The organism is Haemophilus paraphrohaemolyticus (assembly GCF_002015045.1).
GTDB classification, from domain to species: domain Bacteria; phylum Pseudomonadota; class Gammaproteobacteria; order Enterobacterales; family Pasteurellaceae; genus Haemophilus_A; species Haemophilus_A paraphrohaemolyticus.
Genome location: NZ_MUXX01000012.1, coordinates 346,029 through 461,371 on the forward strand (window position 1 = coordinate 346,029; position 115,343 = coordinate 461,371).

The 115,343-nt window shown below is 40.4% G+C and carries 97 protein-coding genes, 1 tRNA gene, 4 pseudogenes and 1 riboswitch (2 of these 103 cut by a window edge); of the genes and pseudogenes, 34 read left to right on the plus strand and 68 right to left on the minus strand.

From position 1 onward, the window contains the following. On the plus strand, positions 1-188 hold the end of the coding sequence (locus tag B0184_RS07215) for an amino acid aminotransferase (RefSeq protein WP_039851654.1). 1,009 nt of this gene lie to the left of the window's left edge; only the last 188 of its 1,197 coding nucleotides appear in the window; its start codon lies off the left edge, out of view; its stop codon occupies positions 186-188. 50 nt (positions 189-238) lie between these two features. On the opposite strand, the gene B0184_RS07220 is transcribed toward B0184_RS07215, so the two are convergent. The 15 genes from B0184_RS07220 to B0184_RS07290 form a co-directional block, all read right to left on the minus strand. Then, positions 239-2,416 carry a transglycosylase SLT domain-containing protein gene (locus B0184_RS07220; protein ID WP_005709870.1) on the minus strand — a complete coding sequence of 726 codons (2,178 nt, stop codon included), beginning with the start codon at positions 2,414-2,416 and terminating at the stop codon, positions 239-241. Between the two features lie 91 nt (positions 2,417-2,507). Further along, positions 2,508-3,050 carry a hypoxanthine phosphoribosyltransferase gene (hpt, locus tag B0184_RS07225; RefSeq protein ID WP_005709864.1) on the minus strand — a complete coding sequence of 181 codons (543 nt, stop codon included), beginning with the start codon at positions 3,048-3,050 and terminating at the stop codon, positions 2,508-2,510. Between the two features lie 83 nt (positions 3,051-3,133). Then, a complete protein-coding gene (gene pepP / locus B0184_RS07230) occupies positions 3,134-4,420 on the minus strand; it encodes a Xaa-Pro aminopeptidase (RefSeq protein ID WP_005709880.1) in 1,287 nt (428 codons plus the stop codon). A 19-nt stretch (positions 4,421-4,439) separates the two neighbouring features. Beyond that, positions 4,440-4,889 carry a transcriptional regulator NrdR gene (nrdR, locus tag B0184_RS07235; protein WP_005709859.1) on the minus strand — a complete coding sequence of 150 codons (450 nt, stop codon included), beginning with the start codon at positions 4,887-4,889 and terminating at the stop codon, positions 4,440-4,442. A gap of 268 nt (positions 4,890-5,157) precedes the next feature. Continuing rightward, on the minus strand, positions 5,158-5,673 hold the full coding sequence (locus B0184_RS07240; protein ID WP_039851652.1) for an NlpC/P60 family protein: 516 nt from the start codon (positions 5,671-5,673) through the stop codon (positions 5,158-5,160). A 55-nt stretch (positions 5,674-5,728) separates the two neighbouring features. Continuing rightward, positions 5,729-6,022 carry an integration host factor subunit alpha gene (locus B0184_RS07245; RefSeq protein WP_005709852.1) on the minus strand — a complete coding sequence of 98 codons (294 nt, stop codon included), beginning with the start codon at positions 6,020-6,022 and terminating at the stop codon, positions 5,729-5,731. Positions 6,023-6,040: 18 nt separating this feature from the next. Continuing rightward, complete coding sequence (gene pheT / locus B0184_RS07250) at positions 6,041-8,428, minus strand: phenylalanine--tRNA ligase subunit beta (protein WP_005709973.1); 2,388 nt, start codon at positions 8,426-8,428, stop codon at positions 6,041-6,043. Positions 8,429-8,555: 127 nt separating this feature from the next. Then, the gene (gene pheS / locus B0184_RS07255; protein WP_005709924.1) at positions 8,556-9,539 is read right to left on the minus strand and encodes a phenylalanine--tRNA ligase subunit alpha; all 984 of its coding nucleotides are present in this window, start codon (positions 9,537-9,539) and stop codon (positions 8,556-8,558) included. A 207-nt stretch (positions 9,540-9,746) separates the two neighbouring features. After that, the gene (locus B0184_RS07260) at positions 9,747-10,406 is read right to left on the minus strand and encodes a HEPN domain-containing protein (RefSeq protein WP_005709846.1); all 660 of its coding nucleotides are present in this window, start codon (positions 10,404-10,406) and stop codon (positions 9,747-9,749) included. Between the two features lie 105 nt (positions 10,407-10,511). Further along, on the minus strand, positions 10,512-10,793 hold the full coding sequence (locus tag B0184_RS07265) for a YkgJ family cysteine cluster protein (protein WP_005709928.1): 282 nt from the start codon (positions 10,791-10,793) through the stop codon (positions 10,512-10,514). Next, the gene (locus B0184_RS07270) at positions 10,787-12,310 is read right to left on the minus strand and encodes a GTPase (protein ID WP_005710034.1); all 1,524 of its coding nucleotides are present in this window, start codon (positions 12,308-12,310) and stop codon (positions 10,787-10,789) included. The genes B0184_RS07265 and B0184_RS07270 overlap by 7 nt, the downstream gene beginning before the upstream one ends. A 9-nt stretch (positions 12,311-12,319) precedes the next feature. Beyond that, complete coding sequence (locus tag B0184_RS07275; protein ID WP_005709891.1) at positions 12,320-14,035, minus strand: dynamin family protein; 1,716 nt, start codon at positions 14,033-14,035, stop codon at positions 12,320-12,322. Between the two features lie 8 nt (positions 14,036-14,043). After that, entirely contained in the window at positions 14,044-14,469 is a 426-nt protein-coding gene (locus tag B0184_RS07280; RefSeq protein WP_005709969.1) for a hypothetical protein, read from the minus strand. A gap of 17 nt (positions 14,470-14,486) precedes the next feature. After that, positions 14,487-15,296, minus strand: a complete 810-nt coding sequence (locus B0184_RS07285) for a GTPase (RefSeq protein WP_005710044.1) — start codon at positions 15,294-15,296, stop codon at positions 14,487-14,489. Between the two features lie 32 nt (positions 15,297-15,328). Then, positions 15,329-16,219, minus strand: coding sequence for a WYL domain-containing protein (locus tag B0184_RS07290; protein ID WP_005709915.1), 891 nt, complete (start codon positions 16,217-16,219; stop codon positions 15,329-15,331). Between the two features lie 346 nt (positions 16,220-16,565). On the opposite strand from B0184_RS07290, the gene B0184_RS07295 reads away from it, so the two are divergent. Next, complete coding sequence (locus tag B0184_RS07295) at positions 16,566-17,219, plus strand: NAD(P)H-dependent oxidoreductase (RefSeq protein WP_005709987.1); 654 nt, start codon at positions 16,566-16,568, stop codon at positions 17,217-17,219. A gap of 43 nt (positions 17,220-17,262) precedes the next feature. On the opposite strand, the gene rlmM is transcribed toward B0184_RS07295, so the two are convergent. Both rlmM and B0184_RS07305 read right to left on the minus strand, forming a co-directional pair. Beyond that, complete coding sequence (gene rlmM / locus B0184_RS07300; RefSeq protein ID WP_005709872.1) at positions 17,263-18,351, minus strand: 23S rRNA (cytidine(2498)-2'-O)-methyltransferase RlmM; 1,089 nt, start codon at positions 18,349-18,351, stop codon at positions 17,263-17,265. Then, positions 18,351-18,749, minus strand: coding sequence for a DUF423 domain-containing protein (locus tag B0184_RS07305; RefSeq protein WP_005710064.1), 399 nt, complete (start codon positions 18,747-18,749; stop codon positions 18,351-18,353). Before B0184_RS07305 ends, rlmM begins: the two co-directional genes overlap by 1 nt. Before the next feature lie 153 nt (positions 18,750-18,902). Next, a riboswitch (molybdenum cofactor riboswitch) is annotated at positions 18,903-19,049 on the plus strand. Between B0184_RS07305 and moaA the strand changes: the two genes are divergently transcribed. The 4 genes from moaA to moaE all read left to right on the plus strand — a co-directional run bounded on the left by moaA (position 19,042) and on the right by moaE (position 21,335). Beyond that, positions 19,042-20,079, plus strand: coding sequence for a GTP 3',8-cyclase MoaA (gene moaA, locus B0184_RS07310; protein ID WP_005709861.1), 1,038 nt, complete (start codon positions 19,042-19,044; stop codon positions 20,077-20,079). Its footprint overlaps the riboswitch before it by 8 nt. A 67-nt stretch (positions 20,080-20,146) precedes the next feature. After that, positions 20,147-20,623 (plus strand): cyclic pyranopterin monophosphate synthase MoaC, encoded by a 477-nt coding sequence (moaC, locus tag B0184_RS07315; RefSeq protein WP_005710040.1) that lies wholly within the window; start codon positions 20,147-20,149, stop codon positions 20,621-20,623. Between the two features lie 9 nt (positions 20,624-20,632). Continuing rightward, positions 20,633-20,878 carry a molybdopterin synthase sulfur carrier subunit gene (moaD, locus tag B0184_RS07320; protein WP_005709901.1) on the plus strand — a complete coding sequence of 82 codons (246 nt, stop codon included), beginning with the start codon at positions 20,633-20,635 and terminating at the stop codon, positions 20,876-20,878. Position 20,879: 1 nt separating this feature from the next. Next, entirely contained in the window at positions 20,880-21,335 is a 456-nt protein-coding gene (gene moaE, locus B0184_RS07325) for a molybdopterin synthase catalytic subunit MoaE (protein ID WP_005709952.1), read from the plus strand. Positions 21,336-21,505: 170 nt separating this feature from the next. Here the strand turns inward: moaE and B0184_RS07330 are convergent, their stop codons facing one another. Further along, a complete protein-coding gene (locus B0184_RS07330; protein ID WP_005709886.1) occupies positions 21,506-22,327 on the minus strand; it encodes a PHP domain-containing protein in 822 nt (273 codons plus the stop codon). Next, entirely contained in the window at positions 22,327-22,917 is a 591-nt protein-coding gene (locus tag B0184_RS07335; RefSeq protein WP_186334913.1) for a DNA glycosylase, read from the minus strand. Before B0184_RS07335 ends, B0184_RS07330 begins: the two co-directional genes overlap by 1 nt. Before the next feature lie 117 nt (positions 22,918-23,034). Between B0184_RS07335 and B0184_RS10445 the strand changes: the two genes are divergently transcribed. After that, the gene (locus tag B0184_RS10445) at positions 23,035-23,361 is read left to right on the plus strand and encodes a hypothetical protein (protein WP_143413728.1); all 327 of its coding nucleotides are present in this window, start codon (positions 23,035-23,037) and stop codon (positions 23,359-23,361) included. On the opposite strand, the gene pmbA is transcribed toward B0184_RS10445, so the two are convergent. Further along, positions 23,268-24,617, minus strand: coding sequence for a metalloprotease PmbA (pmbA, locus tag B0184_RS07340; protein WP_005710060.1), 1,350 nt, complete (start codon positions 24,615-24,617; stop codon positions 23,268-23,270). The genes B0184_RS10445 and pmbA overlap by 94 nt on opposite strands. 99 nt (positions 24,618-24,716) lie before the next feature. On the opposite strand from pmbA, the gene yjgA reads away from it, so the two are divergent. Continuing rightward, entirely contained in the window at positions 24,717-25,247 is a 531-nt protein-coding gene (yjgA, locus tag B0184_RS07345; protein WP_005709848.1) for a ribosome biogenesis factor YjgA, read from the plus strand. Next, on the plus strand, positions 25,247-25,621 hold the full coding sequence (locus tag B0184_RS07350) for a SirB2 family protein (RefSeq protein WP_005709956.1): 375 nt from the start codon (positions 25,247-25,249) through the stop codon (positions 25,619-25,621). Before yjgA ends, B0184_RS07350 begins: the two co-directional genes overlap by 1 nt. Before the next feature lie 41 nt (positions 25,622-25,662). Here the strand turns inward: B0184_RS07350 and sbcB are convergent, their stop codons facing one another. Further along, complete coding sequence (gene sbcB, locus B0184_RS07355) at positions 25,663-27,207, minus strand: exodeoxyribonuclease I (protein ID WP_005710062.1); 1,545 nt, start codon at positions 27,205-27,207, stop codon at positions 25,663-25,665. A 243-nt stretch (positions 27,208-27,450) separates the two neighbouring features. Continuing rightward, entirely contained in the window at positions 27,451-28,833 is a 1,383-nt protein-coding gene (locus B0184_RS07360) for a chloride channel protein (protein WP_005709899.1), read from the minus strand. A gap of 193 nt (positions 28,834-29,026) precedes the next feature. Here B0184_RS07360 and asnS point away from each other — a divergent pair, with 193 nt between their 5' ends. Then, the gene (gene asnS / locus B0184_RS07365; protein WP_005709892.1) at positions 29,027-30,430 is read left to right on the plus strand and encodes an asparagine--tRNA ligase; all 1,404 of its coding nucleotides are present in this window, start codon (positions 29,027-29,029) and stop codon (positions 30,428-30,430) included. A 150-nt stretch (positions 30,431-30,580) separates the two neighbouring features. On the opposite strand, the gene tsf is transcribed toward asnS, so the two are convergent. The 5 genes from tsf to rlmE all read right to left on the minus strand — a co-directional run bounded on the left by tsf (position 30,581) and on the right by rlmE (position 37,047). After that, complete coding sequence (gene tsf, locus B0184_RS07370; RefSeq protein WP_005710032.1) at positions 30,581-31,432, minus strand: translation elongation factor Ts; 852 nt, start codon at positions 31,430-31,432, stop codon at positions 30,581-30,583. A gap of 105 nt (positions 31,433-31,537) precedes the next feature. After that, on the minus strand, positions 31,538-32,254 hold the full coding sequence (gene rpsB, locus B0184_RS07375; protein WP_005706354.1) for a 30S ribosomal protein S2: 717 nt from the start codon (positions 32,252-32,254) through the stop codon (positions 31,538-31,540). A gap of 260 nt (positions 32,255-32,514) precedes the next feature. Further along, positions 32,515-34,293 (minus strand): ABC transporter ATP-binding protein/permease, encoded by a 1,779-nt coding sequence (locus B0184_RS07380; protein WP_005709954.1) that lies wholly within the window; start codon positions 34,291-34,293, stop codon positions 32,515-32,517. A 145-nt stretch (positions 34,294-34,438) separates the two neighbouring features. Beyond that, positions 34,439-36,370, minus strand: a complete 1,932-nt coding sequence (ftsH, locus tag B0184_RS07385; RefSeq protein WP_005709854.1) for an ATP-dependent zinc metalloprotease FtsH — start codon at positions 36,368-36,370, stop codon at positions 34,439-34,441. A gap of 50 nt (positions 36,371-36,420) precedes the next feature. Then, positions 36,421-37,047 carry a 23S rRNA (uridine(2552)-2'-O)-methyltransferase RlmE gene (gene rlmE, locus B0184_RS07390; protein ID WP_005709996.1) on the minus strand — a complete coding sequence of 209 codons (627 nt, stop codon included), beginning with the start codon at positions 37,045-37,047 and terminating at the stop codon, positions 36,421-36,423. A 271-nt stretch (positions 37,048-37,318) separates the two neighbouring features. On the opposite strand from rlmE, the gene guaB reads away from it, so the two are divergent. The 4 genes and pseudogenes from guaB (at position 37,319) to guaA (ending at position 42,184) form a co-directional block, all read left to right on the plus strand. Further along, positions 37,319-38,785, plus strand: a complete 1,467-nt coding sequence (guaB, locus tag B0184_RS07395) for an IMP dehydrogenase (protein ID WP_005709890.1) — start codon at positions 37,319-37,321, stop codon at positions 38,783-38,785. 116 nt (positions 38,786-38,901) lie between these two features. Then, positions 38,902-39,819 carry a tetratricopeptide repeat protein gene (locus B0184_RS07400; protein ID WP_005710013.1) on the plus strand — a complete coding sequence of 306 codons (918 nt, stop codon included), beginning with the start codon at positions 38,902-38,904 and terminating at the stop codon, positions 39,817-39,819. 34 nt (positions 39,820-39,853) lie between these two features. Continuing rightward, positions 39,854-40,522: pseudogene (locus B0184_RS07405) on the plus strand (HAD family hydrolase). Positions 40,523-40,612: 90 nt separating this feature from the next. Then, positions 40,613-42,184, plus strand: coding sequence for a glutamine-hydrolyzing GMP synthase (guaA, locus tag B0184_RS07410; RefSeq protein ID WP_005709963.1), 1,572 nt, complete (start codon positions 40,613-40,615; stop codon positions 42,182-42,184). Positions 42,185-42,767: 583 nt separating this feature from the next. Here guaA and B0184_RS07415 read toward each other — a convergent pair. Both B0184_RS07415 and pepN read right to left on the minus strand, forming a co-directional pair. After that, on the minus strand, positions 42,768-47,285 hold the full coding sequence (locus B0184_RS07415) for a S6 family peptidase (protein WP_005710000.1): 4,518 nt from the start codon (positions 47,283-47,285) through the stop codon (positions 42,768-42,770). 44 nt (positions 47,286-47,329) lie between these two features. Then, the gene (pepN, locus tag B0184_RS07420; protein WP_005709912.1) at positions 47,330-49,936 is read right to left on the minus strand and encodes an aminopeptidase N; all 2,607 of its coding nucleotides are present in this window, start codon (positions 49,934-49,936) and stop codon (positions 47,330-47,332) included. A gap of 309 nt (positions 49,937-50,245) precedes the next feature. On the opposite strand from pepN, the gene B0184_RS07425 reads away from it, so the two are divergent. Both B0184_RS07425 and B0184_RS07430 read left to right on the plus strand, forming a co-directional pair. Beyond that, positions 50,246-50,557: a CidA/LrgA family protein gene (locus B0184_RS07425; protein ID WP_371510835.1), complete on the plus strand. Its 312-nt coding sequence runs from the start codon at positions 50,246-50,248 to the stop codon at positions 50,555-50,557. Between the two features lie 8 nt (positions 50,558-50,565). After that, a complete protein-coding gene (locus B0184_RS07430; protein WP_005709893.1) occupies positions 50,566-51,252 on the plus strand; it encodes an LrgB family protein in 687 nt (228 codons plus the stop codon). A 73-nt stretch (positions 51,253-51,325) separates the two neighbouring features. Here the strand turns inward: B0184_RS07430 and tsaB are convergent, their stop codons facing one another. The 5 genes from tsaB to rnd form a co-directional block, all read right to left on the minus strand. Continuing rightward, a complete protein-coding gene (tsaB, locus tag B0184_RS07435; RefSeq protein WP_005709856.1) occupies positions 51,326-52,021 on the minus strand; it encodes a tRNA (adenosine(37)-N6)-threonylcarbamoyltransferase complex dimerization subunit type 1 TsaB in 696 nt (231 codons plus the stop codon). Between the two features lie 105 nt (positions 52,022-52,126). Next, on the minus strand, positions 52,127-53,209 hold the full coding sequence (aroG, locus tag B0184_RS07440; RefSeq protein WP_005709971.1) for a 3-deoxy-7-phosphoheptulonate synthase AroG: 1,083 nt from the start codon (positions 53,207-53,209) through the stop codon (positions 52,127-52,129). Positions 53,210-53,403: 194 nt separating this feature from the next. Next, positions 53,404-56,406, minus strand: coding sequence for a DNA translocase FtsK (locus tag B0184_RS07445; protein ID WP_005709878.1), 3,003 nt, complete (start codon positions 56,404-56,406; stop codon positions 53,404-53,406). 11 nt (positions 56,407-56,417) lie between these two features. Then, a complete protein-coding gene (gene lrp, locus B0184_RS07450; RefSeq protein ID WP_005705549.1) occupies positions 56,418-56,900 on the minus strand; it encodes a leucine-responsive transcriptional regulator Lrp in 483 nt (160 codons plus the stop codon). A gap of 15 nt (positions 56,901-56,915) precedes the next feature. Then, positions 56,916-58,034, minus strand: a complete 1,119-nt coding sequence (gene rnd / locus B0184_RS07455) for a ribonuclease D (RefSeq protein WP_005709884.1) — start codon at positions 58,032-58,034, stop codon at positions 56,916-56,918. Positions 58,035-58,187: 153 nt separating this feature from the next. Here rnd and B0184_RS07460 point away from each other — a divergent pair, with 153 nt between their 5' ends. Both B0184_RS07460 and bioD read left to right on the plus strand, forming a co-directional pair. Next, on the plus strand, positions 58,188-59,390 hold the full coding sequence (locus B0184_RS07460) for an ROK family protein (RefSeq protein ID WP_005710051.1): 1,203 nt from the start codon (positions 58,188-58,190) through the stop codon (positions 59,388-59,390). 103 nt (positions 59,391-59,493) lie between these two features. After that, positions 59,494-60,213, plus strand: coding sequence for a dethiobiotin synthase (bioD, locus tag B0184_RS07465; protein ID WP_005709941.1), 720 nt, complete (start codon positions 59,494-59,496; stop codon positions 60,211-60,213). Between the two features lie 68 nt (positions 60,214-60,281). On the opposite strand, the gene nanQ is transcribed toward bioD, so the two are convergent. The 9 genes from nanQ to zipA form a co-directional block, all read right to left on the minus strand. Next, positions 60,282-60,755, minus strand: coding sequence for an N-acetylneuraminate anomerase (nanQ, locus tag B0184_RS07470; protein WP_005709985.1), 474 nt, complete (start codon positions 60,753-60,755; stop codon positions 60,282-60,284). 59 nt (positions 60,756-60,814) lie between these two features. Next, entirely contained in the window at positions 60,815-61,960 is a 1,146-nt protein-coding gene (nagA, locus tag B0184_RS07475) for an N-acetylglucosamine-6-phosphate deacetylase (RefSeq protein WP_005709918.1), read from the minus strand. A 136-nt stretch (positions 61,961-62,096) separates the two neighbouring features. Further along, positions 62,097-62,909: a glucosamine-6-phosphate deaminase gene (nagB, locus tag B0184_RS07480; protein ID WP_005709888.1), complete on the minus strand. Its 813-nt coding sequence runs from the start codon at positions 62,907-62,909 to the stop codon at positions 62,097-62,099. 127 nt (positions 62,910-63,036) lie between these two features. Beyond that, entirely contained in the window at positions 63,037-63,915 is an 879-nt protein-coding gene (gene nanA / locus B0184_RS07485; protein WP_005709907.1) for an N-acetylneuraminate lyase, read from the minus strand. An 18-nt stretch (positions 63,916-63,933) separates the two neighbouring features. After that, positions 63,934-64,800, minus strand: coding sequence for a MurR/RpiR family transcriptional regulator (locus B0184_RS07490; RefSeq protein WP_005709981.1), 867 nt, complete (start codon positions 64,798-64,800; stop codon positions 63,934-63,936). Between the two features lie 16 nt (positions 64,801-64,816). Further along, positions 64,817-65,716: an N-acetylmannosamine kinase gene (locus B0184_RS07495; protein WP_005709887.1), complete on the minus strand. Its 900-nt coding sequence runs from the start codon at positions 65,714-65,716 to the stop codon at positions 64,817-64,819. An 11-nt stretch (positions 65,717-65,727) separates the two neighbouring features. After that, positions 65,728-66,417, minus strand: coding sequence for a putative N-acetylmannosamine-6-phosphate 2-epimerase (locus tag B0184_RS07500; protein WP_005709906.1), 690 nt, complete (start codon positions 66,415-66,417; stop codon positions 65,728-65,730). A 214-nt stretch (positions 66,418-66,631) separates the two neighbouring features. Then, positions 66,632-68,674, minus strand: a complete 2,043-nt coding sequence (gene ligA / locus B0184_RS07505) for an NAD-dependent DNA ligase LigA (protein ID WP_039851662.1) — start codon at positions 68,672-68,674, stop codon at positions 66,632-66,634. Between the two features lie 79 nt (positions 68,675-68,753). Continuing rightward, entirely contained in the window at positions 68,754-69,692 is a 939-nt protein-coding gene (gene zipA, locus B0184_RS07510; protein WP_005710027.1) for a cell division protein ZipA, read from the minus strand. 105 nt (positions 69,693-69,797) lie between these two features. On the opposite strand from zipA, the gene cysZ reads away from it, so the two are divergent. Next, complete coding sequence (gene cysZ, locus B0184_RS07515) at positions 69,798-70,646, plus strand: sulfate transporter CysZ (RefSeq protein ID WP_005709898.1); 849 nt, start codon at positions 69,798-69,800, stop codon at positions 70,644-70,646. A gap of 21 nt (positions 70,647-70,667) precedes the next feature. Here cysZ and B0184_RS07520 read toward each other — a convergent pair whose 3' ends face one another. Further along, a complete protein-coding gene (locus B0184_RS07520) occupies positions 70,668-70,859 on the minus strand; it encodes an alternative ribosome-rescue factor A (protein WP_005706305.1) in 192 nt (63 codons plus the stop codon). Positions 70,860-70,976: 117 nt separating this feature from the next. Further along, positions 70,977-73,577: a type I DNA topoisomerase gene (gene topA / locus B0184_RS07525; protein WP_005709862.1), complete on the minus strand. Its 2,601-nt coding sequence runs from the start codon at positions 73,575-73,577 to the stop codon at positions 70,977-70,979. Between the two features lie 250 nt (positions 73,578-73,827). Between topA and B0184_RS07530 the strand changes: the two genes are divergently transcribed. Then, positions 73,828-74,421: a GDSL-type esterase/lipase family protein gene (locus B0184_RS07530; protein ID WP_005709876.1), complete on the plus strand. Its 594-nt coding sequence runs from the start codon at positions 73,828-73,830 to the stop codon at positions 74,419-74,421. A 67-nt stretch (positions 74,422-74,488) separates the two neighbouring features. On the opposite strand, the gene B0184_RS07535 is transcribed toward B0184_RS07530, so the two are convergent. Together B0184_RS07535 and rpsO are read right to left on the minus strand one after the other, a co-directional pair. Beyond that, positions 74,489-75,346, minus strand: a complete 858-nt coding sequence (locus B0184_RS07535) for a DUF808 domain-containing protein (RefSeq protein ID WP_005709896.1) — start codon at positions 75,344-75,346, stop codon at positions 74,489-74,491. A gap of 73 nt (positions 75,347-75,419) precedes the next feature. Then, positions 75,420-75,689 carry a 30S ribosomal protein S15 gene (gene rpsO, locus B0184_RS07540; protein ID WP_039851642.1) on the minus strand — a complete coding sequence of 90 codons (270 nt, stop codon included), beginning with the start codon at positions 75,687-75,689 and terminating at the stop codon, positions 75,420-75,422. Positions 75,690-75,889: 200 nt separating this feature from the next. On the opposite strand from rpsO, the gene glnE reads away from it, so the two are divergent. Next, positions 75,890-78,751: a bifunctional [glutamate--ammonia ligase]-adenylyl-L-tyrosine phosphorylase/[glutamate--ammonia-ligase] adenylyltransferase gene (glnE, locus tag B0184_RS07545; protein WP_005709882.1), complete on the plus strand. Its 2,862-nt coding sequence runs from the start codon at positions 75,890-75,892 to the stop codon at positions 78,749-78,751. Positions 78,752-78,810: 59 nt separating this feature from the next. After that, positions 78,811-79,188, plus strand: a complete 378-nt coding sequence (locus tag B0184_RS07550; protein ID WP_005709990.1) for a YacL family protein — start codon at positions 78,811-78,813, stop codon at positions 79,186-79,188. Positions 79,189-79,265: 77 nt separating this feature from the next. Here B0184_RS07550 and B0184_RS07555 read toward each other — a convergent pair whose 3' ends face one another. Further along, on the minus strand, positions 79,266-80,048 hold the full coding sequence (locus B0184_RS07555; RefSeq protein ID WP_005710011.1) for an FNR family transcription factor: 783 nt from the start codon (positions 80,046-80,048) through the stop codon (positions 79,266-79,268). Between the two features lie 220 nt (positions 80,049-80,268). On the opposite strand from B0184_RS07555, the gene B0184_RS07560 reads away from it, so the two are divergent. From B0184_RS07560 to B0184_RS07575, 4 genes are all read left to right on the plus strand, one after another. Continuing rightward, positions 80,269-80,694 carry a universal stress protein gene (locus B0184_RS07560; protein WP_005709938.1) on the plus strand — a complete coding sequence of 142 codons (426 nt, stop codon included), beginning with the start codon at positions 80,269-80,271 and terminating at the stop codon, positions 80,692-80,694. A gap of 221 nt (positions 80,695-80,915) precedes the next feature. Next, a complete protein-coding gene (alaS, locus tag B0184_RS07565) occupies positions 80,916-83,540 on the plus strand; it encodes an alanine--tRNA ligase (protein ID WP_039851640.1) in 2,625 nt (874 codons plus the stop codon). Positions 83,541-83,622: 82 nt separating this feature from the next. Then, entirely contained in the window at positions 83,623-83,805 is a 183-nt protein-coding gene (gene csrA / locus B0184_RS07570; RefSeq protein ID WP_039851661.1) for a carbon storage regulator CsrA, read from the plus strand. Between the two features lie 313 nt (positions 83,806-84,118). Beyond that, positions 84,119-85,564, plus strand: a complete 1,446-nt coding sequence (locus B0184_RS07575) for an alanine/glycine:cation symporter family protein (RefSeq protein WP_005710038.1) — start codon at positions 84,119-84,121, stop codon at positions 85,562-85,564. A 70-nt stretch (positions 85,565-85,634) separates the two neighbouring features. Here B0184_RS07575 and apaH read toward each other — a convergent pair whose 3' ends face one another. From apaH to pnp, 5 genes are all read right to left on the minus strand, one after another. After that, positions 85,635-86,447, minus strand: coding sequence for a bis(5'-nucleosyl)-tetraphosphatase (symmetrical) ApaH (gene apaH / locus B0184_RS07580; RefSeq protein ID WP_005709947.1), 813 nt, complete (start codon positions 86,445-86,447; stop codon positions 85,635-85,637). Position 86,448: 1 nt separating this feature from the next. Further along, positions 86,449-86,982: a tRNA adenosine(34) deaminase TadA gene (gene tadA, locus B0184_RS07585; protein ID WP_005709843.1), complete on the minus strand. Its 534-nt coding sequence runs from the start codon at positions 86,980-86,982 to the stop codon at positions 86,449-86,451. Positions 86,983-87,165: 183 nt separating this feature from the next. Further along, positions 87,166-89,010 (minus strand): DEAD/DEAH box helicase, encoded by a 1,845-nt coding sequence (locus tag B0184_RS07590; RefSeq protein WP_039851492.1) that lies wholly within the window; start codon positions 89,008-89,010, stop codon positions 87,166-87,168. 178 nt (positions 89,011-89,188) lie between these two features. Further along, on the minus strand, positions 89,189-90,121 hold the full coding sequence (nlpI, locus tag B0184_RS07595; RefSeq protein WP_005709165.1) for a lipoprotein NlpI: 933 nt from the start codon (positions 90,119-90,121) through the stop codon (positions 89,189-89,191). A gap of 101 nt (positions 90,122-90,222) precedes the next feature. Next, positions 90,223-92,346 carry a polyribonucleotide nucleotidyltransferase gene (pnp, locus tag B0184_RS07600; RefSeq protein ID WP_005709169.1) on the minus strand — a complete coding sequence of 708 codons (2,124 nt, stop codon included), beginning with the start codon at positions 92,344-92,346 and terminating at the stop codon, positions 90,223-90,225. Positions 92,347-92,665: 319 nt separating this feature from the next. Between pnp and parC the strand changes: the two genes are divergently transcribed. Further along, on the plus strand, positions 92,666-94,909 hold the full coding sequence (gene parC / locus B0184_RS07605) for a DNA topoisomerase IV subunit A (protein WP_005709174.1): 2,244 nt from the start codon (positions 92,666-92,668) through the stop codon (positions 94,907-94,909). Positions 94,910-94,952: 43 nt separating this feature from the next. Here parC and galU read toward each other — a convergent pair whose 3' ends face one another. Then, on the minus strand, positions 94,953-95,840 hold the full coding sequence (gene galU, locus B0184_RS07610; RefSeq protein ID WP_005709183.1) for a UTP--glucose-1-phosphate uridylyltransferase GalU: 888 nt from the start codon (positions 95,838-95,840) through the stop codon (positions 94,953-94,955). Positions 95,841-96,070: 230 nt separating this feature from the next. Here galU and gyrB point away from each other — a divergent pair, with 230 nt between their 5' ends. After that, positions 96,071-98,500: a DNA topoisomerase (ATP-hydrolyzing) subunit B gene (gene gyrB / locus B0184_RS07615; protein WP_005709177.1), complete on the plus strand. Its 2,430-nt coding sequence runs from the start codon at positions 96,071-96,073 to the stop codon at positions 98,498-98,500. Positions 98,501-98,957: 457 nt separating this feature from the next. On the opposite strand, the gene B0184_RS07620 is transcribed toward gyrB, so the two are convergent. From B0184_RS07620 to B0184_RS07665, 11 genes are all read right to left on the minus strand, one after another. Beyond that, positions 98,958-99,263 (minus strand): hypothetical protein, encoded by a 306-nt coding sequence (locus B0184_RS07620; protein WP_005709178.1) that lies wholly within the window; start codon positions 99,261-99,263, stop codon positions 98,958-98,960. Positions 99,264-99,438: 175 nt separating this feature from the next. Then, positions 99,439-99,789, minus strand: coding sequence for a hypothetical protein (locus B0184_RS07625; RefSeq protein ID WP_005709171.1), 351 nt, complete (start codon positions 99,787-99,789; stop codon positions 99,439-99,441). Between the two features lie 82 nt (positions 99,790-99,871). After that, positions 99,872-100,057, minus strand: coding sequence for a phage tail assembly protein T (locus B0184_RS07630; RefSeq protein ID WP_005709184.1), 186 nt, complete (start codon positions 100,055-100,057; stop codon positions 99,872-99,874). Between the two features lie 43 nt (positions 100,058-100,100). After that, positions 100,101-100,268 (minus strand): hypothetical protein, encoded by a 168-nt coding sequence (locus tag B0184_RS10560; RefSeq protein ID WP_005709179.1) that lies wholly within the window; start codon positions 100,266-100,268, stop codon positions 100,101-100,103. Positions 100,269-100,366: 98 nt separating this feature from the next. Then, positions 100,367-100,452, minus strand: a tRNA-Leu gene (locus B0184_RS07635). A 12-nt stretch (positions 100,453-100,464) separates the two neighbouring features. Beyond that, a complete protein-coding gene (gene secG / locus B0184_RS07640; protein WP_005709172.1) occupies positions 100,465-100,794 on the minus strand; it encodes a preprotein translocase subunit SecG in 330 nt (109 codons plus the stop codon). 105 nt (positions 100,795-100,899) lie between these two features. Further along, complete coding sequence (locus tag B0184_RS07645; RefSeq protein WP_005709182.1) at positions 100,900-102,837, minus strand: DNA topoisomerase III; 1,938 nt, start codon at positions 102,835-102,837, stop codon at positions 100,900-100,902. A gap of 13 nt (positions 102,838-102,850) precedes the next feature. Continuing rightward, positions 102,851-103,147: a YcgL domain-containing protein gene (locus B0184_RS07650; RefSeq protein ID WP_039851496.1), complete on the minus strand. Its 297-nt coding sequence runs from the start codon at positions 103,145-103,147 to the stop codon at positions 102,851-102,853. Between the two features lie 16 nt (positions 103,148-103,163). Further along, entirely contained in the window at positions 103,164-104,627 is a 1,464-nt protein-coding gene (locus B0184_RS07655) for a replicative DNA helicase (protein WP_005709167.1), read from the minus strand. Positions 104,628-104,645: 18 nt separating this feature from the next. Beyond that, positions 104,646-105,653 (minus strand): EF-P beta-lysylation protein EpmB, encoded by a 1,008-nt coding sequence (gene epmB / locus B0184_RS07660; RefSeq protein ID WP_005709185.1) that lies wholly within the window; start codon positions 105,651-105,653, stop codon positions 104,646-104,648. A 59-nt stretch (positions 105,654-105,712) separates the two neighbouring features. After that, complete coding sequence (locus B0184_RS07665) at positions 105,713-106,303, minus strand: hypothetical protein (RefSeq protein WP_005709181.1); 591 nt, start codon at positions 106,301-106,303, stop codon at positions 105,713-105,715. A 147-nt stretch (positions 106,304-106,450) separates the two neighbouring features. On the opposite strand from B0184_RS07665, the gene efp reads away from it, so the two are divergent. The 5 genes from efp to B0184_RS07690 all read left to right on the plus strand — a co-directional run bounded on the left by efp (position 106,451) and on the right by B0184_RS07690 (position 110,756). Then, positions 106,451-107,017, plus strand: a complete 567-nt coding sequence (efp, locus tag B0184_RS07670) for an elongation factor P (RefSeq protein ID WP_005705817.1) — start codon at positions 106,451-106,453, stop codon at positions 107,015-107,017. A 187-nt stretch (positions 107,018-107,204) separates the two neighbouring features. After that, positions 107,205-108,113, plus strand: a complete 909-nt coding sequence (locus B0184_RS07675) for a siderophore ABC transporter substrate-binding protein (protein ID WP_005709170.1) — start codon at positions 107,205-107,207, stop codon at positions 108,111-108,113. Next, positions 108,113-109,060 carry an ABC transporter permease gene (locus B0184_RS07680; RefSeq protein ID WP_005709180.1) on the plus strand — a complete coding sequence of 316 codons (948 nt, stop codon included), beginning with the start codon at positions 108,113-108,115 and terminating at the stop codon, positions 109,058-109,060. The genes B0184_RS07675 and B0184_RS07680 overlap by 1 nt, the downstream gene beginning before the upstream one ends. Continuing rightward, positions 109,060-110,001, plus strand: a complete 942-nt coding sequence (locus B0184_RS07685) for an iron chelate uptake ABC transporter family permease subunit (protein ID WP_039851498.1) — start codon at positions 109,060-109,062, stop codon at positions 109,999-110,001. The genes B0184_RS07680 and B0184_RS07685 overlap by 1 nt, the downstream gene beginning before the upstream one ends. Further along, entirely contained in the window at positions 109,998-110,756 is a 759-nt protein-coding gene (locus tag B0184_RS07690) for an iron ABC transporter ATP-binding protein (protein ID WP_005709188.1), read from the plus strand. Before B0184_RS07685 ends, B0184_RS07690 begins: the two co-directional genes overlap by 4 nt. A 57-nt stretch (positions 110,757-110,813) precedes the next feature. Here the strand turns inward: B0184_RS07690 and B0184_RS07695 are convergent. Then, positions 110,814-110,894, minus strand: a pseudogene (locus tag B0184_RS07695) (IS3 family transposase); the annotation flags it as partial. After that, a pseudogene (locus B0184_RS07700) lies at positions 110,879-111,001 on the minus strand (transposase); the annotation flags it as partial. The pseudogenes B0184_RS07695 and B0184_RS07700, both read right to left, overlap by 16 nt. A 183-nt stretch (positions 111,002-111,184) precedes the next feature. Here B0184_RS07700 and B0184_RS10755 point away from each other — a divergent pair. Next, a pseudogene (locus tag B0184_RS10755) lies at positions 111,185-111,286 on the plus strand (IS1595 family transposase); the annotation flags it as partial. A 79-nt stretch (positions 111,287-111,365) separates the two neighbouring features. On the opposite strand, the gene B0184_RS07705 reads toward B0184_RS10755, so the two are convergent. Further along, positions 111,366-115,343 carry the 3' portion of a YadA-like family protein gene (locus B0184_RS07705; protein ID WP_078177656.1) on the minus strand. It continues 1,455 nt past the right edge of the window, so only the last 3,978 of its 5,433 coding nucleotides appear in the window; the start codon falls outside the window, past its right edge; the stop codon is at positions 111,366-111,368.

Consider the following 115,343-nt stretch of genomic DNA (forward strand, 5'->3'; position numbering starts at 1 on the left):
CACAAGATTTCTCATTTATTAACGAGCAAAACGGGATGTTTTCTTTCAGCGGTTTAACCCCAGAACAAGTTGATAAGCTCCGCGAAGATTTCGCCATTTACGCCGTTCGTTCAGGACGTATTAACGTGGCAGGTATTGTTGATAGCAACATTGACAAATTAGCAGAAGCGATTGTGAAGGTGTTGTAAGCTAAGTTTTAAAGGAATATAGAAAGAAGCCAGCAACCGCTGGCTTCTTTCTAGTATCTCCGTTTAACCTCTTCAACATTAAACATCTTCGGTTTATCTACTCCTTGCAATAACTGGTAGTAGTAATCATAAGTTAATACATTTTGCACATAGCCTCGAGTTTCCAAAAATGGAATAGATGCGATAAACTCATCCATTGCCAATCGTCCGCTTGCACGCTCTAACCAACGAGTAACACGGCTTGTACCCGCGTTATAGGCGGAAGCAATCAGAATACGGTTTTGTGGATATTTCTCATTTAATTCTGCCAAATGTGCAGTGCCGAGCATAATATTACGGAAAGGCTCGATTAAATCACCTTCTCCAGTGTAAACTAGCTCTCTTGCTTTTGCTGTGTTACTTGCTGTGCTTGGTAACATCTGCATTAAACCGATCGCATTGGCGTGTGAGCGTGCTTGCGGATTCCAAGCACTCTCTTGACGTGCAATTGCCATTGCAAACGTTTGAGTAATTGGTTTACCTTGTAAATTCATTGCAAACCAATCAGAGTAAGCATTTGGCAAGCGAAGCGAAATGTAATCCCATGCTTTGGCTTGAATGGTGCCTTCCACCGCTAAATCATACCAATTTTGTTCTAAAGCAAATTGGCTCAATGCTAATTTTTCCTCAAAATTGACCGCTTGTAATAGCTCAATCCAAGCCATTTTAGCTTGTGCTATACGGTTCAATTCGCGCAGTTCGGCAATGCGATCAAGCGGTTGTTTCCATTGTGATTTTTGCAAATCTGTCAGTGGGGCAACCGTTGGCATTTCAACTTGGTAAGCTTGTCCCAGTTGCTCGGCGGCTAACATCGGATAGAAGCCTCGCTCTTTAGCTAATGCAGCCAACCCCTTTTGTTGTTCTTCTTTTGGTAAGGTCTTTGCCTGCCAATAACGCCATTCCGCCTTATTTTTCCCTTCATCGCTAAGTAATGCCAGCCAAGGTTTGAGATCGCTTTGTTGCCAAATTGCCATTCGTAAACGACGCTCAGTGAGATTATCCGCCTTAAGTTCCTTTAATTGTGTATCTCGCCACAGTTGGAAACTCGGATCTGAATGGTCAAACAGACGGCTAATAAAACCGATTTTCCAATCCCGAATTTCATCTGCTGACAGTTGCCATTTATCCGCCCATTGCTGATAAAGTGTAAAACTTGGATTTTGCATTTGCTCACTTAAAGTATTTACCCATTTGGGGAAAGCGGCTAGCACAATGCGTTTGTTTTCAGGGGTAAGCGGTTGATTTTCGATAAAATTCTGCAAGCTGTTTGGATTGTTCTGTAATGTTTGAACCGCGGTTAACCAAGTTTGCAATTCAGGATCTTGAGTTTGAGTGAGTAAATTGGCTAAACCTTGTTTTGCTTCTAAATGGAAAAAATTGACCGCTTTCTGTCTGATTTTCTCAGGCGTTCGCAAGCCTTGATCTCGCCAATAAGCCTCAATCCCCGCACATTCTGACGGCAATTGTCCATTGGTTTTCCAGTAATTCGGTTCTACATTGCCTGGCATCAGCCAAAAATCGTTATTTTCAGGGTTATTGCCTTGCCAAAATTGATCAAATTTCGTCAGTAATTTACCCATCTCCTCTGAATTTGGCTCTGCGGTTTGGTTGGCTTGAGCCGCTTCAGGATTGATCTGTAACTGCTCGGCTAACAATTGAAATTGAGCAGAAAATAGGCGACATTGATTAAGTACGCTTGTTGCACTTACCGTTCGTCCATAAGCCAACAATTCTGCCCATTTTTGTTGTTGATAAAGCGTTTCAAACGGGCGTTGTGCAAGCTGATTACGTTTCGCCATGTTCGGATATTGTGCAATAAACTGCTGCAATTCCTCATCAGTCAGTATATTTGCCTTCATTTTGGCTCTTACCAATGCCCATTGAGCATCTTCATATAATGGATATCCAACCAAAGTCATCTGAAGTTGCTGAACCAATGCCAAAATATTTGGCGATAAATACTTTTGTTGTTCACTGGCTTTAAGTAATCCTTCAAGTTGTAGAAAATTATTACGTTGCATCAGTCGTGTTTGTTGCTCGGATTGTTGAGCCTGCTTCCAGCCTTTTTCCCAATCCGCAATATTGATGGTCGCGATATTTTGTGTTTCAGTTGAAGAGTGAGGTTTGGGATTATTTGCCCAAACCAAGGGGGTTGCCAAGCAAAGGGCAAGATAGCTTTTTTTCCACATTTTATCTCTTTCCTTAAAAATAATTCCTTTTCTTTGAATACAAAAAACGCTTGAAGTTGCAAGCTCCAAGCGTTTTCTTTGGTAGAATAGATTAATCTTCAATAACCACTTTACCAATATAATCTAAATTGCGGTAATGCTGTGCGTAATCGATGCCAAAGCCAACCACAAATTCATCAGGAATAGCGAATCCAACCCATTCCACAGGCACTTCTACTTCTCGGCGAGATGGTTTGTCTAAAAGAGTACAAATAGCAATTGAACGTGGCTCACGAAGTTTTAAGATTTCACGAACTTTATTAAGCGTAAAGCCTGTATCAATAATATCTTCCACGATTAATACATCTTTACCTTGAATTTCGCTGTCTAAATCTTTTAAGATTTTGACATCACGACTTGATTCTGTGCTTAATCCATAGCTAGAAGCGGTTAAAAAATCAACCTCAACAGGCAAGTCGAGATAACGAACTAAATCTGCCATAAACATAAAAGAACCGCGCAATAAACCGACAACCACCAAGTTTTGGCAATGTTCAAATTGTTGATAATGACGGTTAATTTCTTGTGCCAACTCTTTTATGCGAGATTGAATATCTTCACGAGAAATTAGCGTTTCAATGTGATGTTTTTTCATAAAATGCTCTCTTTAAAAATTTTTGCTACTCTAGCAAAATTCAATTCATTTTACTAGCTGTTTGCAAACGTTTGCAATTTTATTTAGGCTACAGCCATTATCTCTTCAATATCCTCAATCTCTTTCGGGCAACCGCTGGTCAGGTTTTTATTTCCGTACTCGGTCATCAATAAATTATCTTCAATGCGAATGCCAATGCCTTTATATTGCTCTGGCACATCTGCATCACTGGCGATATATAAACCAGGTTCGACGGTAATTACCATACCGATTTCTAATGGGCGACTGCGTTCGTTGCTGTAATCGCCGACATCGTGTACATCCAAACCAAGCCAATGACCTAAACCGTGCATATAAAATTGGCGATACGCTTTTTGTTCAATCAAGGTGTGTACATCGCCTTTTAAAATACCGAGTGCGACCAAGCCTTCAGTAAAAATCTCAATTACTCGATCATTTGCCATTTTGATAGAATTACTCGGCACTAATAGTTTAATTGCCTCTTTTTGGGCTTTTAAAACCAATTCATAAATCGCTTTTTGTGGCTCGCTAAATTTCCCATTTACAGGGAAAGTGCGGGTAATATCACCTGCATAATAAGCAAACTCTGCCCCTGCATCAATCAACAACAAATCCCCGTCTTTCATTACCGCACTATTCTCATCATAGTGAAGCACGCACGCATTTTCACCGCTTGCTACAATTGAATTATAAGAAGGAAAACGTGCTCCAAAGCGGTTAAATTCGTGCTGAATTTCGCCTTCAATTTCCATCTCGTAACGATTTGGACGCGTTTGTTTCATTGCACGAATATGAGCTAATCCTGAAATATGGCAAGCCTGTTGAATAAGTGCAATTTCCGCGGTAGATTTAATTAAACGCATCTCTGAAAGCATTGGTCGCCAGTCAATAACTTCTTTAAACTGAGCAGAAACAACCTTATCGCCCCACACTTGATACCCTTGGGCATAGTAGCAAGCGGTCAAATTTTGTGTTTTTTCTGCAAAAGTTTTGTCAAGATGTTCAATTTCAAATGCGGCATCAACTTTTAAGATTTCTGGTGCAGCTTCCACACCTAAGCGACGACCTGTCCAAATTTCTTTTTCACGATCTTTTTTGCGTAAGAAAATAGTACTTTCATATTCTCCATTTCGCTTAATTAACAACAACGCTGACTCTGGCTCGGCAAAACCTGTGAGATACCAGAAATAGCTATCTGGACGGAAGTGGTAATTGCAGTCATTATTACGGCGTTTTTCGGTTTCTGTAAAAATAATAAAGGCGGAATTGTCTTGCATTTGAGCAAAAACTTTTTTGCGGCGGGTAATGAATTCTTCTCGTGGAAGTTCAGCAAGATAGGCGAGATCCATAGTTCCTCTCTTAGCCCTATTAGGCTTTTAACTGTTCAATTTCTTTAATAAATTCGTCAATATCTTCAAAACTGAGATAGACAGAAGCAAAGCGGATATAAGCTACTTTATCCAACTCTTTTAATACATTCATCGCTAACGTGCCCACCAATTTACTTGGCACTTCACGTTCGCCAGTAGCTCGCAGTTGCACAATAATCTGGTTAATCGCACGCTCTTGGTCATCCGCACTTACTGGGCGTTTTTCCAATGCTTTTATTAAACTGATGCGTAATTTATTGGCATCAAAAGGTTCGCGATTCCCATTATTTTTCACAATATAGGGAATAAAAAGCTCTGCCGACTCAAAGGTGGTAAAACGCTCTTTACAACTTGTGCATTCACGACGGCGGCGGATTTGATAACCATCTGCCGCCAAGCGTGAATCAATCACTTTAGTTTCTTCTTTACTACAAAATGGACAACGCATAATACTCTCTCGTGTTCTAAGATGTGATTTTATTTCGTGTAAAAAACGATCAAAAAAATAAAAAAAGCCCCTTGCAAAGGGGCTACTCGGAAAGCAAATTTATGAAATCGGTTGTTGAACACAACTCTAGTTTTTGTTACTCGCAAAGATACTCGAAAATTTTTACTTTTTCAAACGCATTTTACAAAAACAGAAAACCAATGTTTAAATTTGTGATCGAGTTCAAATTTCCACTATGAGTGCGATCATTTTTTAATCAAATTAAACACTATAAACGGCGTGCTTGCCAATAGGCTTTTGTCCAAAATGGCGTATTCATACTGGAATAAATAACCCCACCTTTGGTTGAAGCGTGCAAGAATTGCCCATTTTTCACATAAACTCCAACGTGCTTACCATTTGGTCCTCGCCCCGTATTGAAGAAAACCAAATCGCCCGTTCTGATTTCGTGCTTCTCGATTTTTCTGCCCACCTTAGCTTGATCAACCGTCATTCTTGGTAAATCAATACCAAACAAGTCTCTAAACGTGATTTGCATAAACCCAGAGCAATCAACCCCACTACGAGAATTTCCGCCAAGCTTATAACGTGTGCCTTTCCATTCTTGCTGATGCTCGCTTAAATTCGCAATCACCGAAATGGGATCGCCTAAACTGGTTTTGTTTGTGCGATAAATTTTGCTTGCTTGCGATTGAGATGATGGACCTGAAGAACAAGCGGTCAAAATGGCAGCTAAACTTACCATCATCACTTTCGATAAATGTTTTCTTAAAAATGCTTTCATAGCTCCACCCAATGAAATGCCCAAAAACGTTTGAGCACCTTTTAGTTTTGGCTCTCTACTTACTCTTTTTTGCTGAACTAACACGATCACGCATTTTTTGCCCTGCTTTAAAAACCACCACGCGACGAGCAGAAATTGTGACACTTTCACCCGTTTTAGGGTTGCGTCCTGGGCGTGCTTTTTTCTCACGCAAGGTAAAATTACCAAAACCAGATAATTTTACTTCTTCACCTGAAGCCAATGTTTTTCTGATTTCGTCAAAAAATTGATCAATAAACAATTTTGCGGCTTGCTTTTCAAATCCTTTTGCAATCAATTCGTTCGCAAGTTCAATTTTAGTGAGAGCCATAGAATATCCTTTTACGAATTAGTCACGAAGTACTGCATTAAAACGTTCTGCAAGCGCTACTAAAACTGCTTGCATTACCGCAGTAATTTCGTCTTCTTCTAAAGTTTTTTCGGTATCTTGAATTGTTAAGCTAATCGCTAAACTTTTCTTGCCTTCTGAAAGATTTGTACCTTGGTAAACGTCGAATAAATTTACGCCAACCAATTTTGCACCACCCGCTTTACGGCAAGTTTCAAGCACTTCACCCGCTGCAACAGTTTCATCAACTACTACCGCAATGTCTCGATTATTCGCAGGGAATTTAGAAATCTCTTTCGCTGCTGGCACAGGGCGCTCTGAAATCGCTGAAGCTAATAATTCAAACACCACTGGCTTGCCTTTAATACCGAGTTTTTGCACGATTGAAGGGTGAACCGTACCGATAAAACCAATTTCTTTACCGTCAAGCATAATTGCCGCAGATTGTCCTGGGTGTAAGGCTGGGAATGGTTTTGCTACAAATTGCAGATCTTGACGTACTGCTGTTAAAGAAAGTACGCGTTCTAAATCGCCTTTTAAGTCGAAGAAATCTACCGCTTCAGTTTTATTTTCCCAATGGATTGCACGTTTATCACCTACGATTACTGCTGCAAATACAGGTTCTTGACGCACGCCTAATTCTGCATTTGCATCAGGAATAAAACGTAATCCTGCTTCAAAAATACGCACGCGGTTTTGTTGGCGGTTTTGGTTGTAAACGATCGTTTCAAGCAGGCCTGTTAAAAGTGACACACGCATTGCTGACATTTCGCTTGAAATTGGATTCGGCAGAATTAATGCTTCTTGGTCTGGGTGCAATAATTGTTGTACTTTCGGATCAACGAAGCTATAAGTAATTACCTCTTGATAATCGCTATCCACTAACGCCGTACGCACACGAATAGCCTCCAATAATTTCTCTGGCGTGCCTTTCATTTTAAGATGAGCTAATGGCGAATTATTTGGGATGTTGTTGTAGCCATAAATACGTGCCACTTCTTCGATCAAATCTTCTTCAATTTCAATATCAAAACGCCAGCTTGGTGCAACTGCTGTCCAAGTGTCATTTTCAAAGGTAACATTTAAGCCTAAACGAGTGAGAATATCAGTCACGATTTCATCTTCGATATGGTATCCGATCACCGCATCTAATTTGCTACGGCGTAAGCTCACAGTCTGGCGAGTTGGTAAATGTTCTTTTGCAACTGCCTCCACAATTTCGCCCGCTTCACCGCCACAAATTTCTAATAATAATGCGGTAGCACGTTCCATTGCTTGACGAGTTAATTCAGGATCAACTCCACGCTCAAAACGGTGTGAAGCATCGGTGTGTAAGCCGTATTGACGTGCACGCCCAGTGATTGCAAGTGGTGCAAAAAATGCCGCTTCTAATACCACATCTTTAGTTTCTTCATTCACGCCACTGGCTTTACCACCAAAAATCCCTGCCATTGCTAATGCACCTTTGCTATCCGCAATTACCAGCGTATTCGGCTGTAATTTTGCCGTTGTGCCGTCTAATAACACAAGTTCTTCATCAGCTTTTGCCATACGTACTTGAATTGCACCATTAATTTTTGCTGCATCAAATGCGTGCATTGGCTGACCTAACTCAAGCAAGCTCAGGTTAGTAATATCCACGATAGGATCGATAGAACGAATACCACAACGGCGCAATTTTTCCTGTAACCATAATGGCGATGCTGCTTTCACGTTCACATTTTTTACCACACGAGCTAAATAACGTGGGCAAGCCTCTGGTGCTTGTAATTCAACGGCCACTTTATCAGCAATGCTTGCAGGCACTGCTTCAATTGCTGGTGCTTTTACTGCTGCACGGTTAATCACGCCTACTTCACGTGCAATACCTGCAATGCTTAAGCAGTCTGCACGGTTTGGGGTTAAGCTAATTTCGATTGCCACATCGTTTAAGTTTAAGTATTCACGGAAATCTGTGCCGATTGGTGCATCTGCTGGTAACTCAATAATACCACTATGATCTTCTTTAATACCTAATTCAGAGAATGAGCAAAGCATTCCTTCCGATGGCTGACCGCGTAATTTGGTTTTTTTAATTTTGAAATCACCAGGTAACACCGCACCCTCTGTCGCACACGCCACTTTTAAGCCTAAACGGCAATTTGGTGCACCACACACGATATCTAATAAACGATCACCGCCCACGTTCACTTTTGTTACGCGTAATTTATCTGCATCAGGGTGTTGTGCACATTCCACTACTTCGCCAATCACCACACCTGTGAACTCACCTGCTACAGGCTCGACGCCATCTACTTCTAAACCTAACATCGTAATTTGGTCGCACAGCTGTTCCGTTGAAATTGCAGGGTCCACCCACTCACGCAACCAAGATTCATTGAATTTCATTTTATATCCTTTCCAATTTTGTAAAATCTTTGCGGAATTTTACCGCTTGTATATGATAAACATCGTTATCAAATCTCCACTACCCCCTCTTTGAAAAAGAGGGATTGGGGGAAATTTTAGTGAAGCGTTATTTAAACTGTTTCAAGAAACGCAGCTCGTTCTCAAAGAATGAGCGTAAATCAGTCACGTTATAACGTAACATAGTTAAACGCTCAACGCCCATACCGACGGCGAAACCGCTGTATTCTTCAGGGTCGATACCCACGTTGCGTAACACGCTTGGATGAACCATACCGCAACCTAACACCTCTAACCATTTACCATTTTGACGCATTACATCAACTTCGGCTGAAGGCTCTGTGAATGGGAAGAATGAGGGACGGAAACGCACTTGTAAATCTTCTTCAAAAAACGCTTTTAAGAAATCGTGGATTAAACCTTTTAACTCAGTAAAGTTCGCTTTTTTATCTACATAAAGCAATTCGATTTGGTGGAACATTGGCGTATGAGTTTGGTCGTAGTCGTTACGATACACACGACCTGGAGCAACAATGCGCAAAGGCGGTTGCACTTTTTCCATCGTACGAATTTGCACGCCCGATGTTTGAGTGCGTAATAGACGGTTTGCATCAAACCAGAAAGTATCGTGATCAGCACGTGCTGGGTGGTGTGCAGGAATATTTAACGCATCAAAGTTATAGTAATCGCTTTCTACTTCGGGACCGTTCGCCACGGTAAAACCTAATTCAGAGAAGAATTTCACTACACGCTCAATCGTAATGGAAACTGGGTGTAAACCGCCCAATTCAGTTTTACGACCAGGCAATGAAACATCAATGCTTTCGTTCGCTAATTTTGCGTTTAATTCTGCTGTTTCTAACGCTTCTTTTTTCGCATTTAACGCATTTTGCGCAATTTGTTTCGCATCATTGATTTTTTGCCCTACCGCAGGACGCTCTTCTGCTGGCACATCACGCAAGCCTTGCATTAACGCCGTGAAATGACCTTTTTTGCCAAAATATTCTACTTTTAATGCTTCAAGTGCAGCCACATCAGAAGCAGCATTTACCGCTTCAACCGCCTGTGCTACCAAACTTTCTAAGTTTTGCATTCTATCCTCTAAAATTACTGATGAAAAATTGTAGAGATAATAATACTTTGCAGGCGGAATGTAAACGTGAAGATAAGTTCAAGAAAAAAATTTTCCTTTTAAATCAAGGGGTCTTTGCTTTTAAGCGAACCTTCAAGCGGCCAACTTTTTAACAAAATTTGTAAATGCTAAAAGTCGATAGAGTTAAATACTCTACCGACTTTATTGTTATTGTTGAACATAAGGATAATACGGCTTACCCCAAGTAGGCTCATCATCATTACGCAGCATAATTTTCACCATTGCAGGCACAAATAAGGAAAGCAATGCACAGGCATCTTCCAATTGCTTGCGGTTCGCACTGCTATCATAAGTTGAACCTCCATGGATAAGCTGATTTCTGAGCGTATATAAATGCCCAAAGACAACTTCTAACACCTCTGCTGTTTCTTGCTCTTCAAATGCAAAATTCGCTTTTTTCTTTGCAGCTGCAAACATTGTTTTCCACTCTTTGCCTGCTAGCAAGCTATTATGTGCATCCCAAAATGGCTGGAATGTGTAAGGCGTATCCAACAATGTTCTCACTGCACCGGGGAATTCATCCCAAATAATCCCATAAAGCAAACGTTCGGTATCCAATTCGCAAAGGCGTGTAATAAACTGATGGAACACTTTACGCTCAACCTCTTCTTTGTTTAACTCATCAGCATACGCTGCATTAAAGGCAATCCAAAGTGCGATAAATTTGAAATCCAAATTCTCTTCTTCACTGGCTTTCTTCAACCAGCTCAACGTGCGGTGCATTTTTAAGCGAAAGTTATCATTAAAATCAGCACGATTTTCTTTATAATAAGCGGTCAGATTTTCAAGTTGTTCTGCAAGTAACATAATAGGCTCCGATCTAGTCAAAATTGGGCTATTATGGTATAGATTGGCAAGTTTGTAAATTTTAAAAGAAAACCGACCGCTTGGGTCGGTTTTGGGGGCATGATTTTATAGCTTTTGGCAGATTTCTAAATTAAGTTTAACAAATTCTTCCCATTCATAGATTTCTTTTAAATAGGTTTGATAATACTGCTCTACTCGACAAACAAGCGGTCGATTTTCGTAGATTAAACATAATTTAGTGTTCTCATCAAAATGGTAACAAGTGCCATCTCCGCGATCTAAAAATTTTGTTTGCTCACTTTTATCTACGTTTTGACAGCATTTGCCGCAGGCTGTGCAGGGGAAAGGCGAAAGTATTTTCTCACATTTTGAGATTTCTGCTACCATTGAATTGCCAACATTGCTGTTTGACTTTGTGTAACAGTTTTAAATGCTTCATCTAAAGCATTATTTTCTGATTTCAACGCATTTAACTGATGTTGTACTTTGGCAATTTGCTGATCAAAGAATGGATTAATTGCCTCTCCTACTGATTGATAAGCGTCATTAATAAAATCAGTAGTAATATTTTCAACAGACTGATTTAATTCAAGTATTGCTCTGCGTTGTTGAGCATTTCTTTCTTCCTCTTCTTTTTGTGATGAGTAAATGTCCCAAATAGCAGAAGCAACTTGCAATACTACAGCCGCCTTTCCAGCCCAATTACCTAAAGTTTTTTCCCAGCGTCCTTTCAATGGTGGAATTTTTAACTTACGACCGATGAGCAATCCTTCTTTAAGCATATTTTTATCGGTCAATAAATTTTTTCCCATATCTTTCATTTTATCTGCAAGTGCATGGCTAGGTACTAAATCACTAGTAGGTACAGAATAATTAGCGTTAAAGTTAAAATTAAAATCTGGTAATTCCTTTTGCATTGCTTGCTCAATTGCTGAGCTCATTCGTTGGAAAATATGGCTCATTTCAGATCGTACCTGAGATTCACTACTACAACTTTGCAATATCCCAGATATTGTTTCTCTATTTGATGTAGCTTGTACACGAATAGCATCTGAAACACGATTAAAAATGATATTTTTACGTTCGTTTAATTCGTTTTTTCGCTCGATTAACTCTCTAGATTTTTCCTGATCTTGAGCTGATTTCAAGTTAGTGAGCTTTTCAATAAGAGGAGAATACCAACGCTCATTAACAAAATTCTTAAATCCATTAAAACGTTGACGTTCACTATTTTGTTGTACTGTCCAAGCATTAAAACGCTCAATAAATTCGATATAACCTGAATGTGCTAATAACGGCTCCTTATTAAGCTCTCTTCCTTTTAAGGCGGTTCGCAAATTCATTGGTAAAATTTCAACTTCACCTAATTTATCTAGATTAATTTGATGATTTGGAGCAAATTTTGCTAAAAGATCACGAATATGCTGAGTGGCTTGATATTTATCTTCTGCATTACTTAACTGATTATTTAATACAATAAAGATTTTTTTATCTTTACGTAATAAATCAAATAAACGCTCGTAAACATCTTTTGAATCCATATCACCATCGCGAATAACAAAAAGAATAACGGAACAACGAGTAAGTTGCTTAAGGGTAACATCTTCGTGTTGAATTGGAGCATTTACGCCTGGAGTGTCTAGTAGTACATAATCACCCCACGGATAACGATCCACTTTATCGGTTTTAGGAATATCTGCAACAGGGGCAACTTCTTTACCAGAAAGCACATTAACTAATGTACTTTTACCGGCATTATATGCCCCATAAAGCATAATATTTAACACGCTGTTATCCATTTCTTTCTGAATTTCGCTTAACGAGGCTGAGGAAAATTGATATGAATTTGCTATTTGTTTAGTTTGCGTTACCAACTCAAATACTTGTGAATATTGATTCGACATATAAATTCCTTATCTTTGAAATTCTTTAATAAGTTTATTTACTTCGCTTTCTAAGCCGTTACAGGTTTCTTGAAGCGGTCGAATTTGAGCGATGATATGATCAAGTTGACGATCAACTGTTTGCTTGATGCTACTTGAAATCTGTGCTTTTAGGCTCTTCTCCATTTGCTCGGTATCAACTCCCACAACCTCTGTAACGGTTTCTATATCGAGCATTGCGGAACCAGCAGCACCACCAAGTAGACCACCAATCAATCCTCCGGCAAGACCACCAATCGCTGTTCCAACACCTGGTAAAATCGCCGTTCCAAGAGCCGCACCAGCTGCCCCGCCAGCTACTCCGCCAGCTTGAGCAAGTGATTTTTTACCAGCACCACGTTCTTGCTGATAGGAGATCTTACGATCTTCAAAATCTTTAATGTTAGAACTATCAAGCTGTACAGAAAATTGACTTAATGAAGAAACAAAACCGTCTAAACACTTAGCAATTTCTTGACCAAGTGCCTGTGAAATAAGGCTATTTATATCTTGTACAATCGCATTCTTATTCCGTGATTTTCTGTGTTTATTCACAATTTCATAAGTATGTTTATGTGCATTACTTTCTACAAGATCGGTAATCCTTTTTCGATCTTTTTCTAACTTGCTAAGTACGTTAGCTGTCTGAGTAGAAATTGATGAGATCTGTGTTTTAATTTCACCATGTAAAAATGAAAGTACGTTCTCATTGATAAAGTTTTTGATTTGTTTATCAGCTTTTCTACCTTTATAGCCCGTAGCTTTTGTTACCAATTTTGCCATTTCGTTAAATAAACGAGCTAAACCTGCTTTATTTAAATCTTGGTGTGATTTAAAAGTATAAACTGAAATAGAAATAGGCTTTCTCGTCTCTTTTATCGCACCTTCACTTTTCTGCTTTTGTTCAAGACGTCCATACACATCCTCTTCTTGTAACTTGCGATTATCAGGTGTTTTATCTTTAACAACAGCAATAATATCCTGAGCAACTTCATCCCAATCTTCCTCTGTTTCATCAGATCGAGTAATTATAGGTAATAATGGCTTACCTTTTTCAAGTTCATACTTAAGCTCATCTAACTCTTGAACTTGCCCTGGAGAGCTTGAAGGTGTAAGCCATAACACAGCATCGGCACTATCCACAAATTGCTTAGTTAAATTTCCGTTTTTTTCCTCGGTGGAATGTAATCCTGGAGAATCTAACAATACAAAGTATTTGCCCAATTCTACACCTTGAATTTGAGCTGTAGTTTCAGTAAAGCCTTCAACAAAATCGCCCTCAATAGTTACTATCTTATTATCTTTTAATGCAAAGCGGCGAATATCATCATTAGGGAAAAGAGAGCGATATAAGTCTACGACTTGATTACTAAAAGAACTTTTTCCTGCATTGACTTTACCAAATACTAAGAAAATAATCTTATCTTCAAAGGTTTTAGATAAATTTTGCATTGGTGAAGCCGCTACAATTTTTTTATCCCATTCGGTAAATTTAACTTTTAAACTATTTGTCAATTCGGCAATTAATGCTGTTAACTGATGTTCATTTGTTAATGCTTTATTATCGAAATGACTTGAATTGCTTAATAAATTTTTGATGTACTCAACCTTTTGCTTCAATTCACCTTCTTTTTGGTGATTTTTATCCATTGTATTTGCAAAGAGGTTAAGCTCATCAAAAAATTGTTTTAATGAGCTTTGTTGCATACAGCCCCCTATAATTCTGATTGAAGTTGACGTAATCTATAAACATTCTTGGTAAGATTTTCTATTTTTTGATGATCTTGCTTTTTATCCCAAATCTCTAAAATTTGTCTTTTAGCATCATCTACACCAATGTTCTTGATTATAGAAATAATTCTAGAGTCCAAATCATTAACCCCATATTCATTACATAAACTATTCAAACGATTAAGAATATCCTCTTCTTTTGCTTTTTGAGCGGCTTCTTGACGTTGTCTTTCTATTTCTCTAGCACGTCTAGCTTCTGTCTCGCGTTTTTCAGCTTGTTCTTTTTCTAATCGAGCTCTCTCTTTCTCTCTGCGTCGACGCTCCTCTTCTTCACTATCATCACTAATTGATGTTGCGATAGCTGTTACAGCTGCTACAACTCCAATACCAATAATCCAAGGTAATGCCATAATTTAATTCCTCTCTGTTAGATTGATTTTAAAATTTGATCAAGTTGATGTGAAAATGCTTGGCGTTTTGCTTTTCTCTCATTTTTTATTGATGAGATCTCGCTATTTATTTCTGAAATACGATTATTTAATAAAACATCTAATTCAGTTTTAAGTTTATTTATTTCGGTTTCTCGTTGTTTCTGTACCGTTTTTTTTAAACCCAAAATCTTTTGATTTAATTCAGGTATTCCACTTCGCTCCATTAATTGGGGCTGTTTTTTCTCTATGCCTGTCAGATAACGTTTCGCAGATACCAAAATTGGTTCAAATAGAGGTAATTGCTCTCTAATACGCTTAACAGCCTGCTCTTGCTGTTCTGTATTTGTTTCATCGATTTGGGTAAGTACCAATAATTTATTATCATTTTTAGAAGTATTTAATAGACGTTTAATGTGTGCAACTTCATCCTTATCTAACTCACCTGCTTTCAATGTATGAATAATTAACACAATATCCGCAGAAACAAAGGCCCCTTTATTTGCTTCGAAATCATCTTTTCCGTGAACATCAGCATCTAAACCTGGTGTATCAAGCCACGCTAAATTATTCTTTTGATCTAAGAATACTTTATTAACTTGTGTTTCTCGTTTATCAGATACTTTAAAATAATTATTTTGATTGATTAAAGCATTGAGCAATGTGCTCTTGCCGTGGTTATATTTACCAAAGACCGCAACACAAGGTTTATCACTTGTCGATATCAAGTGAATATACCGCTCAATTTTTTCCCGATAATTTGGGAATTGATTAATGAATACTTGAGTTTCTTTCTTGCTAAAAGCCATTTTTATTTTCCTTATTAAAGAGTAGATAAAATTTATTTAAATTTAGTTATATATTGCTGCAAACTAACAATTATCTTTTCTTGTAACTCTGCAGGACTCACAATCGTCAAATGGGGTATCCAATACTGAACCACTGGCACAATATCCAGCTCGTTTACGTTCTTGCAAGAAAGTAATAATTCACCGTTTTCGAGTTTTCGAACCAGATCTTGATTTGGCAATAGATTTCGACGTGTAAAATACAGTGCCGCAAAACTTGATACTTTAATCACAACTTCGCTAAGCTGATTGCCGTGCGAAATGCTATCATTAGTTTTAATCTCTTCGATAAATTGTTGGTTTGGTTCGAAAGTTTCATTTAACGTTTTGAGCATTCGCATTTGTGTGAAACAGAAGGTCTTTTTCTTGCCTTCATCTGTACCGATGAGATACCACACGCCGTTTTTATTAATCAGGCTGTAAGGTGCAATTTTGTAAAACTTTCCTTCTTTTTGACCGCTTTTAGTGTAGTTAAAATCGATCATTTTATGGTCGTCAATCGCTTTTTTCAGCAAGTCGAACTCTTTTTTAAGTTGGCTAATATCTTCATATTGCACACCTTTCACTTGCACGCTTTCAGTAAGCTTTTCTTGGTAAAACTCGCGGTCAATTTTGGGGAAAAGGTCAGAAATGCTAGCGAAAAGGGCAAAACGTTCAATGTCTTGCTGATTTAATAAACCTGACTTCGTGCGGTTAATTTTGTAATACCGCGGCCCTTTTTCTTCCCAATCGAGGAAATCAAGGCGTTCATTAAAATCGCGTTGTAATGTGCGTAGCGACATTCCGAATTTTTCTGCCATTTTTTGTAAATCGACCCGTTCGCCTTCATTCAAAATAAATAGAATTTCGACAAACCGTTGCTTTGAGCTTATACTGTTTTTCATTAGATTCTCCTATTTGATGAGGCGAATTATAAGAGTGCAGAACGACAAAGTTTGTCGTGTTGGAATTTATTTGAAAACTTTGGCAAGAAAAAAGTCATAAAATTGATATATTGGCAATACGTCAATTTTATGGTTTTTATTTGGAAAGCAAAAAATAAAGGACTACAATATTGATTGGTTGATTGAGTAGCATTATATCTTCCGAGGTTTAGATGCAACTGAATAAAGTCTATCGAATTTATGATACAACCTCAATAGACAAGCGGTTAAAATTCGGAAATTTTTTGCAAATCAACAATATGCGTGTATGATACGCCTACGCTTTGATAATAAAGGAATTGATACGATGAACAAACAACAAGTTTTAGATGCTTTTCATTTTCGTGCAGCGTGCCGTGCTTACGATCCTACACGCAAAATTAGCCGTGAAGACATGGATTATATTTTAGAGCTTGGGCGCCTTTCGCCAAGTTCGGTAGGTTCTGAACCATGGAAATTTTTGGTACTACAAAATGAGACAATTCGAGAGAAAATCGCACCTGTTTCATGGGGCATTAAGCATACAATGAATGAAATGAGCCATTTAGTCGTGATTTTGGCGAAGAAAAAAGCCCGTTTTGATAGCGAGTTTTTCCGCGCTTCACTTGAAAAACGAGGCTTAACGCCTGAGCAGATGAATGCGACCATTGCTCGTTATAAAACGTTTCAAACTGATGATATTCAAGTGTTAGAAAGCGAACGTACTTTGTTTGATTGGTGTAGCAAACAGACCTATATTGCGTTGGGCAATATGATGACAGGAGCCGCGCTGATTGGTATCGATTCCTGCCCAATTGAAGGATTTAGTTACCCTGACGTGAATCGTATTCTAGCTGAAGAAGGCTTGTTCGATCCGAATGAATGGGGCGTTTCTTGTATGGTTACTTTTGGTTATCGCGCCAAAGAGATTAAGAAGAAATATCGCAAGCCTACTGAAGAAGTGATTGAATGGGTTGAGTAAAACAAAGGTGGGATCTCCCACCTTATTTTTTACATATAGACAACTAATTCTTGTTTCCTAAAATTGTTACGTGCACCGTAATCTCCTCACGGTCGTGATAAAGATGCTTCGCCTGAATCTTAAACCAGAACCCTTGTTTAGTGAGCTCTTCTTCCAAGTAATTCAAGCAAAGTTGTACTTCTTGATAACGTTTTTTCATCGGCAATTTGAGGTTAAAAATCGTCTCACGACACCAACCACTAATAAGCCATTTCGCCATCAACTTGCTAATACGAATCGGCTGCTCCACCATATCGCACACCAGCCAATCGATTTGCTTGCGTTTTGGTGGTTGGAACTTAAAGCCATCTTCCGCACAATGCTCAATCCGCCCTGTATCGTGCAGGCTTGCCGCCATTTTACCGTGATCGACTGCATAAACAAACAAGCCTCGCTTGACAAGCTGATACGTCCAACCACCTGGGCAAGCACCTAAATCGACACCCGTCATCTCTTCAGTAAAACGCTTTTTCTCTTCTGCTTGTGGCACAAAAGTTAAAATCGCCTCTTCTAATTTCAACGTGGAACGGCTTGGTGCATCAGCTGGGAATTTCAAACGCGGAATACCCATGAAAAACGGTGAACGGTTATTATTATAGGCATAGCCCACATAACAACAACCCGAACGCACAAACAGGATATGCAAGCTCATGCTACCCTTTGCCTGTTCCGATTTTCCTAACCAGCCTTGTTTTTTGAGCTGATTACGCAGCGGCACAGTAAATTTTCGGCAGAAGGTGAGAAGCTCTTTCGCTTCGTTTGTGTCTGGCGTTTCCACGAAAATATCGCTACTGTTGCGAGGGTTTAACGCCTGATATTGCTCAAGAATGGGGGAAATGCGGTCATTCTCGGGTAAGTTTTGCAACAAATTACCCACGACAATCATTTGGCGAGCGAAAATGAGTTGATTGAATTTTAGTTCACGTGCTAACCTATCAGCATCGCCTGCTTGATAGCATTCGAAGATCACATAACCACTATTCTCTTTCAAATTGGCGAAACCAAACACGCCTAATTCCGCCGCTTTTTCGGTAATTTCGCCCGCCACCTCTTTTTCAAAGCCAGCACGGCAATATAACGCAAGCTTGTTCATTATTTTCGAGTTCTCACGCTAATGTAAAAAAGAGCCGCCCAACCGATCATAAAGAAAATACCACCAATTGGGGTTGACCACGCAAAAACTTTTACGCCAGTAAATGCAAGGCTGTAAAGGCTACCACTGAAAAGCAAAATGCCTAAAATCCAACTTCCGCCAATGATATTAAAGGCTTTCGCTCGACAAGCGGGTGGATTTTGCACGTGATTTGCAATTTGGAATAAGCCTAATGCTAACAAAGCAAGAGTGTGGAAAATTTGATATTGGATGCCTGTTTGAATCCAAGCGAGTGCTTGGGGTTCAAGCACATTTTGTAAGCCGTGGGCAGCAAATGCACCCAGTGCGATACAGAAAAAGCCACTAAAGGCACTAAAAGCTAAGAATTTGTTTTTCATAAAGTTCTCGTTAAGTTTTGTTAAGCAAACAGACGCCCGTATTATAAAACGCTTTTTCTTTACGAATCTACCTTTTGCAGAAAACTTTTCCAAATCTACCGCTTGCTGGCTATTGCGTTATTTCTCAACTCCATTACAATATGGGCAATTTTTATTTTTTATTGACTCCGAGCTTGCTTGCCTAAGTTCTATACCTAATATTGGATATGGCAAACTCGCCAGTAGCAAGAAATTGCTCAATGGTTCGCGAAGAAATGAACGAGCCACTCGTGTTTAGAAAGGTGTCTTTTTTATGCAAAGTCCGATTATTCCTATTAAAAATGTAGGTAATGACGGCGAAAATGTGATTTCTGGCTTAGTTGATCGCTTCCAGCGTCAATATACCTATCTGCGACTTTCGATTACGGATGTTTGCAATTTTCGTTGTACCTACTGCTTGCCTGATGGCTATCAGCCCCCTGCTCATAAGCAAACGTTTTTAACGCTACCCGAAATTCAGCGGATTGCGAATGCTTTTGCTTCACTTGGCGCAGAGAAAATCCGCATTACAGGCGGCGAACCAACCTTACGCAAAGATTTCCTCGAAATTGCCCATACTATCGCCCAAACACAAGGCATCCGTAAAGTAGCACTAACCACTAACGGCTACCGTATGGAAAAGGATGTTTCCTTTTGGCGAGAAGCGGGCATAACCGACATTAATGTGAGCGTAGATAGCCTCGATCCGCGTCAATTCCAACTGATTACCGGCGAAAAAAAGTTGCAATCAATCTTAACAGGGATCAATAAAGCCTTTGCCGTAGGCTACAAAAAAGTCAAAGTGAACGCGGTGCTGATGAAGCAATATACCTTGCCTGAGTTGGACAAATTCCTTGCTTGGATCAAATATCAACCTATTCAAATGCGATTTATCGAGTTGATGGAAACGGGCGAAATGGATGATTTCTTCAAAACACAACATCTTTCGGGGCAATCTATTCTGCAACGTCTGTTGCAAGAAGGCTGGACATTACAACCGAAATCACTTTCTGATGGGCCTGCGAAAGTTTTATCGCATCCAGATTATTTAGGCGAAATCGGCTTGATTATGCCTTATGAAAAATCGTTTTGTGCCAGCTGTAACCGCCTACGCATCTCTGCGACAGGAAAATTGCATCTCTGTCTATTTGGTGAAGAGGGCGTAGATATTCGCGATTTATTGCAATCTGATGAGCAACAATTGCAGCTTGAAATGCGTTTAAAATCTGCCTTGCAAGGTAAGCGAGAACATCACTACTTGCACATTGGCGATAGTGGTATTCGCAATAATTTAGCCTCGATTGGCGGTTGATTCCCTTGTAGGGACGTATTACTACGCCCTTACGACAGCTATATTATTTTTAAATAAAATTCTTACTATGACACAATTTACTCATATCAATCAAAACGGCGAAGCCAATATGGTTGATGTTTCAATGAAACAAGAAACCGTACGCGAAGCCCGTGCCGAAGCGTTCATTCGAATGAACCCTGAAACATTACAGATGATTATCTCTGGCAACCACCATAAAGGCGATGTTTTTGCCACGGCTCGTATTGCAGGCATTCAAGCAGCAAAACGCACTTGGGATTTAATTCCGCTCTGCCATCCATTGATGCTTTCAAAGGTAGAAATTCAGCTTGAAGCGTTGCCAGAAACCAACCAAGTTCGCATTGAATCGCTCTGCAAACTCACAGGCAAAACAGGCGTAGAAATGGAAGCCTTAACTGCAGCAAGCGTGGCGGCGCTGACTATTTACGATATGTGTAAAGCGGTGCAAAAAGATATGGTGATTGAGCAAGTTCGCCTGCTCAGTAAAAGCGGTGGCAAATCAGGCGATTTTGTCGCGAAATAGGAGAAACAGATGATTACCGTACTTTTTTTCGCCCAAACTCGTGAACTGGTAGGCGTAGATAAATTAGAAGTAGACGCACAATTTGAGACCGCAGAAGCGTTACGACATCACTTAGCCGAACAAGGCGGCAAATGGGCGTTAGCCTTAAAAGCAGGCAAATTATTGGTTGCAATCAACCAAAGCATTGCCCCACTTTCTGCAAGTATTAAAGATGGCGATGAAGTGGCATTCTTCCCACCTGTGACTGGAGGCTAAAATGAACAGTACACTCGTAAAAGTACAAACTGAACCTTTCGATCAGAACGAAGTTTACCATTGGCTAAGCGAACATCATTCAGTGGGAGCAACTACCATTTTTGTCGGAAAAGTGCGAGAAATGAATTTAGGCGATGATGTGTCAGGCTTATATCTGGAACACTACCCTGCAATGACCGAAAAATCCTTGCACGAAATTGTCGAAGAAGCGCGTAGCCGTTGGGAATTACAACGAATTGCAGTAATTCATCGTATCGGACAACTTTATACAGGCGATGAAATTGTGCTTGTGGGTGTGAGTTCCGCCCATCGTGGCAATGCTTACGCGGCCAACGAATTTATTATGGACTACCTCAAAACCAAAGCCCCATTCTGGAAGCGTGAAACTACCAATCACGGCGAACGCTGGATTGAAGGGCGTGATAGCGACCAACAAGCGGCTGTAAAGTGGCTGTAATTTGCAAATAATGTATATGGTAAGAAACATATCTTAAGAAAAGATACACCTCATTATCGTTTAATTGGCTTCCCCTTCTATACCAAAGATCGATCTGATTTTGCTCATCATTTTCAAAATGTGATGAGCTAACGCATAAAGATAAAGGCAGATTATGATGATCTGCCTTTTTATCTAAAACACCCCCAAATCGGCTTGCATTCTTGCGGGAGTGTTAATCCTCTTCCTAACTCAATCCAACCTGTTGGATAATGAAAGTCTGAGCCACCAGAGGCATACAAATCAAACTCTTTCGCCCAGCGGGTAATCAATTGGCGTTGGTCTGGTGTTTGTCCACAGCCTGCGACCTCAATACCATCGCCGCCTGCTTGTTTGAAATCTTCAATCAAACGACGCACCCAACGCCCCGTCATTTTATAGCGAAGTGGGTGCGCAATCGAAATCACACCGCCTGCTTGGTGTACGACATCAATTGCCTCTTGCATCTCGCACCACATCGGCTTTACATAAGCGGGTTTGCCTTGCCCCAAATATTTTTTGAAGGCGTGTTCGATATTGCGCACATATTCTTGCTCAAGCAAAAAACGCCCATAATGTGCACGCGTCACTTCACCGCTGGCTAATTTTTTAGCCCCTTCATAGGCATCTGGAATGCCCGCCTTTGCAAGTTTTTCGCCAATTTCGACCGCTCGTTGCTCGCGCAATACCGCCTGATTATCCAATAACGCTACTAATGCAGAATGTGTTTCATCCACATTCAGTGCGGCAAGATGAATGCTCTTCTCTTGCCAAACAATCGAAACTTCCACACCGCTGATAAAACGAATCGGCTGATTTTGAGCTGCAAGCTTAGCTTCAGCAATACCTGCTACGGTATCGTGGTCGGTTAAAGCCAGCATTTCTACACCTTGCTCAACGGCTCGATTGACCAATTCGGTGGGCGTTAATAAGCCATCTGAAGCGGTGCTGTGTGAGTGTAAATCGTATTTCATTAAATCAGTCCCACCATTTTGAAAAAGGTTTGATAAGCCTCCACTTTTTTCTCAAATTTGAGCGGATAAGCCCGAGAAGTGGACGGCAAGCGGTATAATTTGAGTGGACGATTTGCAGAATAAGGGTAATCAATCCACTCATTCGTTTTCGGTGGTTTTACTTTTTCTGGCAATAAACCGAGCAAGGTTTCCGTCGCTAATCCGCCTGTGGTAAAAAGCCATTCCACTTTAGGCAAATCAATCAGAAGCTCGGCCATATCAACAGGCTCAACAATTTTCAAATCTTTATCTGCCGCATTACCCCGCAACCGAATTGCCGTTTTCGCCGAAGAACAAAGTGCAATCCCCTTCTCTCGCAAAAATGCCTCAATTCGCACGGGGTCGAACCGCTTTTCATCACCTACGCGAAAATGATCTTTATCGCCATAAAACACCTCGCCCATAATTCGCCACATATCATTTTGAAAATTTGGATAATGAAATTCCATACAACGTTTCTCATCGGTAGGCGGAAACGTGCCCATCATCACTACTTTTGCTTGTGACGGCAAGATTGGGTTAAAAGGATGGTGTTCTAAAGGTTGGTTGATTTCGGGTTGCATAAAAATTGTGTCATCATAAAAAAATGGCTCGATCCTAGCGAGGAAGGATAGATTTGTCTAGTAAATTCCAAGTAAAATATCCCTATTTATCCCAACCAACACAACATGATGACTCAAACCCTACTTACCCAAGAGCAACTCGCCCATCTGCAACAACAAGCGGACGAATTTTCCAAAACATTTGCAAATGCCCAATATGAAATGGGCGAAGCGCAGAAATTTATCAACGCACTCTGTATGGTTTACGGCGTGAACTGGCTGCACTCGGTCGATTTTGAACGCTGCGTCAAAAAAGCCAATTTGCATTACACCAAAAGAATTTTCATTCGCCCATTGTATTACTCACCTGAAATCTTCATTTTCTCAATCAAAATCGAGCCTGTTTGGATGTTGGAGCGATGCTCTACATCATCTGCCACGGCAATAATTTGATTGAACATCTCTTGCAACTGCCCTGCAACGGTGATTTCTGCCACGGGGTATTGAATTTCTCCCTTCTCTACCCAAAAACCTGCCGCGCCACGCGAATATTCGCCAGTAACGGGGTTAATTGCCGAGCCTAAAAATTCGGTTAAAAGCAAGCCCGTATCCATCTCTTTTAAAAGCGTATCCAAGCCACCTGTGCGGTTTGGTTTAACAAGCCAGTTGTGAATGCCGCCCGCGTGCCCTGTGCTTTTAAAGCCCATTTTGCGGGCTGAATAGCTGGTCATTAAATAGGTTTGCAACACACCATCTCTAATAATTTCGCGGTTTTGCGTTCTTACCCCTTCGCTGTCGAATGCGGTTGAAGCAAGCTGACGCAATAAATGAGGACGCTCAGAAATTTCGAACCAATCAGGTAATACTTGTTTGCCTAAGTGATCGAGTAAGAAACTCGATTTGCGATATAACGCCCCACCACTGATTGCTCCCGCCAAATGCCCGATTAAGCCGGTCGCAACATCGTTGTAATAAACCACAGGCACTTCGCACGTTTTGATCTTTTGCGGATTAAGGCGATCAACCGCTTTAAATGCCGCTTGCTGCCCCACCCATTGTGGCGCTTGTAACTTATCAAACTCACGTGAAATGGTGTATTCATAATCACGCTCAAGCTGTTCGTCGTGGGCGGCAATCACGCTACAAGAAAGCGAATAACGGCTGGAGAGGTTGCTTTGCAACATTCCGTGCGTATTGCCATACATGCGAACGCCGCTGTGTGAATTGAAAGTTGCGCCTTCGCTATTGACGATTTGTTCATCCGCATTAAGTGCGGCATTTTCCGCTTCAATCGCTAAGGCTAGTGCTTGGTCTACCGATAAATCTGCTTGGTGATAGAGCTCTAAATCAGGTGCATCAAACGCCATCAATTCTTTATCTGCCAAGCCTGCACACTCATCTTCTGAAGTGTATTTTGCAATCGCTAATGCGGATTCGACCGCTCGTTGAATAGATTGGGGTTGTAAATCTGAAGTCGAAGCATTGCCCTTGCGTTTGCCTAAATAGACCGAAATGCCAAGCGAACCATCGTTGTTAAATTCGATATTTTCAACCTGTTCCAAACGGCTAGAAACAGAAAGCCCTGCCACTTTGGTGACACCGACTTCGGCTTCTGCCCCTGCTTTTTTCGCAAAATTTAAGGCAAATTCGACCGCTTGACGGAGTTCTTGTTCTTGGGTTTGTAATTCTTGTTTGGTGATAAAAGACATAGTTTTACCTTGTATGAATGGAATGGCGTATATTCTACCTGAAAACTCTGATAAAATAACGCCATTTTAACTGCCCGAACGGGCGATAATGGAGATGTAATGGCTAAAAAACGTCATAATGAAATCGACTGGACGGATGAAGAAGAGGAAATCATCTGGGTCAGCAAAAGTGAAATTAAACGCGATTCAGAGCAATTGAAAAAATTAGGTGCGGAATTGATTGAACTCACCCCGCAAAATTTAGAAAAAATCCCACTTGATGAAGATTTAAAAGACGCTGTTCGCCAAGCGCAAAGTTTTAGGCTGGAAGCACGCCGCCGCCAAATTCAGTTTATCGGCAAACTTTTACGCAACCGCGATCCTGAGCCAATCCAAGAAGCGTTGGATAAAGTTAAAAATCGCCACAATCAACAGCAGGCGTTATTACACAAACTAGAACTTGTGCGTGACCAACTTATTGCGATGGGCGACAGCTCGTTAAATCATTTAATGGATGAATACCCTCATTTGGATCGCCAACATTTACGCAACCTGATCCGCTCAGCGCAAAAAGAGAAAGAGGCGAATAAACCGCCCAAAGCGTATCGTGATATTTTCCAATACTTAAAAACTGAAATTGCGGAGGCATAATGCTCGACATCTTACCAAAACTTGTTCACAGCCACGCTGGCTTTGCTTATTTAAGCCTAATTTTGCTTTTAACGCGTGGGGCGTTAAGCGCAAGACAAATCGACTGGCGACAATATAAAATCTTAAAAATCGCCCCACATATTATCGACACGTTGTTGTTGTTAAGTGGTGCAACGGTGGTTTATGCCTACACTTCTGAAGGCGTTTACACCTTCTCTGAATTAAGTTGGCTGCTTGGCAAATTCTTATTTGTCCTGCTTTATATCATTTTTGCAGCAAAAGCCTTTAAGAAAGGTCAGCCATATTCCATCAAATTCTACTTGCTTTCTGTTGTGAGTTTTATGATCGCGATGTTTATTGCGGTGCATCATTAAAAGAAAGGGCGTGAAATCAAATTCACGCCCTTGCTATTTTGCTACTTAATCAACGCCTTAAGCTGCTTTAACTTCTCTTCTTTACTCATTGCCTGTTCAGCAACTTTATTTAAATCATCCACCAAATGCGGTTGGATTGTTTCTCTCTGTGCATAAACAGGTTTCGCTTCTGAAATTTCTTCAGCATAAGCCATCAGTTGCTCAAGCAATTGCAATTTTTCAGGATCATCGTGGTAAGTTTGCGAAAGCGTTTCGATCGATTGGGCGAACTGCTCCACTTTGACATCAATCTGCTGATTGCAATATTTCTGCCATTTAACTTGCTCTGCTCGGGTTAAGGTTTCAGGATAATGGCGAGCACGATAATGGAATAACAATTGTTCCACACGCGGATCGGCAAATTTCAAACCGTGATGTGCTAACTCTTCAGGCTTAAGTGTACGTAAAATTGCCATATTATTTTTATCTGCTGGCGAGAAAAAACCATCATAAAGTGTGATTTCCACATTCTCACTTGGTGCAAAAGTGCGTTCATCGCTAAAAATTTCGCTCACTTTTTGGCGTAATAAACTTTTATGCTGTTTTAATGCTTTTAAATTTTGCAAACAAAGTTCACGATCGATGCCTAAACGTTCGGCATTTTCAGGTAAAAGTACTTTTGCAGGAGCTAAAATCGGGCATTTGTTGATATGCACTAATTTCAACGGTACAGGCAATTCGCGTTCGGCTAAATTTTCACGCTTAGTATAAAGGCGAGTTTTGAGGGCTTCGGCATCATCATTCAGTAAGCCTTGAATATCGCCCGATAAATCACACACAATGACGGCATTTTTATTAGTTGGATGCCACTCAATCGGCACAACCCACGCGGTATTGCCACGATAATTGCCAAGCATACCAGAAACGTGTACAAGCGGTGTCATTTCACCTGTATCTATCAAACTTTCCACTTCTTTTTTGCCACGATGTTCAAAGAAATAATCAAACAATTTTGGCTGTTTCTCTTTGAGCAATTTCGTCATTGCGATGGTTGCATACACATCCGCCATCGCATCGTGGGCATTTTCGTGCTCAATCCCATTCGCTTTGGTAAGATTTTCCAATTTGAAATTAGGAATGCCTTCTTCATCTGTTACCCAATTGATTCCATCTGGGCGTAACGCATAACAAGCACGTACCACATCTAACAAATCCCAACGCGAATTGCCGTTTTTATAGCTGTATTCATAAGGATCAAAAAAATTGCGAAAGAAGGTATAACGCGTCATTTCATCATCATAACGGATATTGTTATACCCGATTACGCAAGTACTAGGTTTGCTAAATTCAGCGTGAATTTTTGCCGAAAATTCAGGCTCAGATAAACCTTCAGCATTGCATTGTTGAGGCAAAATCCCCGTTACCATTACCGCTTCAGGGGCAGGCAGATAATCAGGTGTTTGTTTACAATAGAACATCACAGGTTCTCCAATGATGTTGAAATCGCTATCGGTGCGAATACCTGCAAATTGGGCGGGACGATCCGAGGCAGGATTAACGCCAAAACTCTCGTAATCGTAGAAAAAGAAGGTTTGGTTTTTGTTCATAGAATGTAACTTGCTTAAAATAATTGGCATTATTGTAACATATTGAAATCACGATGAAATACGCAAAAAAAAGCCCGTAATCAAAAATTGAAAACGGGCGGAGGTCTTATTAAGAAAATGAAAAAAACTTTGCTGATAATTTCAATCAGTTAGCGATTTATCTGACTAAGTCATTTTTATAAAGTTCACTCTTTTTTCAAAAAATGTAAAAATTTTTTAAATACGGCATACTTAGTTGTTTCATCAACAATATTTTTGTTCTTTTGCCTCTTCTTGCACGCGTTGACGAAAACGTCCTGCGGCAAAGTGATAGAACGGTTTCGGGCAGAAATAACGAGAGACCATTGAAGCGATGAGGCTACCAACCAATACCCAAAACAATACGGGCTGACTTCCTGTCATTTCCATCACAACGACACTGGCGGTAATTGGGGATTGCGTTCCGCCTGCAAGAAAAGCTGCCATACAGAGCAACACCAGCAAACGCTGATCGACTATCCCGCCTGTTAACATCGCAATTTCTGCCCCGATACCTGCACCAACGGTCAATGATGGCGTGAAAATCCCGCCAGCAATGCCTGTCCAGTAAGTGGTTACCGTTGCAAAAAGTTTGGCAATTCCGACCGCATGTGGTTCGATAGTTTCGCCACTTAATGCTCTGCTCACGACTTCATAGCCTGTGCCATAGGTTTGCCCGTTGGTGTAACTGCCAAGCCCTGCCAATACCAAGCCTAAAATTAACGCCATATAAATAGGATGACGACGAACCCAGCCGCGAATTTTCGCAGGTGAAACGCCTGCTACACCTTTTGCCAACAAGCGGGCAAATAATCCCCCTAAAATGCCACAAATTACACCGCACAATGCAACCCATAAAATCATTTTAGGCACGGTTGTCGCCCCTTGATATTGTGGAAAATAGGGATTATTTCCTTCAATCGCCACCAAAATAAAACCCGACGCCAGCACGCCAAGTACAACACGTCTACCCCAGCGGAGCACCATTCCTCGACCTAATTCTTCAATCGCAAAAATCACACCTGCAAGCGGTGCATTAAATGCCGCTGCCAAACCACCACCCGCGCCCGCAGCCATCAGCTCGTTTGCCGTTAAACCTTTGAATGCGTAGCCGTGCTTATGGCAAAAATTCCCCCAAGCCAGCATTACTGCAGCGCCCACTTGTACTGAAGGGCCTTCACGCCCCACCGATGCCCCAATTAACATTGCCAGAAAAGTGAGCGGAATTTTCCAAATCGTCTGCCCCAAAGTCACTAATCGACTTTTAAGTGAACCGTGCGGCAGGCTCATTGAGGCAATCACTTGCGGAATACCGCTGCCCGATACATAAGGTGTATATTTTGCGGTAAACCACGTCAGTAACGCCATTCCAAGCGGTAAAACAAACCAAGCCGCCAGCGGATATTTTGCTGTCCAAACGCTATTCCAATGCAAACCAAGTTCGGCTAATTTGGCAAAACCTAATGCCGAAAGTGAAACAAAACTCGCCCCGATAAGCAGGCAAGCAAACTCAATACTTTTGCGTGAAATACGGTTCGTCTGACGAAGTTTTTTATGCAATCTCCGACGAAATTTTGTGATAAAGGATTTTAGATGCTGGGTCATCATATTCGTGACTACCATAATGAGAAGAATTTAGGCTTTAGCATAAAACGAATAGCGAAATTTTCTATCTGATTCGATCAAATTTCTAGCATTTTTGTAAGAAAATGTAAAAAATCCCCCATTCATTGCGGAATTTCTTGTAAAATAGGCAACGATTTCTTATTAAAAATTGATCAAAATAATTTTGAGGTATTCAATGTCTAAATTTCCATCAATTTCAGAAATTCTTTCAGGCAAAGTTGCCGTAGGAGAAGAAGTTTCTGTACGCGGTTGGGTGCGTACCCGTCGCGATTCAAAAGCAGGTTTATCATTCTTAGCCGTATATGACGGCTCTTGTTTCGATCCAATCCAAGCGATCATCAATAACGATTTACCAAATTATCAAGATGAAGTGTTACGCTTAACTGCAGGTTGTTCTGTGATTGTGACAGGTAAAATTGTGGAATCTCCAGCTGAAGGGCAAGCAGTTGAATTACAAGCAACCAATGTTGAAGTGGTTGGTTGGGTTGAAGATCCAGATACTTACCCAATGGCAGCAAAACGCCACTCTATCGAATACTTACGTGAAGTGGCTCATCTTCGCCCACGCACAAACTTAATCGGTGCAGTGGCACGTGTTCGTCACTGCTTAGCACAAGCGATTCACCGTTTCTTCCACGAACAAGGTTTCTACTGGGTGGCAACTCCGTTAATTACGGCATCTGATACAGAAGGTGCGGGCGAAATGTTCCGCGTTTCTACCCTTGATTTAGAAAACTTACCACGCACAGAAGAAGGCAAAGTAGATTTTAGCCAAGATTTCTTCGGTAAAGAATCTTTCTTAACTGTATCAGGTCAATTAAACGGCGAAACTTATGCATGTGCATTGAGTAAAGTTTATACATTTGGCCCAACTTTCCGTGCAGAAAATTCAAACACAACTCGCCACTTAGCAGAATTTTGGATGGTTGAGCCTGAATTTGCGTTCGCCACCTTAGCAGATAACGCAAAATTAGCGGAAGATATGTTGAAATATGTGTTTAAAGCCGTATTAACAGAACGTCCTGACGATATGGCATTCTTCGCAAAACATATCGACAAAGATGTGATTACTCGTCTTGAAAACTTCATCGCTTCACCATTTGCACAAGTAGATTATACCGATGCGATTGAGATCTTATTAAAATCAGGCAAAGAGTTTGAATTCCCAGTTTCTTGGGGTATCGACCTCTCTTCTGAACACGAACGTTTCTTGGCGGAAGAATATTTCAAGTCGCCAGTAGTGGTGAAAAACTATCCAAAAGACATCAAAGCATTCTATATGCGTTTAAATGATGATGGCAAAACTGTGGCAGCCATGGACGTATTAGCTCCTGGAATCGGTGAAATCATCGGTGGTTCACAACGTGAAGAGCGTTTAGACGTGTTAGATAAACGTATGGTTGAAATGGGCTTAAATCCTGAAGACTACTGGTGGTATCGTGATCTTCGCAAATACGGCACCGTACCACACTCTGGCTTCGGTTTAGGTTTCGAGCGTTTAATTGTGTACGTAACAGGCTTACAAAACATTCGTGAAGTGATTCCATTCCCTCGTGCACCGCGTAATGCGAACTTCTAATTGTTTGACTTCATTCAAGCGGTAAAAATTTAGGCGAACTTTGTAATTTCCAAAGTTCGTCTTTTTTACGTACTAGCCATAGAGGAGCCTTAATACCATGAAAAAAAGCAGGCATAAAGCCTGCTTTTTTAGTTCTCATAAGAGAAAGAATTAAGCGTTACCGCCAGTGATTTTCGCCACTTCAGCTGCGAAATCTTCTTCTTTTTTCTCGATACCTTCACCTACTTCTAAACGGATGAAGTTAGTTACCTTAGTATTCACTGATTTTAAATAGTCGCCTACAGTTTGTGAAGGATCCATTACGAATGCTTGACCAGTTAATGAAACTTCACCAGTGAATTTCTTCATACGGCCTTCAACCATTTTCTCAGCAATTTCTTTTGGTTTACCTGAGTTGATTGCGATGTCAATTTGGATTTGACGTTCGTGTTCAACCACATCTGCTGAAACATCTTCTGGGTTTACAAATTCAGGTTTAGAAGCTGCAACGTGCATTGCTACTTTACGTAATTCTTCTTCAGAGCCTTCACCAGCCACTAATACACCGATTTTCGCACCGTGTAAGTATTGAGCAATTACTTGACCATCTAAGTATTGAACACGACGGATAGTCATGTTTTCACCAATTTTAGCTACTAATGCAACACGTTGTTCTTCGAACTTCGCTGCTAATTCTTCGATTGAGATACCTTTGTTTGCTACTGCGTAGTCTGCAACTTCGTTCGCTAAACCTACGAAACCTGCATCTTTTGCTACGAAGTCAGTTTGGCAGTTCATTTCAACTAAAACACCGAAACCGTTAGCAACGCGTGCTAAGATAACGCCTTCAGCTGCAGTGTTACCTGCTTTTTTAGCTGCTTTAGCTTGACCAGATTTACGCATGTTGTCGATCGCTAATTCAATATCACCGTTCGCTTCAACTAACGCTTTTTTACATTCCATCATACCTGCACCAGTACGTTCACGAAGTTCTTTTACTAATGATGCTGTGATCTCAGCCATTTTACTATTCCTCAGAAATGAATTTTAGATAAGAGAAAGCAGGGATTACTTTTCAGCCCCTGCTCTCAGATGATTTAAGGGCTATGCCTTATTTCAAAATAACGATTATTCTGCGTCTGCTGCTAATTCAGCTTCAACGTTTGAACCTTTGCCTTCTTTGATTGCAGCTACTGCTGAATCTAAGTAAAGTTGGATCGCACGAGTTGCGTCATCGTTACCTGGGATGATGTAGTTTACGCCATCTGGTGTAGAGTTAGTATCAACGATAGCAAATACAGGGATACCTAAGTTGTTTGCTTCTTTAATAGCGATGTGTTCATGGTCAGCACCGATTACGAAAATCGCATCTGGTAAGCCGTTCATGTTTTTGATACCGCCTAAGCTTAACTCTAATTTTTCTAACTCACGAGTACGCATTAACGCTTCTTTTTTAGTGATTTTGTCAAAAGTACCGTCTTGAGTTTGAGCTTCTAAATCTTTTAAACGTTTGATTGATTGACGTACTGTTTTCCAGTTAGTCAACATACCACCTAACCAACGGTGGTTTACGTAGAATTGTTGGCAATCTACTGCTGCGGCTTTAACTGCTTCAGACGCTGCACGTTTTGTACCTACGAATAATACTTTACCGTTGTTGCTTGCAATGCGAGTTAATTCTGCTAATGCTTCGTTGAATAATGGTAATGTTTTTTCAAGGTTTACGATATGAACACCATTACGAGCACCGAAAATGAATGGTTTCATTTTTGGATTCCAGTAACGAGTTTGGTGACCGTAGTGAACGCCTGCGTTAAGCATATCGCGCATAGAAACTTGTGCCATAAGAATTTTCCTTTAAAGTTGTTTGCCTTGCCACTTATGAAAGACAAGACGGGGTTTAGCCTCCATCTATCCTAGAAAACCGACCACAAAGTAGCACCCCAATTTCCAGTTTGATGATAGATGTGTGTTTTAGTGTTAAAAATAAAATCCGTTTTCCATCTAAAAATAGACAAAAAACGGGGAGTATTATGTCAAAAAAAACGGCGAAAATCTAGCATAATTTGCAAGCGGTCGAAAAAATTTAACCGCTTGCAGATAAATTAGCTATACGCACATTCAAAGCGTGGTTTACCTAAGGTTATCTGCTTATTATGGAACTGCTGAAGCGTGCAACGATGCCCCACGCTGATAATAATACTCTCTGGCAACCAATGTTTAATAGTGAGATATAACATTTCCTCCGTTGGTTCATCTAATGCTGATGTCGTTTCATCTAAGAAAATCAATTGTGGTTTTGCCAACACGATACGAACAAAAGCAACACGTTGTAACTCCCCTGGTGAGAGCGTAGCTTGCCAATCCATATCCACATCTAATGCATTAGTATATTTATCCAATGAACAGACTTCCATTGCCTGACGAATTTCAAAATCAGTGACCTTCAAATTTGGATAACAAATTGCCTCACGCAATGTTCCCTCTGGCATATAAGGGCGTTGCGGTAAAAACAGCGGCTTATCTAAACAAGCCTGCTCTGCCACACCAAAAGTCTCAAATGGATAAATTCCCGCTAAGGCTTTTAACAATGTGGTTTTTCCTGCACCAGAAGCCCCTTGAATTAACAACGCATCGCCTGCCTGCAGTTCAATATTGATATTTGAAAGCAAAATTTGACCGCTTGCATCCTTGATTCCAAAGTCACGTAAGTAAAACCCTTTTGTACAAGGATAAGTTGGCTGGCTCGGAAGGCTATCCAAATGATCAAGTGTGGTAAAGAAACCGTAAAGGCGGTTCAATCTTGCCTGATACAGCGTAAATTCTTCATAAAACAAACGGAAGAACGACAAGGCGCGCATCAAACGGTTAAACGATTGAACGGTTTGATGCATATCGCCAAGTGTTGCCTGCCCAGCGAAGAAGCGAGGTGCTTGCAACATAAGCGGTAAAATCATCGCTGTTTGGGTTACGCCCGTGTTAAAGCCGTCTAACCCTAACATTCTTCGTACAATCTCCCAGCGATTTTGAATGATAAAGTTGAACTGCTCGTGCAAATGGCTTCGCTCTTTTTCTTCGCCCGAATAAAAAGCGATACTTTCCGCATTTTCACGCACGCGAATAAGCGAATAACGGTAATCCCCTTGCAACTTCTCTTTATTAAAATTCAAACGAATCAGTGGACGACCGATCCAAACTGAAAAAGCGGTTGCAACAAGAATAAAAATATAGATAAAAAAGACAACACCTTTTGAAATTTCCAAGCCAAACAGCATCAATACCCCTGACAATCCCCATAAAATAATGGTAAATTCAATGGTCGCAACAATCGCATTGAGAACGCCTTTTACCGCTGAAACCGTACCAGAAATAAAGGCTGAAGTATCTTGTTCGATACGTTGGTCGATATTATCGGGCAGATCTTTCTGGTAACGAAGGAGATAGTAATTTTTATGATCGAGCCAACGATTAAGCATTTCGGCATTCAATTTTTCAAGCCATTTAATTTCAAAGGCTTGCGTGATCAGATAGTTCACGATGGAATGGGTAATTTTAACCAATACAAGTAAAGCATTAATGCCTGCAAAAAACCAGAACGCATCGACCGCTTTATCTTGTAAAGATTTATATAAGCCGTTGTAGAAATAGGTATTTAGCACGCTAATCCGCACTTCTAACAGTACAAAAAGTAAGAGCAAAATAATCAGCCCTAACGTTTTCCCTTTATGACTTGCCACCCAAGCAGGCTGTGCTACTCGCCAAAATTGCTTGCCAAATTTTGTTTTACGCAAAAAAGAGAGTGCGATGGATAATCCTACTAAAAGGAAAACCAACGCACTCATTAACCAAGAAAAACTGTTATTTAATTCTGTTTGCCAATTCATTCTACTTCCTAAATAAAAGAACGGAATTGCGAATAATTCACAATTCCGAGCAGCTTATTTTAGAGAGTAAAAATTTATTGTCAATTATTCGGCAAAAGAAAAGCCAGAAGTATCACTCTTCTGGCTTGCTAAATGTAAGGAATAATTATGAATTATCCGCTATATCGCCCTCTTTTGGCTCACAATCTAAGTCGGAACGAACAGGTTTTTCCGTCGCTTCTATTTTATCATTTTGTGATGAACCTTGCGTTGGTTTATCGTTCCAACCAGACGGTTCTCCCACGGGACGGCGAGCCATTAAGTCATCAATCTGTTTGCGATCAAGGGTTTCATATTTCAATAACGCATCTTTCATTGCATGTAAGATGTCCATATTATCTTCCAGTGTTTGTTTCGCACGGTTGTAGTTACGGTCAATGATCTTACGCATTTCCGTATCAATCAATTTTTGCGACTCTTCTGAAACACCTTTGATTGCGCCCATACCATCTTCATTTTGATAGAAGATTGGACCAAGCTCTTTCGAGAAACCCCATTGCGTTACCATCGCACGTGCAATTTGGGTTGCACGATGAATATCAGACGAAGCCCCTGTGGTAATTTTATCTTCACCGAAAATCAAACCTTCTGCAATACGCCCTGCAAATAAGGTAGAAAGCTGGCTTTCTAACTTAGTGAACGTTTCACTTACGCGGTCTCCTTCTGGTAAAAATTGGGCAAAGCCTAATGCTTGACCACGCGGCACAATGGTAACTTTGTTCAGCGGATCGTGTTCTGGCATTAAATAACCCACGATAACGTGCCCTGCTTCGTGGTATGCGGTGTTGATGATCTCTTTTTCTGTCATCGTATTAGAACGACGTTCAGGCCCCATATTGATTTTATCACGGGCTTGCTCAAAATCTTCCATGGTCACCACACGGCGATTTTTACGTGCGGCAAATAACGCAGCTTCGTTTACTAAGTTCGCTAATTGTGCCCCTGAATAACCTGGGGTACCACGCGCAATTTGCATTGCGTCTACACCCTCTGCAAGCGGTACTTTTTTCAAGTGAACTTGCAAAATCTGCTCACGCCCTTTCACGTTTGGCAAATCAACGGTTACTTGGCGGTCGAAACGACCAGGACGGGTTAATGCGTCATCTAATACATCAGCACGGTTAGTTGCTGCAATAATAATCACACCTTCCGAACCTTCAAAACCGTCCATTTCCACTAACATTTGGTTTAAGGTTTGTTCGCGTTCATCGTGTCCACCGCTGAAGCCTGCACCACCACGCTTACGACCGACCGCATCAATTTCATCAATAAAGATGATACAAGGGGCGTTTTTCTTCGCTTGCTCGAAAAGATCACGCACACGAGAAGCTCCTACACCGACAAACATTTCCACAAAGTCTGAACCAGCCATTGTAAAAAATGGCACTTTGGCTTCGCCCGCAATCGCTTTCGCTAGCAGGGTTTTACCTGTTCCTGGTGGACCAACCATCAAGATCCCTTTTGGAATACGCCCGCCCAATTTTTGGAATTTGCTTGGATCACGCAAGAAATCGACTACTTCACCTACTTCTTCTTTCGCTTCATCACAACCGGCAACATCTGCAAAAGTGGTTTTAACTTGATCTGCAGTCAGCATTTTCGCCTTGCTCTTACCAAAGCTAAATGCACCTTTACCGCCACCGCCTTGCATTTGACGCATATAGAACGCATAGAAGCCAATTAAAAGCAACATTGGGAACCACGAAATTAAGATTTGCGTTAATAATCCGCGGCGTTCTTCTGGCTGACCTGTTACCGTTGCATCTGTTTTAGATAAATCAGCTAACAAATCACGGTCATACATTGGCATCACAGTTTGATATTTTGTGCCATCTTTTTTGGTCACGTTAATCGTTTCACTGTTGTTCGTCATATCTACATCTTTTAATGTATTCGTACGAATATCATTTAAGAAAGTCGAATATGCCACCGAGTTATTGGCATTATTGCCAAAGTTTGAATTGAAACCTTCAAAGGCAGTCATCAATACAATTGCAACCACTACCCAAAGGATGATATTTTTCACAAAATCGTTCAAGATTAAGCCCCTACACTACTAGAAATAACTAGAAAAATAAAAAATGAAGATTAGCCTTTATAGCCCGTCGCCACAATATAAACTTCTCGTGAACGATCACGCGAAGCCTCTGGTTTACGGACTTTTACGGTGCTAAACATCGCTCGAATTTCACGCAAATACTCGTCAAAACCTTCACCTTGGAATACTTTGACCACAAAACTGCCTTTGGGTGCCAATACTTGACGGCACATATCTAACGCTAATTCCACTAAATACATTGCACGTGGAATATCCACCGATGGCATTCCACTAAAATTCGGTGCCATATCCGACATTACCACATTCACCATATCATCACCTACACGCTCAAGCAGTGCATTTAACACGCTCTCTTCACGGAAATCACCTTGTAAGAAATCTACCCCAACAATTGGATTCATATCTAAAATATCACAGGCAATAATACGCCCTTTTTCGCCAATCTGCGTAACAGCGTATTGAGACCACCCGCCTGGTGCTGCGCCTAAATCCACCACGGTCATTCCTGGTTTAAACAAGCGGTCTGTTTTTTGAATTTCGTCTAATTTGAAATACGCCCGAGAGCGCAGTTTCTGCTTATGTGCCTTCTGCACGAATTGATCTTTAAAGTGCTCCGCCAACCAACGTGACGAGCTGGCACTACGTTTTCTTCCCATTCTGCCTTATTCTCTATAAAACGCTGTCTGTTAATTTCTTAGTGTACCATAATAAGGACTATTTATCGCTATTCAAGTAAATAAGTTGATTTCTTTAATAGTTATTACATTCTTTAAACAATTTTTCTACGCATTTTCCCTAAGCATTTGAGAACCAGCAAACGATTGCTTAATTCTGCATTTTTATGATTTACAGGAGCAGAAAAGCCCTGTATAATTCGCCCGCAATAATTTCTGGCACAATTTTTATTTTATTAAGGAACTATTGCAAATGTCTTTACGAATCAAACAAGAAGCCCTTACTTTTGACGATGTTCTACTCGTCCCTGCACACTCTACCGTGCTTCCAAACACTGCCAACCTTTCCACTCAACTCACTAAAGAAATTCGCTTAAATATCCCAATGCTTTCTGCGGCAATGGATACCGTAACGGAAACCAAACTTGCGATCTCTTTGGCGCAAGAAGGTGGCATTGGATTTATTCATAAAAATATGACGATCGAACGCCAAGCAGATCGTGTTCGTAAAGTGAAAAAATTTGAAAGCGGTATTGTTTCTGAACCTGTGACTGTTTCTCCCGATTTAACCCTTGCGGCACTTGCCGAAATGGTGAAGAAAAATGGCTTTGCTGGCTACCCTGTTGTTGATGCTGAAAATAACTTAATCGGTATCATCACTGGTCGTGACACGCGTTTCGTAAAAGATTTAAGTAAAACTGTTTCACAATTAATGACGAAAAAAGAAGACTTAGTCACCGTAAAAGAAGGTGCAAGCCGTGAAACGATTTTAGAATTAATGCACAAAAACCGCGTAGAGAAAGTACTTGTAGTAGATGATGCTTTCAAATTAAAAGGCATGATCACCGTTAAAGACTTCCAAAAAGCGGAACAAAAACCAAACGCATGTAAAGATGAATTCGGTCGTTTACGTGTCGGTGCGGCTGTAGGTGCTGGTCCTGGTAACGAAGAACGTATTGATGCATTAGTAAAAGCTGGCGTAGATGTATTGTTAATTGACTCTTCTCACGGTCATTCAGAAGGCGTATTACAACGCGTTCGTGAAACTCGAGCAAAATATCCAAACTTACCTATCGTTGCGGGTAACGTAGCGACTGCTGAAGGTGCTATCGCACTTGTAGACGCAGGCGCAAGCGCAGTGAAAGTAGGCATCGGCCCTGGTTCAATTTGTACAACTCGTATCGTAACTGGCGTAGGTGTTCCACAAATCACCGCTATCGCAGATGCAGCAGCAGCATTAAAAGAGCGTGGCATTCCAGTTATCGCTGACGGTGGTATCCGTTTCTCTGGCGATATTGCAAAAGCCATCGCTGCTGGTGCGAGCTGTGTAATGGTTGGTTCTATGTTCGCAGGTACTGAAGAAGCACCAGGTGAAATCGAACTTTACCAAGGTCGTGCATTTAAATCTTACCGTGGTATGGGCTCATTAGGTGCTATGGCGAAAGGTTCATCAGACCGTTACTTCCAATCAGATAACGCGGCAGACAAACTGGTACCAGAAGGTATCGAAGGCCGTATTCCATACAAAGGTTACTTAAAAGAAATCATTCACCAACAAATGGGTGGCTTACGTTCTTGCATGGGCTTAACTGGCTGCGCAACCATCGAAGAATTACGCACGAAAGCGGAATTCGTTCGTATCAGTGGTGCAGGTATTAAAGAAAGCCATGTTCACGATGTAACGATTACTAAAGAAGCACCAAACTATCGTATGGGCTAATCCGTAAGGTGGGCTTTAGTCCACCTTTTGTTGTTTAAAGTGCGGTTGATTTTGCAAAAGTTTTGGGAAAATTGACCGCTCTTTTTTAATATATGTAGTAGCTAAGAGCATAATTTATGAAAAAACTATCTTTTCTTTTACTATTATTCCTACTGGGTTGTGAAGATGCAGAAATTGCTAAAATTCGTAAAGAGGCTGAAAATGGTAATGCTGTCGCTCAATTTAACTTAGGAGAACAATATTACAATGGCGGAAAGTTGAAGCAAGATTATGGCGTAGGAATAGAATGGTATGAAAAATCAGCTAAACAAGGAAATGTAGATGCAACTATAAAGCTAGCTAAGATATATACCGATAAAAAAGAATATGAAAAAGCCATATCATATATTGAAAAAATTTGTAGTTTTAATCGTAAAGAAAACCTGTGTAAAGACAAAGAAAATATAGAAAAAGATCACCATCTTTATCAATTAGAAGAATACTTAATGAAAAATGATATGGATAATCTACGTAAGCAAGGAGCGGATTATCTAAATAAATATAAACATATGAATAGCAATGATAAACATGAAAAGAAACTATATCAAATCATAGAAAAAGCCAGTAAACAAAAAGATCCAAGAATGCTAAATTTCTTAGGGTGGCTTTATGAACATGCCTATGGAGTAAACCTAAATTATAGTTTAGCAAGAAAATATTATGGAGAGTCTGCTGAAGGAGGCTTTACTCTGGCTTATTATAATCTGGGACGATTATATCAATATGGTAAAGGAGTATTAAAAGATAGCTCAAAGGCTAAAGCACTATATGAAAAAGTATCAGACGAGAAGAAAGGGCAGGCTTTATATCAAATAGGTATTATGGAAGTTTGTGATTCTCCTAGCTGGCGCAATAATTCATCGCATAAAATATTTATATATATTAGTGCTAGTAAATATATAGTTGATAGCTGTAATTTAGGATATGAACCAGCTTGCAATTTAAATAATAACTGGGAGTTTTTCAAAAAAAATCCTGAAAAGCTATGTGATTAGATTATTAATCTTTTTAATTTTAGAAGGATAAACAATGCAACAAGCCATCATCTTCGATATGGACGGTGTAATCGTCGATACTGAATTTTTAGAATACGACTTGCAAGCCCAGTTTATTGAAAACATCAAAGAATACGATCGCACTTTAACGCCCTTTGAGCGTTCAGAAGTGGTGGGCAAAGGCTTGAGCGAAATTCCTGAAATCGTGAAAAAATTAATCGGTTCATCGTTGCCGTTGGAAGAAATCAAACAACGTTATTTTGATTTCTTCAAACAACTTTTCAGCACCGTAGATTAGCGTTCTATTTTCCGTGCGGATATTTTGGAAATCATCGAGTTCGCCAAGCAAAACCAAATTAAATTAGCCGTGGCGTCCTCTTCTCGCTTGGAGCATATTCAAAACATTCTGACGGAATGTGGTATTATTCAGCACTTTGATTTTATCGTCAGCGGTGAGCAGTTTAAACGTAGTAAACCTGATCCAACGATTTACAATTACACGTTGGAAAAACTAGGCGTGCAGGCTAAAAGTGCGGTTGCCATTGAAGATTCTTTTTTCGGCATTCAAGCCGCCCAAGCAGCCGGCATTCCCGTGATTGCTTATGAAGAAAAACGTATGCATATTGACCAATCCCGCGCGGAATATTGCGGTAAAAATATGCTGGAAATTTTAGCGATTATTAAACAATTACACGCTCATTAAAAAATAATGGAAATGAAATGATTACAAATTGTAACCACTTAAAAATGCTAAATTTAACAAATTAAAATAACCTTACTTAAAGAGAAAACCATGACAAACATTCACAACCATAAAATCCTGATCCTCGACTTTGGGTCACAATATACTCAACTGATTGCACGTCGCGTACGTGAAATTGGCGTGTACTGCGAACTTTGGGCTTGGGATGTAACCGAACAACAAATTCGTGAATTTGCCCCAACGGGTATTATTCTTTCTGGTGGCCCAGAAAGTACCACTGAAGCAAATAGCCCTCGTGCACCTGAATATGTATTTAATGCTGGTGTACCAGTATTAGGCGTTTGCTATGGAATGCAAACTATGGCAATGCAACTTGGAGGTTTAACTGAAACATCAAACCATCGTGAATTTGGCTATGCCTCTGTAAACTTACAAGCAAACGACAGCTTATTTGCAAATTTAAACGATAATTCGACCGCTTCTGAGCCAAAATTAGACGTTTGGATGAGCCACGGTGATAAAGTGACTCGTTTACCTCAAAATTTCCAAGTAACAGGGACTACCCCAACCTGCCCAATTGCCGCAATGTCAGACGAAAGCCGTCGTTTCTACGGTGTACAGTTCCACCCAGAAGTGACCCACACGAAAAGTGGTTTGGCATTATTAACTAACTTCGTGGTGAACATCTGTGGTTGCGAAACCAAATGGACGGCAGAAAATATCATTGAAGATGCCGTCGCACGTATTAAAGCACAAGTGGGCAACGACGAAGTAATTTTAGGCTTATCAGGCGGTGTAGATTCTTCTGTTGTAGCGTTGTTATTACACAAAGCTATTGGCAAAAACTTGCACTGTGTCTTCGTAGATAACGGTTTACTTCGCTTAAACGAAGGCGATCAAGTGATGGAAATGTTCGGCAATAAATTTGGCTTGAATATTACTCGAGTAAATGCAGAAGATCGCTTCTTAAGCGAATTGGCAGGTGTGGATGAACCGGAAGTGAAACGCAAAATCATCGGTAAAGTGTTCGTAGACGTGTTCGACGATGTGTCGAAAAAACACCCTAACGTAAAATGGTTGGCTCAAGGCACGATCTACCCAGACGTGATCGAATCTGCCGCTAGCAAAACCGGCAAAGCCCACGTGATTAAATCGCACCACAACGTGGGTGGCTTACCAGACTATATGAAACTTGGCTTAGTTGAACCTTTACGTGAATTGTTCAAAGACGAAGTACGCAAAATCGGCTTGGCATTAGGCTTACCGGCTGAAATGATCAACCGCCACCCATTCCCAGGCCCAGGCTTAGGTGTGCGTGTATTAGGCGAAGTGAAAAAAGAATACTGCGATTTATTACGCCGTGCAGATGCTATCTTCATTGAAGAATTACACAATGCGGATTGGTATTACAAAGTCAGCCAAGCCTTCACCGTGTTCCTACCGGTGAAATCCGTAGGCGTAATGGGCGACGGTCGTAAATATGACTGGGTGGTTTCCCTCCGTGCTGTCGAAACTATCGACTTTATGACTGCACATTGGGCTCATCTGCCGTATGACTTACTCGGCAAAATCTCCAACCGCATCATCAACGAAGTGAATGGTATTTCTCGCGTGGTGTATGACATAAGTGGAAAACCGCCAGCGACGATTGAGTGGGAATAAAAACCCAGCTTTTCATCCTATTTCAATTCATTTCAAAATGACCTCAAAGCCTTGTGAAAGCAAGGCTTTTTTGTTATCAAGATCACAGACAAAGAAGATCACATCCGATAGAACCCGGCTAAATTTATTACATTTGGAGAAACATAATGAAAAAACAGCTGATTTTGCCAATAAAAACGTAGAAGGTTGTTTATATGACCGCACAACATTAAAAGATAAAAAAGTCCTTCCTGAAATTACACTTAAAAAAGAACGATAATGTCCGTAGATAGCATCGCAAGTTTTGGTGATGTGGCTCATGCAAATATTGATGGAGTACAAGTGTGCACACCTTATGCAGGTACGTTTATGGGGACATAATGTCGAAGAGGTAGACGGATTTGTTTTAGATGATCGTCATAACCTTTATGAAGCCTTTGCAGGTAAAAAATAACGCCTATAAACTTAAAAAAACCACCGCTAAACGGTGGTTTTTTGTGAGAAAACAACATTACCTTTTTTAAATCGTTAGACGTATCATATAGTAGTAATTTTCATTGAAATAGCCTACTAACCAAAGCCGACAAACTCAATAATGAGTTTCTTACCAACTAAAGCCCACTTTTACCACACCAAATTTTTGCGGTGCGACATCAGAACCTTTAAGCATTCCGAGGTAAGTGCTGAAATTCCATTGGTTGAACTGTGCGCTTAAGCCAAGTTCGTGGGTGAAATAACGTCCGAATTGTTGTTTCATTGCCACATCGTTTACGCTTAACGTTCCATCAATCGCAAGTTTGCGTTGGGTCGCATCATAATAGTTAGTCGTGAAACTTGGGATCACTTTCATATCGTTCAGATCGAAAGTTTTATCAAGTTTAATGCCTACACGGTAAGCGGTTAAGTGTAAGGCTTTACTGTCAATTTTCGCTTCGGAAAGATTATAATTTGCCCCAGATAAACGATAGTAACGTACACCCATAGAAGGTTGTACATTCATCCAACCGCTAAGATCCCAACTTGCTCCAAGGTTTCCGCCTACATTGAAGATATTGCGATGAAATGCGTTATCCACACCGTCAAATTTCATCGTATTGCGGCTGCGACCATAACCTAAATCCATACTTGCGAAAATGCCGTTGTCCCAGTTGCCTTTCACAAATGCATTGACCGAGGTTAAATGATTTTTGCCTGAAACATTCTCATCAAACTCATTGTTTGCACGAGAATCGGAAAGTATAGCCCCGATTTTCACGTTGTCCGTCACATCTTGAGCTACGCCGATTTGCGTCAATGTTATCGTTTGTTTATAAGGGCGGTAATAATCGGAACGATAAGTCTGTTTAGTCGATTCCGTATTCACCCACACATTAGATGGATCTTGGCTCAATAAATGGCGGTCAAGATTATGCCCAATTTGCAATGCGCCGTTTACATTCGCTGACAACTCCGATAGTGCTGTATTCGAATAACGGCTGATCAACTGTGATTGAACTGGTATGGACACTGTTCCTGATTGCGTGCTTAAAAAGTGTTGAACTTCTTGCTCAGTTTGGTAAGCCTTATTAAGGCTATCTAATAATGCTAATACAGCCTTATTTAAGGAAGACTGTGCAATATCCGTCTTACCTTGGTTACCTTGAGCATTAGCTAATGCTTGTTGTGCCAACTCTATACGTTCAATACTTGCATCAATTTCCTCTTCAAATAAAGTAACATTACCTTCATTCGCTACTTTAGCCACTTTCCGACATATATCAGAAGATAAATTCTGAGCTTCGCAAAGCTGTTGAGCTCGAGCTATACTACTAGACAAACCAGCCTGTAAACGATTCATTTCCTCCAATACATTATCTTGGCGAGATTCAATTGAATGTAAATCTGTTTTTGTTTGATTAACTAGATTCAATAACTTTTGAACTTCCTGTTGGCTACGAGTCTCTTGCTCGCTCAAACTACGATATTCATTGCGTTGTCTTTCTAATAAAACTTTTAATTGAGTAAATTGTTTATATAGTTTACCACGTTTAATAAAACGAATACGAGCTGTTTGATTATACTCTGAGTTAGCTTGATTGTAGCTATTAGTTGTATTGCGCATATCCTCTAATAGGCGAGCTGCACGATTCCGATCAATTTTATTCAGACCTTCCGCTTTTGCATGTGAGCTTCGTAAACGTACTAACTCATTCTCTTTATCTGCTAAAGCTTGATGTACAACATTAAACTCACGCTGACTATTTGCTACTAACTCAGGATTAATACCGAAATGTAATTCAGCATCACGCAATGGATTATATAAACGGTAATCATTGTTGAAGTTAGCTAAAATATAGCGATATGCACCTAAATCCACAAAACCATTTTCCAAAGCAAAATGTGCATTTTGACGATGCTGATTAGGATGATTCAATTTGACCAAACTCAATGGGTTTACGCTTTTCGGCTCTTCCCCTGTATTTTTCAGTGATAGCAAATAATTACCTGAGGCTAACCCATTGATAACCACATTGTCACCACGGCTTTCCGCTACATTCGTTAAGAAACGGAAATGTCCATTACCTGTTAATTGCCCATCCACTACCAACTGGTTGAATTTCACCCATCCTTTGTAAGTAGAACTCATCTCATCATATAAACTATTGAGCGTTATCTGGCTATTAGGTGCAAGAAACAAATTTCCAACAACACTATTATTGTTTAATGTCCATTCACTATGTGGTAACAAATTAACTTGTGTTTCTGCACCTACTGAATTAATACGCCCCATTAAATGAGCCTTGCCTAAACTAAACTGGCTCTGATGTTCTAACGAAACATCACCATATACACTTGTTACAGGTACGCTATTAAATGCAGCTTGAGAAATAACGGCCTTTTCTGAACATTTTGTTGTACCACTATAACTTTCTCGAATACATTCATCAGATTTACCTTGTGCAAATCCAAGTTGAATTTGAGCTTTATGGCGTGCATTAAAGTTACCTTCTAATACACTAACATTACGACTGCTCTCAAGAGTCGCATTACCTGCCACATCAAATTCATTTGCTTTGAACTGTCGGTTAATCCAATTTTTTTCTTCAATTACCTCTTTTTTATTAAGATGGTCATAGGCGTGTGGAACGGGAACACCTGACAATAGCAACTTCCCATTTTCTACATAAATATTACCATTAAGATTCGTTCCTCCTGTTAAAGCCCAAATACTATTTGCAACTTGAGGACGATAAGCAATTGATAATCTTCCATTGTGATATCGCTGATCAGTTTCCCCCAAAAATCCGCTATACGTATCTAGATGTTTTCGGGCATTAGCTTCTGTTAATACTTTCTGAATAACCTCAGATTTATTATTTCCTAAAAATTCCCAGTCATTTGTGGTTTCCATATCCCAAGGGAAATAGGCTCTAGGATTTTTTCCTTCTTTTAAACGAAAATAATCTAATCGGTTATTCCTATGATTATTTTTGTATTCATAAATCGCTAATGATGTCGTCGGCTGTTGCCCCCAATTTACCCATTCAATATCTTGTTGAGCAAAATTATCACGCCCAATAACGTTAATTTCGGCTGCTTGGGTACGACTATTATTAACAATTTTTGCACCATCATCCGAATTTTGAATTCTATGGAAAGTAAGATTGTGGCCATTTACATCTAAACGTCCACCACGAAAACCGAAATAGATATTATCAGGATTTACTTGTTTATCGTTTGCTAAAACTACCGTGCCACGCCCACTAGTAATCCCCACTTGGTTAAAGGCTTGTTGCTGACCATTTAACGATTTTTGGTCAAGAACAACTGTGCCCTCGCCTACACTAATATCCCCTAAATTTTTGCCTTGACCATCAACATAAAGCGTACCTGTTCCAAGTTTTGACAAGCGATCATTTTTAGGATTTTTTACATGCCAATTAACCGTTTTATTGCCATTAACTACAACCCCAGCCCCAAGCCAAGTCACATCATTACTATCAGTTCTAACTATCGCATTTTGGTTAAAATGTAAGGCACCTGCACCTTGGTTAATACTCTCTTTTAACACAAGAGTTGAACCATCACGTCCAGTAAAATGCACCGTTTTTCCATTATCTAACGACGGACGTTGGCGACTTTCATCTTTAGACGCCACATTTAAATTTGTAACAGGAATTTCGACTGCTTGATTGCCACTTTGTAGTACACTCTTACCCACACCTCGATTTTGCCATGAGTAAGTTGAGCCATTTAGACTTACTGTCATTTCATCATTTTCAAATGCACGATGAATAGAATCAGGCTGTATAATTGTATAAATATTATTTTTACCATCATAGCCATTGAAAGTAGAAAGCACGCCCGCTAATACCCAACGCTGCTCTTTAGCATCATAAGCAAGTAAAGCTGAACCACTATCACCTGGTAAGCCATAGGTGCCCAACATTTCATAAAGATCACCACTAAATAGTACCCAATTATCCATTGAACTATTTGGTTTAAGCGGGGTACCACCTGTAAGATAATTATAAGCGGAAGTAAGAGATGTCTTTTCTTTACTATCTTTATTACGTAAATATTGACGCCCAGATCCCACTCGTACAAAATACGGGTAACGCTCTTTATCTAAAAACGCACCATTTTTTGGTCCTGTTTTTCTATTGTTATCAAAAGCGATATTATTCAATGGAATTGGGGTAACTTCAGTAACCAGTTTATGCAAACGAGGGGAATGGAAGTCGTATTTATCGTGATTATTACGATCAGTAATCAAATAATCAAAGTGATGGTTATCTGTATTATTACTATTTTCACCGAATTGCACAGAACCATAGCCACTATTGTGTTTAACACTAGCGATATATTGAGGATTAAACAAGGTTGCTACACCACTTACTCGGCTAGCCACATGTAAATCTGGCATTGGTAAATTCGGTAACATTGTACCTACTGATTTACCTTGTTTATCCAGGATAGGAATATTTTTTGCACCGACAAAGAATTGCCCTTTATTCTCAGCAAAATCGCGGAAATATTGATAGTCCACATCATTGCGAACCATTGAGGCTTGCATCCCTGCACACATCACAGCAACATTTAACGCAATAAAAGTTGGACGAAAAATGTTTGATTTAGACATAAAAAACCCTCAGAATCTGGTTATTACTGAGGGTGATTTTAAATTTAGTGTAAAGATTTGTCAATTTTCTCAAATAGGTCACGAGCCAAGTTATCAAGCCCTTTCAAGCGTTCTAAACCTCGACGCATCAAGGTTTGACGCTGACCATCATAGCGAGAAAGTTTGATCAACGGCTCAATTAAGCGAGAAGCTACTTGTGGATTGCTATCGTTTAATTTAATCAACATATCCACCAAGAAGCGGTAACCTGAACCATCAATATTATGGAAGGCTTTCGGATTTTGACTTGCGAATGCACCCACGACTGCACGCACGCGGTTTGGATTGTTGAAGTTAAAACTTCTGTGATGTAACAAGCCCTGCACAACATCCAATACATCTTCATCTGGACGGGTGGCTTGCAATGCAAACCATTTATCCATCACCAAGCCATCTTGATACCATTGTGCTTCAAAGTCTGCTAACAATTCATCACGGCACTCTAATTCCGCTTTAGTTGCAGCTGAAAGTGCAGCAAGCGTATCGGTCATATTATTTGCCTGCTCATAGTGAGTTTTAACCAATTTCTCACCTAAATCGGTAAAGGCAAGGTAAGACAAGCAGACATTACGCAATGCACGTTTTGCGATATCTTGTTCGCAAACAAGATATGTACCGCATTTATTCGCATTATAAAGTTTGTATAAACGGTCTTCAAAATAAGCCGCAATTGACTCAATGAGAAACTCACGTACTTTCGCAATACCCACAGGATCAATCGTGTCGAATAACTCGGCAAAATCGGTTTCTTTCGGCATCGTCAACATTAATGCGGTAAGTTGCGGATCTTCCACATTATCAAGCAACATCTCAATCGCAGAACCAAACTCGTGCGAGAATTGCATCATTCCGCCTTGTTGCAAGCGGGTTAAATTTTCTTTTAATTCGCCATTAAAGAGAGATTGAATCGCATCCCAACGTACAAAATCATTTTTCACAAATTTCAATAAACTAATCAATTGGGATTTACTATAACTGAAATCTAACTTCACAGGGGCAGAAAAATCGCACAATAACGCAGGCACAGACTGAGCTTTCACGCCAAAAAATTCAAATGTTTGCTGGCTTTCCGTCACATTTAACACATCTGACATCTCCGATGCTTCGTTTCTTAGCGGTAAATTTTGACCGCTTGTAGGATCAACCAACGCCACTTTAAGCGGAATATGCAAGCTGAGTTTCTCGACTTGATCTGCCGTTGCTGGAGTTTGCTGACTCACATGCAGACGATAAATATGGCGAGCTTCATTATACTCATCAGTAACCGTGAGAATTGGCGTACCTGATTGGCTATACCAACGACGGAATTGGGTTAAATCCACGCCAGAGGCACGTTCCATTGCGGAAACAAAGTCTTCGCAAGTCGCTGCCGTGCCATCATTTTCTGCCACATAAAGTTGCATTCCTTTTTGGAATTTCTCTTCACCTAAAAGCGTATGAATCATTCTAATAACTTCCGCCCCTTTCTCGTAAACGGTCACAGTGTAGAAGTTATTCATCTCAATCACTTTTTCAGGACGAATTGGGTGTGCCATTGGGCTCGCATCTTCGGCAAATTGTACGGTGCGTAACAACCGTACATCTTCAATACGTTTTGCAGGACGAGACCATAAATCCGAGGTAAATTCTTGATCGCGGAAGACCGTCAAGCCCTCTTTTAAGCTTAACTGGAACCAATCTCGACAAGTAATGCGGTTACCCGTCCAATTATGGAAATATTCGTGTGCGATCACACTTTCGATATTGATGTAATCTTCATCAGTTGCAGTTTCTGGTTTTGCCAATACGAACTTAGAGTTAAAGACATTCAAGCCTTTATTCTCCATCGCGCCCATATTGAAGAAATCAACTGCGACGATCATATAGATATCCAAATCGTATTCTAAACCGAAACGATCTTCGTCCCATTTCATCGCACGTTTTAAGCTCTCCATTGCCCAGCCTGCACGGTCTAGATTGCCCTTATCAACATAGATCTCAAGAGCCACTTCACGCCCACTTTTCGTGATGAATTTGTCTTGTAATAAATCAAAATCGCCCGCTACCAATGCAAACAGATAGCTTGGTTTAAAGAACGGATCTTCCCACTCTACCCAATGGCGACCATCTGCCAATTCGCCTTGTGCAATACGGTTACCGTTCGATAGTAAGAACGGATATTTTTCCTTACTCGCGGTGATTTTTGTGCGATATTTTGCAAGCACATCAGGTCTGTCCAACATATAAGTGATTTGACGGAAACCTTCCGCTTCGCACTGCGTACAAATTCCATCGCCCGACTGATACAAGCCTTGTAATGAGGTGTTCTGTGCTGGATTTAAGGCAGTTTCAATTTGCAATTGGAATTTATCCGCTTGCGCTGCCACATTCACTGTTAATGACTCCGTATCTCGCTCAAATTCAACGTGCTCTTGCCCATTCAATTTTAACGAGAGGAAATCAAAGCTATGCCCATCTAATTTAAGATGAGTCGCCCCTTCAGTTTTACGCTCAACATTGAGCACAGAAGTCACAAATGTTCTCTCTGCATCAAGTTGAATGTCTAAATAAATCTCCGTGATCGTGAAATCAGGAGCACGATAGTCCTTACGGAATTTTGCTTTTGGTTGCATAGTATCGTCCTTTAGTTTTTAATTCTTTATCAGTTTATCATTAAAAAATAGAAAAATAGAAATATTCTCTTCTCAATTGTTAATAACATAAAATGCCAAGCAACATCTTGGCAAGATTTTTTAAAGAAAAATTAAGCTAAATCAAATTTTCTTACGCCTATAGCGGTATAATTTAATTTATTTTTTACAAATCATAAAAAAATTCAATTGTGATTTGCAAAAAGTAAGTGAATTTATACCGTTTTTTTAGGAGGATATGTGATTTTCAAAGTCATTCGCCTTTTACTCTCGCTTGCTTTGCTCTTTGGTATGCTTTATCTAGGGAAATTGATTGCTTATTTCATTCCTATCGGTATCTCAGATAGCATCTGGGGTATGTTATTGCTCTTCACTTGCCTTGTGATTGGCATAGTTAAAGTGGAATGGGTTACGCCGAGTGCACGCCCATTAACGCGTTATATGACCGTGTTTTTCATCCCGGTCTGTGCAGAAATTATTGAACACGTGGATGTTTTATATTCGCACGCGGTCTCATTCCTACTCGCGAATGTCCTCAGCTCCACTTTATCGCTCATGTTAATCGGTTTATTCGCACAAAAAATGTTCCATCGATATAAATAGAGGCAGCTATGATTTATCTCTTTTCTATCCTAACCATTTTCGCTTTTCTCGCAGGGCAACAAGTCAGCAAAAAACTACGTTCCAATGTGCTAAATCCATTCCTGATTGCCTTGGTAATTGTGGTGGCATTACTCTATTTTGTCGATATTCCCTATCAATCATATTATCAAGGCAACTTTCCGCTAAATAATTTACTTGGCATCTCTGTTGTTGCTTTAGCTTTACCCTTTTATGAACAGCTCCCGCAAATCCGTAAAAAATGGAAACCTATTGTCGCGGTATTACTTTTCAGTACCTTTGTTACAATGTTCACTGGCGTATTCTTTGCCGTGATTTTAGGAGCACATCAAGATATTTTAGCGACCATTATTCCCAAATCAGTCTCTACCCCGATTGCGATTGCTATTGCTGGACAAATTGGCGGAAGCTCTGCGATTACTGCCGTAGGCGTAATGATTGCAGGTTTACTTGGTTCTGTTTTTGGCTTCTCAATTTTACACTGGTTGGGTGTACGAAATGTACGTGCGATAGGTTTAACGATGGGTTCTGTTTCCCACGCATTAGGTACTGGACGTTGTATGGAATATAGCGTGAAAACGGGCAGTTATAGCTCAATTGCACTGGTTGCCTGTGGCGTGCTTTCTTCTATTTTTGCTCCCGTTATGTATAAACTAGCGGTAATGCTTTTCTACTAAAATACCTAAATAAAAAGCTGAAATAACCAATATTTTAAATATCTAATATGGTTATTTCAGCTTACAAATTTTTTTACTGCTTATGCGGCAACTTCTTCCAAGTCACTTCATTGCGTAAATAAACAGGTTCAATTTCATCAACCGATTTTACATTGCCTTTCGCAATTTCTTGCTCAGCTAAGGCAAGCATATATTTTGCCGAAGGTAAGGTAATTTCACTTATCGCAAGCAGTAGATTTTGCTCAGAAAATTGCGGATAAGCAGCCCAGCCTGTGCCCACCACGGTAATCTTATCGGTATCTAATTGAAACTGTACTAATGCGCGTTCTGGCGAGCAAACTTGCTCTTTCACTTTCTCAATCCAACCGTTTTCGGTGCGAACTAATTGCGAAAAATAGACCTCATTCATTCTGGCATCAATCAAGGCAATCACTTCTGTTGCACCTAATTCTTGATAAGCCTGTTCTGCCATTGTGGTGAGGTTTGAAATTGGTACGACTTTTAGTTCCGCTCCTAACGCTAAACCTTGAGCGACACCCACGCCTACCCGTACGCCCGTAAAACTGCCAGGTCCTCGGCCAAAAGCTAAGTAATCAACCTCCTTGATGGAAAGATTAGCATTTTTTAATAAGCCATCGACCATCGGTAAAATGCGTTGCGTGTGCGTTCTTGGGCTAAGTTCATCTTCAAAAGTGATGTTGCCTTGATGCAACAAAGCCACCGAACAAGCTTCAGTGGCAGTATCTAAGGCGAGAATGGTATGATTCATTCTAAACTCTCTAATTTGTACGTAGAGGCAGGGTTTATTCCTGCCCTTATAAAATGAAAATAGGACGGGGATAAACTCCGCCCCTACGATTTGATACTTTAAAGATTATTTTTGATGTTTACGACGACGCTCCTCGACCGCTTCTGCTAAAGCGAATAGTGCTTTTTCGCTATCTTCCCAGCCAATACAACCGTCGGTGATACTTTGGCCGTAAACTAAATCTTCAAGCGTTTGACCTGATTTCAGATCTTGGCGACCTTCGACTAAATGACTTTCGATCATCACGCCAGAAATTAAATCCGAACCGCCAGCAATTTGTTTGCAAACATCTTCACATACATCCATTTGGCGCTTGAACTGCTTACTGCTGTTAGCGTGGCTGAAATCCACCATTACGTGTGGACGATGACCTGATTTTTCGATCTCTGCACACACTGCCGCAACTGATTCTGCATCATAATTTGTACCTTTATCGCCGCCACGTAAAATGATATGGCAATCTTGGTTGCCTTCAGTTGAGACGATTGCTGAATGGCCAAATTTGGTTACCGACAAGAAATGGTGCGGTGATTCTGCTGAAGCAATTGCATCTAGCGCAATTTTTACGCTGCCATTGGTACCATTTTTAAAACCTACTGCGCAAGATAGTCCTGAAGCTAATTCACGGTGTACTTGTGATTCGGTCGTACGAGCACCAATCGCACCCCAGCTCATAAAATCTGCCATATATTGTGGCGTGATCATATCCAAAAATTCACCCGCTGCTGGCACGCCTAAATCGTTAATATCTGAAAGTACTTTACGACCTAAACGTAAACCATCGTTTAATGCGTAAGTTTCATTCAAATATGGGTCATTGATTAAGCCTTTCCAGCCCACAGTTGTACGTGGTTTTTCGAAATATACACGCATAACCACTTCAAGATTTTGGTTAATTTTTGGATTTGCACGCATGACTTTAATTCGATTAGCATATTCAAGTGCAGCTTTTGGATCGTGGATCGAGCAAGGCCCAATCACCACTAATAAACGATCATCTGCACCATGAATAATTTTATGAATCGCTTGGCGTGCTTTTTCCACCGTTTCTGCTGCAACATCGCTTGCAGGAAAACGCTCTAATAAAGCAATCGGTGGTAAAAGTTGTTCAATATTTTTAATACGAAGGTCATCATTTTTGTAAGACATTGTGTTCTCTCTTATTGTGTTATGAGTAAGTGGCTATAAAGGTAGTGCAATCAAATTAAAATGTCAAACACTTTGTACTACTACAATAGTACAAAATTACTTTAATTAGTAAAATTTATACAAGTGGCATAAATAAGCGGTGATTCTAACAAGATTTTTTGCAAAATACTCATCAAAAACCACCGCTTGCTTATTTAAATAATTTCTCGTCTACCTCGATGATCTGGTGCTGAAAGAATTCCTTCTTGCTCCATTTGATCTAAGATGCGAGCCGCTCGCGGAAAACCTAAATTTAGCTTACGCTGAATACCACTTGCCGTTGTAATGCCTGTTTCTAATACGAATGCCACCACTTCATCAAAACGCGCGTCAAGCTCTCCAGTACCTCCTTCACTCCGTTCTTCAGGCTCTTGAAGCGATTCCAAAATGCTCTCAATATATTCTGGTTTGCCACGAGCTTTCCAATTATCCGCCACATTCATGACATCATCATCACTCATATAAGCCCCGTGCACACGCACCAACTCTGGGCTACCCGCTTTGGAATAAAGCATATCGCCACGACCAAGTAAGTTTTCCGCACCAATGCTATCTAAAATAGTACGAGAATCGTAAGGACTTGCTACCGTAAACGCAATACGGCTTGGAATATTCGCTTTAATTACGCCTGTAATGACATCGGTTGATGGGCGCTGCGTTGCCAAAATCAGATGAATCCCCACCGCACGGGCTTTTTGTGAAATACGCATAATATATTCCTCCACCTCTTTGCCTGCAGTCATCATCAGATCGGCGAATTCATCCACCACCAAAACAATGTAGCTGAGTTTACCCAACGCAGGCGGCATTTTGTCCATTGAATCGCCCTCTTTCCAACTTGGATCTGCAATTGGCATACCCATTGCTTCAGCTTCATCAATTTTATTATTGTAGCCTGTAATATTACGCACGTTTAAATGAGTCAGTAAGGTGTAGCGACGCTCCATCTCATCCACAGCCCAACGTAAGGCATTTGCCGCCTTTTTCATATCAATCACGACAGGCGTAAGCAGGTGCGGAATATCGTTATACACCGAAAGTTCAACCTGTTTCGGGTCAATCATAATCAAGCGAACTTGTTCAGGCGTAAGTTTATAGAGCAAACTCAAAATCATGGTGTTGATCCCAACCGATTTACCGCCCCCCGTTTGACCTGCAACAAGCAGATGCGGCGTTTCTACCATATCCATAATCACGGGTTTATTCGCCAAATCTTTCCCCAAAATCATTGGTAGTTTGGCTTTGGTATAACGGAACTCATCGCTTGCAATTAAATCGCGTAACCACACAATTTCACGATGCGGATTCGGCACCTCAATGCCCATATAAGGCTTACCAGGCACCACATCAGTAATTCGAATGGTAGACATCATTTCGCGGGCTAAATCACTCGCCAACGAGGTAATTTTTGCCGCTTTCACCCCCACTGCGGGTTTAATTTCGTAACGGGTTACCACAGGCCCTACTAATACATCTTCAACCGTCGCTTTTACACCATAGTTTGCCAATGCAGTTTCAATACGACGAGAAGTGGCAATAATTTCGCCCTCGGTCATCTGCTGACCGCTTGGATGATGCTCTTCCAATAAATCCAATGTGGGTAAGGGAGTAGTCGGTTTTTCTAATTTTTTACTCCCTTGCAACAACGGATGAATTAAGGTTTCACCGTAGCCTCCTCGGGGATAGTCGGGGGGGAGATGCCCTTCCGCACCCACGGCTGCTTTTAACGGTGTAGTGAATTTTGACGGCGTAGGTTCAGTACGAATTTGCACATTGGTTGGCAAGTCCGTTTCAAAATGGCTTGAACCTTCGGTAATCTTATTAAAAGTATGCTCTAAGCCCGCCGCTTTTGCTCGTGCCTCAATTTCTGCCAAACGCTTGCGTTCCATTTCCGCAAACTCACGTTCACGAATCGCATCAAAATCCTCCTCTTGCTCTTCTCTCTCTTCATCCTCTGCCCTTAATTTAATCACAGGCGAAGGGGATTGCATAAAATGAAGCACTTCATTCTCAGATGCTGCTTGTTCAATCGCATCAACCCCAGAATCCTCATTCGTTAAACGCACACTAATTTTCGGTTGAGTGTGCTGATTTGCACTATTTTCTGTAAAATCCACCGCTTGTTCCATAGGCTCTGCTTGTGGTTCAACAGGGTTTAAACGTACTTTTGGTAGTTCCACATTCAACCCAATGTTATTTTCAGTTTGAGTCGGTTGCACTTCCGTTTCAAGTTCAGGCAATCTAATTTTCGGCAGCTCGGTATGCATATCTGCAGGATTAAACAAATTCATCTCTGCTGTTTTTGCCACCGTCGTAGGCTTAATATCAGAAGCTATCTCAGAAGAAGAGGTTTCAGCCGAATAAATTTCAGCAGGAGAAGCTTGCTGCAAACCGCTGATATTAGGACGTTTAAAGAGTGTCAGATCAGTCAGCTGTTCATCCATTGAAATAACAGCTTCCGCACGCTCTTCAGACTGCCCTTCTAGCTGTGTTTCACTCGTAAGCGGTGAATTTTCACTATCAACTTGCAAATCATCTTCGGTTGGCTCAACTTCTGCTACAGGTCTCACTTGCAACGGTTTTTCTTCCACTTTAGTATCTTTCGCACTTACCCAATCATAGAAATTCATCAATAATGGAATAAGCGTTTGACCTGAGCAAAAATAGAACCCGATTGCGGTCAGTAGCATTGCCACAAATAAACTACCAAATTGCCCGATATGCTCGCTCATCAAGCCTTGACTCATCGCCCCGACAAAACCGCCTGACAGATAATTCGGCGAGTTCGATAAAATGGTATTCGCTAAGCCAGCCAAGCCAATCATCAGCACAAAGAAGCTCAAACTACGGAGTAAAATGCCTTTAAACGTTGCATTTTCTGCCCCTCGCGTAAGCAACATATAAGCGGAAAATCCCGTTAAACTAAATGGCAGGAGAAAGGCGACTTTGCCAAAAAAGGCATAAAGTAAATCGATCATCCACGCCCCAAACATACCCGTTTTGTTTAATGGCTCACTTGTGGCGGTACTCGCCACTGACCATGCATTATCTAACGGGCTATAGCTTGCCCACGCGAGAATAAGATAAATCCCAAACAAGCCACAAAGGGCAAAAAGAAAATTAAAGGCAGTTTCTTTTCCTTTAAGTCGTCTAATCACAATATTTCCTTTTATTTAAGCAACAAATAATTCGTCTGTTTCACTTCTTCCATCACCACATAAGTGCGGGTATCGTTCACACCAGGTAAACGCAAAAGTGTGGTACCGAGTAATTTACGATAAGCCGCCATATCGGCAACCCTTGTTTTGAGTAAATAGTCAAAATCGCCTGATACCAAATGACACTCTTGGATTTCATCTAATTGTTGCACCGCTTGGTTGAATTCCTCAAACACATCAGGTTTACCTCGCACAAGCGTAATTTCTACGATAACTAAAAGAGGGGCTTCCAACAATTCAGGGTTAAGCAAGGCACGGTAGCCCATAATCACGTTCTGTTTTTCCAGACGCTTAACGCGTTCAAGGCAGGGCGTTGGGGAAAGTCCTACGCGTTTAGAAAGTTCGATGTTAGAAATTTTGCCGTTGCGTTGAAGTTCGTTCAGGATTTTTAAATCAATTGCATCTAATGCACGGGGTAATTTTTTTGCTTCCATAGTGTTTATCTCATTTTAATTAAATACATTCACCAATTGCTCACCATATTCTTTTCGCCAACCGCATAATAATTCTGGTAAACGATCACAAGATCGACCTTTAATATACCAATTAAATAGCTGATTTAACTGACGCTTACTTGCTACCAGTTCAGCAGGCAGATCAAGCGGTCGAATTTCGGTAAGCTTTTGCTGCAAGGCTTTTAAGCTATGTTTGTAATTAGGCTCATCCACTAAACGTACAATTTTGGCAGGATAAAGTTCCGCTGGGGTATTCATCCCTTGTTCTACTAAACGTAAGATTTTTTTACCGTGCCGGCGGACTTCATTTGGGTGCATAAAATCTAACAATTGCGAAGGATTTTTTGGCAAAATGCGGGCAATTTCATATAAACTTGCCTCTTTTACCACAAAATTCAAGGCTAAATTGCGACTCCTCGCCTCTTCCACTCGCCATTTTGCGAGTAATTTTAACACAGCCAACTGCTGTGGTTCTAACCGCCACGCATTTGAAATTTTGATGTAAGCCTTGTCTAAATCATCCTCGCGTTCACGTTTCGTTAAAAAAGCAGAACACTCTTCATTCACGGCATTCTGCCAGTTTGTTTGAGCTAATTCTGTCTGCATTTTCTGATAAATTGGCAACAAATACCACACATCGGCTGTGGCATATTGCAACTGGGTTTCGCTTAATGGACGCGCAAGCCAATCTGTACGCGAAGCTCCTTTATCGAGCTCAATATCTAAATAATGTAACACCAATTTTGCAAAGCCAACGGATATGCCTAAGTTTAAGAAATTCGCCATCACTTGCGTATCTACCAACGGCGTAGGTAATTGGTTAAAAGAACATTCAAACACTTCCAAATCTTCACTACAAGCGTGCAATACTTTAATGACGTTTTGATCGGCAAGTAATGCAATAAAAGGGCTGAAATCTTCAATCGTAGTTGGATCTATCAAACTCACTTGTTTACCATCAAATAGCTGAATTAGCCCCAGTTTCGGGTAGAAAGTCCGCTCGCGGATAAACTCTGTATCTAACGCCACAGCAGGCACTTGACGAGCATTTTGACAAACTTCAGCTAATTGCTGTTCATTTTCCACCCAAAGGTAGTGAATTGATGAATTCATTTCGGCTTTTCTCGTGATTTTCTTTAAATTTAAAAATAAATATGTGAACTAGATCACATTATGCGTATAAATTGGTTGTACTTCTACAAAATTACCGCAAAATATAAAAACAAATGGAGCAAATAACAAATAAATTATGGAGAACGTCAATTAATGATTACTGGCAATAAAATTCAAAATATCGGCAATATTTACCGCCTAACCGAACAATTTGAGCTCATTTCACGTACTGATCTTGCTAAACTTTCAGGACTTGCCCCCGCTTCAATTACCAACATTACAAAACAGTTGATTGATAAACAATTTATTTTAGAACGTAGCGTGCAAGATTGTAACTCTCGCGGCAGACCTGCTGTCGGGCTTTCTGTTTCTACTTTTTTCTGGAAACAGCTCTGTCTAACGATTTTTGCAGACCATCTTACCATTTCGCTTTGTAAATTAGATGGCTCTGTGATTCACAGCCAAGATTATACCTTTTCTTTAAGCGATTATCCTAACTTAGATGAGATTATTGCTGAAAACTTGCAAAATTTCCGTCAAAATCAACCGCTTAATGATGCACAAATTCTCGCACTTTCCATTGCTGTCGTTGGACGCATTAACGCTGAGAAAAATACCATCATTCAACTTGGGCAGCATTTGTTGAAATGTCGCATCGTAGAGAAATTACAAGCAATTTATTCTCAACCGATTTTACTCAATGAACATTTCCATCTCTGGCTATTGGCGGAATCTACGCTAGGCAGTTTAATTGGCGATGATAATGTGATCTTCTTACAAGTCGATGATGCGATTCGTCTTAGCATTCTGTTGCGCGGTGCGTTATTACACGAGCAGAATATGAATGTAGATCATATGCTTATGCCTCATTTTAGTACATTAAGTGATGAGATTTACCCTGAATTAGACAGCATTGAACGCTATCAACTCAACAATCAAGCGAGCTTACAAGCGTTAATTCAATTGATCGATAAACATCTACCCAAAAACTTTGAGATGGATGACGAGCATTTAAAAGAGGCAAAAATTAGCCATTTCTGCGAACAAGTGGAAGCAAAAAATCCAACAGCACTGGCAATTTTAGAGCATATTAGTAGCAACTTGGCCTATATGTTGATGAACTTAGTCAATATTTTCTCTACTGAGAAAATTTTATTCGATTCGCCACTGCTACGTATTAAAGCTCCTCTCTTTGAGCAAATTACACAAAAATTGAATGAAAAAATGATCAATCGCGATCTCAATGTGCAATTAGTGACAAGCCATTTCAATAAAAATAGCACGTTAATCCCGTGTGCGATGATAAAACAGGGAATTTATGAAGGAAGTTTGATCAAGAACATAATTCCTGATTAAAAATTTCGATAGACTAAAGGGCATTCATCAGGTGGGTCTTAAGCCCACCATTTTCTATTTTATTTCTTGGTAAATTAAAAACCAGCTAATCAAAGGATACCCTATGCCCTCTTTATTTATTACAGGGACAGACACCGATGTGGGCAAAACGATTGTAACCCGTGCATTATTGCAAGTTTTAACTGCAAACAATATCGTGGCTGTGCCTTATAAACCAATCGCCTGTGGGGGAGCAGAAGAATTACCTACAGAGCCAAATTTGGATGACTATGCCAGCGAAGATAATGGCGATGTTGTCACGCTTTTAAATAGTACGACAGTGCCTGTTGGCTATCGCGAAATTAACAGCTACACCTTTATTCATTCCAGCACACCTGTTTTTGCCGCTCTTGATGCGGTTCGAAATATTCACGTGGAAAAATTGGATGCCGATCTCGCACGTCTACAAAATAGCTACCCTAATATATTAGTGGAAGGTACTTACGGCTGGCTTACTCCGATTAACAAAGATTTGAGTTTTGCTGACTGGGTACAGAAAAATAATATGCCCGTGATTTTAGTCGTCGGCATCAAGGAAGGCTGTGCCAACCACGCTTTACTAACCGCTCAAGCAATTAAAGATAGCGGCGTTCCACTTTTAGGCTGGGTCGCAAACCGCATCAACCCTGGATTGCGACACTATATGGAATTAATTGAAATGCTTAAGCAAAAAATTCACGCTCCTCTTCTCGGACAAATTCCGTATATCGGACACCCTGAGCAAAAAGATCTGGTGCAATACATTCAACATCCAGAACCGTTGTTGGAGTTTTTCAAAGCATAAGAAAAAGAGCGTTTTAAATGGAGTTAAACGCTCTTTTACATTGGTTTCTCTTTAAATTTGCAACTCAATTACAGTGCTTCAAACGGCACTTTTACCACCAATTTCTTCACGGTTTGGCATTTACCATTTACGGCATTACCTGGTTTATGGGGTTCATAGGGTAGGAAGATCGCGAACATATTTGGTTTTAACACCACTTCATTTTTGCCTTCTAACACTTCGGTCAAAGTGAGTTGGTAATCGTCTTCATCTCGGTATTCATCATATTGGGCTAAATCAGGTTGTGCCACGCTATATTCAATCATCTCTTCGCCTGAAATAAGCAACTGAATATCAATAAATTTACGGTGCATTTCTGCTTTTTTGGTTTCGGGTAATACCGTGTCGAATGACATTACATTCATTTTAATGCCGTCGATAAGATCTTGTGAGCCCTCTTCTAAATTAGCTAAATCTAAGGTTTTTAATTTCTCACAGCACTTCACAAACACTGGAGCTAGTGATTTTGCGTAATCTGCACGTGATAAATCGCCGTATAACATAGTAAATCCTCTTTATTTTAAACTTTTGGTAAAAATAGACCGCTTGTGAGAGAACTCTCTTAGTTCGCTTTCCATTCACCATTCACGACTGTGCCGATCACTTTGTAATCTGGGGTAAACACCGCCAAGTTTGCGACTTTGCCTTTGTCGACAGAACCTAAACGGTCATCCACACCAATTGCACGTGCTGGGTAGAGATTACTCATTCGGATCGCTTCAGCAAGCGGAATTTCTACATATTCTACCGCATTTTTGATGGATTCCATCATTGTAATAGAAGCCCCTGCGATTGTGCCATTAGCATCGAAACAACGTCCTTCTTTGATGTAAATGGTTTTACCCACGAAGGTGAAACTTTCTAATTCTGGCGGTGCACCTGCTGCAGCAAGTGAGTCGGTCACGATGCAAAGTTTATCGCCTTTGATTTTTTTATCAATTCGAACATTGCCATAATTCACATGAACACCATCGACAATAATACCTGTATAAACATCAGAATCTAACACTGCTCCGACAACACCCATCGCGCGCCCAGAACTGATTGGTGACATGGCGTTGTGTAAGTGGGTCGCAAAACTTGCGCCTTTATGGAATGCGGATTTAGCGACTTCATAAGTTGCATTCGAGTGCCCTACAGAAACGATAATGCCGGCTTTCACAAAATCAGGCGTGTAGTTGATGGTTGGGTTTTCTGCTGCGATGGTTACTTTAGTGATCACATCTGCATTTTTGCAGAAAAACTCTTTCATTTCAGGCGAAATTTCGCGGATATATTCTGGGCGATGTACGCCTTTTTTCTCGATACTGAGGTAAGGTCCTTCAATGTGCAAGCCTAATGCTTGGTTTTTATGGCGGTTGAGGTATTCACGCATTACGCCTACTGCCATTTTGATGTTTTCATCAGGGGCAGTAATAAAGGTTGGCAGGAAGCTGGTGCAACCCGATTTCAAGTTGGTTGCTTGCATAATTTCAAGCGTTTCAACGGTGGTTTGGTCGTTAAACATCACGCCGCCACAACCATTTAATTGCAGGTCGATAAATCCTGCGGTTAAATTATTGCCTTGTAAATCAATGGTTTTGATGTCCTCGTCTAATTCAGTTTGCGGGATCACTGCTTCAATAGTTTCGCCATCAATTACTACTGCATAATCTCGTAGAATTTCGTATTTAGTGTAGATCACACTGTTAGTTAATGCGTATCTCATATTCTGTTCCTAATATCAACATCAGTTTAACGTAGCAACTATATTGCTCTTAAACGTAAGGGCGATTTGCCTTATGATTGTTTGTGATTATAGGGCGAATGTAATTCGCCTCTACATAAAGATGAAGAATAGATCTCTATTTATCCTGATAATCCGTACCGGCTACCGCACCTTCTAATTCGGTAAAGTATTTCACAGTTTTCACTTTTAACTCTTGTTGCGCAGGTTCATCACAGACTAGCAGGAAATGGCGGTGCATCTGTAACGCACTCACGGTCCATAAATGGTTTACACTACCCTCCACTGCCGCTTGTACGGCAAGCGCTTTTTGATGACCTGTCGCTAAAATCATTACTTCTTCGGCATCTAATAGCGTACCCACGCCAATCGTAAGTGCATATTTTGGCACTTTGTTCACATCATTATCGAAAAAACGAGAGTTCGCAATTAAGGTATCTTGGGTTAAGGTTTTAATACGAGTGCGAGAGCTTAATGAGGAAGCAGGTTCGTTAAATGCGATGTGTCCATCCACGCCAACCCCCCCCATAAAGAGATGAATTTTACCGTAAGATTTAATTTTTTCTTCGTAGCGACGACATTCTGCATTATGGTCATCAGTATTACCGTTTAGAATGTTGATATTTTCAGGCAGAATGTCGATGTGATTGAAGAAGTTGTTATACATAAAGCTATGATAGCTTTCAGGGTGTTCCACAGGCAAACTGACGTATTCGTCCATATTAAAAGTAACGACGTGTTTGAAGCTTACTTTGCCTGCTTGATGAAGTCGGATAAGTTCTTGGTAAGTTTTTAATGGGGTACCACCAGTGGGTAAACCCAATACGAAAAGTCGTTCGGCTGTGGGTTTGAAATCATTGATGCGATTTACAATATGTTGTGCTGCCCAACAGCTAACTTGTTGTTCTGTTTTTAAAGGAATAAAACGCATATTACCCTCCAGTGGTAAAAAATAGGCTGGTAGGGCGTGTGGCGGATGCCACGCACGTATATTGAAGATTGGTGCGTGAAATGTACCATTTCACACACCCTACAAGCGGTCTATTTTTTATAGAAAATTACAAATATTTCGCTTTCAACTCTTTTGCTCGTGCAATTTGTGCATCGGTTGCTTTTGCGGTCATTGGTTCACGGCAATAACCTGCATCCACGCCTTCAAGTTTGAGCAATTCTTTGATGGTTAAATATAAACCGTTCGCTAAAATACCTTCAATTAAATCGTTGGTGACGTGTTGGATTTCTAACGCTTCTTTGAGTTTACCCGCTTTGGTTAATTCAAAGATTTGACGAGCACGCACGCCGTTTACGTTGAAGGTTGAACCGATTGCACCATCCACACCTAAAGATGCCGCTGGTAACATCATTTCATCAAAACCTGCCCAAATTAAATAGTTTGGATAAGCTTTTTTCAAGCGTTCTAATAAGTAGAAATCGCCCGCAGTAAATTTCACACCTAATACTTTCGGGTTTTTGTAAAGTTCGCCGAATTGTTCAATGCCCATATTTACGCCTGTTAAGAACGGGATTGAGTACACGATCATATTGTTGCCCGTTTCAGCGATAATGGTGTCGTAGTAGTGTTTAATTTCAGGGAAGCTGAATTTGTAGTAGAACGGCGTTACCGCAGATAAGCTATCGTAGCCTAATTCTGTCGCATATTTACCTAATTCGACCGCTTCTTTTAAGTTTACGCTACCCACTTGGGCGATTAGTGCAATCTCATCTTTCGCTTCATCTTTTGCAATACGGAAAATTTCTTTTTTTTCTTCAGTCGAAAGCATAAAGTTCTCGCCAGTTGAACCGCCTACATATAAGCCATCTACTTTCATTTTGTCGATGTTGTGGCGAATAATTTGGCGTAAACCTTTTTCATTAATTGAGCCATCTTCGTTGAATGACACTAATAATGCACTGAAAATACCTTTTAAATCACGCATAATGTTCTCCTAAATTTTTTACTTTACACGTTGTTCAAGAATGACATTGAGGGTTTTTTGCTTAATCTTAGCAGCCTGTTCTTCTTCGCTCTGCACCAATAAAGCGTAAATTAAATCTAATACAAAGAGTTGGGCGATTTTGGTTCTAATCGAATCGCCTTGTAGTTTACCTTGTTTGTTACCATTGACTAACACATAGTCGGCATATTCAGTCACAGGCGAACGTAAACTGTGCGTAATTGCCACAGTTTTCGCCCCATTTTGTTGAGCTATTTTTAATGCATGAGCTGTTTCCTGTGAATAACCTGAATGGCTAATCCCAATCGCCACATCGTTTTCTTTCAACAATGCTGCTTGCATATACATAAAGTGATTATTGCCCGTTGCATCCACAGGAATACCAATTCGCATCAATTTATTTTTGGCATCTTCTGCGGTAACACCTGAAGATCCTGCCCCGAAAATAAATACTCTGCCTGCTTTTTTAATCTCTTCCACCACTCTATCGAGTTGTTTTAAATCCAACAGATTGATGGTTTCATTCACCACGCTCGTAATTGAAGCTTGTAATTTTTGTGCAATGGTAAAAGTATCGTCTGATGCTAGAATTTCAGTGTCTAACATCATCTCATCTTGGCTCTCTTTTGTTGCCAATTCGATGGATAACTCCAATTTAAAGTCGCTAAATCCTTTAAATCCAACAGTTCGACAAAAACGTACTAAAGTTGCCTCTCCTACATCCAAATGTTTAGCAATTTCAGAAAGCGGACTTTGCACGACTAAATCAGGTGAAAGCAAAATCGTATCTGCAATTTTTTTCTCTGATTTTGTTAAGCTATGATAGAGCGAACTAATGGTGCTCAATACACTAGATGTTTTTGTCATCGTTTTCTCTCCCCTGTTAATTGTGCGAAATAGGCTCTTTCAAAAGTAACACATCTTTCACCCAATATGCGACACCTACTAATCCCGCATCTTGTCCAAATTTTGCCGCTTCTAATTCACAACGATAGACTGCTGGGAGCTCTTGTAAGTATTTTTCCACTAAAGGCAAATACCCCTCAGCTAACCCTACACTACCGCCAATTGCGATTTTTTGAATATCTAAGCCAATCACTAAATCTGCGACTAAATTGGCGATTGCTTTCGCAGAACGCCCCACTAAAGCGGTCGATTTTGCATCGCCTTTTCTAAAACGCTCAAAAACCTCTTTAGGCTCGCATGGATTATCCCATTGCGAAGCAACTGCCTCAATTGCACGCCCAGCAGCAATTGCTTCGACACAACCTCGACGACCACAACCGCACATTGGGCCACTTGGATCAGCCAACATATGCCCAATATGCCCCGCAATACCGTGAGAGCCTGTCTGTAAGGATTGGCTTAACACAATGCCTCCGCCAACACCTGTTGAAACGGTAATAAATGCGAAGTTCGACACTTGTTCATGATTCTGCAATTGATATTCTGCGTAAGTCGCTGCTTGTGCATCATTTAACAAGCCAATTGGCTTATCGGTATGTTTTGCAATGCTCGCTTTAAGCGGAAATTCCGCCAAACCGCCCAAATTCTTTGGATTTAATGCGGTTAATACACCATTATTGATAATGCCCGTTGAAGCGACCGCAACATAATCAAACAGCCCTGCATAATCGGCAAGCAGTTTTGCTAACGCTTGGTGCATTCCCTCCACCACATTTTCACGCGGTGTATGAATTTGTTGGCGTTGCTCAATCACACCATTTTTTACAATTGCTGCGGCAATTTTCGTCCCGCCAATGTCTAGTGCTAAACATCGCATAGTTTTGTCCTTTATTTTCTTGCCGATTTAATTGCTGTTGCAAACCAACTCACAATATGTTCCAAACGAGTTAATGCTGAACCTACAGTCACACAATCTGCACCAATTTCAATCGCCACTTTAGTAAGTTCTGGTGTATTATAACGCCCTTCCGCCATCACAAAACAACCCGCAGATTTCAAATCACGCACTAATTGATAATCCGGCTCTTCAGGCACTTTACCACCTGTGTAACCTGACATCGTACTACCGATAATATCAAAACCAAGTTCTTTACAATATAAGCCTTCTTCTAAATTTGAGCAGTCTGCCATTGCTAAACAGCCCATCTCATGAATTTTTTTCACCGCACTAGCAATATCCACAGGGCGCGGACGGTTCGTTCCATCTACCGCAATAATATCTGCGCCCGCATTGGCTAAATCTTCAATATCTTGTAAGAATGGAGTAATACGCACGGGGCTATCAGGCAAATCACGTTTGACAATCCCAATAATTGGAATATTCACAAAAGGGCGGGTTGCTTTAAGGTTATCAACCCCTTCAATACGCAAACCAGATGCACCGCCCACAACAGAAGCCTGTGCCATTGCAGAAACGATTTCAGGTTTATCCATCGGACCATCATCGACAGGTTGGCAAGAAGAAATAAGACCATATTGAATTTGAGAAAGCACTTCTTGATGAGATAATTTCGACATATAAAACTCCTTGAGATAAGAACCATTTTGGAATAAGGAATGCCTAAAATTTTGATTTCCCGTATTATATGAAAAGAAAACTCCATTTTAAACAGATTTTTGAAGTGTATTTTTAAAAGTGTGATCTAGGTCTCATTTTTGAAGTAAATAAATAGGAAGTTTTACTCGACTACGACTAAAACTCCCTACTTTGTCAAAGTAATTACTAACTACTCTACTTCATCAAATCAATAAACTCTTGTTCAGATAACACTTTCACCCCCAACTCTTGTGCTTTGGTCAATTTCGAACCTGCTTTTTCACCTGCAATCAGGTAATCCGTTTTACTTGAAACTGAACTAGAAACCTTACAACCTAAGCCTTGCAATAACGCTTTGGCTTGATCACGGGTTAATTGACTTAATGTGCCAGTCAAAACCACATTTTTATCTTTCAGTGGATTGTCAGCAATTTCGACTTTTTCAACTGTTTGCCAATGAATACCTTGTGCTTGCAAATCTTCTACGACGGCGACATTATGCGGCTCTTTCCAGAATGAAACGATACGATTTGCCACCACTTCGCCCACATCTTGCACCGCTTGCAATTGCTCAAAGGTTGCCACTTGGATTGCCTCAAGCGTGCCAAAATGGTTAGCCAAATTCAACGCAGTTGATTCACCTACATCACGAATACCCAATGCAAAAAGGAAACGAGGCAAGGTGGTTTGTTTCGCTTTTTCTAAGCTATTTAGGACATTTTGAGCCGATTTTTCTCCCATTCGCTCTAATCGCATCAAGATCGTTTTATTGAGCTTAAACAGATCTGCTGGCGTTTTAATGAGTTCGCTTGCCATCAATTGCTCGATCAACTTCTCTCCCACGCCTTCAATATCCATTGCTTTGCGAGAAACAAAGTGTTTTAACGCCTCTTTGCGTTGGGCTTCGCAGAACAGCCCACCTGTACAACGAGCTACCGCTTCGCCATCTACGCGAACCACTGCCGATTCACACACAGGACAAGCGGTCGGAAATACGATTTTTTTTGCATTAGTAGGGCGACGTTCTGTCACCACGCCAATAATTTGTGGAATCACATCTCCCGCACGACGAATAATCACGGTATCCCCAATCGCAATACCAAGACGATCAATTTCATCGCCATTGTGTAACGTCGCATTGCTGACCGTAACCCCTGCCACAAATACAGGTTCAAGCTTCGCTACAGGCGTAATCGCCCCTGTTCGTCCCACTTGAAATTCCACATCATTAAGCACGGTCATCTCTTCTTGTGCAGGGAATTTATAGGCAATCGCCCAGCGTGGCGAACGAGAGATAAAGCCAAGCTGCTCTTGTAAGGCGATGTCGTTAACTTTTAACACCGTACCATCAATGTCGTAGCCCAAATTTGGGCGTTTGGTTTGAATATCCGTATAAAATTCAGCTAACTGTTCTACTCCTTTGGCAAGGCAAATTTCGTTATTAACAGGAATACCAATCGATTTTAACCACTGCAGACGATCGAAATGCGTGTTTGGTAAAGGCTGCTCTGCCTCATAAATACCGATACCGTACGCATTCAGTGTAAGTGGGCGTTGTGCAGTAATTTTAGGATCTAACTGTCGAAGCGATCCCGCCGCCGCATTACGTGGGTTTGCAAAGGTTTTCTCGCCGTGCTCTAAAGCTCTTTCGTTTAACGCATTAAAGCCTTTTTGAGGCATAAACACCTCACCACGTACTTCAAGGCGAGCTGGCGGATTATCCGTATTCAAACGTAGCGGTACATTGCGAATAGTGCGAACGTTGGCGGTAATATCTTCGCCCGTGGTGCCATCACCTCGTGTTGCGGCTTGAGTAAGCACGCCATTGACATACAAAATACTGACAGCCAAACCGTCTAACTTAGGCTCGCAGCAAAACTCTATCGTTTCAGGGTTGCGATGAATTTGCCCTTCAATGCGGCGTAAAAAGCCTAATAATTCGTCATTTGAGAAGGCATTATCAAGAGAAAGCATTGGCAATTCATGGGTAATTTGCGTAAAGCCTGAAAGCGGTTTTGCACCAACTCGTTGTGTTGGCGAATCGGCGGTAATAAATTCGGGATGAGCTTTTTCAATCGCTTTGAGTTCGTTCATTAAGCGGTCATATTCCGCATCTGGCACAAGAGGATTATCTAACACGTGGTAGTGATATTCATATTTACGCAATGTTTGGCGAAGTTGTTCCAACTCTGTTGCTGAAATTACTTGTTGATTTGAAGTGTTTGCAAATAAAGGCATAGTAAACTCGAATTTAGTAAAAGGGTCGATAAAAAAGACCGCTTGCAAGCGGTCCATTTTCTAAAAAGTTTGCAGATGATTAGCTCACGCGTTTTAAATATTCAATGCGAGAATTTTCATCAAAGATTTCGCGACGATCGTTTAATACAAAGCCGTTTAATGCGCTTGCCAAACGCTCTGTGCTTTGCAGCATCAATCTTAAATTGGTTTGTGGATTGCCATCGGTTGGTAGATGCATAAAAATCACTAAACCAATGGTTGAAAAATCTTTTAAATTGTTAAGATCAAACACGCCAGGTTGCATCATATTCGCAACACTAAAAATCACAGGCGAATTGTTATTCCCCAAATGTTTATGACGATGGAAAATATTATATTCACCATATTCAAAGCCTAATGCTTCTAAGCATTGCACTACATGCTCACCTTCAAATTGATAACCTTCCGCAGACACTACATAAAGCGTAATAATATCAGCAGGGATTTCTGGCTCAGATTGTGTAGGGGCTTCCACCACAACTGCTTGAACTGATTGTTCGTAAATAGGAGAGGTGGCTACGCTATTATCTACATAATCATTTTCATACTTCTGCGTTATTTCTGTTGTATTCACAAAAATTGGACGTTCAGGTTGTGGCTCATAAACCGTTTGTTGTGATTGACCATAAGTTGATACCTCTGAGCGAATAAATTCTGGAGTAGTGTTATTATTAGCCTCTTGTCCAGGTATGCGAATTTTAATTTCACTAAGCGAGTTTTCTACATCACGTTGAATTTCTACTGAGGAGGGAATATCAATTTCAGTCTGATTAACTCTCTCTTGTGTTTGCTCTTGCAAATCAAAATGACGGTCATCAGATGGCATATGCTGAGAATGTATAGGGCTTGATGGTGGTCGTTGAGAAAATGTATTCGAAAAAATACGTGATTTTTCACGGCGATTAGACAGAATACTCGAGCCAATAAGTACTGCAATAAGTAATCCAGCCAAAATAAAGAAAATAATATGAAGTTCCATAAGTCCTCTCAGAAAATCATCTAAAAATTTAAGATTCACTATTTGCGAAAAAAGATGGTATAGCTTACCATATTTCAAACAAAATTTTGAGCATTTAAGGTTTTTATGTCATTGTTATTTTCATCTCCACAAAATCAAATTTCCGCAGGTTTTCATTATTTCATCAAAGGCTGGAGCTTACTGGCACAGAAAAAATTCTTACCATTTGTCATCATCCCCTTAATCATTAACGTATTGCTGATTATCGGGCTCTCTTGGTTTTTCTTAAGTAGCATGAACCATTGGTTCGAACTTCTGCTTCCTTCTTGGCTAGATTGGCTTTCGTTTATCCTTATCCCTCTGATTTTCGTATTATTGTTGGTCGGTTTTTACTTTGCCTTTACTACACTGGCAAATTTTATTGCCGCCCCATTTAATGCACTATTATCCGAAAAAGTGGAATTGCAGCTTACGAATCAACCGCTTGGCGACACCTCACTATTTGGTATGCTTAAAGATATTCCACGTATGTTAAAACGCGAATGGCAAAAAATGATGTATAGCGTGCCACGTTTAATTGCTTTGTTTTTCCTTGGTTTTGTGCCCGTTTTAGGGCAAACAGCTGTGCCTGTGCTTGCCTTTATTTTCGGGGCTTGGATGATTGCTATTCAATATTGCGACTACCCGTTTGATAATCATAAAATCAGCTTCCCACGTATGCGTAATGCCTTAAGTCAGAATAAATGGATGAATTACACATTTGGCACTTTAGTGAGCCTGTTTACTATGATTCCGTTTGTGAATTTTGTAGTTATGCCTGTCGCTGTTTGTGGCGCAACAGCAATGTGGGTGGAAGAGTATCGCCAGTTCTTTTTAGATAATGCAGCAGGTGAGTTTGAACGAGCAAATTATACTTTCCGTACATCAACAGGAAAGGATATAACTACTCATTCTGAAAATTATGAGGTGAAATAACAAACCAAAGAAAAAGCCCATTTAAAATAATCGGTTTATTTTAAATGGGCTTTCGCCTCGGTTTGCACCTTTATGTTTTTCGTGACGCTGGTAGCTACCTTTGCCTTTTTTATTGCGTTCCACTCGCGTGCGAAAAAGTGGATCCGTCACTAATGCTTTAACTGCACTATCGTTAATTTTGCCCCGTTGATGGGCATACTGATTTTTTGTCATATTAGTTTCCTTATTGAGTTAATTTCTTTTGCGTCCTACGCAGTTGCTATTGTGACAAATTTGATACAGTTTGTACATAAGGCAGACTTTATCAGTCTGCCTTGATTTAACATGAAATTAACGCGTTACCCACTTTCCATCAACATAATCCATAATCCATTTCGTTTTCTTTCCGTTCTTTTCAGATGTCACATATTGACGTTTCTCTTTACGGCTGAAACTAATAATTGCTGGATTACCTTCAGGATCAGTTAATGGTGCATCTGCCAAATATTGCAGTTTTTCTGGTAAGCGGTCGCGATATTGGGCTAATTCGCTCACTTTTGCAGGTCGGCTTTCACGGACTTTCGGGAAATTATGTGCCGACATAAACACTCCAACTGCACTATCACGCAATACAAAATAGGCATCTGCTTTTTCACATCTTAATTCTGGGAATGGAATTGGCTCTTCACGCGGTGGTGCAACTTCACCGTTTTTCAGAATTTTACGGGTGTTATCACAGTTGGTACAGCCCATATATTTGCCGAAACGCCCCAGTTTTAAGTGCATATCCGCACCACATTTATCACATTCCACGATAGGACCATCATAGCCTTTAATTTTGAATGTACCTTCTTCCACCAAATAACCATCACAGTTTGGGTTATTACCGCACACGTGTAATTTACGATGAGGATCGATAATGTAGCTATCCATCGCCGAATCACATTTCGGACAACGTTTACGTGCCATTAACGCCTTAGTTTCTGAATCTTCGTCTAATACGTTAATCAATTCCTCTTCAGGAATTAAATTCATTGTAGTTTTGCAACGCTCTTTCGGTGGTAATGCATAACCAGTACAACCCAAGAATACCCCTGTTGAGGCGGTGCGAATTGCCATTTTGCGTCCACAAGTTGGACAATCAATATTGGTTGGCACAATGCTGTTCGGCTTCATTCCGCCTTGTAATTCGTCCAATTCAGCTTGGGTTAATTGCTCGGAGAAGTCTTTAAAGAAGGCATTTAACGCATCAATCCAGTTTTTATTGCCTTCTGCGATTTGGTCGAGAGTCTCTTCCATATTCGCTGTGAAATCATAGTTCATTAAATCACCGAATGATTCATTTAAACGATCAGTTACGATCTCACCCATTTTTTCTGCATAGAAACGGCGGTTTTCTACGTGCACATAACCACGCTCTTGAATGGTAGAAATAATCGAGGCATAAGTTGAAGGGCGACCAATACCACGTTTTTCCAACTCACGCACTAATGCTGCTTCTGAATAACGTGCAGGCGGTTTGGTAAAATGTTGGCTAGGATTAACCGCTTGTAACGTCAATTCTTCATTTAAAGCAACATTTGGTAACTCTTGGTCTTCTGCCGTTTTACCTTGTACAGGCAAGACTTTTGTCCAACCATCAAAACGTAATACACGACCTTTCGCTTTTAATTCGTAATTGCCAGCAGTCACAGTCAAGTTGGTTGAATCATATTGGGCAGGTAACATTTGGCACGCTAAGAAACGACGCCAAATCAAGTCGTATAAACGTTCAGCATCTTTATCCATACCCGATAAATCCCCCATTGTGACATTTACATCTGATGGGCGAATTGCTTCGTGAGCCTCTTGAGCATTTTCACGGCTAGAGTAGAAATTCGGTTTTTCGGGTAAATATTGCGAGCCAAGCTGTTTGTCGATATAACCACGAGCCATATTTAACGCATCTTGGCTGAGGTTAGTCGAGTCTGTACGCATATAGGTAATATAACCCGCTTCGTATAAGCGTTGAGCCAACATCATCGTTTTTTTCACGCCAAATCCCAAACGAGTGCTTGCCGTTTGTTGAAGCGTTGAAGTGATGAATGGCGGACTTGCTTTTGAGCTGGTCGGTTTTTTCTCAATATCGGTAACGATAAACGCAGATTGTTGCAAGTTTTTAACCGCTTGCATGGCCTCTTTTTCGTTCTTCACTTGCCATTTTTTGCCAAGATAATTTGTCAGATCAAGCGGTAATTTTTTGCCATTCGCTTGCGTATCCGCCACAATTTCCCAAAACTCTTCAGGTTGGAAGGCTTTAATCTCACGTTCACGTTCCACCAATAATTTTACCGCAACAGATTGCACTCGACCTGCCGATAAACCTCGCGCCACTTTTTTCCAAAGTAACGGCGAGACCATAAAGCCCACCACGCGATCTAAAAAGCGGCGAGTTTGTTGTGCGTTTACACGGTCGATATTCAGATGCTCTGGCTTTTCAAACGCTTTTCTAATCGCATTTTTGGTAATTTCGTTAAACACTACGCGGCTAAAACGGCTCTCATCACCACCAATCACCTCACGTAAATGCCACGCAATCGCCTCCCCTTCTCTATCCAAGTCAGTTGCGAGATAAATATGCTCGGCTTTTTTCGCTAAAGTTTTGAGCTCTGAAACCACTTTCAGTTTATCAGGCATAATTTGGTAATTCGCTTTCCAACCGTGATAAGGATCGATCCCCATCCGTTTTACCAAGGCATTACGCTCTTTTTCCGCTTTTACTTTTGCCTTTTCTTCGGCACTCATTCCTTTGGTTGAAACCGGTTTCGCTCGTTCCGTTTTTTCTTCTGAGCCACTTTTTGGCAAATCCCGAATATGCCCGACACTTGATTTCACCACATAGTCACTGCCTAAGTATTTATTGATTGTTTTCGCTTTGGCTGGTGACTCAACAATAACTAATGATTTACCCATTGCTATTTCCTAATATAAAAAATAAAAATGCTTTTCCGCTTACTATTTTTACAATAACAAGGCTACAAGTAAATTACAACATAAAGATCTAAATTAAGTGGTAATTGCATAAAACAAGCTCAACAAAACTATTCTTAAAAATGTGATTCATCTCACAAAACTAATATTTCACTCTGGAGCAATATGCCAAATTCATTATAATCATTGAGTGTATATTTTTAGGTATATGCCTATTTTTTAGGAGAAAGCTATGCTGACCGATCAAGATATTTTCAATCGTTATCAAACCAAACAAATTGAGTTTGAAAAACGAGCCAATGTCACGTTAATGGGGCATTCGTTGTTTGACATGTGGGAAGGTTTTGAGAAAACTTTAACCCTAAAAGGACAGAGTGTGGCGAATTTAGGGCTTTCTGGCACCAGCACACGCCAATACTTAGATGTGATCGCCAAACCGCAACATATTCAGCATCTAGGCAAAACGGTGTTTATCTTTTTGGGCGTAAATGATATCGTGAAAGAGCCTAATTATTCGCCTCAACAAGTACTAGATTGGATTTCGCAAATAATCCAAGAAACACAACCGCTTGCAGAGTTTAATACACGTTATTTCTTGTTGGAAGCAACGCCAGTAAACCGTATCGAAACCGTGACTAATGCAGAAATTCAAGCGATGAATGCTTATTTCAACGCACATTGTTTCGCACCTTTAGTCTTTATTCCGACTTATGACAAATTCTTGGATAACGAGGGAAATTTAGATCGTAGTTTGACAGTAGATGGATTGCATTATAACGAGAAAGGGTATGCAATTTTAAGAGAGATTTTAGAGGCGTATTTGTAACCTCTCTCCCTCAAAAAATCTTATAGATTTTTTTTCAAAACTCTCCCACAAGGGGAGAGAGATAAATTTATTTCTTCGAAAATAACTTCATCGCAGGTAAAATTACTGCACAAGCGATAGCACCAACGATAACTCCTACTACGAAATCAAGTGCAGAGGAGAATGAAGTTGGAATAGCGAAATGTCCTACCCAGTGATGAATGGCTGGTACGTTATGAGAGAAAATACCTCCACCAACCAAGAACATTGCAATGGTACCAATAACGGATAATGATTTCATAAACCAAGGCATAATAAAGAGCAGGCTGCGTCCTATGAATTGCAAGAATGTGCCTTTCTTTTTCATCATCCATAAGCCGATATCATCTAATTTCACGATTAACCCCACCAAGCCATAAACAAATACGGTAATACCAATCCCGACCGCAGAGAGTGAGAGAATTTTGGTCATCGTACTGCTTTCTTGCAACACACCAAGTGCGATGATAATAATTTCCGCAGAAAGAATAAAATCGGTGCGAATTGCTCCTTTGATTTTGACCTCTTTTGAAACGCTATTTTCATCTTCAGTGTTTTCTGCGTGGTGTAAGAATTTATGCAATAATTTTTCTACACCTTCGAAACAGAGATAAGCACCACCGATAATCAATAATACCGTAATGGCTTGCGGTAAATAGATGGAGAGAAGAAGGGCAAGAGGAATTAAAATCACCTTGTTAAGCAGCGATCCTTTCGCCACAGCCCAAACAATCGGTAATTCTTGCTCAGGAGAGATGTCTTTACCGCTAGCCTGGTTGGCATTTAAGGCCAAATCATCACCAATCACACCTGCTGTTTTCTTAGCAGCCATTTTGGTCATTATAGAAACATCGTCCAACACCGCTGCGATATCATCTAATAAGGTAAAGAGAGAGCTAAAAGCCATAGTTTTTCCTTGAATATAATCTATAAAAAAACCGAGCAAAACTGCTCGGTCTTCAAATTCCAAATTTCGGAAATTAGCGACGTAAACCTAAACGTGCGATGATTTCTGAATATTTAGCAAGATCAGTTCGTTTTAAGTAGTCTAATAATTTACGACGACGTGAAACCATACGTAATAAACCGCGACGACCGTGGTGATCTTTTTTATGTGTAGCAAAGTGAGCTTGTAAATGGTTGATTTGAGCTGTTAATAATGCAATTTGAACTTCTGAAGAACCAGTATCTTTTGCATCACGACCAAATTCAGCAACGATTTGTGCTTTTGCTTCTACGCTTAGAGACATCTTAATTTTCCTTTTTGTTAAGGGTTGAACATACATCAATAGCCGATCTCTAACTCAGCTACGACAAGAGGTGTGGATTTTAATGTGAAATACCTAGCAATGCAAGCTTAAATTAAGGTAAATGCAAGAAAGTAGGCGTTGCGATTTTATTTTACAAGCGGTAAATTATGGCACGAACTTGACCAAATTTCGGAGATTTTATGCCACTTTCCACTTTCCCCCCAACACTTTCGCAAAAAATCGCTGAAAATCCATCGCTTGTAAATGCGATTTCAATGTCTAGTTTTATAAAACGCACACTTTTATCTCAGCCTGAATTGCTAAACCAATGGCTTAAGAACCTACCTAGTTCGCAAGATTGTACGCATTATGCTGAGCGCTTAGCCAAAATACTGCAAAATGTGCAAGATGAAGAGCAATTGGGTAGAGAACTTCGCTTGTTTCGCCATCGAGAGATGGCAACGCTTAGTTTTATTCAATCGAATAAATTAGCCAGCGTCGAGTTTGTCTTCCAAGCCCTTTCTGATTTAGCGGAAACGATTATTTTGCAAGCCCGCGATTGGCTCTATCAGCATTGTTGTGCGGAATACGGCGTGCCGATGAATAGCCTCAATGAACCGCAAGAGTTACTGATTTTAGGAATGGGCAAATTAGGCGGACGGGAGCTTAATTTCTCGTCAGATATTGATCTGATTTTTGTCTACCCTGATGCAGGCGAAACGGTTGGCGGGCGGAAAGCGGTCGAAAATAGCAAATTTTTTACCAGACTTGGGCAGCGTTTAATTCGTGCGTTAGATGAAGTGACCGCAGAGGGTTTCGCGTATCGCACCGATATGCGATTGCGCCCTTTTGGTGATAGCGGCTCATTGGTGCTCAGTTTTGCTTCAATGGAAGATTATTACCAAGAACAAGGGCGAGATTGGGAACGCTATGCGATGATTAAAGCAAAAATCTTGGGGGAAGATTTGAGCAATCTCAACCACCGCTATTTGAAACAGATGTTGCGCCCGTTCGTTTATCGCCGCTATTTAGATTTCAGTGCGATCCAATCGTTGCGGGAAATGAAAGAGAAGATCAGCCGTGAGGTAGTACGCCGTAATTTGGTAGATAACATTAAGCTCGGTGCGGGCGGTATTCGCGAAGTTGAATTTATCGTGCAAACCTTTCAAATGATGCGAGGTGGTCGTGATAAAATTCTACAAGAGAGAAGCCTGCTTACGGTGCTTCCGCGTTTGGCAGAGCTAGGATTACTGAGTAAAGATCAAATTCAAGATCTGCGTTCGGCTTATCTCTTGTTCCGTCAAGTGGAAAATGTGTTGCAGGCGATTGATGACAAACAAACCCAAACCTTGCCAACGGACGAGCAGGCTCAGCAATGTCTGATTTTAGCCACGCAAAAATATCTGATTGAAGCTGAGCAGGGCGAAACGTGGATTGAACATTCAATCCAAACTTGGGCAGATTTCTTACTAGTGTTGGAGGAATATCAGAAAAAAGTGCGAGCCGTATTCAGTGAATTGATTGGTCAAGATGAAACGGAAAATGAACCACTTGTAAATGGAAAAATCGCCCTATGGAAAGATATTTTAAGCCATGAAATGAGCGAGGAAGATTTGGCAAGCGTGTTGAAAGAATATGCGGTAGCTGAAAGTGATTATGCCGAAATTTTTCGCTGGCTTGCTACAACGCTGCAAGATTGGGTGCGTAAACCCATTGGTGTGCGTGGGCGTGAAGTATTACGAACGCTATTGCCAACGGTGCTTGACCAAATTTTCAACCAACCGAATTACCTGATTTTATTGCCTCGTTTGCTCAATATTTTGGACAAAATCACTACCCGAACTACCTATTTGGAATTGCTTGCTGAAAAAGAGCAGATTTTGCCACAGCTGATTACACTGTGTGGCCAGTCGATTATGATTGCTGAGCAGATTGCCCGTTATCCAATGTTGCTGGATGAATTGATGAGCAATAAAGGTTTAACGCAAGTGATTAATTTTCACGATTATCAAGCTGCCTTAACCGATTACTTGGTGCGAATCCCAGAAGAGGATGAAGAAGCATTGATTGATGCGTTGCGGCAATTTAAGCAGAGCCAGATTTTGCACATTACCTCTGCTGATATTATGGGCGTACTACCTGTGATGAAAATTAGCGATCATCTTACCTACCTTGCCGAAGCAATTATCGGCGCGGTAGTGAATATGGCGTGGAAAGCGGTCAGCCAACGTTTTGGCGTGCCCAAGCATCTAAGCGAAAATGAGAAAGGTTTTGCGGTGATAGGTTACGGAAAATTAGGCGGTATTGAGTTAGGCTACAATTCCGATTTAGACTTGGTTTTCCTCCATAATGCACCTGAAAATAGCGAAACGGTTGGCGGACGGAAATCGGTTTCTAGCCATCAGTTCTACTTAAAACTCGCCCAAAAAATAAACTCAATTTTTAACCTCAACACCAGTGCTGGCGTGTTATATGAAGTGGATATGCGATTACGACCATCGGGCGAAGCGGGGCTTTTAGTCAGCACTTTCAATGCCTATGATTTCTACCAAAAAAACGAAGCGTGGACGTGGGAAAGCCAAGCGCTTGTGCGAGCAAGATGCGTTTATGGTACAGAAATTTTAAAAGCTGAATTTGATCAAATTCGTCAATCAACTTTAGCGAAAAAACGTGATGAGGTAATGCTTAAAGCAGAAATTACAGGAATGAGAGCCAAAATGTATCAGCATTTAACCCAACCGCAAGCGGTCGAATTTAACTTAAAAACCGACAAAGGTGGGATTACTGATATTGAATTTATCGCCCAATATTTGGTGTTGGCGAATGCAGAAACTTCGCCAGAGATGGCTGTTTGGTCGGATAATGTCCGCATTTTCGACACGGCAATGGCGTGTGGCATTCTAACCGAACACGCAGGCGAACAGCTCAAATATTGCTACACTGCAATGCGAAACCGCATTCATCACTTGAATTTATTGCGCCAACCAAGTTGCGTGCCGATGAGTGAATTTGAAACGGAACGGGATTTTGTTGGGCAAATGTGGTTGCAAATTTTTCAGTAAAAACAACCGCTTGAAACAGATAAGTAGCATATAATAAGCTGATTTTAAACGGAGGAAAGATGGAATATCAATTTAACCATACAATGCACGGTGTGATTACCCGTTGCTCAATGGATCACGAAGCGTTTGCCCGTTGGCTAAACAATGAAATTGCGGGCGATCATAAAGCTTTAAATACCATTTTAGCCGAGATCGAACGTTGCAAGGCCGCTTACCCAAATCAATATGAATTTGTTGTCGAGGGCAAGGAGTACAGCCTCTATTTCATCAGTGATGAAGTGATGGTGAAAGCGAATAATTTAGAAGATGATTTTGATGAGTCTATGATGGAAGAGGGGTTTAATTTCTATAACGAAGAGAGTATTGCTTTTTGTGGGGTAGATGATTTTGAGACTTTTTTGAAAGCGTATCAGAAATTTATGAAGACCTATCATTAAAAACTTAAGGAGCATATAATACCCCTGTAATACCAAAAACGGATTTCTAAACTAGACATCCGTTTTTCCGTTAGTAATTAAGAACAGCAAGCATCATCAACATTCTTCACTGTAATTTGATTTTTTGTGCCAGCTGCCATTTCAGCTAATACATCCATCTGATTGATCGTAATGTATTTTCCTTGCACGGTAATCATACCTGATTTTTGGAAACGACCAAGTAAACGACTAATAGTCTCAATAGTTAAGCCAAGATAATTGCCAATATCACCACGAGTCATTGTTAAACGAAACTCACGAGCTGAAAAACCACGAGCAGCATAGCGTTGGGAAAGATTATATAAAAATGCTGCTAGTTTTTCTTCTGCACTCATTTTTGAAAGTAATAAAATCATTTCTTGATCGCTTTTGATTTCATTACTCATTAAACGCATAATTTGATGACGAATTTTAGGCATTTTACCAGCAAGATCATCTAGAATATCAAACGGAATTTCGCAGATCATAGCCGTTTCTAAAGCCTGTGCGAAACCTACGTGTTTCATATTCATAATAGCATCAAAGCCAATCAGATCACCTGGAAGATGAAAAGCTGTGATTTGTTCTTCGCCATTTTCGCTTAATGTGTAGCTTTTTAATGTGCCAGAACGAAGAGCATAAATTGAGCGAAGTTCATCACCAGATTGGAAAATAATTTGAGATTTTTGTACAGGTTTTTTACGCTCAATGATGTTATCAAGCTGAGTTAATTCATGTTCGCTTAACGTAAAAGGGAGGCAAAGTTGGCTAATACTACAATTTTGGCAGTGGATCGTACAGCCGGTTCTTCCTTGTGGTTTTGCCTCTGGCACAATTTTCATAACCATTTCCGCATAAATTCTATAAAAGTTTGATTTCGAGCAAAGTTTACCATTTATTTTTGAATGAAGAAAGTATAACTTTTACCTCAAGATAGTTAATTTTTTTAGTGAATTTATTCCAAGAAATTTCAAAAATGAGAAGTATATCTCATTTTTCTTCGCAATTATTTGCTAGTATAGAAACGAAAAAGACCAAAGCAGAGACAATAAGGAGTCTATTATGTACAAACACATCTTGGTTGCAGTCGATCTTTCTGAAGAGAGTCTTATTTTATTACGTAAAGGTGCTGGACTTGCAGAAAAATGTGGAGCGAAATTATCGGTTATCCATGTTGATGTCAATTTTTCCGATTTATATACGGGTTTAATTGATATCAATATGTCTGCCGTACAAGATAACGTTTCAGTTGAAACAACGAAAGCATTAGATGAACTTGCGAGCAAAATAGATTACCCAGTTTCGGAAAAACTCAATGGCACAGGCGATTTCTCTCAAGTTATTGAAGAAGCCGTGGCTAAATATGGTGTTGACTTACTCATCACTGGACACCACCAAGATTTCTGGAGCAAATTTATGTCTTCAACTCGCCAAGTAATGAATAGCGTGACCGTGGATATGTTAGTTGTTCCATTAGATGATGAATAGAAAACAAGCATATTTGTAGCGTTTAAGAATAACCGCTTGTGCAATAAAAGAGCTCAAGCGGTTATTTTTTGCTAAAAATTTGACAAATAAATAACAGTATAAATAAAATTCATTGCTTTTCTTATATTATTTTCACAATTTCACCTGAAAAATGTGTAGAATAGTACAGTTATACATAACGATTGAATCAATCTTTTTATTTTAAAACGAGCGTTATTAGAATGAAAACAACATCGCAAATTAGACAGTCCTTCTTGGATTTTTTCCATAGTAAAGGACACACTGTGGTAGAAAGTAGTTCGTTAGTTCCCGAAAATGACCCTACTCTACTCTTTACCAATGCTGGTATGAACCAATTTAAAGATGTTTTTCTTGGCCTAGAAAAACGTCCTTACACTAGAGCTACAACGGCACAACGCTGTGTACGTGCGGGTGGTAAACACAACGACTTAGAAAACGTAGGCTATACAGCTCGCCATCATACTTTCTTTGAAATGATGGGGAATTTTAGCTTTGGTGATTATTTTAAACGTGATGCAATCCAATTTGGTTGGGAGTTTTTAACTTCACCAGAATGGTTAGGTTTGCCGAAAGAAAAACTCTACGTCACTGTTTATGAAACAGACGATGAAGCTTACGATATTTGGCATACTCTTGTAGGCGTGCCAGCTGAGCACATTATTCGTATCGGCGACAATAAAGGTGCACCATATGCATCCGATAACTTCTGGGCAATGGGTGACACAGGCCCTTGCGGTCCTTGTACTGAAATTTTCTACGACCACGGTGAAAAATACTGGGGTGGTCTACCGGGTACACCTGAAGAAGATGGCGACCGTTATATCGAAGTTTGGAACATTGTGTTTATGCAATTCAACCGCTTAGCCGATGGCACAATGGAAAAATTACCAAAACCATCTGTTGATACAGGTATGGGTTTAGAACGTATGACAGCAGTTATGCAGCACGTAAACTCAAACTACGAAACAGATATTTTCCAAACACTCATCAAAACAACAGCAGAATTATTAGACGTTAAAGATTTAGATAACAAATCATTACGCGTAATCGCAGACCACATTCGTTCTTGCTCATATTTAATTGCTGACGGTGTTGTGCCTTCAAATGAAGGGCGTGGCTATGTTCTTCGCCGTATTATTCGTCGTGCAGTGCGCCACGGTAACTTATTAGGTGCAAAAGAAGCATTCTTCTATAAATTAGTACCAACACTTGCAGAAGTAATGGGGCACGCTGGTGAAATCGTTGCACAGAAACAAGCTTTCATTCAACAAACATTAAAATCAGAAGAAGAGCAATTTGCTCGTACACTGGAACGTGGTTTAGCACTGCTTGAAGATGCATTAACGAAAGTGGAAAACAAAACCCTTTCAGGTAAAGTAGCATTCAAACTTTATGATACTTATGGCTTCCCGCTTGATTTAACCGCTGACGTTTGTCGTGAGCGTGATATTTTAATTGACGAAGCAGGCTTTGATGATGAAATGACAGCTCAACGTGAGCGTGCAAAAGCGAGCAGTAACTTTAGTGCAGATTACAGCAATGTCATCAAAGTAGACAGCATAACCAAATTTGTTGGTTACGATCATTTAACAACTGAGGCAACTGTGGTTGGATTATTCAGCCAAGGTAAAGGGGTTGATACAATTCAATCTGGCGAAACAGCCATTATCATCTTAGACAAAACGCCATTCTACGCAGAAATGGGGGGGCAAGTAGGTGATAGCGGTCTAATTTCATCAGAAATTTGCCAATTTAACGTAATTGATACACAAAAATATGGTCAAGTGTTTGGTCATTATGGTCAAGTGGAATCAGGCGAATTACGCGTAGGCGATAAAATTTATGCCGAAGTGAATGCAACTCGTCGTCACAACATTGAGCTAAACCACTCTGCAACCCACTTATTACACTCTGCATTACGTGAAGTATTGGGTGAACACGTTGCTCAAAAAGGGTCATTAGTAAACGAAAACGGCTTACGTTTTGACTTCTCTCAACCAGAAGCGATTACTAAAGCTCAACTTGAGGAAATCGAACGTATCGTAAACTGTAAAATTCGTGAGAATATTCCTGTTATCATTGAAGAGATGGGCATTGATGCTGCAAAAGCAAAAGGTGCAATGGCTCTCTTCGGTGAAAAATATGGTGATGTGGTACGTGTTGTTGAAATGAGTACATTTTCGATCGAACTTTGTGGTGGTACACACGTCCAACGTACAGGAGAGATTGGTTTCTTTAAACTCACCTCTGAGAGTGCAGTTGCGGCAGGTGTTCGCCGTGTTGAAGCAATCACGGGCGAAACAACAGTTGCTTGGATCCATCAATTACAACAAGTATTACAGCATTCTGCAGAATTATTAAAAGCAGATAACGCCTCACTTGTGGAGAAAATCCAGCAATTACAAGACAAATCAAAACGCACTGAAAAAGAGTTACAACAACTTAAAGATAAACAAGCTGCTCTTGCAGGTTCTGAACTTGTAAAACAAGCTCAACAAATCAATGGCGTAAATGTAGTGGTAACTCAATTAGATAATGCGGAAGCGAAAACCCTAAGAACAATGGTTGATGACTTGAAAAATCAACTCGGAAGTGCCATAGTAGTTATAGGATCAGTAGCTGATGAAAAAGTGAACTTGATTGTAGGAGTAACCACCGATTTAACCTCAAAAGTGAAAGCTGGCGAGTTAGTCGGTGAAATGGCAAAACAAGTCGGTGGTAAGGGTGGTGGTCGTCCAGATATGGCAATGGCCGGTGGCTCTGAACCACAAAATTTATTACAAGCACTGAACTTTGCACAAGAATGGATTCAAGCAAAATTATAATTTAATACCTAGGCAAGGAAGAATGAATCAGCCTTGCCTTGACCTTAAAAATTTTATTGGGTCTTTTATCTTGGAGGTAGCAATGCTTATTTTAACTCGGAAAACAGGAGAAAGTTTACTCGTAGGAGATGATGTAGAAATTACCGTACTTAGTGTACGAGGAAGTCAAGTAAAGCTAGGTGTAAATGCACCTAAGGATATTGGAGTTCATAGACAGGAAATCTATCAAAAAATTAAAGATGCTGAGACTCAAAAATCTGAGTAGCTAGTTTCATAAGAAAGAAAATATTGATAGTAGCGAACTTTCTCAGTAGACATTCAATCTGTGTTTTAAGTGTTTAGTAAATTTTATAAATTTATATTATCGGATCATTTTAGCTCTATATTTTGAATGTAAATAATCTCTGTAATTTTAATAAAAGGTCACTTATTTATAGTAAGTGGCCTTTTATATTTAGCTATTAACATCAAACTAGCTATTTTAATATACTTTTTTTTATAAAAAGCATTAAAAAAAGTTTTCAAAATCTAAAAAAAGGTTACAATGCAATCGTTTACTTTTTAATTTGAGAGGTCTTATGGATTTTATTGTTTCAGGCTTTGAGGCCGTATTAAACTGGATCGTTAATACTTTAGATGGACCAATTTGGGATATCACGATTCTCTTGCTTTTAGGCACAGGGCTATTTTTTACTATTACAACAGGCTTAGTACAATTACGTTTACTCCCACAAAGTTTACGAGAAATGTGGGGAGGACGTTCCGCTGATGGTAATTCTTTAACTCCATTCCAAGCTTTCACTACTGGCTTAGCTAGCCGCGTGGGTGTAGGTAATATTGGTGGTGTCGCAACTGCAATTGCCTTAGGTGGACCTGGTGCTGTATTCTGGATGTGGCTTACCGCTTTGATGGGGATGAGCTCGGCTTTTGCGGAATCTTCACTCGCTCAGCTTTATAAAACCCGTGATCCAAACGGTATGTTCCGTGGTGGCCCAGCTTACTACATCACTCGAGGGTTGAAATGTAAACCGCTTGCGATTGCGTTTGCGATTACCCTGATCTTTACATTTGGTTTTGCATTTAACGCCGTTCAATCTAACTCTATTGTTGCGGCAACGAGTAAAGCATGGGCTTGGGATGCTAAATCAGTGGGTGTTGTGCTTGTAATCTTAACCGCTGTTATTATCGCTGGCGGAATTAAACGTATCGGACAAGTTTCCGCAAAAGTAGTGCCAACAATGGCGTTATTCTATTTGATCATTGCAGTTATTATTCTTGGAATGAATATCAGCAAAGTGCCTGCTATTTTATCAATGATCATCTCAAGTGCCTTTGATTTCTCCGCCGTTGCGGGGGGGATGTTTGGTAGTATTGTGTCAAAAACGATGTTAATGGGGATTAAACGTGGCTTATTCTCAAACGAAGCGGGGATGGGATCTGCACCAAACTCAGCAGCAACATCCGATGCAAAACACCCCGCAAGCCAAGGTTTAATCCAAATGCTTGGTGTATTTGTGGATACCATTGTAGTTTGTACTTGTACAGCCGTTATCATCTTAATGTCTGACAACTATGGCAACGAAACCTTAAAAGGCGTGGAACTTACCCAAATCGCACTGCAATATCACTTGGGCGAATTTGGCGTGCATTTCTTAGCGTTTATCTTGTTACTATTCTGCTACACCTCAATTATCGGTAACTACGCTTACGCAGAAACGAATATTCGCTACATCAAAAACAAAGCATGGTTTGTATGGGGCTTCCGCGCAATCGTATTGTTCTTCGTTTATTTTGGTGCAGTGCGTGATGGTGGGATTGTTTGGGCATTTGCTGACACAGTAATGGCAACCATGGCAATCATCAACTTGATTGCAATTTTAATTCTTTCCCCACTAGTATGGCGAATTTTAAAAGACTATGTTCGTCAGCTAAAAGCGAAACAAGAACCTGTGTTCCGTATTGAAGAACATCAAGATCTCATTCACAGAGGTGTTGATCCGTTAATTTGGAAATCGAAAGAATAGTTAAAACATCAATAAAATGCGTGGTATTTGTTTGATCAAATCCACGCATTTTTATTTTTCTTAGAATCTCCTACTTTAATCTCTCTTGCGTAAAAGTCTGCTTATCTTCCCATCTCATCATCGTAAGATGATTACCCCACGCACAACCCGTATCTAACGCATAAATATTCGGGCGAGTACATTTTCCCATTAGACTTGCCCAATGCCCGAAAATGATTTCTTGGTCATTAAAGAGTGGATTATCTAATTCAAACCACGCTTTTAATTCAGTTGGAGCTTCTTCGATTGGCAATTTACAAGCAAAATCTAACCGCTTGTCTAAATAGCAAAAACGCATTCGGGTGAAAATATTCACGATGTAACGCCAACGCTCAATGCCTTGTAAATTGTCATCCCAATGGTCGGGATAATTTTCATACATTTTCGCGATATAATCAGCATAACTCTCGCTTTTTAGCACGGTTTCTGCTTCTCTTGCACATTGAATTGCGGTAGTTAAATCCCATTCAGGGCTAATGCCAGCGTGCACAAGTAGAAATTTATGCTTTGGATGTTGAGCCATAATCGGTTGATTTCTCAGCCAATTTTGTAATTCTTCACGATCTGGTGCTTCAAAAATTGGTTCCACTTTATCAGAGGGTTTTACTCGTTTGATGCCTAACAAAGTAGAAAGAAGATGCAGATCGTGGTTACCTAGCACAGTTTGGGCTTTTTCGCCTAAATCTTTGACAAAACGTAAACAAGCTAACGAATCATCGCCTCGAGCCACCAAATCGCCCGTAAGCCAAATTTCATCTTGTTTTTCATCGAACTGAGTTTTTTCTAACAGCAGTTGAAATTCTTTAAAACAGCCGTGTAAGTCGCCTACGATATAAGTTGCCATATTACTCTTCCTTCTTTGTTTCTTTTGATTGCTTCTGCTCTAATCGTCTCTTTTTGAAAAACGCACTCATTTTTTGGCTACATTTTTCTCGTAACACGCCACCGCAAATTTCAAGCAAATGGTTCATTTTGAAATCTTCAAACAGATGAAAACGTGAGCCTATCGCCCCTGTTTTGTAATCACTTGCACCAAAGACTAATCGCCCGATACGGCTATGCAGAATCGCACCCGCGCACATTGTACACGGCTCAAGTGTAACATAAAGCGTACAATCGATCAGACGGTAATTTTGAAGATGCTCTCCTGCTTGGCGGATTGCCAGCATTTCTGCGTGAGCGGTGGGATCGTTGAGCAAAATAGATTGGTTCCAGCCCTCGCCAATTTTATTGCCGTCTTTATCAATGACCACTGCGCCAACAGGAATTTCACCTATGGTTTCGGCTTTTTCAGCAAGCGTGAGCGCGTATTTAAGCCAATATAAGTCTTGTTCGGAGTAATCGAGTGTGCAATGGGTTTGAATGGATTGGATGAACATAATATAAAATAAATTATTGTTCTTGGTGTAGGGGCGTGTTGCACACGCCCTTTGACATTGCTGGAATATCCGGCGGTGCAACACGCCCCTACACTAAGAGCAGCACAGTTACTAAATTAAAACAGCCCCAAAGGGGCTGGTTTATGCGTAACCTATGGCAAGAGCCATAGGTACAAGGCTTAATTAACGACGACCACGCTCGTTAAAACGTTTCTCTTTAAAACCACCTTTTTTACGATCGTTGAAACCACGATCATCACGGCGGTCATCTCTGCGGTCAAAACCACGTCCACCACGTTCAGGGCGACGGTCATTACGTTCTCCACGACCTCTACCTTCAAATGGTTGACTGTTTGCACCATCAACAGGACCTAACAGCGACATCTGCATTTGCTTGTTCAACACGCGTGCTTTTTGGGCAAAGTGTTGCACCAAGTGGTTTGGCATACCTTGCGGAAGTTCGATGGTTGAATAAGTATCGTGCAATTTAATATGCCCAATGAAACGGCTACTAATATCGCCTTCGTTAGCAATTGCACCCACGATATGACGCACTTCTACACCATCTTCACGACCTAATTCGATACGATATAAATCCATTGCAACGCCTGTGCCTTCGCGTTGCTCACGTCCACTACGGCGATCATCGCGACGGTCTACACGTTCGTTACGGTCACGACGACCACGCTCACGGCTTGGTTTCACGACTGGATCTGGCGGAAGAATCAGTTTTTGTTTCTCTTGCAATAACATCATCATTGCCGCAGCAAGTTCTTCGTGATCTTGGTCTGCAGTGAATAAATCTTCCAACAATGCACGGTATTTTTCTAAATCGTGATGTTCTAATTGCGCTTCAATACGGGCCTTGAATTTCTCACGGCGTTTTGCCATTAAAATTTCGTGGTTTGGAATCGCCACTTCATCAATTGGTTTCTTGATAAGATGCTCAATGTTGCGTAATAAACGGCGCTCACGTGGTTCAACAAATAACAATGCACGACCAGAACGACCTGCACGACCTGTACGACCAATACGGTGCACGTAAGACTCCGCATCAAGTGGAATATCATAGTTCACCACAAGGCTGATACGTTCAATATCAATACCACGAGCCGCCACATCGGTTGCCACTAAAATATCTAAACGTCCAGATTTAAGTTTATCTAACGTTTGCTCACGCGCTTGTTGAGTCATATCGCCATTGAGTGCAGCAGTACGGTAGCCATTTCGCTCACAAAGTTCCGTAATATCAATAGTGCCTGTTTTGGTACGAGTAAAAATAATCGCTGCATCAAACTCTTCCACTTCTAAGAAACGTAGTAATGCATCATTTTTACGGAAGCCGTTTACCATCCAATAGCTTTGGGTAATATCAGGGGCAGAACGTTGCGTTGCTTTGATTTTCACCTCTTGCGGATCGTTCATAAAACGTTTAGTAATACGACGAATTGGCTCTGGCATCGTTGCAGAGAAAAGTGCGGTTTGGTGCTGTTCTGGCAATTCCGCCATCACCGTTTCTACATCGTCAATAAAGCCCATTCGCAACATTTCATCCGCTTCATCTAATACGATGAATTTAAGTTGCGATAAATCTAATGTACCACGGTTAATGTGATCCAAAATACGACCAGGTGTACCTACAACCACTTGAGAACCTTGTTTTAACGCACGTAATTGAATGTCGTAACGCTGTCCGCCATAAACGGTTACTACACGCACGCCACGCATATTTCTCGTAAATTGTTCACACGCATCTGCTACTTGGATGGCAAGTTCACGGGTTGGTGCCATCACCAACATTTGTGGATGACGAGCTTCAGAATCAATTTGAGCAAGAAGCGGGAGAGAGAATGCCGCCGTTTTACCACTACCCGTTTGTGCCATACCTAGTACATCGCGACCATTTAATAAGTGGGGAATACACTCTTGTTGGATTGGCGATGGGGTTACAAAACCCATATCGTTTACAGCATCAAGAATAGATTGTGGTAAGCCTAAATCGGCGAAAGTCATAGTTGTTTCAGTCATAAAATTCCAAATAAAAGGAAGTTTCTTTGCCGTAAATGCAAAGAAACGAGTCAAAATATATTGTTGAGCGTTTAGGTAAGAAAAATAAATAGAAAGCAATCAGTGCTTTTTATAACTTGTCATATGAGTATAGCGGTAAGATCTGCAAGATTTTTTGCAAAATCGACCGCTTGCGTCCCTAATTATCCCCAACAATGGTGGGTGTTTGAACATTATTAATGCTTTCGTTATTACGAAGCTGTGAGAGTTCAAACAAGGCAAAACGATACTCAACAAAGTTAAACACTTGGTTTGCTAAAGCAAGGCGGAAGAGGCTGATTGCCTCATCTTTTTGATTCAATTTGAGTTTTTGTTTTGCTAAATAAAAGTAAGTTTCGGTAAGCATTTCCGCATAAGCAGCTGTATTTGACTGAGCTTGCGCTTCCATTTTTTTCCGAAGTTGTTTCAATGAGATATTACCTAAGAAATAATCCACCACATTTTTACCCCAAAATTCATCAGAGATTTTTTTAGCACGAGTAATTAAATTATTTTTGGCCTCTTGCGGGGTTAATTCTAACTCATTGAAATAGAGCCATAAAACACGGTATGGATCAGCAGGATTTTCATTATAAAAATGCAATAAATCGCGCTGAGCTTCTGAATATCGACCACTGTAATAAAATGCTAAACCACGATTGAGGTAGGTATAAGCATAATCAGGATCTAAATCTAATACCGCATTAAAGGCATCAACCGAGCTGTCATAATCATCTTCTAACAACAAATATAAGCCCATATAGTTATAGGCAGCGGTCATCTTTTGATTAAGCGAAATAGCTTGGTTAAAGTCGTAACGTGCAAGCGACCACAATCCTAAGCTATCGTAAATTACACCACGCTCAAAATAGAGATTTGCACGGTCATCATCCGTTAATTTTGCTTCTTGCAACACTTGAGTTAAACGCACAATCATCACTTCTTGATCAAAACGAAGTTGCGGATTTAACTCTGCTAATGCCAATTTATCTGTTGAAATCATTTCTGATGAACGGTTAGCACAACCTGCCAGAAATAAAATTATAAATAAACCGAGTGAAAAAAAACGAAACATTTTAGTCTGTTGTAACATAAGTAATAAACAGCCTTAAAGTCACTACCCTAGAAAGAACTCCTAGAAAATAGCTAAAAAGGATCAACCTCTTGTTGCCAAGAGGCTGAACGATAAGCCGATTATTCAGCTTGTTCTTCAACTGGCGTTGCAACTTCTGCTTCCGCGTTGTTTACATCTTTCATTGTTAAACGAATGCGGTTTTGTCGGTCAATTTCAACCACCTTCACCATCACTTCTTGTCCTACTGAAAGGTAATCTGCAACGCGTTCAACACGTTCGTCTGTAATTTGTGAAATATGAACTAAACCTTCTTTACCGCCTAAGATTGAAACGAATGCACCAAAATCAACCACGCGAGTTACTTTACCTTTGTAAACTGCATTCACTTCTACTTCCGCAACGATTTCTTCTATACGTGCCATTACTGCTTTCGCTGCATTGTTGTCAGTTGCTGCAATTTTCACTGTACCATCATCGTCGATGTCGATTGATGTGCCAGTTTCTTCTGTTAATGCACGAATAGTTGCACCACCTTTACCAATCACATCCTTGATTTTCTTCGGATCAATTTTCATCGTATGAATACGTGGTGCGTAGTCTGAAATATCCGCACGCGGTGCTGGGATTGCTTGTTCCATCACGTTTAAGATATGCATACGTGCACCTTTCGCTTGATTTAAGGCAATTTGCATAATTTCAGGGGTTATACCTTCAATTTTGATGTCCATTTGAAGTGCTGTCACACCTTCACGCGTACCTGCTACTTTAAAGTCCATATCGCCTAAGTGGTCTTCATCGCCCAAAATGTCTGAAAGCACCACGAACTTCTCTTCTTCTTTTACCAAACCCATTGCGATACCTGCAACTGCCGCTTTAATTGGCACACCTGCATCCATTAACGCAAGAGACGCACCACACACAGAAGCCATTGAAGAAGAACCGTTTGATTCTGTGATTTCAGATACCACACGCACCACATACGGGAACTCTTCCGCGCTTGGCATTACCGCTAATACACCACGTTTAGCTAAACGACCGTGACCGATTTCACGACGTTTTGGCGAACCGATACGACCTGTTTCACCTACAGAGTATGGAGGGAAGTTGTAGTGGAATAAGAAGCGATCTGATTTTTCGCCTGTTAATTCATCAATAATTTGTGCGTCGCGTTCTGTACCTAAAGTTGCCACCGCTAATGCTTGAGTTTCACCACGAGTAAAGATTGCTGAACCGTGAGTGCGTGGTAATACACCTGTGCAAATATCTAAAGCACGCACGGTGTCTACTGTACGTCCATCAATACGTGGTTCACCTGCAATAATACGGCTACGTACGATTTGGCTTTCCAATGCAGTAATAATATCAATAATTGCACCTTCAGAAACGGTTTCATCTTCTGCAGTTAAAGTAGCAATTACTTCTGCTTTGATAGTGTCGATTTGTTCGTAACGTGCTTGTTTTTCAGTGATACGATAAGCATCACCAATACGGCTTTCTGCCAACGCTTTCACTTTGTTGATCAAATCTGTGTTTGGCTCTGGTGCAACCCAATCCCAGCGTGGTTTGCCTGCTTCTTTTACAAATTCTTTGATGTTCTCAATCACCACTTGTTGTTGTTGATGACCGAATACCACCGCTGAAAGCATTTGCTCTTCCGTTAAAATATCAGCTTCAGATTCCACCATTAAAACCGCTTTGTCTGTACCTGCCACAACTAAGTCTAAACGGCTTAATTTTTGTTCTGAAGTGGTTGGATTTAATACGAATTGATCGTTAATGAAGCCAACGCGAGCTGCACCGATAGGGCCATTGAAAGGTACGCCAGAAAGTGAAAGTGCTGCTGATGCACCAATCATTGCGACTAAGTCTGGGCTGATTTGTGGGTTTACGGAAACCACCGTTGCAATCACTTGAATTTCGTTGAAGAACCCTTCTGGGAAAAGTGGACGAACAGGACGGTCTATTAGACGAGCTACTAATGTTTCGCTTTCAGATGGACGACCTTCACGTTTGAAGAAACCACCAGGAATACGACCTGCTGCGTAAGTACGCTCTTGGTAATCAACGGTTAAAGGGAAGAAATCTTGACCTTCTTTAACGTCTTTTTTTGCTACAACGGTTACGAAAACAGTTGTGTCGTCCATACTCGCCATTACAGCTGCAGTTGCTTGGCGTGCGATTGCACCTGTTTCTAAGGTCACAGTGTGCTGACCATATTTAAATTGTCTAACAATTGGAGTCATAACTAAATCCTTACATTTTGATTAAAATTTAGTTTTATTTCTTACAAATTGCGACTAGCAAAAACGATTTCGTCCATTTTTAAATAAACGCTAAACAAATCGCTTTTGATAGCCGCCTCTACAAATCGGAAATAAAACGTTCGCATTATACAGCCTTTTTCACACAAAATCGCCTACTATTTTTGCTTTTTATAAAATTCCTCAGCATCTCATCATTTCGCAAAGGGGAATGAAAAAACGAGCGCTTGTTTATTTTAAGTGGACAAATATCCACAGATCATAGAAAATAAAACGTTTTTTGTAATCAATCATAAAAGTTATGAGCAATACCATTATCAATTACGAAGGCGTTGAACAAATGCCAATTAAGCGTTTTACTGAAGACGCTTACCTCAATTATTCAATGTATGTGATTATGGACAGGGCGTTGCCATTTATTGGCGATGGTTTAAAACCCGTACAACGTCGCATTATCTATGCTATGTCTGAATTAGGCTTAAATGCCAATGCAAAATATGCCAAAGCAGCTCGCACCGTGGGTGATGTATTAGGTAAATTCCACCCACACGGTGACTCTGCTTGCTATGGTGCAATGGTGGGAATGGCTCAAGATTTCACCTTCCGCTATCCGCTAATTGATGGTCAAGGAAACTGGGGTAGCTTAGAAGACGATGCCGCAGCATATCGTTATACAGAAGCACGCTTAACCAAATTCTCGTCCATTTTACTTTCTGAAATTGATCAAGGCACGGTAGATTTCAAACCGAATTTTGACGGTTCAAAAATCGAACCTGTAACCTTCCCTTCTCGCTTGCCACATATTTTATTGAATGGCTCAACAGGGATTGCCGTTGGGATGGCAACCGACATTCCTCCTCACAATATTAATGAATTGGCGAATGCCTGTGTGATGTTGTTGGATAATCCAAATGCAACATTAGCGGATATCTTAAGTGTGGTGCGAGGTCCTGACTACCCAACGCTAGCAGAAATTATCACGCCGAAGGCGGAAATAGCAAAAATCTACGAACAAGGACGTGGCTCAATCAAAGCCCGTGCGGTTTGGCAAAAAGAAGATGGCAAAATTGTAATTAACGCACTGCCATATCAAACCTCGCCATCAAAAATCATTGAGCAAATTGCTGCTCAAATGAAGAACAAAAAACTGCCAATGGTGGATGATGTTCGTGATGAATCAAACCATGAAAACCCAATTCGGATTGTGATTATCCCTCGCTCAAATCGCATTGATTTTAATGCATTGATGGATCACCTTTTTGCGACAACTGAGCTCGAAAAAAGCTTCCGTATCAATATGAATATGATTGGTTTAGATGGAAAACCTGCAGTGAAAAATCTGCACACTATTCTGACCGAATGGCTGAGCTTCCGCCGTGCAACGGTCACCCGTCGTCTAAATTACCGATTAGATAAAATTTTAGACCGCTTGCATATCATTGAAGGCTTAATTATAGCGTTCTTAAACATTAACGAAGTGATTGAGATTATCCGCAATGAAGATGAACCTAAAGCCATATTAATGGCTCGTTTTGGGTTAAGCGAAATTCAAACTGATGCGATTTTAAATCTACGCTTACGTAACTTATCCAAACTGGAAGAAACCACGCTTAAAGCAGAACAAAATGAACTAGAAAAAGAGCGGGATGAATTGCAAGTTTTATTAGGTTCAGAACGTCGCTTAAATACACTTATTAAAAAAGAAATTCAAACTGATGCAAAAACATTCGCTTCACCACGCAGTTCAATTTTTGTAGAGCGTGCGGAAGCAAAAGCGATTTCAGAGGCTGATCTCACACCAACCGAAGATGTTACCGTCATTTTATCGGAAAAAGGTTGGGTACGCTGTGCGAAAGGGCACGACATTGATGTAAAAAGCTTGGCATACCGTGCAGGCGACCAATATCTGGCTCACGCAAGAGGTAGAAGCAATCAACCTGTGGTGTTCTTAGATAGCACAGGACGAGCTTATACGATTGACCCAACCTCACTGCCCTCTGCACGCTCACAAGGCGAGCCACTTACAAGTAAGATTACCTTGCCAGAAGGTGCAGAAATTCAGCAAGTCTTAATGGGACAACCTACCGAAAATGTCCTGATGGCATCCAACTCGGGCTATGGTTTTATTTGTACTTTTGAAGATTTAATCTCTCGTAACAAGGCTGGTAAAGCGGTCATTTCTTTAACCGAAAATGCAAAAACGCTCCCACCACAACTTGTCTCTCTGGAAGAAAAATGCTCTCTTGTGGCGATCAGTAATGTAGGTAGAATGTTGGTATTCCCATTAAGCGAACTACCGACTCTTTCCAAAGGCAAAGGAAACAAAATTATCAATATTTCAGCGCAAGCAGCAAAAGCTAGCGAAGAATATTTGGCTCATTTATTATTGCTTAAACCTAATCAATCGCTTGTGTTTGTTTCAGGCAAACGCAAAATTACGTTAAAACCTTCAGATATTGAAAAATATCGCGGAGAACGAGCGAGAAAAGGCTCGCAACTTGTTCGGGGATTGAGTGCGAACTCCACCATTGAAGTAGTCAGTTAGATAACAAAAAGTGGAATTATAAAAATTCCACTTTTTCATTTATTTATAATGTTTTCACTAAATCTTTAAGATATTTTTTGAACGCTTCACCGAATTTATTATGACGCAAGCTATATTCTACAAATGCTTCCATATAGCCAAGTTTATCACCACAATCGAAGGTTTTACCTGTCATATGGAACGCTTCTACGGTTTCTTGTTCAATTAACATATCAATTGCATCGGTTAATTGAATTTCATCGCCTACACCCGCAGGGGTTTTTTCTAATAAATCCCAAATACCAGATGAGAATACATAACGACCTACAACAGCTAAGTTAGAAGGTGCATCTTCTTTTGCGGGTTTTTCTACCATTTTTACAATTTCTGCTGAACCGCCCGCTGGGATATCAACCCCGTTACAATCAGCCACACCATAGCTGCTCACCTCATCCATTGGCACAGGTGCTACCATTATTTGGCTATGCCCTGTTTCATTAAAACGTTTGATCATCGCTGCTAAGTTTTCAGTTTTTTGATTGGCGCTAAACTCAGCCAAAATTACGTCAGGTAGCACTACTGCAAAAGGTTCGTTTCCTACCACTGCTCTACCACATAAAACAGCGTGTCCTAGCCCTTTCGCATTCCCCTGACGAACATGCATAATAGTTACATCTTTCGGACAGATAGAACGTACTTCTTCAAGTAATTGACGCTTAACACGTTTTTCTAGCATCGTTTCTAATTCAAACGATGTATCAAAATGGTTTTCGATGGCATTTTTTGAAGAGTGAGTCACTAATACAATCTCTTTAATGCCTGCAGCAACACACTCATTAACGATATATTGAATTAACGGTTTATCTGCAATAGTAAGCATTTCTTTTGGAATTGCTTTTGTTGCAGGTAACATTCGAGTACCTAAACCAGCGACAGGGATAACAACTTTCATTTTTATTCCTTATAAAATACAGAAAAAATCCTAAGTAAACTTAATTTACACCTAAGCATAAGATTGTTTTATCTTAGCATATTATTAAACAGTTCTAAAATTCATTTTTACACTGACAAGCGGTACTTTTTAGTCTATTTTTCACAATTTAACTGAATTTCTGATATAATTCCCCGCAATTTTTAGCTGATTTTTATATCGCTACTCACTTTTTAATTTAGGAATACAGAATGTCTGAACAAAACCAACAAACTTATGATTCTTCAAGCATTAGAGTATTGCGTGGCTTGGAAGCTGTACGTACTCGCCCAGGGATGTATATCGGTGATACAGATGATGGTACAGGTTTGCACCATATGGTTTTTGAGGTGGTGGATAATGCCATTGATGAAGCATTAGCGGGTTATTGTAAAGATATTATCGTGACCATTCATTCCGACAACTCAGTTTCGGTGCAAGATGATGGTCGTGGTATTCCTGTCGGCATTCACCCTGAAGAAGGGGTATCAGCTGCAGAAGTGATTATGACAGTACTTCACGCAGGTGGTAAATTTGATGATAACTCTTATAAAGTATCAGGTGGTTTGCACGGTGTAGGCGTTTCGGTTGTAAATGCTCTTTCTTCAAAATTACAGCTTACGATTCGCCGTGAAGGTCACGTTCACGAACAATTTTATAGCTTAGGCGAACCTGATGCGCCTCTTGCGGTAATTGGTGAAACAGACAAAACAGGCACCATGGTTCGTTTCTGGCCAAGTTTCGATATCTTCAAAAACAAAACTGAATTTGAATACAAAATTCTTTCCAAACGTTTACGCGAGCTTTCATTCTTAAACTCTGGCGTGTCTATTCGCTTAATTGATGAGCGCGAGGGCAAAGAAGAACATTTCCACTATGAAGGCGGCATTAAAGCCTATGTAGAATATTTGAACGAAGGCAAAACGTCTATTCACAAAACGCCATTTTATATCTCAACTGAAAAAGATGATATTGGTGTAGAAATTTCTCTTCAATGGAACGACTCCTACAACGAGAATGTTTACTGCTTTACCAACAACATTCCACAACGTGATGGTGGTACACACTTAGCGGGCTTCCGTGGTGCATTAACACGTGCATTAAAAAACTACATGGATAACAGCGGCGTGTTAAAAAAAGCAGATGCCAATATTGATGCCTCTGGTGATGATGCACGTGAAGGTTTAGTTGCCGTTATCTCTGTAAAAGTGCCAGATCCAAAATTCTCTTCACAAACGAAGGATAAATTAGTTTCATCCGAAGTGCGCTCTGCGGTTGAAAGCTCAATGTATGAGGCATTAACAGATTACTTAAACGAAAACCCAGATGATGCGAAAAACATTGTAGGTAAAATCGTGGAAGCGGCTCGTGCACGTGAAGCAGCTCGTAAAGCACGTGAATTAACACGCCGCAAAAGTGCAACCGATTTAGGTGGTTTACCCGGTAAACTTGCTGACTGCCAAGAAAAAGATCCAGCGCATTCAGAACTTTACTTGGTGGAGGGGGACTCCGCTGGTGGTTCTGCAAAACAAGGGCGTGACCGTAAAAACCAAGCCATTTTGCCTCTGAAAGGTAAAATCCTTAACGTAGAAAAGGCCCGTTTTGACAAAATGCTCTCTTCACAAGAAGTTGCAACCTTAATTACTGCACTTGGCACAGGGATTGGTCGTGAAGATTACAATGTTGAAAAATTACGTTATCACAAAATCATTATTATGACCGATGCGGACGTGGATGGCGCTCACATTCGTACGCTCTTATTGACGTTCTTCTATCGTCAAATGCCAGAGCTTATCGAAAACGGCTACATCTACATTGCTCAACCACCGCTTTACAAAGTGAAAAAAGGTAAGCAAGAACGCTACATTCAAGATAACGATGAAATGATGCAATATGAAATTGATATTGCACTTGAAGATGCACGCTTATTTGTAAGCCAAGATGCGCCAGCATTAAGTGGTGTAGCACTTGAAAAATTAATTTCACATTACAACCAAGTACAAAAACTCTTCAACCGCTTAACACATCGTTATCCGTTAGCGATTCTAAATGAATTGATCTACAGCACAGCGCTTTCAACTGAATTTGCAAAAGAGAAAGCAAATATTACCGCTTGGAACGAGCAATTTGTTAATCAATTGATGGCAAAAGAAGTGGATGGTAGTTTTTATCGCACAAACGTGTTCTTCAACACCGAACGCCATATTTATGAGCCTGAAATCATTGTTACCACACACGGTATGGACACCACCTACCGTTTAGATTTCAACTTTATGACCAGCAATGAGTATGCTCGTATTGTGGAATTGATGCTTGAGTTAAAAGATTTACTTACCGCAACCGCTTATGTACAACGTGGCGAACGCCAACAACCAGTAACTAGTTTCGCAGAGGCATTAGATTGGTTAGTGAAAGAATCTCGTAAAGGCTTAACAATCCAACGCTATAAAGGATTAGGCGAGATGAATCCAGAGCAATTATGGGAAACTACAATGGACCCTGTTGCGCGAAAAATGCTTCAAGTAACAATTACTGATGCCATTGCCGCGGATAAACTTTTCAGTACGCTAATGGGTGATGAAGTTGAACCACGTCGTGACTTCATTGAAGCGAATGCATTATATGCAGAACTAGATATCTAATAGGCAGTAAAAGAAAAGCTCATTTCAAAGGAAATGAGCTTTTGCCTATTATGCTAAGAATAAAGAAACATGGTAAATCAAATCATCTTCAGCGTTATTTTTGCCATTATTAATGTAATAAAACATTTACCTTCAAAAATAAATTAAATCTGGTCTGATTACACTTCTGGAAAATAAACCTATCAACCGTTTACCATTGTCCAACATTACCTTGAGTTCGCCCATTGTAACCCCTAAACTACGGGTAATCGCTTGCATCAGGGTAGGGGGGCATAACTGAGTTATATTCTTAGGTGCGGAACTTACCCATCAGTAACACTTGGCTAAATTGGGTAAGTACATTTTATGCTTCTGAGGCACCTGCACCAGAAATAGAAACGGCTTTAGAAATGATCTCCGTCATTTCCGCCACTTGGTACTGGTTAATACCAAGTTCTTTGGCATTTTGAGCAAGAGTCTAATAAACAGAAGAAACGGCTTGGGTCGATTGTGCTGTTTTCATTGAAATGCTGTACACATCAGACATCGCTTGAGCGTGTTGCAATTCATTCTTGCTCACTAATTTAAGTTTATTACTTAATTCAGTATGAGATTCTGCAAGTTTAATAAATTTTTTTGCAGCAGATTTTACGCGGTCAATGTTGTCAAATCGAAAATCCCATTTAGCTGCTTTATTGATATTATTTGCAGCTTTTTCGATATTGCCTAGATATGCCGTGGTTCTATCTGCGAATTGGCGGGCAGATCTTTGTGCTTTATCCATATCCAAGACAAAATTTTTAGTAAAATGTTGTGTCTGTGTAGTTGATTTAGATAAACTTTGCTGGAATTGCGCAGTTTCTAATGATAACTGGATATTTAATGAACCTAATGAACTTATATTTTCCCCACAAAAAAGCCGCTAGGTTGAAATCCTAACGGCTCTTAATCTTTAAATTTTATACAGATTTGCTTTTTCTCTTTGCTTCATCAAAGAGTTCTTTATATATGTCATTGGTTGATTTGACTTTCTCTTCATAGGAAATTTCACGTCCATTCATCAAAGCCCATTTTTGCGAACGTGTTAAATTTGGATTTTTCCATATTCTATAAATCCAATAGCCACACAACAGAATGCCGATACCACATACTATTGCTCCCATAAGGTTCACATTCACACCTAAAAGGTTAGCAAAATAATAAACTAATCCAAATGGTAGGCAGATTAAAACAATGAAAAGCACCAATTTAGCTAAAAATTTTAGTGTATCGCCAAAAATGCCGAAAAACTCATATACCTCTTTAAACATATCTTCCTCCCAATTTTCCTTATATATAAGGTAATAAAGAGAAAAGATCAACTATCTTTTCGCCAAATAATCCGCCACGCCATCACCTTCCTCTTCTTGAGCAAAAAAACGGCATAAATTCGGTGAGTTTTGGTGGCGATTTTTTCGGTTCGCTATTCACGGCTGCCAATAAATAGGCAATTTGTGCTGCACGATAATCTTCGCGCCAAAGCCCGAAGGGTTGTTCTTGATAAAATAGTTGATATTCCGTCAAGTGTTCTTCGGGCATTTGTTCAATTTCTGCCAGCGTTTTCCTAGTGCGAGCGAAAGGGTTAGTTGGAATTTTCTTCGCTCGCTAAGGCTTTTGGGAGTTCTGTAGCCATTGCTTGATTAAAATCTGAAATCAATTTTGCATCAAGCTCAGATAATGCTTTCAAGTCATCTAAATTATCCGCATCAAATAACAACACACCTTTTTCATCGCATAAGCGTGAAACCATTACAGCTCTAAATCCTTGCGGTGTAAGGTTCTAGCGTATGTTGGCGTAAGAAAAAACAAGAAATAAAAAAGCCGCTAAAAAGCGGCTTTCTTTGTTTTTGGTGCTCTGGGCGAGACTCGAACTCGCACATCCTATGGACACTACCCCCTCAAGATAGCGTGTCTACCAATTCCACCACCAGAGCGAAATTTGTATTTTATTGCGGAATATCATTATTTTGTGTTTTAACTTCCGCTGGTTGTGTAATGTTTTGTTTTACATCACTTAAGTCATCAAATTGACTTGTTGGTTTAGCTTGATGAGTGTTGATATTGCCAATAATCAAGCTAATAGCAAAGAAAATTGTTGCTAATACTGCTGTTGTTCTTGATAAGAAGTTTGCAGAGCCAGCTGAACCAAATACTGTTCCTGCTGCACCAGCACCAAATGATGCTCCTGCGTCCGCTCCCTTACCTTGTTGCATTAAGATAAAACCAACTAATACAATCGCAACAACAAGATAAATAACTGTAAGAATATTTAACATTGATACTTCTCTAAATTCCGACGCTAATAAATTGCGATGGCGTGAATATTACTGATTATTCGAATGCTTTGCAATAAGAAATTTCACATTGAATTGTCATTTGTTCTATTTTTCAACACTTTGCATTTTTTTATTAAAATTCGACCGTTTGTTGCTGTTCGTTTTAGCATATTGATAACGCACAGGCGGTGTGATTTTACATAAATCTTGCAATTTATCTCGCTCTGTATGCAATAACGATGGCAATTGTGTCACTAATTCGTGCATAAATTGCTGGTAGCTTGCCTGTTTTTTGCTAATATCTGTCAGTTGCATTTCCCAATGAGCGGTCATATCAGGAAGTGTGGCTGTTTCAGGCAACGCAAAAATTAAAATCCGCCCAGCTTCCGTACTATGTATATTTCGTCCACGTTTAATCAGAAAACCGCGTTTAAACAGCAATTCAATAATGCTGGCTCGGGTTGCTTCTGTACCCAATCCATCAGTTTCACGAAGCACTTTTTTCAACTGCTTATCTTGTACAAAACGAGCTATTCCCGTCATTGCTGAAAGCAGAGTCGCGTCTGTAAAATAGCGAGGTGGTTGCGTTTTTTTACTCACAATCTCACCGCTATCACAATGCAAAACTTGCCCTTTTTTCACCACAGGCAGAAGCGGCAACATTACTTCATCGCTATCTTCTTTGCCAAGCAAACTTTTCCAGCCTGCAGTTAATAGACTGCGTGATGAAGTGCTAAATTTTCCGCCTGCAATTTCAAGCTGAATCTGCCCTTTGCGATATTCAGCATCTGGGCAAAATTGCATCAAATATTGGCGTGCAATTAGTTGATAAATCCGTTTTTCATTTTCGGTCAGTTGCACATTGCCTTGTCGAGCAGTCGGAATAATCGCGTGGTGTGCCTCAACTTTCTTATCATTCCAGCAACGATTGCGAATATTAGGTTCAACAGCTTCGGGTTTCTCCGCATATTCAGGCAGATGATGAGCTATCGCACTCATTACTTTAAAACGATCATTATAATGTTCATTCGGCAAATAACGATTATCAGAACGCGGATAAGTAATCAACTTATGCGTTTCGTACAATTTCTGACAAATATCCAAAACAGCTTGAGCCGATAAACCAAAACGACGTGCCGCATCAATTTGCAACACGGAAAGCGAATAAGGTAGCGGAGCGGTTTCTGTTTCGATTTTATCTTGATAATCGGTGACAGTCGCTGGCTGGTCAGTAATGCGTTTGACCACATTTTCAGCTAATCCACGTGAAAGCACACGTCCATCTTCGTCTTGATAATCTTCACATGCTTTACTCGGCTGCCATTGGGCTTGAAAGGCTTCACCCGTTTCTGACACTCGAACATTCGCCATCACCTCGAAATAATCTTTTGGCACAAAATTTTCGATCTCAAGATCGCGTCGCACAATCAGCCCCAAAACTGGCGTTTGTACTCGCCCGACTGAAAGCACACCTTTATAGCCTGCCCATCTGCCTTGTAGCGTGTAAGCTCGCGTCATATTGATTCCATAAAGCCAATCTGCACGAGCACGAGCTAGTGCCGAGGTTGCAAGCGGTATAAAATCGCAGTTATTTTGCAATTTTTCGAGTGCCTTTTTTACCGCATTAGGGTTGAGGTCGCTGACCAAACAACGTTGGATCTGACTACGTTTTTCTGGCAGAACATTAAGATAGCTAAACACTTCATCTACCAACAGCTGCCCTTCGCGATCGGGGTCTCCCGCGTTCACAAGAACATCTGCTTTTTTGACTAGTTTTTCGACCACTGTAAGCTGTTTTAATGTTTCCTTTTTCGGCACGAGTTTCCATTGCGTAGGCACAATCGGCAGATGCTCCATCCGCCACATTTTAAACCGCTCGTCATAGACATCGGGTTCTGCCTGTTCGAGCAAATGACCAATACACCAAGTTACGACATCATTGTCACCACATTGAATATAACCATCACCTCGTTGATGCGGTTTAGGCAACACATCAGCAATGGCTCGGGCAAGGCTGGGTTTTTCTGCAAGGAATAATCTCAAGGGAAAGTCCGTGTTAATTTGAGTTTTCTGTTTGTTTCTCCGCCAAAAATGCCTTCAATAAATTCTCTGGCGGTGGTGGCATTTGTAGATAAAAACCTTGTTGTTCAATGGCTTGTAAAACGTCTTCGTTTTTCACCCGCTTGAGAGGCTTTTCGCCTGCAAGATTAAATAGCATTACAAATTGTGGCTTGCCGAATTGTTGCATCAAAACCTCAGGCACGGCATCAAATTGGTCGCGTTTTGCGACATAGAGGAACATTCCATCTTTACGAGAACTGCGATAAATCGCACATAAATTCGCTCTGCTCATTTTATCCTCGCTCATCCTAATCTTCCTCATTCCAGTCGCCGCCCGTGTAATTATCGAAGCGAGAGAATTGCCCTTGGAAGGTTAAACGCACCTTACCAATCGGTCCATTACGCTGTTTACCGATAATAATTTCGGCAATGCCTTTAAGATCGGAATTGTCGTTGTAAACCTCATCGCGGTAGATAAACATAATCAAATCCGCATCTTGCTCAATGGAGCCCGATTCACGTAAATCTGAGTTCACTGGGCGTTTATCAGAACGTTGTTCTAAGCTACGGTTGAGCTGAGAAAGCGCAACCACTGGCACTTGTAATTCTTTTGCTAATGCTTTGAGTGAGCGAGAAATCTCGGCTATTTCAAGGGTTCGGTTATCAGAGAACGCTGGTGCACGCATTAACTGCAAGTAATCCACCATAATCAAGCTCAAACCGCCATTCTCTTTATAGACACGTCTTGCACGAGAGCGAACTTCAGTTGGGGTTAAGCCTGAACTGTCATCAATAAAGATATTTTTGCGATCTTGCAAAATTGAAATTGTGGTCGAAAGTTTTGCCCAGTCTTCATCATCGTGTAGCTGACCTGTACGAATTTTAGTCTGATCGACACGAGAAAGCGAGGCAAGCATACGCATCATAATTTGATCGCGAGGCATCTCAAGGCTGAAAATCAACACAGGTTTGGCTGGTTTTTTCTTAGGAATGCCGTTTTCATCCAAATCATTAGGATCTTCAATATCTGACAAGGCAGCATTTTCGCACAGATTCATTGCGAAAGTGGTTTTACCCATTGATGGGCGAGCAGCGATAATAATTAAGTCTGATGGCTGAAGACCTGCAGTTTTTTTGTTGAGATCGATAAAGCCTGTGGTCACCCCTGTTAAACCACCGTTGTGGCGGTTTTTCGAGAGTAACTCAATTTTTGAAAGTGTCGTCATCAACACATCATCAATATTTTGCGGCCCTTCATTGGCACTATTGCGTTTTTCAGCAATTTCAAAAACGATGCGTTCAGCTTCATCCAGCACCTCTTTTGAATCTCGACCTTTGGTATGATATGCCATTTCTGCGATTTGGTTACTCGCACTAATCACACTACGTAAATCGGAACGATCGCGAACGATATCCGCATATGCCAGTATGTTCGCCGCACTTGGCGTATTTTTCGAGAGCTCAGCTAAATAGGCAAAGCCACCTACATCTTGAGCTACTCCCTTATCTTTTAAGGCTTGTTCAAGAGTGATAATATCAATGGGACTATTGGCTCGCACCAAGGCTTCCATTTGCTCAAAAATAACACGATGGGCGTGGGTGTAAAAATCGCTTGCTTGAATACGCTCAACCACATTATCCCATTGATCGTTACTGAGCATAATCCCGCCGAGCACTGCTTGTTCCGCTTCAATCGAATGAGGGGCAATGTTGATCTGTTCTACTTGTTTATCTTGTTTTTTCTCGTTTGAACGTGGATTGTAATCAGCCATAATTTCCTGCTTTTTTAATTATCCCATCAAGGTCTTATTCGGCTCACGTGCGATTTCGCGCACCAATTTCGGCACTAAATAACCCGAACTGATTTTTTGAAATGCTTGATAAATTTCAAAGGCTTGCTCATCTGATATCCAGAAATGGCTTGCACCTTCAACCTTATCTAATAGATGTAGATAATAAGGCAAAACACCAACAGAAAAAAGTTTATCGCTCAAGGCTTTTAAAATTTGCGCATTATCATTAATACCTTTAAGCAACACCGATTGGTTTAACAAAGTAACGCCAATTCGTTTTAAATCAGCCAGTTTTTTAGCCAAAATATCATCAATCTCATTAGCGTGATTGATGTGTGAAACCAGTACAATATTTAAGCGAGATGCTTGTAATCTCTGACAAAGCGTTTCGGTTATGCGGTTTGGAATCACCACGTGAAAACGGCTGTGAATACGCAAGGTTTTAAGATGCGGAATTGCTTCTAAACGAGTCAGCAACCAATCAAGCTCTTCATCTTTTGCCATCAGAGGATCACCGCCCGACAAAATAATCTCTTCCAGTTCAGTATGTTGTTCAATATACGACAAACCTTCTTGCCAAATTTGCTTATTGCTTTTGACTTCGTGATAAGGAAAATGGCGACGGAAGCAGTAACGACAATTCACCGCACAACTATTCTTGAGCATAAATAACAAACGGTTATGGTATTTATGCAAAATATTCGGTGCAGGGCTATGTTGCTCTTCAAGCGGATCTTTCGTAAACCCTTCTGCTTGTAAAAACTCTTGCTCTGCCGACATCACTTGCAAAAACAGTGGATCTTGCGGATTGCCCTTTTCCATTCGTTCTGCAAAACTTCTTGGTACTCGTAATGGAAACAGCTTGCGAGCTAAAATTGCTTGTTCAAAATCTGCAGGATTGAGCTCAAGAAAAGTCAGCAATTTAACAGGCTCATTAAAAGCCTCGGCTAAATCTGTTAGCCATTGCGGCTTGGTTTGAACGGTATGAATTGAAATTGATTGCATAGCAATAAATAAGTAAAACGGGCGTACTTAACACGCCCTAATATCGGAGTTTTTTGATTTTATGGAACTAAACGGCATTCAAGTGGGCTGCCATTTGGTTTAACCATCACGACGGGTGATGCCTGTACGGTTTGTCCTGCCAATGCTGGAATTAAATATTGCACACCTTCAATGCAGTAGCGACGGTAACCATCCGTTTTCTCAATTAAGAATGGATCAATTTGACCACCAATGCTCTTAAATTGAGTCACTTGAGCGTTTGCAACATCTGCTGTTTTTTCTACCGCTTGTGTAGTGCCCGCGGTTGGCTGAGCAACCTGCTGAGTGGTTTGATTCGCTTGTGCCGCTGATGGCGTAAGCATTTCACTTAACACATAACCTGCTGCTGCCCCTGTTGCAAAGCTCGCTAAACGATTGCCACCTGCTTGCTGTGCTTGAGCGGTTTGAGCAGCACGCGTGTTATCGAAAGTCGCATCGCGTTGTGTTTGTTGCTGCGTATTTGTTCTTTGTTGTGAGTTCATTTTCATTGGCTGTGTAGGTGCACTAATCGTGCGACCAGAAACAGAGCGAGAAGAACGCATCCCTTTTGCTTCGACAACAGATGCTACAGATAACGCTAAAATTGTTGAAAGAGTAATAAGTTTTTTCATTTTCCATCCTTTTTTAAAGAATTTTGGATTATACCGTAAAAAAATTTAGAGATCTTCGAATATTTGCGGTATTATATGGGGTCTTTTTGACAAACCCAATAGCGGGTTGTTCAATTTTGTTAACTTTTTGTAAACATTGAGGAAACCATGGCTAACTATAGCACTACTGATTTCAAACCAGGTTTAAAATTTATCCAAGATGGCGAACCTTGCGTAATCGTTGAAAATGAATTCGTAAAACCAGGTAAAGGTCAAGCCTTTACACGTACTAAAATCCGTAAATTGATTTCAGGCAAAGTATTAGAAATCAACTTCAAATCAGGTTCAACTGTTGAAGCTGCAGACGTTGTTGATTACAACTACACATACTCTTATAAAGATGAAGATTTCTGGTACTTTATGCACCCAGAAACTTTCGAGCAAATTTCTGTAGATGCAAAAGCATTAGGTGACAACGACAAATGGTTAGTTGACCAAGCAGAATGTATCATCACATTATGGAACGGCTCTGCGATCTCTGTAACTCCGCCAAACTTCGTAGAATTAGAAGTAACAGACACAGACCCAGGCTTAAAAGGTGATACAGCAGGTACTGGCGGTAAACCAGCAACATTAAGCACAGGTGCGGTTGTTCGTGTGCCATTATTCGTTCAAATCGGTGAAGTTATCCGCGTAGATACTCGCTCTGGCGAATACGTTTCACGTGTAAAATAATTGACACCACTATTTAGGTAATCCCTTTTCAAGCGGTAAGATTTCTTGCAAATTTTGCAAAAATCTTGCCGTTTTTTCATTTCTTATCTTCCTATTTCAACTATTCTCAGGTAAGATTAGCACGCTTTTGAGAATTATTTTCAATAAATCTTCTGTTCCATTGATTAGCTTTTAATAGGAATTTCTTATGTTCAAAAAAACACTCCTTACTTTAGCCCTTGCGGTATCATGCTCTTCAGTTTCATTTGCAAAAGATGTGACCATTCCGACCGCTCGTGGTGATGTTACTTTCACTCAAACACCAACCAAACTTGCCGTATTTGAAGCCGCAGCAATTGATACGCTTGCACATTTAGGCGTACCTGTTGCAGGTAGTCCTGATGTGGCTCGTACCTTACCATATTTAAAACCAGCGACAGAAAAAGCGGTAAATATCGGTACTGTTTTTGAGCCAAATTACGAAGCATTAAACGGCTTAAAACCTGATTTAATTATCGTCGGTAGTCGTGCGGCGAAAAAAGTGGATGAGTTGAAAAATATTGCAACGACGATTGATGTCACTACACCGAAAGAAGTGAACACTTTACAAGGTGGTTTAAACAACATCGAAAACTACGGTAAATTATTCAATAAAGAAGCTGAAGCGGCAAAATTAAAAGCGGAGCTTGAAACCTTAATCGCTGAAACCAAAGAAGCGGTAAAAGGTAAAGGAAATGGCTTAATTGTGCTTGTTAACGGCGGCAAAATGTCTGCATTTGGTCCTGTAGGTCGCTTAGGTTGGGTTCACTCTGCCCTTGATATTCCTGAAGCAAAATTTGAAGTGAACACCAAAGGGGCAAATCACGGTACGCCAATTTCATTTGAATACTTACAAAAAGTAAACCCAGATTGGTTATTCGTGTTAGACCGCACCGCAGCAATTGGTGAAGAAGGCAAAACAGCCCAAGAAGTGCTAGATAACGAATTAGTTCACCAAACTAAAGCGTGGAAAAACGGGCACATTATTTATCTCAGCAGCTCTGCTTATCTTGCTGCAGGCAGCGTAGAGCAAATGCGTTTAGACCTTAACAATATCAAACAAGCCTTCTCTAAATAATGCAGAAGCTCACATTTTTTAATCTTTTCTTACTTTTAATCCTCTGCCCCCTCAGCATGTCCGTGGGGGTAGCGGATTTTCATTGGGGCGAATTGTTTAGCCAGCCTGAGCAATCACAACTTTTCTTTATTAGCCGCCTTCCTCGCACTCTTGCAGTCATCCTTGTTGGAGCAACATTAAGCGTAGCAGGAATGGTATTGCAAATTGTGCTTAAGAATCGTTTTATCGAACCAAGCATGATTGGGGCAAGTCAAAGTGCAGCCGTTGGCATTTTGATCGCAACCCTGCTTTTCCCTGCGACTCCATTGCTGTTTAAGATGTCTTTTGCCACCGTTACTGCTCTCATTGGTATGGCAATTTTTATGCTGTTGATGCGTAACCTTCCGCCTCATCAAAAACTGATGTTGCCACTAGTTGGGATTATTTTCGGTAATATTATTGAAGCGGTAACGACTTTTATTGCCTACGAAACCGACAGTTTGCAACTTCTTTCTGTCTGGTTTGCGGGGGATTTTTCTGGCATACTCGCAGGACGCTATGAGTTACTTTGGCTTACAGCGGGCTTAGCCATAATCATCTATATTCTTGCAGATCAACTAAGTATTGCAGGGCTTGGGCAGAATATCAGTACTAGTCTTGGGATTAATTACCACCAAATGACATGGATAGCTCTAATTATCGTGGCAATGATTACCGCAGTGATTGTCGTTACAGTTGGGCAAATTCCGTTTATTGGTTTGGTCGTACCGAATATCGTTTCTCGTCTAGCAGGCGATCGCCTTCGTCAAAACTTGCCAGCGGTGGTATTGCTTGGAGCGAATTTGATCTTAGTCTGTGATATTTTAGGTCGCGTGGTAAATGAGCCGTTTGAAGTACCGATTTCAACCATTTTCGGTATTGTCGGTACGGTGCTTTTCCTCTATCTACTTTTTAAGGGGAAAAAATGATGAAGTCTTCTCGTATTTTGCTCATCTCAAGCCTGATTTTGCTTGCAAGCGGTCTATTTTTTATGCTGTTTAACAGCAATGGCAATTGGGATTTTATTCTGCCATTTCGTGGCAAAAAATTGTTGTTGTTACTCACCATCGCTTACACGATCGGCGTTTCAACATTACTTTTCCAAACCTTAACGAACAACCCAATTTTAACACCGAGTATTTTAGGTTTTGACTCACTCTATCTGCTGATTCAAACCTTGCTTGTCTTTTTAATTGGCGGTGTGGGATTTACTCAATTAAACATCAGCGGAAAATTTGCCTTTGAAACACTATTGATGCTCGGAGCGGCATTGTTGCTATTCCGCACGCTTACCCGAGATAATGCCGACATCGCACGCATGTTACTCATCGGTGTCATATTTGGCGTGTTCTTCCGCAGTGCCAATAATTTATTGCAGCGTATGATCGATCCTGAAGAATTTGCCGTTGCACAAAGCTCCTCATTTGCGAGCTTTAATAATGCTAACCCAACACTTCTTACGATTGGCATTGCAATTGCTGTGATTACGGCTACCTGGATCTGGACACAACGCCATAAACTTGATGTCTTAATGCTCGGCAAACACAAGGCTATCGGCTTAGGCATCAACTACAACCGCTTTTCACATCAACTATTAATTTGCTGTGCCTTGCTGGTTTCTGTTTCAACAGCTTTGGTGGGACCAATCCTTTTCTTGGGATTATTGGTTTGTGCTATAGTAAATGCCGTTAGTCCAACCATGCAACATTCCGTCCGCATTCCGCTCACGTTCATCATCTCCGCTATCACGCTGGTATTAGGGCAAGCTGTGTTTGAACAACTCTTCAAACTACAAGGCGTGTTAAGTGTCGTAATAGAATTTACTGGCGGAATTGTATTTATCTATTTAATGTTAAAAAAACAAAAATGATCGAAGTTAAAAATCTTTCCCATCATATCGGACAAAGTCCGATTTTAAAAAACATTAACCTCACCATTCCGAACGGGGGCATTACTGCTCTTGTGGGGGCAAATGGCGCGGGGAAATCTACCCTGCTTTCACTCATAGCCCGTTTGAACCCTATTCAACACGGTCAAATTTTGTTAGACAGTTACGATATTGCTACAACTCATTCTCGCACCATCGCCCAAAATTTGGCGATTCTTACGCAAGATAACGTGATCCACAGCCGTATCACCGTGCAAGATTTGTTGATGTTTGGGCGCTACCCGCATCATCAAGGCAAAATTCGACCGCTTGATCAAGAGATTGTTGATGAAGCCTTAGTGCGTTTTGAGCTTAAACCTCTGGCAAATCGTTTTCTAAACGAACTTTCTGGCGGGCAACGCCAGCGAGCGTTGATTGCGATGACATTTTGCCAGAAAACTAATCACGTCCTGCTGGACGAACCACTTAATAATCTGGATATGTTTCACGCCCGTGAGTTGATGCGATTGTTGAGAAAACTAACCGATGAGTTAGCTCTCACCACCGTGATGGTGGTGCATGACATCAATATGGCAGCGGCTTATGCTGACACAATTGTAGCGATGAAAAACGGAGAAATTGTGATGACAGGCACGCCTGAAGAAATAATAATAACCGAGCATTTAAAAAGCGTATTTGGTTTAGATGCTGAAGTCTTGGAACATCAAGGGAAAAGGTTAGTGGTTCATCATATTTGATGCATTTAACCTTCTTATCTCAATTTTGATCTGCCCCTAAAAAGTTGGACAGGTTAGTTAACTTAAATATTGAGCTCGGTATTGTACTGGGCTCAATCCTTTTAAACCAAGTTTAATTCGTTTTTGGTTGTAATAATGATGAGAGCGTGGGAAATTTGATGAAGTTTAGCCACCTCACGGATACCATAATCCTGTTCAGTGACGAGTTTGATAATTTTCAAACGAAATTGATAAGAGTAGGACATAATCTGCACCTCAAATTAGGTGTCCAGGTTTTGGGGTGCAGATCACTTTAAAAGTGCGGTCTTTTACTATAAATTTCATCTACTTCTCTATCAAAATAACCTTTCAAATACTTTCTCATTGGGACGAATGTAGATTAGCAAGTATTGGCGCTCATCGCGGAGGAAAACAAGGGCAATGTGTAGCAGAAAAGCTTTCCTTTATTCTTAAAGAAATGTGAATTTCGGTTTAACTTTAGAGCAGTAAAAGAACAACTTAAAACGTGGCTAAGATGGTATGGTATTTAGGATAAATCTACGTCCTCCCTAAATAAAAAAAACACCGCAAAGTGCGGTGTTTTTTCATTATGTTTTTGCTATCAGCTGATTACCATTGGTAACCCACGCCAGCTGCAACGCCAGTTTTACCTTGGCTATTTGCCGTACCAGATAAACGAATGATGATCTTACCATTATCAGAGATACGAGACATACCTACTGCAAGACCATTTTGACCTTGGTAGCTACCCGCTGCAATACCAACTAAGCTCTTACCTGGTATATAAGCCTGCGGAATATTCGCCGCTGCCAATGCACTTGCAGTACCTGCATCACCACGTTTTCCAACTTTGTTGATCTTGTTGTTCAAGTTTGAAGCAACTGCATGTAACTGGCTACCATTTATAGCATCTTTAGAAGTTGCTGAAATTTCACCTGGTGCTACGCCTGTAATCTTAGTCGGTGCGCCTGTCGCTGTACCAACATTGATATTTCCACCATTGTTAGTAATCTTAGGACCATTATCACCGAATTGAACACTGTCAAAGGTTACATTAGAAGCAGTTGCGTAAGTCACTTTACCATTAGACTCTTGTTTCACGGTCATATTTTTACCTGCAACCATTTCAACTTTTTTGCCTGGATTGATCTTTTCTGGCGTACCTGAAATTTTCTCACCACCATTTGCTGAAGTGGTTAATGTAAAGCCTGACTTGTTAATTGCATTTGCTACATCTTGTACAGTCGCCACTTTATTTGCAACATTTGCAATATTATTTGCCGCATCTGCAACTGCTTGTTCAGCAGCCTTACGAACCGAAGCCGGAGCACTCGCCGGTAAGCTATTTAATGCATTTGTAGCATCTTCTAACGCTTTAGTCATTTCTGGTGTCACAACTGGGCCTTGAACGCTACCATCATCATTATTGGTAATCTTACCAGTATCAATGTCAAACTTCACGTTACTTGTTGTACCGTTTGGTGTGGTTTCTACCACAGCTTTGGTACCTTTGCCATCTACAAAGTTTACAGTGTCATAAGGTTTTACAAAATCCTTCGCTTCACCATTGTTTTGTAAATTCCAACCTGCATTCAACACATCAGATACGGTCGCTGCATTATTTCCTGCATTTTTTACCATATCCGCTGCTTCTTCTGCTGTCATTGGTGCTTTAGTCACATTTTCCGGTGCGGCATCAACCACTGTTCCATCTGGCATGGTAACTGTTCTATCTTCATCATTTACAGATGGAAGATTAGATTTCACATTACCTAATGTCGTTGGTCCACCAATTTCATTCGGTGCAGCTGCAGGATTAACCATATTCGTTGTTAAGTCCGCAGGGGCTACTTCTGTTGTAGTTGGGTTACCTTTATCATCAACCGTGAAGTATTTATCACCCACTTTAGTCACTGGTGTACCATTCTTATCAGTATATTGAACTGGTAAGCCTGTTACATCCACTTTTACTGTTGTCGTGGTTACTTTATTGCCATCTTTATCAATAGACTCTTTCGTTGCTAACTTCACTTTTGTGTTGTTGCCGTCTGCAAAACGAAGTTCATCATTAGGATTCACTTTTTCATCTTTATCTTTGAAGTCTGCAGCAGATAATGTTTCTGTTTGCTTACCGACAACAAAACCAGATTTTTGAATCGCGGTTGCAACTTTATTACCTGTTACATAGCCATCACCTGCATTAGTCGGTGTAGTTCCTGCATCAGGAGTCACTGGGTTTACACCAGCTTTCGCTTTTCCTGTTTTTGGATCGATATCAGCTGTATTGTAATATTCATCTCCTACTTTGGTTACTGGTGTATCTACTCCATTTACTTTAGCTGTAAATTGATTTGGTTTAACTACTTCACCATCTTTAACACCAATAGTAATTTCGCGAATACCATCGTCAGTTGTTTTACCTGTTACAGAAATACCTGGACCAGCTTTAAAATCAACATGATTTGCGTTCTTCACATCAGCAATATACCCATTGCCATCTTTAGTTGAAACAACCCAGCCCATATTTTGTAAATCACCCACTGTCGCAGCAGCATTTGAATTCACATTCGGAGAATTTAAGTCAACTAAATTAACATTTGGTGCAGTTGTTACTGGCGCTTTATTTAATGATGAAGCAACACCTGTAATTTGAGTAGGTTTACCATCAGCAGAGGTTACATTTAACGCAGTTGTTGGTTGTTTTCCAGCAACATTGTTAGTCGCTGGCTTAGCCGCTTCTGTTTTAAACTCAACTGGTGATTTACCATCTTTATTATCACCAACTTTTACTGTATTAAATTCAACATCGTCTTTTGTTGCATAGGTAATATTGCCGTTTGCTTCATGCTTAACGGTCATGTTTTTACCCGCTTTCATCGTTACTGTTGAACCTGGTTTAATTAACTCTCCATCTTTCTTAAGAGTTGCATCAGTGGTTTCATTTTTACCATCTGTTTCATCTGCTTTTAATGTAAAGCCTGAGTTGTTAATCATGTTAGCGACGTTTTGTGCCGTTGCAATTTTGTTGCCACCTGCTTTATTTACAGCATCTTCCGCATCTTTAAGTTTTGCTTTTGCTGCTTCATCATCAGGATTGTCTGCTACTGCTTTTTTCGCTGCTGCTAAATCGTCTAATAACTGTTTAGCATTATCACCCATCGGGTTCTCAACTGTACCATTTGGGTTTGAAGTCATGTCAACAGTATCAACATTAAACGTTACATTGCTGGTTTCATTATCTGATTCAACAACTGCTTTAGTACCTTTGCCATCTACAAAGTTTACAGTGTCATAAGGTTTTACAAAATCCTTCGCTTCACCATTGTTTTGTAAATTCCAACCTGCATTCAACACATCAGATACGGTCGCTGCATTATTTCCTGCATTTTTTACCATATCCGCTGCATCATCTGCTGTCATTGGTGCTTTAGTCACATTTTCCGGTGCTGCATCAACCACAGTTCCATCTGGCATGGTAACTGTTCTATCTTCATCATTTACCTTAGGTAAGTTAGGTTTTAAATCAGTAATACTGCTTCCGCCTAAGCTGACACCTTCAGGTTTAAAAGTCATAGTGGTTCCATTTCCACCAATGCTTGTAATATCGGTTAGCTCAGGGTTTAAAGAATAAGTAAAGTTTTTACCATCTTGTTTTAACTTGATGTTTTTACCAGCTTTAAATGTGACTTTATCGCCAGCTTTTACAGCTTCTTCTGTTGTTTTATTGCCGTCAGCGAATTCGCCGCCATCCGTAGCACCAGTTGCTTTCCAGAATGCATTATTAATTGCATTTGCAACATCGCCTACACTTGCAACTTTATTTTCATCACCTTTATTAGGGGCGACCTGACCAGACTTTTTATCACCCTCATCTTTGGTTACAGGTGTTATACTACCTGTGTTTACTTTAATACCATTATCATCCACAGTAATACTATTGTCTGCTGCTTTAACGTCATATTTAATATGACTTACTTTACCATCAGTATCTGTAGTGACATTAACGCTAGTGCCTTTACCATCAATAAAATCTACGGTGTCATAAGGTTTAACAAAATCACGTGCTTTATTGTTTTCTGTTAAGTTCCAACCGGCATTCAACACGTCGCCCACAGTTGCCGCATTTGAGGTATTAGGTGCATCGGCTCCCTCTGGTAATTTACCTGAAGTTGTAGGGGCAGTAGAGCCTTTTTTTGCACCAGGTAAGTTACCAGCGATATTAGCCAATGCCATAGGGGTTGTAGTGTTATTACCAGCATTATTCATTGAGGCAATTACATCATCATTTGGCACGTTTTGATTTACATTGTTTGGTTGACCTTTATCATTTAAGTCAGTTGTTTTATAGAATTTATCGCCAACTTTAACCAACTTGTCACCAGCTTTATTGGTATAAACCACTGGCTCTTGTTTATTTTCAACACGAGCCATCAACGCATATAACTGAGAACCATTGATTGCATCTGTAGAATTTTCGTCAACAGCACCTGCGGCTAAATTTTTAATTTGGCGCTCTTTACCTGCTTGACCAATACTTACATAGTGACCAACATCAGCAGGTTTCCCAACAAAACCAGAATAAGTAAA

Coding starts and splice junctions, on each gene's coding strand:
- B0184_RS07220 (WP_005709870.1), bottom strand. CDS start 2,416: ATGTGGAAAAAAAGCTATCTTGCCCTTTGCTTGGCAACCCCCTTGGTT.
- hpt (WP_005709864.1), bottom strand. CDS start 3,050: ATGAAAAAACATCACATTGAAACGCTAATTTCTCGTGAAGATATTCAA.
- pepP (WP_005709880.1), bottom strand. CDS start 4,420: ATGGATCTCGCCTATCTTGCTGAACTTCCACGAGAAGAATTCATTACC.
- nrdR (WP_005709859.1), bottom strand. CDS start 4,889: ATGCGTTGTCCATTTTGTAGTAAAGAAGAAACTAAAGTGATTGATTCA.
- B0184_RS07240 (WP_039851652.1), bottom strand. CDS start 5,673: ATGAAAGCATTTTTAAGAAAACATTTATCGAAAGTGATGATGGTAAGT.
- B0184_RS07245 (WP_005709852.1), bottom strand. CDS start 6,022: ATGGCTCTCACTAAAATTGAACTTGCGAACGAATTGATTGCAAAAGGA.
- pheT (WP_005709973.1), bottom strand. CDS start 8,428: ATGAAATTCAATGAATCTTGGTTGCGTGAGTGGGTGGACCCTGCAATT.
- pheS (WP_005709924.1), bottom strand. CDS start 9,539: ATGCAAAACTTAGAAAGTTTGGTAGCACAGGCGGTTGAAGCGGTAAAT.
- B0184_RS07260 (WP_005709846.1), bottom strand. CDS start 10,406: ATGTTACTTGCAGAACAACTTGAAAATCTGACCGCTTATTATAAAGAA.
- B0184_RS07265 (WP_005709928.1), bottom strand. CDS start 10,793: ATGGTAGCAGAAATCTCAAAATGTGAGAAAATACTTTCGCCTTTCCCC.
- B0184_RS07270 (WP_005710034.1), bottom strand. CDS start 12,310: ATGTCGAATCAATATTCACAAGTATTTGAGTTGGTAACGCAAACTAAA.
- B0184_RS07275 (WP_005709891.1), bottom strand. CDS start 14,035: ATGCAACAAAGCTCATTAAAACAATTTTTTGATGAGCTTAACCTCTTT.
- B0184_RS07280 (WP_005709969.1), bottom strand. CDS start 14,469: ATGGCATTACCTTGGATTATTGGTATTGGAGTTGTAGCAGCTGTAACA.
- B0184_RS07285 (WP_005710044.1), bottom strand. CDS start 15,296: ATGGCTTTTAGCAAGAAAGAAACTCAAGTATTCATTAATCAATTCCCA.
- B0184_RS07290 (WP_005709915.1), bottom strand. CDS start 16,219: ATGAAAAACAGTATAAGCTCAAAGCAACGGTTTGTCGAAATTCTATTT.
- B0184_RS07295 (WP_005709987.1), top strand. CDS start 16,566: ATGAACAAACAACAAGTTTTAGATGCTTTTCATTTTCGTGCAGCGTGC.
- rlmM (WP_005709872.1), bottom strand. CDS start 18,351: ATGAACAAGCTTGCGTTATATTGCCGTGCTGGCTTTGAAAAAGAGGTG.
- B0184_RS07305 (WP_005710064.1), bottom strand. CDS start 18,749: ATGAAAAACAAATTCTTAGCTTTTAGTGCCTTTAGTGGCTTTTTCTGT.
- moaA (WP_005709861.1), top strand. CDS start 19,042: ATGCAAAGTCCGATTATTCCTATTAAAAATGTAGGTAATGACGGCGAA.
- moaC (WP_005710040.1), top strand. CDS start 20,147: ATGACACAATTTACTCATATCAATCAAAACGGCGAAGCCAATATGGTT.
- moaD (WP_005709901.1), top strand. CDS start 20,633: ATGATTACCGTACTTTTTTTCGCCCAAACTCGTGAACTGGTAGGCGTA.
- moaE (WP_005709952.1), top strand. CDS start 20,880: ATGAACAGTACACTCGTAAAAGTACAAACTGAACCTTTCGATCAGAAC.
- B0184_RS07330 (WP_005709886.1), bottom strand. CDS start 22,327: ATGAAATACGATTTACACTCACACAGCACCGCTTCAGATGGCTTATTA.
- B0184_RS10445 (WP_143413728.1), top strand. CDS start 23,035: ATGATGACTCAAACCCTACTTACCCAAGAGCAACTCGCCCATCTGCAA.
- pmbA (WP_005710060.1), bottom strand. CDS start 24,617: ATGTCTTTTATCACCAAACAAGAATTACAAACCCAAGAACAAGAACTC.
- yjgA (WP_005709848.1), top strand. CDS start 24,717: ATGGCTAAAAAACGTCATAATGAAATCGACTGGACGGATGAAGAAGAG.
- B0184_RS07350 (WP_005709956.1), top strand. CDS start 25,247: ATGCTCGACATCTTACCAAAACTTGTTCACAGCCACGCTGGCTTTGCT.
- sbcB (WP_005710062.1), bottom strand. CDS start 27,207: ATGAACAAAAACCAAACCTTCTTTTTCTACGATTACGAGAGTTTTGGC.
- B0184_RS07360 (WP_005709899.1), bottom strand. CDS start 28,833: ATGATGACCCAGCATCTAAAATCCTTTATCACAAAATTTCGTCGGAGA.
- asnS (WP_005709892.1), top strand. CDS start 29,027: ATGTCTAAATTTCCATCAATTTCAGAAATTCTTTCAGGCAAAGTTGCC.
- tsf (WP_005710032.1), bottom strand. CDS start 31,432: ATGGCTGAGATCACAGCATCATTAGTAAAAGAACTTCGTGAACGTACT.
- rpsB (WP_005706354.1), bottom strand. CDS start 32,254: ATGGCACAAGTTTCTATGCGCGATATGCTTAACGCAGGCGTTCACTAC.
- B0184_RS07380 (WP_005709954.1), bottom strand. CDS start 34,293: ATGAATTGGCAAACAGAATTAAATAACAGTTTTTCTTGGTTAATGAGT.
- rlmE (WP_005709996.1), bottom strand. CDS start 37,047: ATGGGAAGAAAACGTAGTGCCAGCTCGTCACGTTGGTTGGCGGAGCAC.
- guaB (WP_005709890.1), top strand. CDS start 37,319: ATGTCTTTACGAATCAAACAAGAAGCCCTTACTTTTGACGATGTTCTA.
- B0184_RS07400 (WP_005710013.1), top strand. CDS start 38,902: ATGAAAAAACTATCTTTTCTTTTACTATTATTCCTACTGGGTTGTGAA.
- guaA (WP_005709963.1), top strand. CDS start 40,613: ATGACAAACATTCACAACCATAAAATCCTGATCCTCGACTTTGGGTCA.
- B0184_RS07415 (WP_005710000.1), bottom strand. CDS start 47,285: ATGTCTAAATCAAACATTTTTCGTCCAACTTTTATTGCGTTAAATGTT.
- pepN (WP_005709912.1), bottom strand. CDS start 49,936: ATGCAACCAAAAGCAAAATTCCGTAAGGACTATCGTGCTCCTGATTTC.
- B0184_RS07425 (WP_371510835.1), top strand. CDS start 50,246: ATGCTTTATCTAGGGAAATTGATTGCTTATTTCATTCCTATCGGTATC.
- B0184_RS07430 (WP_005709893.1), top strand. CDS start 50,566: ATGATTTATCTCTTTTCTATCCTAACCATTTTCGCTTTTCTCGCAGGG.
- tsaB (WP_005709856.1), bottom strand. CDS start 52,021: ATGAATCATACCATTCTCGCCTTAGATACTGCCACTGAAGCTTGTTCG.
- aroG (WP_005709971.1), bottom strand. CDS start 53,209: ATGTCTTACAAAAATGATGACCTTCGTATTAAAAATATTGAACAACTT.
- lrp (WP_005705549.1), bottom strand. CDS start 56,900: ATGGAAGCAAAAAAATTACCCCGTGCATTAGATGCAATTGATTTAAAA.
- rnd (WP_005709884.1), bottom strand. CDS start 58,034: ATGAATTCATCAATTCACTACCTTTGGGTGGAAAATGAACAGCAATTA.
- B0184_RS07460 (WP_005710051.1), top strand. CDS start 58,188: ATGATTACTGGCAATAAAATTCAAAATATCGGCAATATTTACCGCCTA.
- bioD (WP_005709941.1), top strand. CDS start 59,494: ATGCCCTCTTTATTTATTACAGGGACAGACACCGATGTGGGCAAAACG.
- nanQ (WP_005709985.1), bottom strand. CDS start 60,755: ATGTTATACGGCGATTTATCACGTGCAGATTACGCAAAATCACTAGCT.
- nagA (WP_005709918.1), bottom strand. CDS start 61,960: ATGAGATACGCATTAACTAACAGTGTGATCTACACTAAATACGAAATT.
- nagB (WP_005709888.1), bottom strand. CDS start 62,909: ATGCGTTTTATTCCTTTAAAAACAGAACAACAAGTTAGCTGTTGGGCA.
- nanA (WP_005709907.1), bottom strand. CDS start 63,915: ATGCGTGATTTAAAAGGTATTTTCAGTGCATTATTAGTGTCATTCAAC.
- B0184_RS07490 (WP_005709981.1), bottom strand. CDS start 64,800: ATGACAAAAACATCTAGTGTATTGAGCACCATTAGTTCGCTCTATCAT.
- B0184_RS07495 (WP_005709887.1), bottom strand. CDS start 65,716: ATGCGATGTTTAGCACTAGACATTGGCGGGACGAAAATTGCCGCAGCA.
- B0184_RS07500 (WP_005709906.1), bottom strand. CDS start 66,417: ATGTCGAAATTATCTCATCAAGAAGTGCTTTCTCAAATTCAATATGGT.
- ligA (WP_039851662.1), bottom strand. CDS start 68,674: ATGCCTTTATTTGCAAACACTTCAAATCAACAAGTAATTTCAGCAACA.
- zipA (WP_005710027.1), bottom strand. CDS start 69,692: ATGGAACTTCATATTATTTTCTTTATTTTGGCTGGATTACTTATTGCA.
- cysZ (WP_005709898.1), top strand. CDS start 69,798: ATGTCATTGTTATTTTCATCTCCACAAAATCAAATTTCCGCAGGTTTT.
- B0184_RS07520 (WP_005706305.1), bottom strand. CDS start 70,859: ATGACAAAAAATCAGTATGCCCATCAACGGGGCAAAATTAACGATAGT.
- topA (WP_005709862.1), bottom strand. CDS start 73,577: ATGGGTAAATCATTAGTTATTGTTGAGTCACCAGCCAAAGCGAAAACA.
- B0184_RS07530 (WP_005709876.1), top strand. CDS start 73,828: ATGCTGACCGATCAAGATATTTTCAATCGTTATCAAACCAAACAAATT.
- B0184_RS07535 (WP_005709896.1), bottom strand. CDS start 75,346: ATGGCTTTTAGCTCTCTCTTTACCTTATTAGATGATATCGCAGCGGTG.
- rpsO (WP_039851642.1), bottom strand. CDS start 75,689: ATGTCTCTAAGCGTAGAAGCAAAAGCACAAATCGTTGCTGAATTTGGT.
- glnE (WP_005709882.1), top strand. CDS start 75,890: ATGCCACTTTCCACTTTCCCCCCAACACTTTCGCAAAAAATCGCTGAA.
- B0184_RS07550 (WP_005709990.1), top strand. CDS start 78,811: ATGGAATATCAATTTAACCATACAATGCACGGTGTGATTACCCGTTGC.
- B0184_RS07555 (WP_005710011.1), bottom strand. CDS start 80,048: ATGAAAATTGTGCCAGAGGCAAAACCACAAGGAAGAACCGGCTGTACG.
- B0184_RS07560 (WP_005709938.1), top strand. CDS start 80,269: ATGTACAAACACATCTTGGTTGCAGTCGATCTTTCTGAAGAGAGTCTT.
- alaS (WP_039851640.1), top strand. CDS start 80,916: ATGAAAACAACATCGCAAATTAGACAGTCCTTCTTGGATTTTTTCCAT.
- csrA (WP_039851661.1), top strand. CDS start 83,623: ATGCTTATTTTAACTCGGAAAACAGGAGAAAGTTTACTCGTAGGAGAT.
- B0184_RS07575 (WP_005710038.1), top strand. CDS start 84,119: ATGGATTTTATTGTTTCAGGCTTTGAGGCCGTATTAAACTGGATCGTT.
- apaH (WP_005709947.1), bottom strand. CDS start 86,447: ATGGCAACTTATATCGTAGGCGACTTACACGGCTGTTTTAAAGAATTT.
- tadA (WP_005709843.1), bottom strand. CDS start 86,982: ATGTTCATCCAATCCATTCAAACCCATTGCACACTCGATTACTCCGAA.
- B0184_RS07590 (WP_039851492.1), bottom strand. CDS start 89,010: ATGACTGAAACAACTATGACTTTCGCCGATTTAGGCTTACCACAATCT.
- nlpI (WP_005709165.1), bottom strand. CDS start 90,121: ATGTTACAACAGACTAAAATGTTTCGTTTTTTTTCACTCGGTTTATTT.
- pnp (WP_005709169.1), bottom strand. CDS start 92,346: ATGACTCCAATTGTTAGACAATTTAAATATGGTCAGCACACTGTGACC.
- parC (WP_005709174.1), top strand. CDS start 92,666: ATGAGCAATACCATTATCAATTACGAAGGCGTTGAACAAATGCCAATT.
- galU (WP_005709183.1), bottom strand. CDS start 95,840: ATGAAAGTTGTTATCCCTGTCGCTGGTTTAGGTACTCGAATGTTACCT.
- gyrB (WP_005709177.1), top strand. CDS start 96,071: ATGTCTGAACAAAACCAACAAACTTATGATTCTTCAAGCATTAGAGTA.
- B0184_RS07620 (WP_005709178.1), bottom strand. CDS start 99,263: ATGGATAAAGCACAAAGATCTGCCCGCCAATTCGCAGATAGAACCACG.
- B0184_RS07625 (WP_005709171.1), bottom strand. CDS start 99,789: ATGTTTAAAGAGGTATATGAGTTTTTCGGCATTTTTGGCGATACACTA.
- B0184_RS07630 (WP_005709184.1), bottom strand. CDS start 100,057: ATGCCCGAAGAACACTTGACGGAATATCAACTATTTTATCAAGAACAA.
- B0184_RS10560 (WP_005709179.1), bottom strand. CDS start 100,268: ATGGTTTCACGCTTATGCGATGAAAAAGGTGTGTTGTTATTTGATGCG.
- secG (WP_005709172.1), bottom strand. CDS start 100,794: ATGTTAAATATTCTTACAGTTATTTATCTTGTTGTTGCGATTGTATTA.
- B0184_RS07650 (WP_039851496.1), bottom strand. CDS start 103,147: ATGAGCAGAGCGAATTTATGTGCGATTTATCGCAGTTCTCGTAAAGAT.
- B0184_RS07655 (WP_005709167.1), bottom strand. CDS start 104,627: ATGGCTGATTACAATCCACGTTCAAACGAGAAAAAACAAGATAAACAA.
- epmB (WP_005709185.1), bottom strand. CDS start 105,653: ATGCAATCAATTTCAATTCATACCGTTCAAACCAAGCCGCAATGGCTA.
- B0184_RS07665 (WP_005709181.1), bottom strand. CDS start 106,303: ATGAAAAAACTTATTACTCTTTCAACAATTTTAGCGTTATCTGTAGCA.
- efp (WP_005705817.1), top strand. CDS start 106,451: ATGGCTAACTATAGCACTACTGATTTCAAACCAGGTTTAAAATTTATC.
- B0184_RS07675 (WP_005709170.1), top strand. CDS start 107,205: ATGTTCAAAAAAACACTCCTTACTTTAGCCCTTGCGGTATCATGCTCT.
- B0184_RS07680 (WP_005709180.1), top strand. CDS start 108,113: ATGCAGAAGCTCACATTTTTTAATCTTTTCTTACTTTTAATCCTCTGC.
- B0184_RS07685 (WP_039851498.1), top strand. CDS start 109,060: ATGAAGTCTTCTCGTATTTTGCTCATCTCAAGCCTGATTTTGCTTGCA.
- B0184_RS07690 (WP_005709188.1), top strand. CDS start 109,998: ATGATCGAAGTTAAAAATCTTTCCCATCATATCGGACAAAGTCCGATT.